This window comes from Pseudomonas sp. TWI628, from assembly GCF_039673865.1.
Classification (GTDB): domain Bacteria; phylum Pseudomonadota; class Gammaproteobacteria; order Pseudomonadales; family Pseudomonadaceae; genus Aquipseudomonas.
Map to the genome: position 1 here is coordinate 1 of NZ_JBDJMM010000016.1, position 113,464 is coordinate 113,464.

General features: G+C 64.0%; 99 protein-coding genes, 1 tRNA gene and 2 pseudogenes (1 of these 102 cut by a window edge). 44 read left to right on the forward strand and 58 right to left on the reverse strand.

The window, feature by feature from the left end:
• Positions 1-69: 69 nt before the first annotated feature.
• Positions 70-2,031, reverse strand: a complete 1,962-nt coding sequence (gene betT, locus ABE528_RS14005; protein ID WP_178120090.1) for a choline transporter BetT — start codon at positions 2,029-2,031, stop codon at positions 70-72.
• A gap of 213 nt (positions 2,032-2,244) precedes the next feature.
• Positions 2,245-3,177 (reverse strand): serine O-acetyltransferase EpsC, encoded by a 933-nt coding sequence (epsC, locus tag ABE528_RS14010; RefSeq protein WP_346653282.1) that lies wholly within the window; start codon positions 3,175-3,177, stop codon positions 2,245-2,247.
• A gap of 273 nt (positions 3,178-3,450) precedes the next feature.
• Here epsC and tcyJ point away from each other — a divergent pair, with 273 nt between their 5' ends.
• The 9 genes from tcyJ (at position 3,451) to ABE528_RS14055 (ending at position 12,235) form a co-directional block, all read left to right on the forward strand.
• Positions 3,451-4,245, forward strand: coding sequence for a cystine ABC transporter substrate-binding protein (gene tcyJ / locus ABE528_RS14015; RefSeq protein ID WP_152956817.1), 795 nt, complete (start codon positions 3,451-3,453; stop codon positions 4,243-4,245).
• Complete coding sequence (gene tcyL, locus ABE528_RS14020; protein ID WP_152956816.1) at positions 4,242-4,910, forward strand: cystine ABC transporter permease; 669 nt, start codon at positions 4,242-4,244, stop codon at positions 4,908-4,910. Before tcyJ ends, tcyL begins: the two co-directional genes overlap by 4 nt.
• A 1-nt stretch (position 4,911) precedes the next feature.
• Entirely contained in the window at positions 4,912-5,670 is a 759-nt protein-coding gene (gene tcyN, locus ABE528_RS14025) for an L-cystine ABC transporter ATP-binding protein TcyN (protein ID WP_152956815.1), read from the forward strand.
• A 200-nt stretch (positions 5,671-5,870) separates the two neighbouring features.
• Entirely contained in the window at positions 5,871-7,112 is a 1,242-nt protein-coding gene (locus ABE528_RS14030) for an SfnB family sulfur acquisition oxidoreductase (protein ID WP_152956814.1), read from the forward strand.
• Between the two features lie 12 nt (positions 7,113-7,124).
• Positions 7,125-8,306 (forward strand): SfnB family sulfur acquisition oxidoreductase, encoded by a 1,182-nt coding sequence (locus ABE528_RS14035; protein WP_346653283.1) that lies wholly within the window; start codon positions 7,125-7,127, stop codon positions 8,304-8,306.
• On the forward strand, positions 8,306-9,697 hold the full coding sequence (locus ABE528_RS14040) for an LLM class flavin-dependent oxidoreductase (protein WP_346653284.1): 1,392 nt from the start codon (positions 8,306-8,308) through the stop codon (positions 9,695-9,697). The genes ABE528_RS14035 and ABE528_RS14040 overlap by 1 nt, the downstream gene beginning before the upstream one ends.
• Positions 9,690-10,490, forward strand: coding sequence for a MetQ/NlpA family ABC transporter substrate-binding protein (locus ABE528_RS14045; protein ID WP_346653285.1), 801 nt, complete (start codon positions 9,690-9,692; stop codon positions 10,488-10,490). The genes ABE528_RS14040 and ABE528_RS14045 overlap by 8 nt, the downstream gene beginning before the upstream one ends.
• Before the next feature lies 1 nt (position 10,491).
• Positions 10,492-11,601, forward strand: coding sequence for a methionine ABC transporter ATP-binding protein (locus ABE528_RS14050; protein WP_346653286.1), 1,110 nt, complete (start codon positions 10,492-10,494; stop codon positions 11,599-11,601).
• Positions 11,591-12,235: a methionine ABC transporter permease gene (locus ABE528_RS14055; RefSeq protein ID WP_079230410.1), complete on the forward strand. Its 645-nt coding sequence runs from the start codon at positions 11,591-11,593 to the stop codon at positions 12,233-12,235. The genes ABE528_RS14050 and ABE528_RS14055 overlap by 11 nt, the downstream gene beginning before the upstream one ends.
• Positions 12,236-12,326: 91 nt before the next feature.
• Here ABE528_RS14055 and dibA read toward each other — a convergent pair whose 3' ends face one another.
• The gene (gene dibA / locus ABE528_RS14060; protein ID WP_346653287.1) at positions 12,327-14,222 is read right to left on the reverse strand and encodes a phosphodiesterase DibA; all 1,896 of its coding nucleotides are present in this window, start codon (positions 14,220-14,222) and stop codon (positions 12,327-12,329) included.
• A gap of 148 nt (positions 14,223-14,370) precedes the next feature.
• Here dibA and desA point away from each other — a divergent pair, with 148 nt between their 5' ends.
• Positions 14,371-15,555 carry a delta-9 fatty acid desaturase DesA gene (desA, locus tag ABE528_RS14065; protein ID WP_152956808.1) on the forward strand — a complete coding sequence of 395 codons (1,185 nt, stop codon included), beginning with the start codon at positions 14,371-14,373 and terminating at the stop codon, positions 15,553-15,555.
• Between the two features lie 141 nt (positions 15,556-15,696).
• Complete coding sequence (locus tag ABE528_RS14070; RefSeq protein ID WP_346653288.1) at positions 15,697-16,683, forward strand: sensor domain-containing diguanylate cyclase; 987 nt, start codon at positions 15,697-15,699, stop codon at positions 16,681-16,683.
• Positions 16,684-16,710: 27 nt separating this feature from the next.
• Here ABE528_RS14070 and ABE528_RS14075 read toward each other — a convergent pair whose 3' ends face one another.
• The 5 genes from ABE528_RS14075 to ABE528_RS14095 form a co-directional block, all read right to left on the reverse strand.
• The gene (locus ABE528_RS14075) at positions 16,711-17,970 is read right to left on the reverse strand and encodes a response regulator (protein WP_346653289.1); all 1,260 of its coding nucleotides are present in this window, start codon (positions 17,968-17,970) and stop codon (positions 16,711-16,713) included.
• Positions 17,971-18,107: 137 nt separating this feature from the next.
• Entirely contained in the window at positions 18,108-19,385 is a 1,278-nt protein-coding gene (gene gabT / locus ABE528_RS14080; RefSeq protein WP_152956806.1) for a 4-aminobutyrate--2-oxoglutarate transaminase, read from the reverse strand.
• Between the two features lie 179 nt (positions 19,386-19,564).
• Positions 19,565-21,007, reverse strand: coding sequence for an NADP-dependent succinate-semialdehyde dehydrogenase (gabD, locus tag ABE528_RS14085; RefSeq protein ID WP_027917646.1), 1,443 nt, complete (start codon positions 21,005-21,007; stop codon positions 19,565-19,567).
• Positions 21,008-21,248: 241 nt separating this feature from the next.
• Positions 21,249-22,925, reverse strand: coding sequence for an aryl-sulfate sulfotransferase (locus tag ABE528_RS14090; RefSeq protein WP_346653290.1), 1,677 nt, complete (start codon positions 22,923-22,925; stop codon positions 21,249-21,251).
• A gap of 19 nt (positions 22,926-22,944) precedes the next feature.
• Positions 22,945-25,281 (reverse strand): TonB-dependent receptor, encoded by a 2,337-nt coding sequence (locus ABE528_RS14095; RefSeq protein ID WP_346653291.1) that lies wholly within the window; start codon positions 25,279-25,281, stop codon positions 22,945-22,947.
• Positions 25,282-25,474: 193 nt separating this feature from the next.
• Between ABE528_RS14095 and ABE528_RS14100 the strand changes: the two genes are divergently transcribed.
• Complete coding sequence (locus tag ABE528_RS14100; protein ID WP_152956803.1) at positions 25,475-26,389, forward strand: LysR family transcriptional regulator; 915 nt, start codon at positions 25,475-25,477, stop codon at positions 26,387-26,389.
• Positions 26,390-26,447: 58 nt separating this feature from the next.
• Here the strand turns inward: ABE528_RS14100 and ABE528_RS14105 are convergent, their stop codons facing one another.
• Positions 26,448-27,353 carry a TauD/TfdA family dioxygenase gene (locus tag ABE528_RS14105; protein WP_346653292.1) on the reverse strand — a complete coding sequence of 302 codons (906 nt, stop codon included), beginning with the start codon at positions 27,351-27,353 and terminating at the stop codon, positions 26,448-26,450.
• 36 nt (positions 27,354-27,389) lie between these two features.
• The gene (locus ABE528_RS14110; protein WP_346653293.1) at positions 27,390-28,427 is read right to left on the reverse strand and encodes an ABC transporter substrate-binding protein; all 1,038 of its coding nucleotides are present in this window, start codon (positions 28,425-28,427) and stop codon (positions 27,390-27,392) included.
• Positions 28,428-28,724: 297 nt separating this feature from the next.
• On the opposite strand from ABE528_RS14110, the gene ABE528_RS14115 reads away from it, so the two are divergent.
• Entirely contained in the window at positions 28,725-30,299 is a 1,575-nt protein-coding gene (locus tag ABE528_RS14115) for an ABC transporter permease (RefSeq protein WP_346653294.1), read from the forward strand.
• Entirely contained in the window at positions 30,296-31,159 is an 864-nt protein-coding gene (locus ABE528_RS14120) for an ABC transporter ATP-binding protein (protein WP_346653295.1), read from the forward strand. The genes ABE528_RS14115 and ABE528_RS14120 overlap by 4 nt, the downstream gene beginning before the upstream one ends.
• Here the strand turns inward: ABE528_RS14120 and ABE528_RS14125 are convergent.
• The 9 genes from ABE528_RS14125 to ABE528_RS14165 all read right to left on the reverse strand — a co-directional run bounded on the left by ABE528_RS14125 (position 31,156) and on the right by ABE528_RS14165 (position 40,568).
• Positions 31,156-33,327, reverse strand: a complete 2,172-nt coding sequence (locus ABE528_RS14125) for a DUF6543 domain-containing protein (protein WP_346653296.1) — start codon at positions 33,325-33,327, stop codon at positions 31,156-31,158. The genes ABE528_RS14120 and ABE528_RS14125 overlap by 4 nt on opposite strands.
• 65 nt (positions 33,328-33,392) lie before the next feature.
• Positions 33,393-33,674, reverse strand: a complete 282-nt coding sequence (locus ABE528_RS14130) for a gamma-butyrobetaine hydroxylase-like domain-containing protein (RefSeq protein WP_346653297.1) — start codon at positions 33,672-33,674, stop codon at positions 33,393-33,395.
• Positions 33,674-34,639, reverse strand: coding sequence for a HEAT repeat domain-containing protein (locus ABE528_RS14135; RefSeq protein WP_346653298.1), 966 nt, complete (start codon positions 34,637-34,639; stop codon positions 33,674-33,676). Before ABE528_RS14135 ends, ABE528_RS14130 begins: the two co-directional genes overlap by 1 nt.
• On the reverse strand, positions 34,636-35,487 hold the full coding sequence (locus tag ABE528_RS14140; RefSeq protein ID WP_346653299.1) for an ABC transporter ATP-binding protein: 852 nt from the start codon (positions 35,485-35,487) through the stop codon (positions 34,636-34,638). The genes ABE528_RS14135 and ABE528_RS14140 overlap by 4 nt, the downstream gene beginning before the upstream one ends.
• Complete coding sequence (locus ABE528_RS14145) at positions 35,487-36,269, reverse strand: ABC transporter permease (RefSeq protein WP_346653300.1); 783 nt, start codon at positions 36,267-36,269, stop codon at positions 35,487-35,489. The genes ABE528_RS14140 and ABE528_RS14145 overlap by 1 nt, the downstream gene beginning before the upstream one ends.
• A 15-nt stretch (positions 36,270-36,284) precedes the next feature.
• Positions 36,285-37,691, reverse strand: coding sequence for an ABC transporter substrate-binding protein (locus tag ABE528_RS14150; RefSeq protein WP_346653301.1), 1,407 nt, complete (start codon positions 37,689-37,691; stop codon positions 36,285-36,287).
• A gap of 122 nt (positions 37,692-37,813) precedes the next feature.
• Positions 37,814-38,059, reverse strand: a complete 246-nt coding sequence (locus ABE528_RS14155) for a ferredoxin family protein (protein WP_008096634.1) — start codon at positions 38,057-38,059, stop codon at positions 37,814-37,816.
• A gap of 38 nt (positions 38,060-38,097) precedes the next feature.
• Positions 38,098-39,822, reverse strand: a complete 1,725-nt coding sequence (locus tag ABE528_RS14160) for a fumarate reductase/succinate dehydrogenase flavoprotein subunit (protein WP_152956792.1) — start codon at positions 39,820-39,822, stop codon at positions 38,098-38,100.
• Complete coding sequence (locus ABE528_RS14165; protein WP_152956791.1) at positions 39,819-40,568, reverse strand: GntR family transcriptional regulator; 750 nt, start codon at positions 40,566-40,568, stop codon at positions 39,819-39,821. The genes ABE528_RS14160 and ABE528_RS14165 overlap by 4 nt, the downstream gene beginning before the upstream one ends.
• Before the next feature lie 198 nt (positions 40,569-40,766).
• Between ABE528_RS14165 and ABE528_RS14170 the strand changes: the two genes are divergently transcribed.
• Both ABE528_RS14170 and ABE528_RS14175 read left to right on the forward strand, forming a co-directional pair.
• A tRNA-Arg gene (locus ABE528_RS14170) sits at positions 40,767-40,843 on the forward strand.
• A 156-nt stretch (positions 40,844-40,999) separates the two neighbouring features.
• On the forward strand, positions 41,000-42,730 hold the full coding sequence (locus tag ABE528_RS14175) for a dipeptidase (RefSeq protein WP_346653302.1): 1,731 nt from the start codon (positions 41,000-41,002) through the stop codon (positions 42,728-42,730).
• A 185-nt stretch (positions 42,731-42,915) separates the two neighbouring features.
• Here the strand turns inward: ABE528_RS14175 and ABE528_RS14180 are convergent, their stop codons facing one another.
• The gene (locus tag ABE528_RS14180) at positions 42,916-43,428 is read right to left on the reverse strand and encodes a hypothetical protein (RefSeq protein WP_346653303.1); all 513 of its coding nucleotides are present in this window, start codon (positions 43,426-43,428) and stop codon (positions 42,916-42,918) included.
• A gap of 325 nt (positions 43,429-43,753) precedes the next feature.
• On the opposite strand from ABE528_RS14180, the gene ABE528_RS14185 reads away from it, so the two are divergent.
• The gene (locus tag ABE528_RS14185) at positions 43,754-44,191 is read left to right on the forward strand and encodes a CBS domain-containing protein (protein ID WP_110637902.1); all 438 of its coding nucleotides are present in this window, start codon (positions 43,754-43,756) and stop codon (positions 44,189-44,191) included.
• Positions 44,192-44,198: 7 nt separating this feature from the next.
• Here ABE528_RS14185 and ABE528_RS14190 read toward each other — a convergent pair whose 3' ends face one another.
• From ABE528_RS14190 to ABE528_RS14200, 3 genes are all read right to left on the reverse strand, one after another.
• On the reverse strand, positions 44,199-44,837 hold the full coding sequence (locus ABE528_RS14190) for an NADH:ubiquinone oxidoreductase subunit N (protein WP_346653304.1): 639 nt from the start codon (positions 44,835-44,837) through the stop codon (positions 44,199-44,201).
• 69 nt (positions 44,838-44,906) lie between these two features.
• Positions 44,907-45,149 carry a DUF2789 domain-containing protein gene (locus tag ABE528_RS14195; protein WP_152956788.1) on the reverse strand — a complete coding sequence of 81 codons (243 nt, stop codon included), beginning with the start codon at positions 45,147-45,149 and terminating at the stop codon, positions 44,907-44,909.
• A gap of 61 nt (positions 45,150-45,210) precedes the next feature.
• A complete protein-coding gene (locus ABE528_RS14200) occupies positions 45,211-45,669 on the reverse strand; it encodes a YbaK/EbsC family protein (protein WP_027916942.1) in 459 nt (152 codons plus the stop codon).
• 98 nt (positions 45,670-45,767) lie between these two features.
• On the opposite strand from ABE528_RS14200, the gene ABE528_RS14205 reads away from it, so the two are divergent.
• The gene (locus ABE528_RS14205; protein WP_346653305.1) at positions 45,768-47,117 is read left to right on the forward strand and encodes a nodulation protein NfeD; all 1,350 of its coding nucleotides are present in this window, start codon (positions 45,768-45,770) and stop codon (positions 47,115-47,117) included.
• A 2-nt stretch (positions 47,118-47,119) separates the two neighbouring features.
• A pseudogene (locus tag ABE528_RS14210) lies at positions 47,120-47,938 on the forward strand (slipin family protein); the annotation flags it as partial.
• Here the strand turns inward: ABE528_RS14210 and ABE528_RS14215 are convergent.
• Entirely contained in the window at positions 47,903-48,535 is a 633-nt protein-coding gene (locus ABE528_RS14215; protein ID WP_152956787.1) for a LysE family transporter, read from the reverse strand. The pseudogene ABE528_RS14210 and the gene ABE528_RS14215 sit on opposite strands and share 36 nt — an antisense overlap.
• Before the next feature lie 152 nt (positions 48,536-48,687).
• Positions 48,688-50,598 carry an ATP-binding cassette domain-containing protein gene (locus ABE528_RS14220; RefSeq protein ID WP_346653306.1) on the reverse strand — a complete coding sequence of 637 codons (1,911 nt, stop codon included), beginning with the start codon at positions 50,596-50,598 and terminating at the stop codon, positions 48,688-48,690.
• 50 nt (positions 50,599-50,648) lie between these two features.
• Here ABE528_RS14220 and ABE528_RS14225 point away from each other — a divergent pair, with 50 nt between their 5' ends.
• Positions 50,649-51,131 carry a TIGR02444 family protein gene (locus ABE528_RS14225; protein WP_152956785.1) on the forward strand — a complete coding sequence of 161 codons (483 nt, stop codon included), beginning with the start codon at positions 50,649-50,651 and terminating at the stop codon, positions 51,129-51,131.
• Here the strand turns inward: ABE528_RS14225 and ABE528_RS14230 are convergent.
• Positions 51,107-52,153, reverse strand: a complete 1,047-nt coding sequence (locus ABE528_RS14230) for an AlgP family protein (RefSeq protein ID WP_346653307.1) — start codon at positions 52,151-52,153, stop codon at positions 51,107-51,109. The genes ABE528_RS14225 and ABE528_RS14230 overlap by 25 nt on opposite strands.
• Before the next feature lie 224 nt (positions 52,154-52,377).
• Between ABE528_RS14230 and ABE528_RS14235 the strand changes: the two genes are divergently transcribed.
• Positions 52,378-53,043, forward strand: a complete 666-nt coding sequence (locus ABE528_RS14235) for an FKBP-type peptidyl-prolyl cis-trans isomerase (protein WP_346653308.1) — start codon at positions 52,378-52,380, stop codon at positions 53,041-53,043.
• 9 nt (positions 53,044-53,052) lie between these two features.
• On the opposite strand, the gene rsd is transcribed toward ABE528_RS14235, so the two are convergent.
• The 7 genes from rsd to ABE528_RS14270 all read right to left on the reverse strand — a co-directional run bounded on the left by rsd (position 53,053) and on the right by ABE528_RS14270 (position 59,489).
• Positions 53,053-53,523 (reverse strand): sigma D regulator, encoded by a 471-nt coding sequence (gene rsd, locus ABE528_RS14240; RefSeq protein ID WP_103448542.1) that lies wholly within the window; start codon positions 53,521-53,523, stop codon positions 53,053-53,055.
• Positions 53,524-53,755: 232 nt separating this feature from the next.
• Positions 53,756-54,262, reverse strand: coding sequence for a disulfide bond formation protein B (locus ABE528_RS14245; protein WP_152959098.1), 507 nt, complete (start codon positions 54,260-54,262; stop codon positions 53,756-53,758).
• A gap of 220 nt (positions 54,263-54,482) precedes the next feature.
• The gene (locus ABE528_RS14250) at positions 54,483-55,721 is read right to left on the reverse strand and encodes a heme biosynthesis HemY N-terminal domain-containing protein (RefSeq protein WP_152959097.1); all 1,239 of its coding nucleotides are present in this window, start codon (positions 55,719-55,721) and stop codon (positions 54,483-54,485) included.
• Entirely contained in the window at positions 55,718-56,815 is a 1,098-nt protein-coding gene (locus ABE528_RS14255) for a uroporphyrinogen-III C-methyltransferase (RefSeq protein WP_346653309.1), read from the reverse strand. Before ABE528_RS14255 ends, ABE528_RS14250 begins: the two co-directional genes overlap by 4 nt.
• Positions 56,816-56,846: 31 nt before the next feature.
• Complete coding sequence (locus ABE528_RS14260) at positions 56,847-57,629, reverse strand: uroporphyrinogen-III synthase (RefSeq protein WP_346653310.1); 783 nt, start codon at positions 57,627-57,629, stop codon at positions 56,847-56,849.
• Positions 57,626-58,567 carry a hydroxymethylbilane synthase gene (gene hemC, locus ABE528_RS14265; protein WP_152959096.1) on the reverse strand — a complete coding sequence of 314 codons (942 nt, stop codon included), beginning with the start codon at positions 58,565-58,567 and terminating at the stop codon, positions 57,626-57,628. The genes ABE528_RS14260 and hemC overlap by 4 nt, the downstream gene beginning before the upstream one ends.
• A 178-nt stretch (positions 58,568-58,745) precedes the next feature.
• Positions 58,746-59,489, reverse strand: coding sequence for a LytTR family DNA-binding domain-containing protein (locus tag ABE528_RS14270; protein ID WP_152959095.1), 744 nt, complete (start codon positions 59,487-59,489; stop codon positions 58,746-58,748).
• A 310-nt stretch (positions 59,490-59,799) separates the two neighbouring features.
• Between ABE528_RS14270 and argH the strand changes: the two genes are divergently transcribed.
• Positions 59,800-61,194: an argininosuccinate lyase gene (gene argH, locus ABE528_RS14275; RefSeq protein WP_027916957.1), complete on the forward strand. Its 1,395-nt coding sequence runs from the start codon at positions 59,800-59,802 to the stop codon at positions 61,192-61,194.
• A gap of 35 nt (positions 61,195-61,229) precedes the next feature.
• Here argH and ABE528_RS14280 read toward each other — a convergent pair whose 3' ends face one another.
• Entirely contained in the window at positions 61,230-61,892 is a 663-nt protein-coding gene (locus ABE528_RS14280; RefSeq protein ID WP_346653311.1) for a glutathione S-transferase, read from the reverse strand.
• A 147-nt stretch (positions 61,893-62,039) separates the two neighbouring features.
• On the opposite strand from ABE528_RS14280, the gene ABE528_RS14285 reads away from it, so the two are divergent.
• The 3 genes from ABE528_RS14285 (at position 62,040) to ABE528_RS14295 (ending at position 65,665) form a co-directional block, all read left to right on the forward strand.
• A complete protein-coding gene (locus ABE528_RS14285) occupies positions 62,040-62,339 on the forward strand; it encodes a hypothetical protein (RefSeq protein WP_152959093.1) in 300 nt (99 codons plus the stop codon).
• A 69-nt stretch (positions 62,340-62,408) separates the two neighbouring features.
• Positions 62,409-62,654 (forward strand): TIGR02647 family protein, encoded by a 246-nt coding sequence (locus ABE528_RS14290; RefSeq protein ID WP_152959092.1) that lies wholly within the window; start codon positions 62,409-62,411, stop codon positions 62,652-62,654.
• Positions 62,655-62,800: 146 nt separating this feature from the next.
• Positions 62,801-65,665, forward strand: a complete 2,865-nt coding sequence (locus tag ABE528_RS14295) for a class I adenylate cyclase (protein ID WP_346653312.1) — start codon at positions 62,801-62,803, stop codon at positions 65,663-65,665.
• A 32-nt stretch (positions 65,666-65,697) separates the two neighbouring features.
• On the opposite strand, the gene rnk is transcribed toward ABE528_RS14295, so the two are convergent.
• The 3 genes from rnk to cyaY all read right to left on the reverse strand — a co-directional run bounded on the left by rnk (position 65,698) and on the right by cyaY (position 66,787).
• The gene (rnk, locus tag ABE528_RS14300) at positions 65,698-66,108 is read right to left on the reverse strand and encodes a nucleoside diphosphate kinase regulator (protein ID WP_152959090.1); all 411 of its coding nucleotides are present in this window, start codon (positions 66,106-66,108) and stop codon (positions 65,698-65,700) included.
• A gap of 132 nt (positions 66,109-66,240) precedes the next feature.
• Positions 66,241-66,453 (reverse strand): DUF1289 domain-containing protein, encoded by a 213-nt coding sequence (locus tag ABE528_RS14305; protein WP_054886457.1) that lies wholly within the window; start codon positions 66,451-66,453, stop codon positions 66,241-66,243.
• 1 nt (position 66,454) lies between these two features.
• On the reverse strand, positions 66,455-66,787 hold the full coding sequence (gene cyaY / locus ABE528_RS14310; RefSeq protein WP_054886458.1) for an iron donor protein CyaY: 333 nt from the start codon (positions 66,785-66,787) through the stop codon (positions 66,455-66,457).
• A 219-nt stretch (positions 66,788-67,006) separates the two neighbouring features.
• Here cyaY and ABE528_RS14315 point away from each other — a divergent pair, with 219 nt between their 5' ends.
• The 6 genes from ABE528_RS14315 to ABE528_RS14340 are packed head-to-tail and all read left to right on the forward strand — an operon-like array spanning position 67,007 to position 71,611.
• Positions 67,007-67,210, forward strand: a complete 204-nt coding sequence (locus tag ABE528_RS14315; RefSeq protein ID WP_054886459.1) for a lipoprotein — start codon at positions 67,007-67,009, stop codon at positions 67,208-67,210.
• Positions 67,211-67,219: 9 nt separating this feature from the next.
• Complete coding sequence (lysA, locus tag ABE528_RS14320) at positions 67,220-68,467, forward strand: diaminopimelate decarboxylase (RefSeq protein WP_152959088.1); 1,248 nt, start codon at positions 67,220-67,222, stop codon at positions 68,465-68,467.
• A 4-nt stretch (positions 68,468-68,471) separates the two neighbouring features.
• Positions 68,472-69,302 (forward strand): diaminopimelate epimerase, encoded by an 831-nt coding sequence (dapF, locus tag ABE528_RS14325; RefSeq protein WP_346653313.1) that lies wholly within the window; start codon positions 68,472-68,474, stop codon positions 69,300-69,302.
• Between the two features lie 13 nt (positions 69,303-69,315).
• Positions 69,316-70,020: a DUF484 family protein gene (locus tag ABE528_RS14330; protein WP_152959086.1), complete on the forward strand. Its 705-nt coding sequence runs from the start codon at positions 69,316-69,318 to the stop codon at positions 70,018-70,020.
• Positions 70,020-70,919, forward strand: coding sequence for a tyrosine recombinase XerC (gene xerC / locus ABE528_RS14335; protein WP_152959085.1), 900 nt, complete (start codon positions 70,020-70,022; stop codon positions 70,917-70,919). The genes ABE528_RS14330 and xerC overlap by 1 nt, the downstream gene beginning before the upstream one ends.
• Entirely contained in the window at positions 70,916-71,611 is a 696-nt protein-coding gene (locus tag ABE528_RS14340; protein ID WP_152959084.1) for an HAD-IA family hydrolase, read from the forward strand. The genes xerC and ABE528_RS14340 overlap by 4 nt, the downstream gene beginning before the upstream one ends.
• Before the next feature lie 54 nt (positions 71,612-71,665).
• On the opposite strand, the gene sutA is transcribed toward ABE528_RS14340, so the two are convergent.
• The 3 genes from sutA to glnK all read right to left on the reverse strand — a co-directional run bounded on the left by sutA (position 71,666) and on the right by glnK (position 74,145).
• Entirely contained in the window at positions 71,666-71,995 is a 330-nt protein-coding gene (gene sutA / locus ABE528_RS14345; RefSeq protein WP_056794110.1) for a transcriptional regulator SutA, read from the reverse strand.
• A gap of 429 nt (positions 71,996-72,424) precedes the next feature.
• Positions 72,425-73,759, reverse strand: a complete 1,335-nt coding sequence (locus tag ABE528_RS14350) for an ammonium transporter (RefSeq protein ID WP_152959081.1) — start codon at positions 73,757-73,759, stop codon at positions 72,425-72,427.
• Between the two features lie 47 nt (positions 73,760-73,806).
• Positions 73,807-74,145: a P-II family nitrogen regulator gene (gene glnK, locus ABE528_RS14355; RefSeq protein ID WP_002555808.1), complete on the reverse strand. Its 339-nt coding sequence runs from the start codon at positions 74,143-74,145 to the stop codon at positions 73,807-73,809.
• A 376-nt stretch (positions 74,146-74,521) separates the two neighbouring features.
• Here glnK and ABE528_RS14360 point away from each other — a divergent pair, with 376 nt between their 5' ends.
• Positions 74,522-74,785 (forward strand): accessory factor UbiK family protein, encoded by a 264-nt coding sequence (locus ABE528_RS14360; RefSeq protein ID WP_008091866.1) that lies wholly within the window; start codon positions 74,522-74,524, stop codon positions 74,783-74,785.
• Positions 74,786-74,823: 38 nt separating this feature from the next.
• On the opposite strand, the gene ABE528_RS14365 is transcribed toward ABE528_RS14360, so the two are convergent.
• Positions 74,824-76,836, reverse strand: a complete 2,013-nt coding sequence (locus ABE528_RS14365) for a DUF4034 domain-containing protein (RefSeq protein ID WP_346653315.1) — start codon at positions 76,834-76,836, stop codon at positions 74,824-74,826.
• Between the two features lie 254 nt (positions 76,837-77,090).
• Here ABE528_RS14365 and ABE528_RS14370 point away from each other — a divergent pair.
• Positions 77,091-78,582 (forward strand): annotated as a pseudogene (locus ABE528_RS14370) (YifB family Mg chelatase-like AAA ATPase).
• Here the strand turns inward: ABE528_RS14370 and ABE528_RS14375 are convergent.
• The 3 genes from ABE528_RS14375 to ABE528_RS14385 form a co-directional block, all read right to left on the reverse strand.
• The gene (locus ABE528_RS14375) at positions 78,530-78,997 is read right to left on the reverse strand and encodes a DoxX family protein (protein WP_346653316.1); all 468 of its coding nucleotides are present in this window, start codon (positions 78,995-78,997) and stop codon (positions 78,530-78,532) included. The pseudogene ABE528_RS14370 and the gene ABE528_RS14375 sit on opposite strands and share 53 nt — an antisense overlap.
• 73 nt (positions 78,998-79,070) lie before the next feature.
• On the reverse strand, positions 79,071-79,436 hold the full coding sequence (locus tag ABE528_RS14380; protein WP_346653317.1) for a response regulator: 366 nt from the start codon (positions 79,434-79,436) through the stop codon (positions 79,071-79,073).
• Positions 79,433-80,413 (reverse strand): response regulator, encoded by a 981-nt coding sequence (locus ABE528_RS14385; protein WP_346653318.1) that lies wholly within the window; start codon positions 80,411-80,413, stop codon positions 79,433-79,435. Before ABE528_RS14385 ends, ABE528_RS14380 begins: the two co-directional genes overlap by 4 nt.
• 240 nt (positions 80,414-80,653) lie before the next feature.
• On the opposite strand from ABE528_RS14385, the gene ABE528_RS14390 reads away from it, so the two are divergent.
• Entirely contained in the window at positions 80,654-85,702 is a 5,049-nt protein-coding gene (locus ABE528_RS14390) for an AAA family ATPase (protein WP_346653319.1), read from the forward strand.
• Between the two features lie 57 nt (positions 85,703-85,759).
• Here the strand turns inward: ABE528_RS14390 and ycaC (ABE528_RS14395) are convergent, their stop codons facing one another.
• Positions 85,760-86,386: an isochorismate family cysteine hydrolase YcaC gene (ycaC, locus tag ABE528_RS14395; RefSeq protein WP_004375560.1), complete on the reverse strand. Its 627-nt coding sequence runs from the start codon at positions 86,384-86,386 to the stop codon at positions 85,760-85,762.
• 87 nt (positions 86,387-86,473) lie between these two features.
• Positions 86,474-86,836, reverse strand: a complete 363-nt coding sequence (locus ABE528_RS14400; RefSeq protein WP_152959073.1) for an AraC family transcriptional regulator — start codon at positions 86,834-86,836, stop codon at positions 86,474-86,476.
• Positions 86,837-86,989: 153 nt separating this feature from the next.
• On the opposite strand from ABE528_RS14400, the gene ABE528_RS14405 reads away from it, so the two are divergent.
• A complete protein-coding gene (locus ABE528_RS14405; protein WP_346653320.1) occupies positions 86,990-87,964 on the forward strand; it encodes a DJ-1/PfpI family protein in 975 nt (324 codons plus the stop codon).
• A 124-nt stretch (positions 87,965-88,088) separates the two neighbouring features.
• The gene (locus ABE528_RS14410) at positions 88,089-89,876 is read left to right on the forward strand and encodes a monovalent cation:proton antiporter-2 (CPA2) family protein (RefSeq protein WP_346653321.1); all 1,788 of its coding nucleotides are present in this window, start codon (positions 88,089-88,091) and stop codon (positions 89,874-89,876) included.
• A 4-nt stretch (positions 89,877-89,880) separates the two neighbouring features.
• Here ABE528_RS14410 and ABE528_RS14415 read toward each other — a convergent pair whose 3' ends face one another.
• The 3 genes from ABE528_RS14415 to ycaC (ABE528_RS14425) all read right to left on the reverse strand — a co-directional run bounded on the left by ABE528_RS14415 (position 89,881) and on the right by ycaC (ABE528_RS14425) (position 91,379).
• A complete protein-coding gene (locus tag ABE528_RS14415; RefSeq protein WP_152959070.1) occupies positions 89,881-90,165 on the reverse strand; it encodes a HigA family addiction module antitoxin in 285 nt (94 codons plus the stop codon).
• Positions 90,166-90,177: 12 nt separating this feature from the next.
• Entirely contained in the window at positions 90,178-90,456 is a 279-nt protein-coding gene (locus ABE528_RS14420) for a type II toxin-antitoxin system RelE/ParE family toxin (protein ID WP_152959069.1), read from the reverse strand.
• Positions 90,457-90,749: 293 nt separating this feature from the next.
• Entirely contained in the window at positions 90,750-91,379 is a 630-nt protein-coding gene (ycaC, locus tag ABE528_RS14425; RefSeq protein WP_019096456.1) for an isochorismate family cysteine hydrolase YcaC, read from the reverse strand.
• A gap of 135 nt (positions 91,380-91,514) precedes the next feature.
• Between ycaC (ABE528_RS14425) and ABE528_RS14430 the strand changes: the two genes are divergently transcribed.
• Positions 91,515-92,426 (forward strand): LysR substrate-binding domain-containing protein, encoded by a 912-nt coding sequence (locus tag ABE528_RS14430; RefSeq protein ID WP_152959067.1) that lies wholly within the window; start codon positions 91,515-91,517, stop codon positions 92,424-92,426.
• On the opposite strand, the gene ABE528_RS14435 is transcribed toward ABE528_RS14430, so the two are convergent.
• Complete coding sequence (locus tag ABE528_RS14435) at positions 92,387-93,583, reverse strand: YbfB/YjiJ family MFS transporter (protein WP_152959066.1); 1,197 nt, start codon at positions 93,581-93,583, stop codon at positions 92,387-92,389. The two genes, ABE528_RS14430 and ABE528_RS14435, sit on opposite strands and share 40 nt — an antisense overlap.
• A gap of 129 nt (positions 93,584-93,712) precedes the next feature.
• On the opposite strand from ABE528_RS14435, the gene ABE528_RS14440 reads away from it, so the two are divergent.
• The 3 genes from ABE528_RS14440 to ABE528_RS14450 all read left to right on the forward strand — a co-directional run bounded on the left by ABE528_RS14440 (position 93,713) and on the right by ABE528_RS14450 (position 97,514).
• On the forward strand, positions 93,713-94,570 hold the full coding sequence (locus ABE528_RS14440; RefSeq protein ID WP_152959065.1) for a LysR family transcriptional regulator: 858 nt from the start codon (positions 93,713-93,715) through the stop codon (positions 94,568-94,570).
• Between the two features lie 81 nt (positions 94,571-94,651).
• Positions 94,652-95,914 (forward strand): OprD family porin, encoded by a 1,263-nt coding sequence (locus tag ABE528_RS14445; protein WP_346653322.1) that lies wholly within the window; start codon positions 94,652-94,654, stop codon positions 95,912-95,914.
• A gap of 1 nt (position 95,915) precedes the next feature.
• Positions 95,916-97,514 carry an MFS transporter gene (locus ABE528_RS14450; protein WP_346653323.1) on the forward strand — a complete coding sequence of 533 codons (1,599 nt, stop codon included), beginning with the start codon at positions 95,916-95,918 and terminating at the stop codon, positions 97,512-97,514.
• A gap of 59 nt (positions 97,515-97,573) precedes the next feature.
• Here the strand turns inward: ABE528_RS14450 and ABE528_RS14455 are convergent, their stop codons facing one another.
• The 4 genes from ABE528_RS14455 to ycaC (ABE528_RS14470) all read right to left on the reverse strand — a co-directional run bounded on the left by ABE528_RS14455 (position 97,574) and on the right by ycaC (ABE528_RS14470) (position 101,892).
• Positions 97,574-99,415, reverse strand: coding sequence for an amidohydrolase (locus ABE528_RS14455; RefSeq protein WP_178120133.1), 1,842 nt, complete (start codon positions 99,413-99,415; stop codon positions 97,574-97,576).
• Between the two features lie 309 nt (positions 99,416-99,724).
• On the reverse strand, positions 99,725-100,543 hold the full coding sequence (locus ABE528_RS14460) for an alpha/beta hydrolase (RefSeq protein WP_152959061.1): 819 nt from the start codon (positions 100,541-100,543) through the stop codon (positions 99,725-99,727).
• Positions 100,544-100,581: 38 nt separating this feature from the next.
• Positions 100,582-101,148: an antibiotic biosynthesis monooxygenase gene (locus ABE528_RS14465; protein WP_152959060.1), complete on the reverse strand. Its 567-nt coding sequence runs from the start codon at positions 101,146-101,148 to the stop codon at positions 100,582-100,584.
• A gap of 114 nt (positions 101,149-101,262) precedes the next feature.
• A complete protein-coding gene (gene ycaC / locus ABE528_RS14470) occupies positions 101,263-101,892 on the reverse strand; it encodes an isochorismate family cysteine hydrolase YcaC (protein ID WP_152959059.1) in 630 nt (209 codons plus the stop codon).
• Positions 101,893-102,115: 223 nt separating this feature from the next.
• On the opposite strand from ycaC (ABE528_RS14470), the gene ABE528_RS14475 reads away from it, so the two are divergent.
• Positions 102,116-103,543 carry a mechanosensitive ion channel family protein gene (locus tag ABE528_RS14475; RefSeq protein ID WP_152959058.1) on the forward strand — a complete coding sequence of 476 codons (1,428 nt, stop codon included), beginning with the start codon at positions 102,116-102,118 and terminating at the stop codon, positions 103,541-103,543.
• Positions 103,544-103,551: 8 nt separating this feature from the next.
• Here ABE528_RS14475 and ABE528_RS14480 read toward each other — a convergent pair whose 3' ends face one another.
• Together ABE528_RS14480 and ABE528_RS14485 are read right to left on the reverse strand one after the other, a co-directional pair.
• Positions 103,552-104,838 carry an FAD-binding oxidoreductase gene (locus ABE528_RS14480; RefSeq protein ID WP_152959057.1) on the reverse strand — a complete coding sequence of 429 codons (1,287 nt, stop codon included), beginning with the start codon at positions 104,836-104,838 and terminating at the stop codon, positions 103,552-103,554.
• 156 nt (positions 104,839-104,994) lie between these two features.
• On the reverse strand, positions 104,995-106,485 hold the full coding sequence (locus tag ABE528_RS14485; protein ID WP_152959056.1) for an aldehyde dehydrogenase family protein: 1,491 nt from the start codon (positions 106,483-106,485) through the stop codon (positions 104,995-104,997).
• 136 nt (positions 106,486-106,621) lie between these two features.
• On the opposite strand from ABE528_RS14485, the gene ABE528_RS14490 reads away from it, so the two are divergent.
• Both ABE528_RS14490 and ABE528_RS14495 read left to right on the forward strand, forming a co-directional pair.
• On the forward strand, positions 106,622-107,512 hold the full coding sequence (locus ABE528_RS14490; protein ID WP_346653324.1) for a LysR family transcriptional regulator: 891 nt from the start codon (positions 106,622-106,624) through the stop codon (positions 107,510-107,512).
• Between the two features lie 128 nt (positions 107,513-107,640).
• Positions 107,641-109,026 (forward strand): VOC family protein, encoded by a 1,386-nt coding sequence (locus ABE528_RS14495; protein ID WP_152959054.1) that lies wholly within the window; start codon positions 107,641-107,643, stop codon positions 109,024-109,026.
• A 40-nt stretch (positions 109,027-109,066) separates the two neighbouring features.
• Here the strand turns inward: ABE528_RS14495 and ABE528_RS14500 are convergent, their stop codons facing one another.
• Positions 109,067-110,965, reverse strand: coding sequence for a methyl-accepting chemotaxis protein (locus tag ABE528_RS14500; RefSeq protein ID WP_346653325.1), 1,899 nt, complete (start codon positions 110,963-110,965; stop codon positions 109,067-109,069).
• 187 nt (positions 110,966-111,152) lie between these two features.
• Positions 111,153-112,079, reverse strand: coding sequence for a LysR substrate-binding domain-containing protein (locus ABE528_RS14505; RefSeq protein WP_346653326.1), 927 nt, complete (start codon positions 112,077-112,079; stop codon positions 111,153-111,155).
• Positions 112,080-112,233: 154 nt separating this feature from the next.
• Here ABE528_RS14505 and ABE528_RS14510 point away from each other — a divergent pair, with 154 nt between their 5' ends.
• Positions 112,234-113,464, forward strand: partial view of a NorM family multidrug efflux MATE transporter gene (locus ABE528_RS14510; RefSeq protein ID WP_346653327.1) — the 5' portion only. The gene runs 152 nt beyond the window's last position; only the first 1,231 of its 1,383 coding nucleotides appear in the window; the start codon lies at positions 112,234-112,236; the stop codon falls past the right edge of the window.

Sequence of the window (113,464 nt, forward strand, 5' to 3'; positions counted from 1 at the left end):
TGCCACGTTACTCTCCCTCCCGCCCCGGCCCTTTGCGGGGGCCCCCCCGCCACGAGGCCGGTACAGGTATCAGCGGACCAGATGCAGGAACTGCATGTGCCGCTCGTACTGGTCGAGGATGTCGTTGATGATCTGCTCCTTGCTGTAGCCCACCAGGTCGTAGTTCTGGCTGCCTTCGCTCAGGTGCACCTCGGCGCGGTAGTAACGGCGGTTCTTCAACTCCTGCGTACCCAGCCCACCCAGGGCGAACGACGGCGTGAAGTAGCCACGCATCTGCACCTGGTAGATGAACGGCTGCTCCTCGCCATGGCCCACCTTCAGGCTGACGTTGTCATGGCTCGGGTCGTCCTGGGTCACCAGCACCAGGCCCTTCTGCTCGAACACTTCACGCACATCGGCAATCGCCGGGCGCACTACGTCGTCCATGAAGCGGTACACCTCATCGCGCGACGGGAAGTGCACGGCTTGGCTCAGGCGTTGGCGCCAGCCACCACGGCCACGGCGTGACTGGGCGAAGGGTGCCAGCGAGTGCATCTGCGCGATCTGCCGCTGGCTCTCCAGGTAGAAGGCCTTGTGCAGCCCCCACATCATGCACAGCAGGATCAGCGAGAACGGCAGCGAGGTCAGCACCACCGCCGACTTCAGCGAGTCGATGCTGCCTGCGAACAGCAGGCCGCTGGTGATCAGCGCCGTCATCGCACCCCAGAAGATGCGCAGCCAGTTCGGCCCGTCTTCGTCAGCACCGCCGCCCTTGGCGGACAGGGTCGACAGCACCACGGTGCCAGAGTCGGCCGAGGTGACGAAGAACACGAAGCTGATGAACACCGTCACGGCGATCACCGTCTTGCTCCACGGGTAGGTTTCCAGCAGCAGGTACAGGCTCATCGACGGGTTGTCCAACGCCGACTGGCCGAGCGCGGTCATGCCGTGGTTGATCACCTGGTCCAGCGCGCTGTTGCCGAAGATCGACATCCACGCCAGGGTGAAGCCCAGCGGAATCAGCAGCACGCCGAAGACGAATTCACGGATGGTGCGGCCACGCGAGATACGCGCAATAAACAAACCCACGAACGGCGCCCAGGCAATCCACCAGGCCCAGTAGAACACCGTCCAGCCACCCAGCCAGTCACGCTGCTCGCCATAGGCGTACACGTCGAAGCTCTTGCGCGGCAAGGCGCCGAGGTAATCGCCAAGGTTCTGGATCAGGGTATTGAACAGGTGCTGGGTAGGCCCGGCGAACAGCACGAACAGCAGCAGTGCACAGGCCAGGAACAGGTTGATGTCGCTCATCACCCGCACGCCCTTTTCCACCCCCGCCACGGCTACCGCCACCGCCGCGCCCATCATCAGCGCGATGAGGATCACCTGCACCCACTGGCTATGGCTGATGCCGAACAGGTAGTCGAGGCCGGCGTTCAGGTGCAGCACACCAAAGCCCATGTCGGCCCCCAGGCCGAACACCGTGGCAATGATGCCGAAGCCGTCCACGGCATAGCCGATCGGGCCGTTGATGCGTTTGCCGATCAGCGGATACAGCGCCGAACGCAAGGCCAGCGGCAGGTTGTGCCGGTAGGCGAAGTAGGCCAGCGCCATGCCGACGAAGGCGAACACGCCCCAGCCATGCAGGCCCCAGTGCAGGAACAGGATCTCCATCGCCTGGCGCCCGGCCTCGGCCGTGCCCCCTTCGCCCTGAGGGGGCGCGAGCATGTGGGTCAGCGGTTCGGACACGCAGAAGAAGAACAGCGTGATGCTGATACCGGCGGCGAACAGCATGCCGGCCCAGGACAGGTAACTGAACTCGGGTTCGTCGTGGTCGGCACCGAGCTTGATCTTGCCGTAGCCAGACAAGGCAGTGACCACCACGAACACCAGGTACAGGGTCATGGCCAGCATGTAGTACCAGCCGACCGTGTTGGCCGCCCAGTTCTGTGCCGCCAGCAGCCACTCGCCGGCAGCCTGCGGGAAGGCGATGACCACCAGGCCGAAGAGGAGAATGAAACTTGCCGCGAAGTAGAACACCGGCGGGTTCATGCGGATCTTGCCATTGGCAAGGGAGGGGGACGGTGCACTCATGAGACAGGCACCTCGTCGATCGACGTGAGGTTCGGAATGAACGGGTTCAGCAAAGGAATCCTCCTGTTGAACACCGGCAGCGGACCAGCGTTTTTCATTGAACAAGCGTTCAAGTTAAACATGGATCGGCTTTCAAAGCGAACCGGGGCGCCGATTGGCGCCCCTTGCAACTCAGTTCTTGTCCTGGCAATCCAGCTGCAGGTTGGCCTGGGTGATGTTGCTTTCGGCCGGCACACTGCGGGTCAGCCAGACATTGCCACCAATGGTCGAGCCCTTGCCGATGGTAATCCGCCCCAGGATCGTCGCCCCGGCATAGATCACCACATCGTCCTCGACGATCGGGTGACGTGGCAGCCCCTTGTGCAGCGTCCCTGACTCATCGCTCGGGAAGCGCTTGGCGCCCAAGGTTACCGCCTGATAGATACGCACCCGCTCACCGATGATCGCGGTCTCGCCAATCACTACGCCGGTACCGTGGTCGATGAAGAAGCTCTGGCCGATCTGCGCGCCTGGGTGAATGTCGATACCGGTGGCCGAATGCGCGAGTTCCGAACTGATCCGCGCCAGCAGCGGCAAGCCCGCCTGATAAAGGTGGTGGGCCAGGCGATGATGGATGATCGCCAGGATCCCCGGATAGCACAGCAATACCTCGTCAACGCTGCGCGCCGCCGGGTCGCCGTGATAGGCCGCCAGCACATCGGTATCGAGTAGCACGCGCAGGCCCGGCAAGGCCGCCGCGAAGTCCTGGATCAGGCGCAGGGCCTGGGCATCGATGCCCTCCAGTTGCGTGTTGCTCTGGCGGGCGGCGTAACGCAGTTCCAGCCGCGCCTGTACCAGCAATGCCGTCAGTGCCGCGTCGAGGGTATGGCCGACGTAGAAGTCCTCGCTCTCTTCACGCAGGTCGACCGGGCCCAGGCGCATCGGGAACAGCGCCCCGCACAGCTGCTCGAGAATCTGCCGCATGGCCTCACGCGAAGGCAGCTCGCGCCCGCCCTGCTCGCCACTGCTGCGGCCATTGCGGCTGCGCCATTGCTCGCGGGCACCGCGCAGGCCACTGACGATGCTGTGCAGTTGCCAGTGCCCAGATGAAGGTTGTTCGCTCACGGTGTTCTCCTGCCGAAGGTGGCCAATCTGTCGTTATGCGATCCACTCTACGGCAAATCTGGCCCTTGGAAAAAACAACGCTTTATTCCATCCTGCGCTAAGTCGGGCATAAGCCGCGATGACGGCGCCAGCATCCTGGCCTACCCTCAAAGCAGCCAGAACCTGGCACAGATCACAACAGGAATAAGAAAATAAGTTTTTATTATTTCCTGACCTATCAAGCCAACTCTATAGTCGCCACCCACCACTTCCACAACAAGCGCGGGGCCTGCCATGTCGAAATTTGCCAAACCGCTTCTCAACGCCAGCCTGGCCATCCTGCTGGGTGCCGGCTTGCTCAGCCATGCCTTCGCCGGCGAGCAACTGAAGACCATCCAGGAAAAAGGCGTGATCAACGTCGGCCTGGAGGGCACCTACCCGCCGTTCAGCTTCCAGGATGAAAACGGCAAACTGACCGGCTTCGAGGTTGAGCTGTCCGAGCTGCTGGCCAAGGAGCTGGGGGTCAAGGCCAAGATCCAGCCGACCAAATGGGACGGCATCCTCGCCGCGCTGGAGTCCAAGCGCCTGGACGTGGTAGTCAACCAGGTGACCATCTCCGAAGAGCGCAAGAAGAAATACGACTTCTCCGAGCCGTACACCATCTCCGGCATCCAGGCGCTGATCCTGAAGAAAAAGGCCGAGCAGCTGAACATCAAGACCGCGCAGGACCTGGCCGGCAAGAAAGTCGGTGTCGGCCTGGGCACCAACTACGAGCAATGGGTGAAGCAGGACGTGCCGAAGGCTGACGTGCGCACCTATGAAGACGACCCGAGCAAGTTCGCCGACCTGCGCAACGGCCGCATCGACGCCATCCTGATCGACCGCCTGGCCGCACTGGAATACGCCCAGAAGGCCAAGGACACCGAACTGGCAGGCGATGCCTTCTCGCGCCTGGAAAGCGGCGTGGCGCTGCGCAAGGGCGAGCCTGAGCTGCTGGCCGCGATCAACAAGGCCATCGACAAGCTCAAGGCCGACGGCACGCTGGCCAAGCTGTCGGAGAAATACTTCGGTGCTGACGTCACCAAATGATCGCTGAAAGCCTGCAACTCGTTGCCGATTCCACGCCCTTCCTGCTGAAGGGCGCGGGTTATACGGTGCTGCTCAGTGTGGGCGGCATGTTCTTTGGCCTGGTGCTGGGCTTTGCCCTGGCGCTGATGCGGCTGTCGAAGATCCTGCCGCTGAACTGGCTGGCCCGGGTCTATGTGTCGTTCTTCCGCGGCACGCCGCTGCTGGTGCAGCTGTTCGTGATCTACTTCGGCATGCCGCAGATCGGTATCGAGCTCGATCCGATCCCGGCCTCGCTGATCGGCCTGTCACTGAACATGGCGGCCTACATCTGCGAAATCCTGCGTGCGGCGATCTCCTCGATCGACCGTGGCCAGTGGGAAGCCGCAGCCAGCATCGGCATGACCCGCACCCAGGCCATGCGCCGGGCGATCCTGCCCCAGGCGCTGCGCACCGCGCTGCCACCACTGGGCAACAGCTTCATCTCGCTGGTCAAGGACACCGCGCTGGCCGCGACCATCCAGGTGCCCGAGCTGTTCCGCCAGGCCCAGCTGATTACCGCGCGCACCTTCGAAGTGTTCACCATGTACCTGGCCGTAGCAGTGGTCTACTGGATCCTCTGCAGCATCCTCGCGCACTTCCAGAACCGCATGGAAGCGCGGGTCAACCAGCACGACCAGGAGCAATGAGATGATCGTCGCCAAAGGCCTGACCAAGCAGTTCAAGGGCCAGACCGTACTCAACGGTATCGACCTGACCGTGCAACCGGGTGAAGTGGTGGCCATCATCGGCCCCAGCGGCTCGGGCAAGACCACCTTCCTGCGTTGCCTCAACCTGCTGGAAACCCCGGATGCCGGGCAGATCCAGATCGGCGACATCAGCATCGATGCCAACCGCCCGCTCAGCGGCCAGCAAAGTGCGATCCGCCGCCTGCGCCAGCAAGCTGGCTTCGTGTTCCAGAACTTCAACCTGTTCCCCCACCGCACTGCGCTGGAGAACGTCATCGAAGGCCCGGTGATCGTCAAGAAGACGCCTCGTGAACAGGCCATCGAGCTTGGTCGGCGGTTAATGGCCAAGGTCGGTCTGGCAGGCAAGGAAGACGCCTACCCACGGCGCCTTTCCGGCGGCCAGCAGCAGCGCGTGGCGATTGCCCGCGCGCTGGCCATGGAACCTGAAGTGATCCTGTTCGACGAACCTACCTCGGCACTCGACCCGGAGCTGGTCGGCGAGGTACTGGCGACCATCCGCGGCCTGGCCGAGGAAAAGCGCACCATGATCATCGTGACCCACGAGATGAGCTTTGCCCGGGATGTCGCGAACCGGGTGATCTTCTTCGACAAGGGTGTGATCGTGGAACAGGGTGAAGCCAAGGCGCTGTTTGCCAACCCCAAGGAAGAACGTACCCGGCAGTTCCTGCGCAAGTTCCTCGGGACTGCTGCTTCAGAGTAAACCCTCTCTGGCTCTTCGCGGGTTTACCCGCGAAAGGGCCGGAACATCCAAGCAAATCCCCCTCTTCTATACATATTCCAAAAAGTTAGTTCATAAACTTTTAATAAGCCTTTAGGGTATATAAACCGGACCACCGGACCAGCAAATGTCTGTCGCCATCAGCTGAAGCGACGCATCCACTTTTGTGAGGTTCGGTTCTGATGACCACCCAGCCAAATACCCCATTCCATAGCGATCTCGACAGCTCGCCCCTGCTGCTGCCGGCCAAGATACTGCGCAACGACGCCGAAGCCCTGCAAGCCGCCCGGGAGCTGGCCGAGAGCGCCCGCGAGCAGGCCGCCCGCCGCGACCAGCAACGCAAGCTGCCCTGGGCAGAAATCGAACAGTTCACCCGCAGCGGCCTGGGCAGCATCACTGTGCCCAAGGCCCATGGCGGCCCGGACGTCTCGTTCGCAACCGTCGCCGAAGTGTTCCGCCTGATCAGCGCCGCCGACCCGGCCCTGGGGCAGATCCCGCAGAACCAGTTCGGCATGCTGCAACTGCTGCGCCTGACCGCCACCGAGGCCCAGCAGGCGCTGATCTTCCGCAGCGTGCTGGACGGCTGGCGCATCGGCAACGCCGGCCCCGAGCGCGGCACCAAGGACACCCTGACGCTCAAGGCCAGGATCACCCGCAGCGCTGACGGCTATCGCATCAGCGGTGAGAAGTTCTATTCCACCGGCGCGCTGTTCGCCCACTGGGTGGCGGTCAAGGCACTGGACGACGAGGGCCGCCAGCGCCTGGCCTTCGTCCGCCGTGGCAGCCCGGGGCTGCGCATCGTCGACGACTGGTCCGGCTTCGGCCAGCGCACCACTGCCAGCGGTACCGTGCTGCTCGACCAGGTACCGGTCGATGCGGAACTGGTCATCGACAACTGGCGCCAGCGCGATACCCCCAATATCCAGGGTGCGGCCTCGCAGCTGATTCAGGCGGCCATCGATGCCGGCATCGCCGAGGCAGCCATCGACGACACCATCACCTTCGTCCGCGAAAAATCCCGGCCCTGGATCGAGGCCAAGGTCGAGCGCGCCAGCGATGACCCTTACGTGATTGCCGACATCGGCCGCCTGAAGCTTGAGCTGCATGCCGCCGAAGCGCTGCTGCGCAAGGCCGCGCGGGTGCTCGACGAGGTCAATGCCGGGCCGATCGATGCTGCCGCCGCCGCGCGGGCATCGATTGCCGTGGCCGAGGCCAAGGTACTGACCACCGAGATCTCGCTGCAGGCCAGCGAGAAGCTGTTCGAGCTGGCTGGCAGCCGCGCCAGCCTGGCCGAGTTCAACCTCGACCGGCACTGGCGCAATGCCCGGGTGCACACCCTGCACGACCCGGTGCGCTGGAAGTACCACGCGGTTGGCGCTTACCACCTCAACGGCACCCTGCCTGCGCGGCATTCCTGGATCTGATTTGAGGTGACCATGACAACATCCGTTATCACCAGTGACAGCCAAGCCCTGGCTGCCGCCGAACATATTGCCCAGCAACTCAAACGCGACAGCGCCCTGCGCGACCGCGAACGCCGTCTGCCCCACGCCGAACTGGAGCTGTTCACCCGCTCCGGCCTATGGGCCATCAGCGTCCCCAAAGCCTTTGGCGGGGCGGGTGTATCCAACGTCACCCTGGCCCAGGTCATCGCCCGCATCGCCCAGGCTGACGCCTCCCTTGGCCAGATTCCCCAGAACCACTTCTACGCCCTCGAAGTGCTGCGGGTGAACGGCAGCCCCGAGCACCAGCGCCGCCTTTACGCCGAAGTGCTGGCGGGCCGCCGCTTCGGCAACGCCCTGGCCGAGCTGGGCACGAAAACCGCCCACGAGCGCACCACCCGCCTGACCCACGACGGCGCCGGTTACCGCATAAACGGCCGCAAGTTCTACGCCACCGGCGCGCTCTACGCCCAGCGTATCCCGACCTCGGTGATCGACGACCAAGGCCGCCAGCAACTGGCCTTCGTCCCCGCCGACAGCCAGGGCCTGCAGGTAATCGACGACTGGAGCGGTTTCGGCCAGCGCACCACCGGCAGCGGCTCGGTGACCTTCGACAACGTCTGGGTCGATGCCGACGACGTGGTGCCGTTCCAGAGTGCCTTCGAACGGCCGACACCGGTCGGCCCGCTGGCGCAGATTCTCCACGCCGCCATCGACACCGGCATCGCCCGTGCCGCTCTGGATGACGCCCTGCACTTCGTGCGCACGCGCAGCCGGCCATGGGTCGACTCCGGCCTGGACAAGGCCAGCGACGACCCGCTGACCCTGAAAAGCTTCGGCCAGCTGGTAATCCGCCTGCACGCCGCAGAAGCCTTGCTCGAGCGCGCCGGCGAATTCCTTGACCGCGCCCAGGCCGACAGCAATGCCGATACCGTGGCCGCTGCCTCCATCGCCGTTGCCGAAGCACGGGCAATCAGCACGGAAGTCTCCCTCGCTGCCGGCACCACGCTGTTCGAACTGGCCGGCAGCCAGGCCACCCTGGCCGAGCACAACCTCGACCGCCACTGGCGCAACGCCCGCGTGCACACCCTGCACGACCCGGTGCGCTGGAAGTACCACGCCATCGGCAACTACTACCTGAACAACGAGCACCCACCACGCCGGGGGACTATCTGATGCCCAAGCAGATCCTGCTCAATGCCTTCAACATGAACTGCATCGGGCACATCAACCACGGCCTGTGGACCCACCCAAGGGACACCTCGACCCAATACAAGACCCTGGAATACTGGACCGGCCTGGCGCGCCTGCTGGAACGCGGGCTGTTCGACGGCCTGTTCATCGCCGACATCGTCGGCACCTACGACATCTACGGCAACTCCGTGGACGTGACCCTGAAAGAGTCGATCCAGCTGCCGGTCAACGACCCACTGCTGCTGGTCTCGGCCATGGCCGCCGCCACCCGCCACCTGGGCTTCGGCCTCACCGCCAACCTCACCTACGAGGCGCCGTACCTGTTCGCCCGGCGCCTCTCCACCCTCGACCACCTGAGCAACGGCCGGGTCGGCTGGAACATCGTTACCGGTTACCTCGACAGCGCCGCCCGTGCCATGGGCCTGGAGCAACAGCCCGAGCACGACCGCCGCTACGACCAGGCCGACGAATACCTGCAGGTGCTGTACAAGCTGCTGGAAGGCAGCTGGGCCGATGACGCCGTGGTCAATGACCGCGAGCGCCGGGTGTACGCCGAGCCGGGCAAGGTGCGCAAGGTGCGCCACCAGGGCGAGTTCTACAAGGTCGAGGGCTACCACCTGTGCGAACCCTCGCCACAGCGCACACCGGTACTGTTCCAGGCGGGCAGTTCGCCGCGCGGCCTGGCCTTCGCCGGCAACCACGCCGAGTGCGTGTTCATCAGCGGCCAGGACAAAACCGCTACCCGCGCCCAGGTCGACAAGGTGCGCGCGGCCGCCCAGGCCGCTGGCCGCGATCCTCAGGCGGTGAAGGTGTTCATGGGCATCACGGTGATCGTCGCGCCCACCGAGCAGCAGGCCCAGGCCAAATATGCCGAGTACCTGCAACATGCCAGCGCCGAAGCCGGCGTGGCGCACTTCGCCGCCTCTACCGGCATCGACTTTGCCGCCTACGGGCTGGACGAGCCGATCGGCGCCAGCAAGGGCAACGCCATCCAGTCGGCCACCCGCCAACTGCAGGAAAACGCCTGGACCCGCCGCCGCCTGCTGGAGCAGCACGCCCTTGGCGGGCGCTATGTGACCCTGGTCGGCGCGCCCGATCAGGTAGCCGAACAGCTGATCGCCTGGATCGACGAAACCGGCCTGGACGGCTTCAACCTGACCCGCACCGTCACCCCGGAAAGCTATGAGGACTTCATCGAACTGGTGGTCCCGCAACTGCAGCAACGTGGCCGCTACAAGACCGCCTACGCCGACGGCACCCTGCGCGAGAAGCTGTTCGCCAGCGACCACCCGCACCTGCCTGCCGACCACCCAGGTTCCACCTACCGCAACACCTCTACCCCTGCCCCGACTGGAGCCCTGCACCATGCTTGAAAAACTGTTCCGGCCCGTCGCGGCCATCGCCATCACCCTCGGCCTGGCCACCAGCGCCTTCGCTGCCGAGCCGCTGAAGATCGGCACCACCGCAGCCTTCGCCATCCCCCTGGAAGCGGCGGTGGAAGAAGCCCACAAGCAAGGCCTGGAAGTGAAGCTGATCGAGTTCAGCGACTGGATCGCGCCGAATGTCAGCCTCAACAGCGGCGACATCGACGTGAACTACTTCCAGCACATCCCCTTCCTGGAGAACGCCAAGGCTGCAGCCGGTTTCAACCTGGTGCCCTACGCCCCGGGCATCATCAACAACGTCGGCCTGTACTCGAAAAAGTACAAAAGCTTCGCCGAGCTGCCCGAGGGCGCCAGCGTGGCCATCGCCAACGACCCGATCAACAGCGGCCGCGGCCTGCAGCTGCTGGCCAAGGCTGGCTTGATCACCCTCAAGCCGGGTGTCGGCTACAAGGCCACCGAGGACGACATCGTCGCCAACCCGAAGAAGCTGAAGATCCTGCAGGTCGAAGCCGTGCAACTGGTACGCGCCTATGACGACGCCGACCTGGTGCAGGGCTACCCGGCCTATATCCGCCTGGCCAACAGCTTCGATGCCACCTCGGCGTTGCTGTTCGATGGCCTGGAGAACAAAGAGTACGTGATCCAGTTCGTCATCCGCCCGCAAAGCAAGGATGACCCGCGCCTGGCCAAATTCGTCGATATCTACCAACACTCGCCTGCCGTGCGTGCGGCACTGAACAAGGCCCATGGCAGCCTGTACCAGGCCGGTTGGGAAAGCTGACATGAGCCAGGCCAACGCGCTCAGGGCGCCCACCGCACAACCATCGCCGCCAACGGCCAGGGAGCAGGCTCTGCGCCCGGAGGTCAACCAAGCCCACGTGCGCTTCATCGGCCTTGGCAAAACCTACCCTGGCCAGCAACAGCCAGCGCTACACGGCATCGACTTGAACATCCGCCGTGGTGAGATCTTCGGCATCATCGGCCGCAGTGGCGCAGGCAAGTCGTCGCTACTGCGCACCATCAACCGCCTCGAACAGCCGAGCCAGGGCCGCGTGCTGATCGACCAGGTGGACATCGCGCCGTTCGACGAGGACCGCCTGGTGGCGCTGCGCCGGCGCATCGGCATGATCTTCCAGCACTTCAACCTGATGTCGGCCAAGACCGTGTGGCAGAACGTCGAGCTGCCGCTGAAAGTGGCGGGCGTGGTCAAGCCCGAGCGCCAGCGCAAGGTGCGCGAGCTGCTGGAGCTGGTGGGCTTGCAGGAAAAACATCACGTCTACCCGGCGCAGTTGTCCGGCGGCCAGAAGCAGCGGGTCGGCATCGCCCGGGCGCTGGTGCATGACCCTGAGATCCTGCTGTGCGACGAAGCCACCTCGGCGCTGGACCCCGAGACCACCGCGTCGATCCTCGAACTGCTGCGCGACATCAACCAGCGCCTGGGCCTGACCGTGGTGCTGATCACCCACGAAATGGCAGTGATCCGCGACATCTGCCAGCGCGTGGTGGTGCTGGAGCGTGGCGCAATCGTCGAGCAGGGTGAAGTCTGGCGTGTGTTCGGCAACCCACACCATGAAGTCACCCGTACCCTGCTCGCGCCGTTGCAAACCAAGCTGCCCGCGGCCTTGCAGGCAAGCCTCCGGGCTAGCCCCGTGGGCCGTGACAGTGCGGTGGTGCTCAAACTCACCTTGCTCGGCGAACCGGCGCTATCCGACCTGTTCGCCGAACTTGGCGGACGCGTGCGCCTGCTTCAAGGTGGCGTGGAGACCATCGGCGAACATGCGCTCGGGCAGCTGATCCTGTCGATTCAGGGCTCGCCGCACGACACCCATCAATTGCTCGAGCGCGCCCGTCGCTGGGCCGAAGACGTGGAGGTACTGGGCCATGTGGTTTGATCGCTTGCTTGAAGGCCTGCTCGACACTTTGCTGATGGTCGGCGTGTCCTCGCTGGTCGCGCTGCTGGTGGGGGTGCCGATGGCGGTACTGCTGGTCACCAGCGACAAGGGTGGCATCTTCGAGGCACCGTTGCTGAACCGGGTACTCGGTGCCTTCGTCAACCTGTTCCGCTCGATCCCGTTCCTGATCCTGATGGTCGCGCTGATCCCCTTCACCCGGCTGGTGGTGGGTACCACCTATGGGGTGTGGGCCGCCGTGGTACCACTGACCATCGCCGCGACGCCGTTCTTTGCGCGGATTGCCGAGGTCAGCCTGCGCGAGGTCGACCATGGCCTGGTGGAGGCCGCACAGGCCATGGGCTGCCGGCGTTGGCACATCGTCTGGCACGTACTGCTGCCCGAGGCGCTGCCGGGGATCGTGGGAGGGTTCACCATTACCCTGGTGACGCTGATCAACTCGTCAGCCATGGCCGGGGCGATTGGTGCGGGTGGCCTGGGGGATATTGCCTATCGGTATGGGTATCAGCGTTTCGACAGCCAGATCATGTTGACCGTGATTGCCATGTTGGTGGCGTTGGTGGCGCTGATCCAGTTGGGAGGGGACCGGTTGGCGAAAGGCTTGAACAAGCGTTGAAATGCCTGGCACAAGATTTTCAGCGCCTGTGAGACCTAGCGCGCGGGCGGCGCTCGATCTCGCAGGCGCTCAACAACTTCCGCCATACCCCTCAGCCCCAGCGCAGCTCCGCGGCCGGCAACGGCCGCCCAAACCAGTACCCCTGCCCCAACTGGCACTGCTGCTCCAGCAGGAACCGCGCCTGCTCCGCCTGTTCGATGCCCTCGGCATGCACCTGCATGCCCATGCTTCGCGCCAGCGCGACAATCACCCGGACGATGGCAATGTCATCGTCATCCTGCGGCAAGCCGGCCACAAAACCCTGGTCGATCTTCAACTTCTGCACCGGCAGGCGCTTGAGCCGCAGCAACGACGAGTACCCCGTGCCGAAGTCATCGATGGCCAGGTTCAGCCCCAGCTCGCGCAGGCGATGCAGCTGTTCCAGCGCCACTTCCGGGTCTTCCATGACCGCACTCTCGGTCACTTCCAGCTCCAGCAGTGCCGGGTCCAGACCGGTTTCATGCAACACATCAGCCACCTGCCGATACAACTCGCGCTGGCCGAACAGGCGGCTGGAAATGTTCACCGCCACGAACTCCAGCGCGCGCCCATCCACCCGCCACTGAACCATCTGCCGGCAAGCTTCACGCAACACCCAGGCATCAATCTCGGCAATCAGGCCGGTACGTTCGGCGATGGGGATGAAATCACTCGGCGGCACCAACCCACGCTGCGGGTGCTGCCAGCGGACCAATGCCTCGACACCGACCATCTTCGTCGTGAACAGGTCATGCACCGGCTGGAAGAACACTCGTAGCTCATCCTTGGCCAGCGCCCGGCGCAACTCGCTCGCGGTCTCCACCCGGTGCTGGGCGTGGGCGGTCAATTCTTCGGTGTACAGCGCATAGCAGGCACGGCCATTGCCCTTGGCCTTGAACAGCGCCGAGTCGGCATTGCGCAACAGTTGCTCGGCGCTCAGGGCGTCGTTGGGGAACAGGCTGATACCCACGCTGGCACTGATGAACAGCCGGTGACCATCGAATTCGAAGGGCTCACGCATGCGTTCGATGATGCCCTGCGCCAACTTGCCGGCCTGGCCAACCTGCTGGCAGTTCTCGGCCAGCACGCCGAACTCGTCACCGCCCAGGCGCGCCAGGGTCACGTTGCTGCCAACGGTCTCACCCAGGCGCTCGCCAACCAGCTTGAGCAACTGGTCGCCAATGGTATGGCCAAGGCCGTCGTTGATGCTCTGAAAGTGATCCAGGTCGAGCAACAGCAAGGCGCAGCCGCGCTTGTTGGCCTGTGCCGCAGCCAGCGCCTGTTCGGCGCGGTCGTTGAACAGCAGACGGTTGGGCAGCCCGGTGAGTGGGTCATGGTGGGCCAGGTAGGCCAGTTCCTGCTCGGAATGCTTGATCGCACTGATGTCGCTGAACACTGCCACGTAATGGCTGAGCTCGCCACTGTCGTCACGGATGGCGCAGATCGTCTGCCATTGTGGGTAGATTTCACCGCTTTTACGGCGGTTCCAGATCTCGCCGCTCCACTCCCCCTTTTCGGCCAGGGTGGCATAGATCTGCTGGTAGAAGGGCACGCCATGGCGGCCCGACTTGAACTTGCTGGGGCGCTGGCCCAGCACTTCTTCCTGCTGGTAGCCGGTGATGCGCATGAAGGCGCGATTGACGTGCACGATCAGGCCTTGGCGGTCAGTGACCAGCACGCCTTCCAGGGTGCTGTCGAACACCGCCGCGGCCATGCGCAGGCGCTCGCGGTCCTCGCTGCGCAGGCGCGCGCCGATACCGATGAAGTTGAGCAGGCGGGCGCGGGACACGAAGATCAGCAAGGCACTGACCAGTACCCACACCACCACATTGATCTGCCGGCCCACGGTCAACGCCAGGGGGTCGTCAGACATACTGCGCAGGACCACCTCGGCCAGCACCAGCCAGAGGAACGAGAGCACCACATACAGCGCGGCCATGCGCAAGGCGTCGCGAACGGAAACAGACATGTCGGGGGGGAAAGCCCATGAAAAAGGATGGGGCATTATAAAGGCTGAAACATGCCGTGACTTCCTATCTGAAAGGGTGACTGGTTTTATTTCCCCGCCAAGGGATAATCACGCCTTTCTCCCTGCATTACCGAGGGCTTCTACACCTATGTGGTACAACGGTCTGCTCGACTTGTCGGCCTGGCAACTGGTTGGCGTCACCCTGCTGATGACCCACGTGACCATCGTCAGCGTCACCATCTACCTGCATCGCTACTCCGCCCACCGTGCGCTGGAGCTCAATGGCGCGCTCAAGCACTTCTTCCGTTTCTGGCTGTGGCTGACCACGGCACAGAACACCCGCGAATGGACGGCAGTGCACCGCAAGCACCACGCCAAGTGCGAAACCCCGGACGACCCGCACAGCCCGGTGTACAAGGGCCTGGGCACGGTACTGCGCAAAGGTGCCGAACTCTACCGCGAAGAGGCACGCAACCCCGAGACCCTGCGCATCTACGGCAAGAACTGCCCGGAAGACTGGATCGAGCGCAACCTCTACTCGCGCTACAAGCTCGGCGGCATCGTGCTGATGGCGATCATCGACCTGCTGCTGTTCGGCACCCTCGGCATCACCATCTGGGCGGTGCAGATGATGTGGATTCCGTTCTGGGCCGCTGGCGTGGTCAACGGCCTGGGCCACGCAGTCGGCTACCGCAATTTCGAATGCCGCGACGCTGCCACCAACCTGGTGCCGTGGGGTATCGTCATCGGTGGCGAAGAGCTGCACAACAACCACCACACCTACCCCAACTCGGCCAAGCTCTCGGTCAAGCGCTGGGAGTTCGACATGGGCTGGGCGTGGATCCGCCTGTTCTGTCTGCTGCGCCTGGCCAAGGTGCAACGCGTGGCGCCCATCGCCCACCGCGTCGAGGGCAAGGCCAGCCTGGACATGGACACGGCCATGGCCATCCTCAACAACCGCTTCCAGATCATGGCCCAGTACCGCAAGCTGGTAATCGGCCCGCTGGTCAAACAAGAGCTGGCCAAGGTCGATGCCTCGGTACGCCACCGCTTCCGCCGTGCCAAACGCCTGCTCTCGCGTGAAACCAGCCTGCTGGAAGACCGCCACCATGTGCGCATCGAAAGCATGCTCGCCCACAGCCAGGCGCTGAAGACCATCTACGAGAAGCGCCTGGCACTGCAACAGATCTGGGCCCGCACCAGCGCCAACGGCCACGACATGCTGGCGGCCATGAAGGACTGGGTACACGAGGCCGAGGCCAGCGGCATCCACGCCCTGCGCGACTTCGCAGCACAGCTGAAAACCTATTCCCTGCGCCCCACCGGCGCCTGATAGCCGCTGATCGGCACGCCCTGCAACGGGGCGTGCCTGCTGGAACTTCCCGCCTGAAAATCCACTCAAACCCGGCACATCGCCCGCGTGGCGGGCCGGTTTGTGGCCGCGCGCTCTATCGTCGAGAACTGCTCCGTGCTCATGGCCAAGAACCTTCCTCCGCCGTTGTCAGGTACCCCGCCTCCTGAAGCTGCACAAACCTTGCTGGCCCTGCTCCATGCCCAGGGCGAAGTCGCCCGCCTGAGTGAACGCGACCAGCTCTACAGCTCGCTGCTCGACAGCGTCAACGCCGTGCTCTGGGCCTTCGACTGGGAAACCCGCCAGGTGCTCTACGTCAGCCCCGCCTACGAACGCATCTTCGGTCGCCCGGCCAGCCTGGTACTGGCCGACTACAACGAATGGCGCGACAGCATCTACCCCGACGACCTGGAGTTCGCCGAACGCAGCCTGGCCCAGGTGCTGCTCAAGGGCGCAGTGGAAGACCGCGAGTACCGCATCCTCAACGCCAGCGGCCAGGTACGCTGGCTCAGCGACAAGTGCTATATCAACCAGCAGAGCGAAGGCGACCGGGTGATCATCGTCGGCATCGCCGAAGACATCACCGAGAAGAAACAGCTCGAAGGCGAACTGCAACGGCTGGCGACCACCGACGTGCTGACCCAGAGCAGCAACCGCCGGCACTTCTTCGAGTGCGCCCAGCAGGCCTTCGACAGCGCCCGTGAAGAAGGCACCCCGCTGGCCTTCCTGCTGCTGGACATCGACGACTTCAAGCGCATCAACGACAGCTACGGGCACCAGGAAGGCGACCAGGTGCTGCAGCGCATCGCCGACAGCGGCAAGGCCGTGCTACGTCGCGGTGACCTGTTCGGGCGTATCGGTGGCGAGGAGTTCGCGGCGGTGTTCCCGGGCTGTAATGCACAGGTGGCCGAACAGATCGCCGAACGGTTGCAGCGAGAGATTCAGCGGCAGGCCTTCAGCCATGGTGACCAGACGTACAACGTTACAGTGAGCCAGGGACTGACTGGGCTGACCGACGAAGACCTGTCACTGGACAGCTTGTTCGCCCGCGCCGATGCGGCGATGTACCGGGCCAAACGACAGGGCAAGAATCAGATAGTCCGAGGCTGACTGGGGCTGCAAAGCGGCCCCGGGATCTCAAGTCGATGCAGGCTCTTCGGTAGATGGCGGTGTCTGCTGTTCCGTGGCCTCAGCATTCTCCACCTTACGCAACCGGCTTAGCTCCGGCAGCCCAATCTTCAGCAAGCGCGCCGTCTTGCTGCTGGCGATCTTCTCCAGTCCCTGATCCGCTGGCAAGCGCGCCAGTTGCCCGGCCAGGTTCAGGGCCAGGATCTCCCGCGAATACACCCCGCCCCCCAGCTGGTAGATCGCCGCGATCAGCTCGCGCAGGCTCAGCGGCAAACGCCAGCGGGTGCGCAGCGCCGAGCCGAACGCTGCGCCGAACTCATTGAGCGACAGCTGCACATGGTCTTCGTCCAGTTCACCACCGGCCAGGCGCCACTCCTGCAGGCAGCGCAACACCGCCAGGTCGCCCAGGCAATGCAGCAGGCCAGCGCAATAGCAGCGCTCCTGGTCCAGTTCGAGCATGCGCGCCAGCGTGCGGGCGTATTCAGCCGTGTGCAGCGACAGGTTCCAGAAATGCGTGGCATGTTGCGTCAGCAGCGGGTCGCTGAGCCGTGCACTGCGCTTGAGGGTAAGGCCGAGGATCAGGTTCATGCTCTGGGTGCTGCCAAGCTTGTTCAGCGCCTGCATCAGCGTCTGCACAGGTGCTTCACGGTGCAGGCTGGCACTGTTGGCAGCAGCGATGAGCACCGCCGTGATCTGCGGGTCGTCGCGCACTTCCTCTTCGAGCACCTTGAGGTTCAGGCCCTGCGGGTTGAGTGCGCGCTTGATCGCCAGCTGTACATCGGCGAACAGCGGCCCGCCGTCGGCAGTGGCGCGGCGTTGTTCGAGGTAGGCCGGCAGGTTGGCGCCAGGCTGCAATGGCGGCACCGGGCAGGCGACCTGCTCGCCCACGGCCAGCAGCAGCTCTTCCAGGCTCTTGCGCAGCTTGTCCAGGTTCAGCGGCTTGCTCAGGTAAGCCGTGGGGTGCAGCGGCAACGCTTCGCGCACGCTGGCGCTATCGCTGCGGTTGCTCATCAGAATGAACGGCAGCCCCGGGCCCTTGGCGCGCACCTTGCGCAGCAGGTCGAGGCCATCGCAGCCTGCCAGCTCGCGGGCGGCGATGATCAGGTCAGGTTTGCTGGCCAGCGCCGTGAGCGCTTGCGAGCCGTCGGCGCAGACGTGCAAGCGGGCGTCGCAACGCACGCTGAGCAGCATTTCGCTCAGCATTTCGCGTACCCAAGGGTCGCCCTCGGCGATCAATACGCAAGGTGGGGCGGGGTCTGCAGCACTCATGGCCAACTCCTGAATATCCCTGACACACAGTCCTTCGCAGCTTCCAAAGCGAATCCTTTGACCACCATAGCCTCACACGGCTTTTCTGGGCACAAAAAAAACCCGCCTAAGCGGGTTTTTTCATGAAGCGCGTCACATCAGGCGAGTTCAGCGAAGCACTCTTCGATGATGGCCAGGCCTTTGTCCAGCAGCGCGTCTTCGGCGGTCAGCGGAACCAGGATACGCAGGACGTTGCCGTAGGTGCCGCAGGACAGCAGGATCAGACCCTTGTCGCGTGCCTTGGCCACAACCTGGGCAACGGCAGCAGCGTTCGGGGTGTGGGTGCCTTTTTCGAAGACTTCCACAGCGATCATCGAGCCCAGACCACGGACGTCGCCGATGATCGGGTGCTTTTCCTGGATCTGGCGCAGGCCAGCAGTCAGGCGCTCACCGACAGCCTTGCTGCGGTCCAGCAGTTTCTCTTCCTCGAACACCTGAATAACGGCCAGGGCCGCGGCGCAGGCGATCGGCGAACCGGCATAGGTGCCGCCCAGGCCGCCTGGAGCGATGGCGTCCATGATCTCGGCCTTGCCGCACACACCGGCGAGCGGGAAGCCGCCAGCGATGGACTTGGCGAAGGTGGTCAGGTCAGGCGCGACGCCCATCTGTTCCATGGCGAAGAAGGTGCCGGTACGGCCAGCGCCGGTCTGCACTTCGTCGGCAATCAGCAGGATGCCGTGCTTGTCGCACAGTTCGCGCAGGCGCTTCATCAGCTCTTTCGGCGCTGGCAGGAAGCCGCCTTCGCCTTGTACTGGCTCGAGGATGATCGCGGCGATGTCGCGTGGCTCGGCATCGTTCTTGAAGATGCGCTCGACCGAAGCGATGGCGTCATCAACGCTGACACCGTGCAGTTCGCTCGGGAACAGGGCGCGGAAGATGCCGCCTGGCATCAGGCCCATGCCAGCGGAGTACGGCACGACCTTGCCGGTCAGGCCCAGGGTCATCATGGTACGGCCGTGGTAGGCGCCGGTGAAGGCGATCACGCCAGCACGACCAGTGGCGGCACGGGCGATCTTGACGGCGTTTTCAACGGCTTCGGAGCCGGTGGAAACCAGCAGGGTCTTCTTGTCGAAGTCGCCTGGGACCAGCTTGTTGATCTTTTCGCACAGCTCTACGTAAGGCTCGTAGGCCAGCACCTGGAAGCAGGTGTGGCTGACCTTGGTCAGCTGCTCTTGCACAGCTGCAACCACTTTCGGGTGCAGGTGGCCAGTGTTCAGTACTGCGATGCCGCCGGCGAAGTCGATCAGTTCGCGGCCTTCAACGTCGATCACCGTCGAGTTCTTCGCGGATTCGACGAAGATCGGGTGGATTTGGCCGACGCCACGTGGGACGGCGGCTACACGACGTTGCATCAAGGATTCGTTGGTCTTGCTCATAAAGCCCTCATTGCGCCGATAGCAGCGCTTTTATTCGGGGGTGGCTGGGTGTGTTCGCGAACAGTATTCGTTGATCGACTGCCGTGAACGCCCTGGCCACCAGGTACTGCGATGTCAAAAAGGCCAGCGAGACGTCGCTCTCGCGCCCCGCTGGCAGAGGTAAAACCTTTACCCGGCGATCAGACGCTGATGCACAGGTATTTGATTTCGAGGTAGTCCTCGATACCGTATTTGGAACCTTCGCGGCCCAGGCCCGAAGCCTTGATGCCGCCGAACGGCGCGACTTCGTTGGAAATCAGGCCGGTGTTGATACCCACCATGCCGTATTCCAGGGCCTCGGCAACACGGAACACACGGCTCATGTCACGGGCGTAGAAGTACGAGGCCAGGCCGAACTCGGTGTCGTTGGACATGGCGATGACTTCGGCTTCGTCTTTGAAGCGGAACAGCGGCGCCAGTGGGCCGAAGGTCTCTTCTTTGGCGACAGCAGCGGTTTTCGGCACGTCGACCAGAATGGTCGGCTCGAAGAAGTTGCCTTCGATCAGCTTGCCACCGGACAGCACCTTGGCGCCTTTGCCAACGGCGTCTTCGATGTGTTCCTGAACCTTGGCGACAGCCTTGCCGTCGATCAGCGGGCCAGTGGTGGTGCCTTCTTCCAGGCCGTTACCGATCTTCAGCTTGGCAACAGCAGCGGCCAGCTTCTGGGCGAACGCGTCGTAGACGCCGTCCTGCACGTAGATACGGTTGGCGCAGACGCAGGTCTGGCCGTTGTTGCGGTACTTGGAGATGATTGCGCCCTCGACCGCCTTGTCCAGGTCGGCGTCGTCGAACACGATGAACGGCGCGTTGCCGCCCAGCTCCAGGGAAACCTTCTTGATGTCCTTGGCGCATTCTTCCATCAGCTGGCGACCGATTTCGGTCGAGCCGGTGAAGGACAGCTTGCGTACCAGGGAGTTGCCGGTCAGCTCGCCGCCGACTTCGCCAGCGCTGCCGGTGACCACGCTCAGCACACCAGCCGGGATGCCGGCGCGGGTGGCCAGCTCGACCAGGGCCAGGGCGGAGTACGGGGTCTGCGAAGCAGGCTTGAGCACCATGGTGCAGCCAGCGGCCAGGGCCGGGCCGGCTTTACGGGTGATCATGGCGGCCGGGAAGTTCCACGGGGTGATGGCCGCGGTAACGCCGATCGGCTGCTTGATGACGATCAGGCGCTTGTCTGGCTGGTGGCCCGGGATGGTGTCGCCGTAGACGCGCTTGGCTTCTTCGGCGAACCACTCGATGAACGAGGCGGCGTAGGCGATTTCGCCCTTGGCTTCGGCCAGCGGCTTGCCTTGTTCGGTGGTCATCAGGCGCGCCAGGTCGTCCTGGTTCTCGATCATCAGTTCGAACCAGCGACGCAGCTTGTTCGAGCGCTCTTTGGCGGTCAGGGCACGCCAGGCCGGCAGGGCCTTGTCGGCGGCTTCGATGGCGCGGCGGGTTTCCGCAGTGCCCATCTTCGGCACGGTACCGATGACTTCACCAGTGGCCGGGTTGGTCACGTTGATGGTCTGGCCGCTGTCCGCATCCAGCCACTCACCGTTGATGAAGGCTTGCTGGCGGAACAACTGAGCGTCTTTGAGCTGCATGTCGGCTTCCCGAATTGTTGATTGTTTGAAAAGCGCCCAAGGCAGGGCATCGAGCGTTTGAAATCTCAAACGAATGCTAAGCGGCTGCTGGGGTGTTGGACAATAGGCTGTTCGAAAAAAAGAACGAATGGTTGAACACCCCGGCAAAATTTCATGATTTTGCACAGCGGCATTACAGGGTAGACGAACGAGCTGAAGGAAATGTGATGGGAGGACCGACGGCCCTCCCGGAGGGAATGAATCAGAACGCCTTGGCCAGGTCGATCACCAGCGCCCGATAGCCAACGGAACCCGGCTGCCGGCTGTGCACCTTGAGCTCCACCAGCACCTCCTGGGTCCCACGACGCACCTCATTGAGCACCGTGGTGGTCAGTTTCTCAGGCGTGAGGAAATTCACCGAAGCCGAATAAATGAACTGGGTATCGGTCTCTGGCCGGTAGGCCACCACCGAGGTCACCGGGCTGTACCACTCGTCGCCGCGCTCCTTGCCGTATTCCCACACCTGCTCGACCGTGCCCTTGGCTTCATCGATCTTGTACTCCACCGCCCGGCTGTAGTTACCGCTGAGCTTGGTGGGCGCAAAGTCACGCCCCCAGCCGTTGTCGAATACGGTCAGTGTGCCTTTGCCGGTGAGCCAGGCGGTGTGTTGGGTCCAGGACCAGTCGAAGCCTTCGCTCTCGACGGGGGTCAGCACTTTTTCGCGCAAGTGCTGCGGCCAGCCCTGTGGCGAAGCAAGAATCCACTTAACCTGCTTGTCACGACCGATCTTGACCACGCCCTGATGGCGAGCCGAAACGATAATGCTGTCGTCATCGGCATCGTAGTCGATGGCATTGACGTGCGCCCAGTTACGCCCGGTGCCCACGCCCGGGGTATCGCCGAACGGCAAGTCGCCTTCGGCCAGTTCGTTGGCCAACCGATCGTCCTGCTTCTGTACACCTTCTGGCAGCTGAATCGCCGCCTTACCCAGCGTTTCCAGCAAGTCGCCACGATAGGGGTCGAGAATCTGGTTCAGGTCCCAGAAGTCCAGCACATCCCCCGCCTCGCTGACCTCGATGATGTGGTCGCGGATCGAGCGCACCCGCTTGCCGTCCGGGCGACGGTAATCACTGGTGCCGACACGCAGCAGGTAGGTGCCGTTGGTGGTTTCACGAATCTCGTGGGAGAAGTCGGCAAACTTGTCCGGCAGGTTGCGCTGCCAGATACGCCGGCCCAGCAGGTCGAACTTGGAGTAGGTCTGGCCTTGCCCCCAGATCAGCTTGCCGTCGCGGGTCTGCTGGAAGCCCATGGTCCCGCCCAGGCCATCGCGGCGGTTGGAGTCGTGGATCTGCTCGATGTCCAGGTACCAGCGCACGTCGCCGTTGCTGTCGGCGATCCAGTTGTTGCCGACCTGGTCCCACTCGGCGGCGCCGCCCAGGCCGTTCCACTTGAAGGCACGGCCACCGGGAATGTCACCTTGCAGGTGGTTGAACAGGTACAGGCGCTGCTCGAAGCCTGGCGCCACCTTGACCGGTTCCACCTCGGGCAGCGCGGCGGTCTGCTTCGCCACCACCGGCAGGCGCACGGCCGGGGCGTAGATCTGGTACTGCTGGCGGATGCGCTCGCCATCGAGCTTGTAGCTCACCTCCACCTGGTTGACGTGATCCGGATACAGGCCAAATACCGGGATGCCGCCATAGGTCCATAGCGAGCGCTCGGACACTTCGTAGGCGATGTCCACACCGCGCTCGCCCTTGCCGCGCACCCGCACATGGGCGGCGCTCAGGCTGCGCCCGCCATCGCGGATGATCGCGGTCAGCGGCGCCAGGCGGTACGGGTTGACCACCACATCGCCAAGCAGCGCCTCGGCGCGTTCGGGGACCTTGGCAGTGAGGCATGCGCCTTCAGGCAGCGCAGGGGTTTGGGTCTTGGCATTCATGGCAAAGCTCCTTGTTTACTCAGAAGTCGTAACGGGCGGTGGCGCCGAAGGTGCGCGGGGTACCGAGCACGCCGGCATAACCACCGTTGGCGGAGTTCCACAGGCTGGTGAAATAGGTCTTGTCGCCGGCGTTCTTTACCCACAGCGACAGGTCGACCACGCCGTCGCCCTGGTCCAGGCGTACACCGGCGGAGAGGTTGACCAGCGCATAGCTGGGGATCTGGCCGAAGTCGGAATCGTCGATGGTGCCCACCGCCCTGGAGCGGAACGCGTAACTGGCGGTGACGTAGGGCTCGACGTGCTGGCTGGCTTGCCACTTGTATTCGCCGTTGAGGTTGGCGATGTACTTGGAGGCGCCGACCACCTGGTGGCCGGACAGGTCGCAGGTGGCGGTGGCATTGGCCAGGCTCACCTCCGGCGGGCATGGCGCATCGTCGTACTTCAGGTAGCGCACGTCGTTCCACGAACCGTTGAAGTTCACCGTCAGGCCATTGATCGGCAACGCCGTGGCTTCGAATTCCAGGCCACGCGAGCGCACGCTGCCGGCGTTGGCCAGGTACTGCACGCGGTTGATCTGGTCGTAGACGTTGGCCTGGTAGCCATGCACCTCTGTCCAGAACAGGTTGGTGTTGAGCTGCAGGCGGTTGTCGAACAGCGTGCTCTTGAGACCCAACTCGGCGTTGTTGGCCCGCTCGGTGCCGACCAGCAGCGAATCGGTGCCCAGGCGTGGCGCAGCGCCGACGGTCAGATTCACACCACCCGACTTCTCACCGTGGGTCAGGGTGGCGTAGCCGAGCAATTGCTCGTTGAAGCGGTAGCTGAGCCCCAGCAGCCCGGAAGGGCTGAAACCGTACTGGTTGAGGTCGCCCGAATCGTACGCCCCCACCCTGCCCTGGCGCGCAGCAGCGGCGGCACCGGTCACGGCAGCGCCGCCGGTTGGCGCATCGCGGGTCACCCAGGCGCTCTTTTCTTCGTAGGTGCCGCGAATGCCAGCGGTGAAGTCCAGGCGATCGGTGAGGTGCCAGGTGCCTTGGGCGAACAGCGCGTAGCTGTCGGTATCGATATGGCCGTTGCCGATGGTATTGACGTTGGCCAGGGCACCGGCCGGGGTGATGTTCCAGATGTCTGCCTGGGGGCCGTAATACGTGAAGGACTTGTTGTCCAGGTCCTGCTTGAAGTAGTACGCGCCGAGCACATAGTCGAAGAAGCCACCGGTAGGCGAAGCCAGGCGGATTTCCTGGGAGTACTGCTTGTCGCGCACCGATACCCCGGCGCTGTAGAACACCGGCACATTGAGGCCGTCGTCGTTGCGCGGGGTGAAGTCCCACCAGCGGTAGGCGCTGATCGAGGTCAGGGTGAAGTCGTTGGGCAGGGTCCAGTTGGCCTCCACCGAGGTACCGCCCTGGAACACGGTCACCTGCTGGTCGGCATCGAAATTGACCTTGCGGTGCTTGCCCGACACCAGCGTCGCGCCCGCCTGGGCGGCGAGGCTTTCATAGCGGTTGACGCCGTTGATGGTCGGCCCGGTGCTGTACAGGCTGAGGATGCCGTTGTTGGAGTCTTCTTCGTTGTACTCGCCGATCCAGCGCAGGTTGAAGGTGTCGCTCGGCTTGAACAGCAACTGGGTACGAAAGCCCTGGCGCTTGCCGCCATTGAGCTCGTCGCCGTTGTGGATGTTCTTCACATAGCCGTCGTCTTCGGTGTGATAAGCACTGATACGCCCGGCCAGCGTCTCGGTGATCGGCCCGGAGTAGCTGCCCTGGGTCTGCAGGTAACCGTCCTCGCCAATCGATTGCTGAATGCTGCCTTCCGGGTGGAAGGTCGGTTTGCGCGTGGTGATGTTCAGCACGCCCGCCGTGGTGTTCTTGCCGAACAGCGTGCCCTGCGGGCCGCGCAGCACTTCCAGCTGCTCGACATCGAGCAGGTCGAACACCGCCATGCCCGGTCGGCCGAGGTAGACGTTGTCCAGGTAGATGCCAACGCTGCCTTCCAGGCCATCGCTGGCCGGGTTGTTGCCCAGGCCACGAATCGAGATGCTCGACTGCCGTGCATGCACATAGGCGACGTTGGTGCTGGGCACCAGCTGTTGCAGATCCTGCACACGGTAAATGCGCTGGGTTTCCAGGGTTTCGCTGCTGAGCACACTGATTGGCGTGGGCACGCTCTGCGCGGTTTCCTCACGGCGACGGGCATTGACCGTGACCGTGCCGAGCTTGGCTTCCTGCTCCACGGCCGGCGTGGTGCTGACGGGTTCTTCGGCGAAGCTGCCATTGGATGCCGCCAGCAACACGCCGGCGGCCAAGGGTTGCAAGGTGAAACGCGACGCGCGCGCAGGCCAACGGGAAAGTCCGGACATGCAAATGCTCCTTGAGGCATGGGCCCTGGGCGAGCATTTCCGTTGGCGGAACCGAATCGCGGTCAGTCGGGCTTATATTCTTTTAAGAAATATAAATATTTATAATTCATATTTTGTGGAATAAGTGACTCCCTTTATAAGGTGGCTAACCCTCTTCATCAATTGCATTCGACCGAAAGTTTTCATGTAGAAAATGCATATCGACCTCCGCCAGCTCCGCCACTTCATCGCCCTTGTCGAGCACCGCAGTTTTGTCGCCGCGGCGGCCGCGGTGAACCTGTCGCAATCGGCCTTCAGCCGCAGCATCCAGACCCTGGAGCACAACATCGGCTGCCGCCTGGTCGACCGTGCCAGCAAGGAACTTTCACCCACCCGCCAGGGCCTGCTGGTGCTGGAGCACTCGCGGCGCCTGGTGCATGGCGCGCATAACCTGGTGAACGAGATCCACCAGTTCAACGGTGCCACCACTGGCGTGGTGCGCTTCGGCTCTGGCCCGGCACCCGCTGGCGGCCTGGTGCCAAAGGCAGTGGCGCGCTTCGTGGCCGAGTACCCGGCGGCACGCACCTGCTTCCAGGTGGATAACTGGCAGGCGCTGAACCGCAAGCTGGTCGCCGAGGAGATCGAGTTCTTCGTTGCCGATACCCGCCAGTTCGAGTCCGACCCCGACTACCGCGTGCACAAGCTGGCACCGCAGCGCTGGCACTTCTGCTGCCGGGCCGGGCACCCGCTGACCGAGCAGGCCGAGGTGCATGCACGGGACGTATTCGATTACCCGCTGGCGACCACTTTCCGGCCGCCGAACATCCGCAAGATCCTCAGCGACCTCAGCGGTCGTCAGGACTTTCTGCCAACGGTGGAATGCGAGCATGGGTATGCGCTGCTGAACGTGGTGATGCAGTCGGACACCATTGGCATCGCCTGCAATGCCAACTTGCGGCCCTACCAGAGGGAGGGGGGCCTGGTCGCGTTGAAACTGGTCGACCTGGCACCGGAGCAGGAAGAGGCGTTCTACACCCGCTATGGGGTGGTTAGCCGGGTGGGATATGGCTTGTCGCCGTTGGCTCAGGGGTTGGTCAGGCAGCTGATTGCCTGTGATACCGAAAGCTGAAGGCCTTAATCGAAACCGAAGGAGCAGGCGAGCCCACTCCCACAGGGCTTCTCTAGGCTTACCCCTTACGGGTGGTCTGGCTCAACTGCCCATCCACCCCGACCGGCACTTCACCGGCCAAGGTCACCCGCCGCACCACCCGTGGCTGGGTGCCGTAGTCATCCACCGCATAATGCTGCGTGGCACGGTTATCCCAGATCGCCACATCCCCCGCCTGCCAGCGCCAGCGCACGGTGTTCTCCAGCCGCGTCACATGCCCCTGCAGCACCGCAAACAGATGCTGCGAGTCGGCCAGTGAATAACCCTTGATGCGCTTCACGAAGTGCCCCAGCTGCAACGCCCGTTCACCACTGATCGGGTGCACCCGCACCACTGGGTGCTCGGTCTCGTAGACGGTCGAGGTGAACACCTTGCGATAACGCTCAAGCTTCGCCGGGTCGACATCGGGCTTGATGCTCGCGTAGTCATATTCGTTGCTGTGCACTGCCCACAGCTTGTCGGCCAGTTCGCGCAGCGGCTCGGGCAGTTCCTGGTAGGCCGCCGCCGTGTTGGCCCAGACGGTGTCGCCGCCGGAGGCCGGCGCCACCACGCTGCGCAGGATCGAGGCCTTGGGGTAGGCATCGACGAAGGTCACGTCGGTGTGCCAGGAGTTGGCCCGCTGGCCTTCGGCGCCGTCCAGCTGGAGCAGGTAGCTGGTGCCATCCACCACCGGCACGGTGGGGTGGGCGACCGGCTCGCCGAGCAGCTTGGCGAAGCCCTCCTGGGCCTGGTCGTCGAGGTGAGTCTGGCCACGGAAGAAGATCACCTTGTATTTCACCAGGGCAGCCTGGATGGCTTCGACAGTGGCGCTATCGAGGTCGGCGGAAAGCTTCACCCCCCGAATTTCGGCACCGATGCGCCCGGCAACCGGATGGATGTCGAGTTCGAGGGCATGTGGCGCGGTGGCTAGTGCGGCATTGCTCATGGTCGTGGTCCTTGCGGTCTGGGTCGGGTTGAGGGTTCAGCGGGCGGCCTGCACGGCCTGTTGCTGTTGCAGTGCGGCATCGAGAAAGCGTGGTTCGATCCACTCGGAAACCTGGAAGCCGCGGCGGATCAAGCGCTCGCGGGCGGCCAGGTCGACGCCCTGCTGCAACTGGGCGACGAAGTCGGCATCGAGCCGGGGGTCGAAGTAATGGGCAAGGTCTTCCTTGGCCAGGTCATCGCTGAGGATGCTGCGAGGCCAGTTGGCGTTGCTTGCCACCAGGTCGACGTAAGCCTCGCGGTTATGCTCGTCGCGCAGCCAGCGGGTGGCCCGCTCCTGGGCATTGACCAGGCGCTGCACCAGTTCGGGGTATTTGCGAATGAAATCGCCCGTGCCGAGCAACACCGCCTGGGTGCTGCCGGCGCCTGCCAGGTCGCTGGAATTGACGGGCAGCTCGACCAGCCCGCGCTCCCGCAGCGACAGCAGGTTGGAAAGCCCCCAGGTGGCGTCGATCTGTTTCGCGGCCAACGCAGCGTTAGCGGCGTTGAAATCCAGGTTGATCACTTTCAGGTCACGCTCGGCCAGCCCCTGGCTGGCCAGGGCACTGGCGAACGACAGCTGGTTGGCAGTGCCGCGGAACACCGCCACGCGCTTGCCCTTGAGGTCGTGCAGGGTCTTGATGCCGGAACCCGGCACTACGCCCAGATAGCTCTTCACCCCGCGCACACCGGCGGACAGCACGCGGGTGTCGAGGCCGTTGGCCTTGCCGACGATCGCCGCCAGGTCGCCCAGGTAGGCGAAGTCAGCCTGGCCATTGGCCAAGGCTTCGTTGACCACGGGGCCTGCGCCCTTGAAGAAGTGCCAGTCGATGCGGATGCCGTCTTTGGCAAATTCCTTTTCCAGCAATTGCTGGTCACGCAGTACATCGACCACGCCGCCAGCACTGTGCTTGCTGCCAGCGCTCAGGTCGGGCACGGCGATACGGATGCTTTCCGGCTTGGCCGGCTCGGCTGCGTGGGCGCTCAGGGTAAAAGCCAGACCGAGGGCGGTGATCAGGTGGCGCAGAGGGGTTTTCATGGCAAGGCTCCTTGGCAGGCTGCCACCGGCGATGGCCGGCGCTTTGGCCAGAAGCTAGGCAGGTATGGTTAGAACCTACAAAGATCAAAACTTCATTTTTTAGTAACTGAAAGACATAACCGAGGATTCATGCGGTGCGCGGGGCGGCTTGCGGGAAACGCATGGAAAATATGAGGAAAACGCAAGGGCGAGGGGGTTTCGCATGCACGGCTTGCATGCTCTTATCTCTTGAATATTGCTTGTGTGATTTTTTAATTCCATAAGTGAATAACATTGGAACGCTTCGAGAGATGGCCGATGAATGGAGTGCTTAGCAGGAGATCGTGGTGGCAGCTGGGGCCGCTTCGCGGCCCTTTGGTGACACAAGGCCGCTCTTACCTGCTGCCAGCGTTGATTGCGCTGTTGTGGGTAGTGGCGAGCCGGCAGCACTGGATGAGCGAGCAGATCCTGCCGGCGCCGTCGCTGGTGTGGCAGAGCGCGCTGGAGTTTGGCTCCGGTGAGCTTTGGGGGCACTTGTGGATAAGTCTGCAGCGGCTGTTCTGGGGGCTGTTGGCGGGCGTCAGCAGCGGCTTGCTGCTCGGTACCTGGCTGGGCACCTCACGCCATGCGCAAACCTGGGTGCTGCCAACCTTCGTGGCCCTGGCGCAGATTCCCACCCTGGCCTGGATCCCGCTGTTCATGCTGTTCTTCGGTATCGGCGAGCTGCTCAAGCTGGTGGTGCTGGTGAAGGCTGTGGTGGTGCCGGTCACCCTGCACACGCTGGTGGGTGTACGCGATGCCCAGCCCAAGCTGCGCGAAGCCGCCGCCGCGCTGCGCCTGCCACGCCACTTGCTGTTCCTGCGCCTGCTGCTGCCAGCGGCCTTGCCCGCCTTCCTCACTGGGGTGCGTCTGGCCCTGGCGACCGGCTGGACTTCATCGCTCGCCGTTGAACTGCTGGCCTCGAGCGAGGGCATCGGTTACCTGATGGTCTGGGGCAGGCAGCTGTTCATGCTCGACCTGGTGCTGTTGTGCATCCTGGTGATCGGCCTGGTCGGTGCGCTGCTGGAACGAGGCTTTTCGACTCTGGAAAAGCGCCTGCTGTACTGGCCACAAGCAGCCACCGGCGAACAACAGCGCGGGCCCATTCCACGGGGCTGGCAAAGCCTGCTGCTGCCAGCGGCACTGCTGGCGCTGTGGCAGGCGAGCAACAGCTTGGGCTGGATCGACCCGAACATTCTTGCTTCCCCGCTGGATGTACTGCGCGCCCTATTCAGCGGCCTGGCCGATGGCTCGCTGCCAGAAGCCATGCTGCTGAGCCTGCAGCGCACCCTGACCGGCCTGCTCCTGGGTGGCGGCGCCGGCTTGCTCAGCGGGCTGTTGCTGGGGCTGTCGCATAACGCCGAACGTCTCTTCGGGCCAAGCCTGTCGGCGCTGCGGCAAGTGGCGCTATTCGCCTGGGTACCCTTGCTCACTGCCTGGTTCGGCCTCGGCGAAGGGGCCAAGAACGTGTTCGTCGGCCTCGCGGCATTCTTCCCGCTGCTGATCGCCACCCAGCGCGGCATCGCCAGCCTCTCGCCGCAACTGGGCGAGGCGGCCCGCACACTGCGCCTGAACCTGTGGCAACGGCTACGCCTGCTGGTACTGCCGGGTGCCGCCCCGGCCATCTTTGCCGGCCTGCGCTTGTCATTGATCTACGCCTGGCTGGGCACCATCGGTGCTGAATACTTCATGCCCTCGGACGGTGGCATCGCCAGCCTGATGATCGGCGCGCAACAACTGTTCCGCATGGACCAGGTGATGGCCGCAATGGTCCTGATCGGCCTGGTCGGCGCCCTGCTCGGCACCCTCGGCCAACGCCTCGAATCGCGCGCCACGCGCTGGAGAACCGCATGAACGCCTTCAATGCTTCACACCTGCTCGCGGCCAACCAGGCCGACACCACGCCGCCGCTGGTCAGCTTCGAAGGCGTCGGCAAAGTCTTCAGCGTCGATGGCCAGCCGTTCGAGGCCATCCGCAACTTCAACCTGGCCATCAACGAAGGCGAGTTCATCGCCATCGTCGGCGCCTCGGGCTGCGGCAAGTCGACCCTGCTGCGCCTGCTGGTCGGGCTGGACACCGACTACAGCGGCAGCATCCGCGTCGATGGCCAGGCAGTCAGCGGCATTGGCGGCGAGCGTGGCATCGTGTTTCAGGAACATCGCCTGTTCCCGTGGTTGACGGTGGAACACAACATCGCCCTGGGCCTGGTCAACGAACACCTGACCCAGGGCGAGCGCGCCCGTCGTGTGCACGAGTTTGTGCAACTGGTGGGCCTGGTCGGTTTCGAGTCGGCCTACCCGCACCAGCTGTCTGGCGGCATGGCCCAACGCGTGGCAATTGCCCGAGGCCTGGTGGCCAGCCCGCGCATCCTGTTGCTCGACGAGCCGTTCGGCGCGCTTGATGCCCTGACCCGCCAGCAACTGCAGGACGAACTGCTGGCCATCCGCGAACGCGCCGGCATCACCACATTGCTGGTGACCCACGATGCCGAGGAAGCCACCTACCTCGCCGACCGGGTGGTGGTACTGGAGCCGCGCCCAGGGCGGATCAAGTCGGTGGTGGAGATCGGCCTGCCACACCCGCGGCTGCGTACCGGTGTGGCCCTGCATGCATTACGCGAGCAGGTTCTGCACCAGATCACCGGTGACGGCGGCTACCTGCCGCCGCCAGCGCGCCGCGTGGAAGGGTTGCGGCCCGAACTGATTGCCCTTTAGGTCCAATCCACAACGGGGAAGAAGCGCTCGACCACAGCGTCATGCTGCACCCGTTGCAGGTAGGCCTGACGATCGAACGGCAGACCGCTGCGCATGGCGTAGACCGGTTTGCCGGTGGGCCTGGGCACTTCCCGCAAACGGATGCGCAGGAAGCGATAATGCGTGCCGCTGATCTCGCCGGCGGACTCGATCCGGAAGTAGCGCCCAGGCGTGAACAACACTTCAGCCTCCTGCCAGTTCAACGACAGCGATGCCACCGGCACACCACTGGCCTGGCCATCGGCGAGCAACTCGTACAAGACTGTGTGGTCATCGAAATGCCCCGCCACCTGCGCCAGCGGCAGGTCGACCGCCTCCTTGGGCAGCATGAACCGCCGCGGGATGTACGGGCTCTCGGTGAAGGACGTGACGTCGGTGCTGACCAGCACATCACCTTGGCGGAGTGCGCCAGCCCGCCAGCGCGCCCCGATGGTCACGCGCGGGCCACGGCCTCCGCGCCACAGCACCTTGGCGTCGCTGCCTGGCAGTTGCTCCATCGAGTCGAACAGATTGTCCAGGTATGCCCGCAGCTCGTCTTCAGGTATCGCCGCCAGGCGCTGCCTGCCGACACTGAACACATCGTTGACCTTGGCCATGTGGCCACTGTATTGCTCGATGAGGTTGTTGTGCACTTCACCTTCGTGCCTGAAGCTGTAGAAGCGCGCGCCTTGGCGCTCCACATGTGGGGTGCCGAATTCGTCCATCGGCGCCATGTGCCCTTCGAACTCGGGCAGGTCGGCCTGGTTCAGCAAGGCTCTGTGACGCTGGCGCACGGCGCGTGAAACCAGGTCGCTGGACGTCTCGTCCACCTCCATGTAGGTATCCCACTGTTCAGGGGCACCCTTGGGCAGCACCGAGAACACCGAAAACGCGATCACCAGCACGTCGCACAGGGCTGAGGTGAACGCTTCGATGCGCTGAGCCTGGGTAGGGGCATGCACCAACGCATCGATATCCAACCCCAAGCGGGCGCTGCCGAGTATGAACAGCACCATGCCAAAGGGCTGCCACGCCAAGGCGAACACACTCAGCACGGCGAGCGCGATACCCAGCTCATGGCGCCAGTATTGTTTGTGCAGGTCGCTATTGGAGACCAGTATGCGGTGGCTGGCCTCAACGTCATCCCTGACCCATTCGCTCATCTGTTCGAACAACGGTCGAGACACTTCAGCGCCCAGGCCAAACGGCCAGTGTGGGGCCGGCCCGGTGCCGCTGCGCTCGCGCAGTTTCTGTAACCCGGCCTTGCGCGCGGCCTCGTCTACCTCGGCGTAAGGCTTGTGCAGGGAGTCGTACCAGTGCTGGCCATCGGCACCGTGCAGCCGCCTGGAAACCCAGACGCGCAAGGCTACTACGTCATCGAATGCCTGCAGTACCACATCCGCAGTCGGGGTATACAGAAGAAACCGGCCACTGCGCAGCGCGAAGGTCAACAAGTGCCCCCCTCCGTGCATCGGGTAGTGCCGAACCGCGTATTCGGTGCTGCCACCTGGGCCACTCAAGCCGGCGAGGTTCAGGCGCTTCCCGGCTTCCAGGCCCAGCCACGTCCATAACCGCTGGCGATCCTCGGTGGTGATGTGGCCATCAACAAGGCTGCTCTCGATAGCCGAGATGAAGCTGACCTTGAGCAACACAGGCAGATCCTTGCCTTCGTTGCTCCAGAACCGGTCCGTGCGCTCACGCACCCCATTGGCAAAGTTGAGTTCCCAGAAATGTTTCCTGACCTTCACCGGGTCGAGCTTCACTTCGTTCTGCGCATCGAATGCCTTTGCATCCGGGCCGTCACGGTAAAAACCGTTCAGGCGAAAGAGCGTATCGGCATCTTCGTCTTGCAACTCGACATCGAGGCGCCTGATCCACAGATCGGTAAAGGTCAGTGAGCTGACGGGTGCCTGCTGATGCGTCCAGCCAGTGAAACAGCGGGCGCGCCGATTGTCACCGTCACGGAAGTGGTGCCACCAGACCTGGTCAGGGTCCAGCGCCATGCCGGCTTGCATCGACAGGTAAGCACTTGCCTGCTCATGCGCCAGTGAATGCAGGTCAGGAAATGCCTCACGATAACGCCGGGCCTTTTCCAGGATCGTCTTGGCGTCCTTGAGCCAATCAAGGCTCTGCTGGTACGGATCGTTCATGCTCATGTTCCTCGGTTCGAAAGCCTTGAAACTGCTCCGACCCGAGGTACTGAATGGGGGTACTGCTATGCCACCCCCAATCCGCGCAAGTATTCCCAGGGGTAGATCCCCCGTTGGTGCCCATCGCTGAACAGCAGTTGCACGCCGTAACCCTGCGGCTCGATGCCCTCTACTCGCACATCGTCCTGCACCACGCCGATCGCACCGCGCAAACGGGCAGCGCGGCACTGCGAGCACGGGCAGGCACCGCGCAAGCGCGCATGGCTGATGACCTGCTCGGCATCGTGCCATTGCACGGTCAGTTGCCCGGCCTCGCGCTGGTTGCGTATTGCGCTCGGGCTGTCCATCAAGCCGCCCCGCGCAGCTGCGCCAAAGCGATGCGCACGGCCTTGCGCACTTCCGGGTCGTTGTCCGCTTCAGCCACCTGCAACGCCGGCAAGGCGCGGGCCTGGCCCAGTTCGCCGAGCGCCAGCGCCGCTTCCTTGCGCAGGTTGGCGATACCGTGGCCCAGCAAGTCGGCCAAGGCATCCAGCGCCTCGGCATGCCGCAGCCGGCCCAGTGAACGGGCAGCGCGCAAGCGCACTTGCCAGAAGCCATCGCCCAGCGCCGCCACCAGTGCCGGCCCCGCCTGGGCATGGCCAACCTTGCCCAGCGTCGTCGCGGCTTCTTCGCGTACCTGCCAGGCCGGGTCGCGCAACGCGCCAACCAGCGCCGGCAATACGGCGAGGTCGCGCGCAAGGCCCAAGGCGCCAATCGCGGCGCGACGTACCTCGGTGTCGGGCTCGTGTTCGGCCAGTTTTGCCAAGGCAGGCAGCGCAGGCTCGTGCTTGAGCCAACCGAGAATACCCACGGCCTCGCGCCGTACGGCTGCGTCCTGATCCTCCAATGCCCGCAGCGCAGGCTTGGCAGCGTCTTCCAGGCGCAGCTCACGCAAGGCACGCAAGGCACTGGCGCGAACAAAGGCATCGGCATGTACCGTCCACGGCAGAATCAGCTGGCCGGCTTCCGGGCTCTTCAACTCGCTAAGGCTCTGCGCGGCAGCCAGGCGAACCGCTTCGGCGCCATCGGCCAACGCAGCGCACAGTGCCTGTACCACTTCCGGTTCCTCCCAGGCCTCCAGCAGGCGCGCGGCCTCGGCACGCACTTCGTCGGCGCCATCGACCAACAGGGCGTCGGTCAGCCACGGCAAGGCATCGGGGTCTTCCAGGTCGGCCAGTTCGATCAAGGCAATGCGCCGCATGCCCGCGTCATCGGCTTCGAGACGTGGCAGCAATTCGCGAATTTCAGGGTTGTCGGTGCTTCGTACAGTCATAGCGCGATCCTTAGCGACGGATGGTCGGTGGCTGGCAGGCCGAGTGGCGTCAGGCGCGGCAGTTCGCGGCCCTCTTCATGGCGCAGCAAGGCCAGGCAATGGCGTTTGAGGTGGGTGAATTCAGGGCTGGTCAACAGGCTGGCACGGCGCGGGCGCGCAAAGTCCAGGCGCAGGTCCTCGATGAAGCGACCGGGGCGCGGGCTCATCACCAAAATGCGGTCGGCCAGAAACAAGGCTTCGTCGATATCATGGGTGACGAACACCACGGTGGTGCGGATGCGCGCCCAGATGTCCAGCAGCAGCTCCTGCATGCGCGAGCGGGTTTGCGCATCCAGGGCGCCGAACGGCTCGTCCATCAACAGCAGGCGCGGGCGGTTGATCAACACCCGGGCAATCTCGGCACGCTGCTGCATGCCACCGGACAACTGGCTGGGCCAGCGCTCGGCGAAGTCGGCCAGGCCCACCAGCTGCAGCATTTCGCGTGCCTGCTGGCGGCGCTCGGCCTTGCCCAGGCCTTGCATCTTCAAGCCGAAGGCGACGTTGTCGAGCACGCTGCGCCACGGCAGCAAGGTGTGGTGCTGGAACACCATGCCGCGCTGCGGCGACGGCCCGGCGATGGCCTGGCCATCCACGCTCAGCTGGCCGCTGCTGGGCACCAGGTGCCCGGCCAGGGCGCCGAGCAGGGTCGACTTGCCGCAGCCAGACGGCCCGAGGATGCAGACGAACTCCCCAGGCTCCACGGTAAAGTCGAGGCGCTGCACCGCCTCGAAGGCTTCACGGCCTTGCCCCAGCCGAATCGACAGGCCATGCCCATCGATCCGCCCGGGGGCTGGTTGATTACGGCTCATCAAGCGGCCCTCCGCGTGCGGTACCAGGGCATGGCCAGTGCACCGAGGCGCTTGACCAGTGCGCTACTGCCCATGCCCAGCACGCCGATCAACAGCATGCCGACGATGATGTCCGGGTAGTTCTGCAAGGTGTACGACTCCCAGGTGTAGTAACCGATACCGAACTGCCCGGCGATCATCTCGGCGGTGACCAGGCAGAACCACGAGGTGCCCATGCCGATGGCCAGGCCCGTGATGATGCTCGGCAGCGCGCCAGGCAGTACAACTTCGCGCAGAATCGCCCAGGGCCCGGCACCAAGGCTGCGCGCCGAGGCCACCAGGCGCGGGTCGACGGCCTCTGCGCCATGCACGGTGTTGAGCAGGATCGGGAACAACGCGCCAGTGAAGGTGATGAACACCATCGACAGCTCCGACGACGGGAACATCAGGATCGCCAGCGGGATCCACGCCACCGCCGGTATCGGCCGCAGCACTTCGAGTGGTGGCAGCAAGGTGTCCTCGGCCCATTTCGAGCGGCCGATCAGCAGCCCCAGGGCCAAGCCCAGCAGCGCCGCAGCGGCATAACCGGCAAACACCCGCGACAGGCTGCTGCCCAGGTGCGCCAACAGGGCGCTGGAGGTCAACAACTGCCAGGCCGCATTCAGCACCGCCTGCGGTGTGGGGACATAGGTGAAGGTCAGCAGGCCAAGGTCCAGCTTGACGCTGGCCGCCACCTGCCAGAACAGCAAGCAGGCCAGCAGCGAAACCAGGCGCACGGGCCAACGCTTGAGGTCGCGGGTCATGTCGGTGCCTCCCGATCAGCGCTGGGCGACCAGCTTCTGGTTGGCACTGACGAAGTCCAGCGCTTCACCGCCGTGGGCCTTGGCGTACTGTTCGGCCTGGTCCTTGAGCAGGAACGCGGCCAGCTCGCCCTTGGTATTGCGCACGAACCAGGCCTGGTTGGCCAGCAGCTTGATGCCGCTGTCGGCAGCCTGGGCGTAGATCGCACGGATGTCCTTGCCTTCCTGCTCGAGCTGACTCAAGGCACCCAGGGCAGCCTCTGGCGAGGCGTAGTGGCGCACCTTGTCTTCACCGCGCACCCATATCTGCGCCAGGCGGCTGAAGTCGGTGATCGGCTTGCCCGTGAGCGCGTCGTTGGCCTTGAGCGGCAGCGGGTCGTAGTTCTTCAGCGCCTTGTCGTAGTCCTGGCCGGCCTGCTTGAAGGCCGCACGGATGTACTGGTCGTCGATGAACTGGTCAGTGTCGAGGCCGCGGTCGGTCTTCTTCAGCAGCTTCAGCGTATCAATGGACGTGGCCACCGCCTGGCGGTACTCCGGCTTCCAGGTCAGGTCGCGGGTCTGCAAGCCGAGCGGGCCGTGGAACAGGTAATTGACCTCGGCCTCGATGCCAGTGACCTTCTCGATCAGCTCGCTGTATTTCTCTGGTTCGGCAGCGATCAAGCGGTCGGCTTCAAGGCTGGCACGCAGGTAGGCGGTGACTACTTCCGGGTACTTCTTCGCATAGTCGGCATCCACCAGGGCGCCATGGAACGTCGGTGCATTGGCCTGGGCGCCGTCATAGATCTTGCGGGCAAAGCCGCGATTGGGGAACAGCTCGGCGAACGGCACAAAGTCGGCGTGGGCTTCGATGCGGTTGCTGCGCAGGGCGGAACCGGCGATCTCAGGCGCCTGGGCAATGATTTGCACGTCCTTCTGCGGGTCCCAGCCCTGGGCCGCGACGGCGCGCAGCAGCATACCGTGGGCGGTGGAGGCGAACGGCACGGAGATGGTCTTGCCCTTGAGCTCAGCCAGCGACTGCACCTTCGATGCTGCCGGTACGACAATGCCATTGCCGCTGCCATGCACACTGCCCGACAGCACGCTGATGAACAGGCTGCGCTTGCCGGCATCCAGGTGCGCGACGCCGTTGAACGAACCGGGGAAATCGGCCATGGCGCCGAAGTCGAGCTTACCGGCGACCATCTCATTGGTCAGCGGCGCGCCGCTGGTGAAGTTCTTCCACTCGACCTGGTACTGCGCATCCTTGTACTTGCCGTCGTGCGGCAGGTATTTGTCGAGTAGGCCCAGCTCGCGGATCAGCAGGCCGCCGGTGGCGCAGTTGATGGTGGTGTCCTGGGTGCCGATGGCGATGCGGATGGTTTCGCCGCTGGCGTTCAGGCCGGTGAGCGCCAGCGCGAGGCCGGCCACGGTTGCTACAAGGCGCATGGGTGTTTCCCCTCGAATCGTTTTGAGTTCTGGAATCGTCTCCGCCGCCCGGCTTGGGGGGTGGGAAACGAGGGGCATTGCAGGAAGGCGCGTCCGGTGGTTTGCCGGATGGCGGGGATGGATCAGCGCAGCAGGTACGGGATGTCGACCTTGACCGCGCCGGTGGGGCAGTCTTTCTCGCAGGGCATGCAGTACCAGCACTCGTCGAAGGCCATGTACGCCTTTTGCGTGGCCGGGTTGATCGCCAGCAGGTCCATGGGGCAGACCTCGACACAGACAGTGCAGCCTTTTTCGGCAATGCATTTGTCTTCGTCGATGGTTACCGGGGCGCTGCTGCGAAAGAAGATTTCCTGGGGCTGGTAGGCCATTTCACGGGGTCCTTGGGGCCTTCGGCCCTCTGTTTTAATCAGGCAGCGTCGGCTTTCACCCGCAGCCGGTCATAGGCGGTCTGTTCTTGGGCATCCAACGCAATCAGGTACGGTTCGATGGCTTTCTTGAAGCTGGTCATTGCACCGTCTTCGCCCTTTTTCAGATGGCAATGGCAGAACCATTCGCCATCGTTGCGCTCGGGGAAGTCCACCCGGTGGTGGTAAAGGCCCCAGCGGCTCTCCTCGCGGAACAACGAGGCCCGTGCTGCCATCTCGGCACAATCGCGGATCACCGCCACTTCCATCGCGCGCATCAGCTCATGCGGGTTGCTGGCCTTCATCTGGTCGAGATCACGTTCAATTTCGGCAAAGCGTGCCAGGCCGATTTCCATCTTCTTGGTCACCTTTGGCGGCTGCAGGTAATCGTTCACCATGCGCCGCAGCTTGTACTCGACCTGCGCCGGCGGCAGGCCATGCTCTCGCTGCAGCGGGGCGAAGACCCGGGCACGTTCGCGCTCGACCTGCCCGGTATCGACCTCGGCCAATTCCCGCCCGGCCACATACTGCGCGGCATTGACGCCGGCAAACCAGCCGTAGGTGAACGCACCGAGCATGTAGTTGTGCGGCACCGCAGCCATGTCACCCGCGGCATACAGGCCCTTCACGCTAGTCTCGGCCTTCTCGTTGACCCATACCCCGGAAGCCGAATGCCCCGAGCAGAAGCCGATCTCGGAGATGTGCATCTCGACCATGTGCTGGCGGTAGTCGGTGCCACGCCCGGCATGGAACTGGCCACGGCTGGGGCGTTCGTTGCTGTGCAGGATCTCTTCGATGTTCTGGATGGTTTCCTCGGCCAGGTGGTCGAGCTTGAGGAATACCGGGCCGTTGCCGCCTTCAAGCTCCTGGTGGAACTCCCACATCATCTGCCCGCTCCAGTAGTCGCACTCGATGAAGCGCTCGCCCTTGCTATTGGCGGTGTAGCCACCCAGCGGGCCGGTGACGTAGGCGCAGGCCGGGCCGTTGTAGTCCTTGATCAGCGGGTTGATCTGGAAGCACTCGAGGTTGGCCAACTCGGCGCCGGCATGGTAGGCCATGGCATAGCCGTCGCCGGCATTGGTCGGGTTCTCGTAGGTGCCCATCAGGTAACCGGACGACGGCAGGCCCAGGCGCCCGGCGGCGCCGCAGGCGAGGATCACCGCCTTGGCCCGCACGACGCGAAACTCGCCAGTGCGGCAGTCGAAGCCCAGCACACCGGCAGCAGCACCTTCAGCATCGAGCAGCACGCGGGTGCAGACCATGCGGTTGCTGATCTCGACCCGAGCACGCTTGAGCTGGCGATAGAGCACCTTCTTGATGTCGTGGCCTTCGGGCATGGGCAGCACGTAGGCGCCCATGTGGTGGACCTTCTTCACCGCGTAGTCGCCGGTCTCGTCCTTTTCGAACTTCACCCCCCAGCGGTCGAGTTGCTCGATAGTCTCGAAACTGTGGGTGGCATAGGCATGCACGGCGGCCTGGTTGACGATGCCGTCGTTGGCCACGGTGATTTCCTTGGTGTACTGCTCGGGCGTGGCATGGCCGGGGATGATGGCGTTGTTCAGGCCGTCCATGCCCATGCTGATGGCGCCGCTGCGCTTGACGTTGGCCTTGTCCAGCAGCAGCACGCGCAGGCGCTTGTCGTGCTCCTTGGCCTTGATCGCCGCCATCGGCCCGGCGGTGCCGCCGCCGATCACGATGATGTCGTAGTCCTGGGTTTCGATGCTCATGCCTTGCTCCCCTTCTGGCGGTCGATGCGCAGGCGGTACTGGAAGGCATCGCCGCGGTAATAGAGGTGTTCGAAGTCCAGCGGCGTGCCATCGGCGGCGTGGGTCAGGCGTTCGATGCGCATGATCGGCGCGCCCTCTTCCACCTCCAGCGCCTGGGTCAGGTCGCTGTCGGCCAGCACTGCGTCGATGGCCAGGTCGGCGTGACCCAGAGCGATGCCGCAGTCGTTTTCCAGCAGCAGGAAGATGTCACGGGTAACCAGGTCGGCCTTTTCCAGCTTTTCGCCGACGGCCTTGGGCAGCCAGGTCAGCTCCAGCGACACTGGCTCGCGGTTGATCAGCCGCACCCGGCGGATCTCGGTGACCAGGCTGCCCTCCTCGACCTGCAGCCGCGCCGCCACCAAGGCATTGGCTGGCACATGGCGGAAGCTGCGCAGGCGGTTGATCACCTCGTAGCCCATCTGCGTCATCGACTCGCCCAGGCCCTGCAGGGTGCTGACGTTCTGGAACGCCTTGGGTTTGGCGACGAAGGTGCCTTTGCCGTGGATCTTGAAGATCAGCCCTTCTTTCTGCAGATCACCCAGCGCCTGGCGCACGGTAATACGGCTGACATCGAACGCCTTGCCCAGCTCGCTTTCCGAGGGCATACGGCTGTGCGGTGGATAACTACCGTCGAGGATGCGCTCGCGCAGCAGCTCCTTGAGCTGGGTGTAGAGCGGTACCGGGGACAGGGGGAGCAGTTCGGCCATGGGTCTCTTCGCTAAGTCGGTGACTTGTTATAACAAGTTGTGACCAGATAATAGAGGGCATAAGAACCGTCAAGGAAATACTGATATCGCATATGAATAGATGGATTTTCGCTGGACTGAGCGGGCCACAGTGGAAAAACAGCCATAGATCAAGGCGATGGACGCCGCCGAATCAGATGGGTATCATGCGTGCGCGTTGCACTCGTAGCTCAGCTGGATAGAGTACTGCCCTCCGAAGGCAGGGGTCGTGGGTTCGAATCCCGCCGAGTGCGCCATACCTGAAAGCCCTGGGATCACTCCCGGGGCTTTTTCATTTGTGCGACATGTCGCGTTTCTGGCACTCCCGTGCCATGGGTCATTGGTGTTAGCGTGGGTCCCCTCCCGTCCCGACGGGTATCCCATAACAATGATTCGCGAAGGAATGCGTGCCCATGCACCTGAAAAAACTCACCTCCACCGCCCTGCTGCTGGCCAGCATCGGCCTGTTCACCCAACCGGCCCAGGCCAACCTCTCCCCGCAACAGTCCGCCGCCATCGTCAAGGCTTTCGACGGCAGCAACCCGGCCGACTTCAAGCAATTCCTCGGCAAACTCAAAGGCAGCGACCTTGCCAAGGCCGACAACCTTGCAGCCACCCTCGACGCCTACCTGGCCGGCAAGCCGCTCGCAGCCGAGCAGCAGAACGAGATCAACCGCCTGCTCGGCCTGTATACCCGCATCAAGTACGCCAAGGCCGCCACGGAAAACCTGCGCGAGCTGGTAGCCATCCCCACCTTCAGCGTCGACGGCGTGCCGCAGCACGAAAACCCCGAGTTCCTGAAGATGGCCGACAAGATCAAAGCCCTGGCCGAGAGCTTCGGCCTGGCTTTCCGCAATGTCGACAACCGCGTCTACGAGATCTCGCTGGGCGAAGGCAAGGAAGTGGTCGGCATCCACGCCCACGCTGACGTGGTGCCGGTCAACCCGGACAACTGGAAACTGGCCGACGGCACCCGCCTCGACCCGTTCAAGGTCACCCTGGTCGGCGACCGCATGTACGGCCGTGGTACTGAAGACGACAAGAACGGCATCATCGTCGCCCTGTATGCACTGAAAGTGGCCAAGGACGAAAACCTGCCACTGGCCCGCCAGTTCAAGCTGCTGATCGACACCACCGAAGAAACCAGCGGCGACGCCATCCCCTACTACTTCGAGCGCAACCCTACTCCCGACTACAACCTGGCGCTCGATGGCGGTTACCCGGTGGTGATTGCCGAAAAAGGCTACGGCACGGTCATGGCCAGCTTCAGCAAACGCCCGGCTACCGGCCAGGGAGCGGAAATCGTCAACCTGACCGGCGGCCTGGCGACCAACCAGATCCCGACGACGTCGGTAGCGACCCTGGTGGCAGACAAACCGGCGGAACTGGCCAAGCGTCTGGAGAAAGCCGGCGCCGACTATGTGAAGCGTCATGGCAATGACTTCAGCATCGACGCCAAGGTCGACGGCAACAACGTGCTGCTCACCGTGACCGGCGTTTCTGCCCACTCCTCGGAGCCAGAGTCCGGCGTCAACCCGGTGGCGCGCATGCTCGACTTCCTCAATGGCCTTGGCAAACAGGTACCACTCAAGCACAACCACTTCACCGATGCCGCCCGCTACGCCGCCGACAACTGGGGCCTGGATTACCTGGGCAAGAAACTCGGCATCGGCTTCGAAGACACGTTCATGGGCCCACTGACTACCTCGCTGACCTTCGTCGGCGTGGATGACAAGGGCCTGAAGCTGGCCGTTAACCTGCGTATTCCCAAAGGCAAGCCACTGGCCACACTCAAGGACCAGCTGGCCGACAAGCTGGGCAAATGGACCCGCCAGAGCCACACCTCGGTGGCCTTCGACTACAGCCTCGACGAGCCGATGTTCCGCAACCCCGAGGGTGAATGGGTCAAGGCGCTGCTCGATGTGGCCAGCGAGAACCTGGGCATGAAACACGCATTCGGCACCTCGGCCGGTGCCACCTCGGTGCATGACCTGCCCAACGGCGTGCAGTTCGGCCTGGCCATGCCAGATGTGAAGTACACCGGGCACAACGACAACGAGTTCAAGACCGTGGAACAGTTCATGCTCGATTTGCAGGTGGTGAGCGAGATGGTGGCGCGCATCGGGCAGATGCCGAAGCTTTGAGCAATGCTTGCAGCGGCGTAGCCATCCAACTACCATTGGCCCTGACTACGACGACAGCAGAAAATTTGTCGGCGGTGCTGCGAAGGCCTTGAAACACTGGGGTCATATGAAGGGAGATTGCAGGCAAAATGAGTCGTTCCACTTGAGTGTGGGAGATTCGCCTACAAAGCCGTCCTTCCGCGTAGTCACCTGATATTCCTGATCTTGGCCTCGGTTGCATGATATGCAGTAACCGGGGCCAAGTACTTTTTACCTCCCTCAACTCGTATCCTGACCACAGCGACAGCATAAAAGCTGGCCTTGCCAATGCGGACTTTCTGTCGCGTATTGAAGACGATCGCTTGTGCATGCTTCGGCTTGTTCAAGCCAACCTGGCTTTGTGGCGAATAGGCCGCGAACAGAATTTCCACGACCTCCTCAACCGTGCATTGATCCTTGGTCATCCGCGCATCCAAAGGATGAGCGACCGCTTCCAGATCAATGAGTACGCCTCTCTGATTGGGCACATCCCAGCCCTTCTCCTTGCAGATCTTCCTTACACGATCAAACTGCTTAGGCGTGAGCAAGTACGAGAACGCAGGCACACCTTCATCATTTGCCCCGTGGTCAGCGGAGCGACGACGGGCCAGTGCAATTTCAACCAAGGCAATGAAGGCATCTTGCAACGCGCTACGCCTGGGTAATTGTGAGTTCTGCATGACTTCTTGTTTTCCATCGCGAGCATTTTCCTCCCCAGAAAGATCAACGCCCGTGTGCGCAGCACTACGGGCGTGAGAGTCTCAGCTAGTTCAAGAAATTAAGCCTTTGATTGCGATGGGTAAATTCGAAGTCCGATGCCGTAGGAGGGCAGTTTTCGTAGGCAAATTCTGAAAAACCTGAAATCCGCCTCTTCACCAACGTGCGTACCTGCTCGATGACGTTTTTCAATCGACTCCATGCCGTTTCCTGCATTGCCGTGCAGGCCGGCGTGCCGGATGCTTTATTTACTCCAGGAGCTCGTCTTTTTCACCCGCAGAGGCCCGTATGAAGACCGTCGAACAAATCCTCAAGACCAAATCCCAGCACCAGACCGTGTACACCATCGGCCCGGATGACTCGGTGCTCGACGCCCTGAAACTGCTGGCGGAGAAAAACGTCGGTGCCTTGCCGGTCGTCGAAAACGACCAGGTGGTGGGCATCGTCAGTGAGCGGGACTATGCCCGCAAGCTGGTGCTCAAGGGCCGCTCCTCGGCCGCCACGCCGGTGCGCGAGATCATGAGTGCGCCAGTGATCACGGTGGAGCCAAAGAAGAACCTGGATTACTGCATGCAACAGATGACCGACCGTCACTTGCGCCACCTGCCAGTGGTCGAAAACGGCAAGCTGCTCGGCCTGCTGTCGATCGGCGACCTGGTCAAGGAAACCATCGCCGAACAGGCCAGCCTGATCAAGCAACTGGAGCAGTACATCCGCGGCGAATAGCCGGGCCTCAGTGGTAGGCGCGCTCCAGTTCGTCCAGCTGATGGTCGAAGCTGCGCAGCCGCGCCGACCAGGTGTACACCAGCACTTCCAGGTCACGATTGAGCACGGCGGTATTACCATGGCCGTTGCTCGACGGCTCGCACAGGTCCAGCTGATAACGCTCGCGGGCCATGGCCGTGGCCACGCTGGACAGGTCGCGGGCATTGGCCAGCCAGTGATGGTGATGGTCGTGGATTTCCCGGTCGAGCGCCCGGCACTGGCGTTTCAACGCATCCAGGCTCTGCTCCAGCGGCGTGCCCTTGAGTTCGCCCATCACCTCCTCGAAGGTGCGCCCGGAATGCCAGTAGCTGCCCCAGAAATAGCGGTCGAACACCGTTTCGACGCGGCGTAGCGCGACCTTGGTGTTCCAGATGGTCAGCAACGTTCGCCCCTGGATCACTTCGCGCTTGTTCAGGCGTAACTGCTGCCAGGCAATCCACGTCAGCGCCACCATCGCGACCGCGCCAGTGACCGCGGCGGCAGCGTAGAGGAACTGTATGGCCTGGTTCATCTGCTGGGTGTGGCGGATGCCGTAGAAGTAACCGGCCGTCAAGGTGCCCAGGATCGTCACGGAGCACCAGAAGCCTGGTGCGTAGGGATCTTTCATCACGCTATCCCCTCTTGTTTTCCCTGAGCATAGCAACGGCCAATCACTCGTCAGGTGCCGCTCGGCACTTTATTTTCGGGGGCGGCGCAGCGCTTCGTTGAGTTGATCGAAAGGCACCGCCCAATCGGCATCTTCAATGATGCTTTCCTTCAGGAAGGTGCGCTGTGAGTCAGTCCAGAACGGTGCATCCACCAGCTTGGTCTCGTTTTTCAACGGCGAATGGCTGGTGATGAACTGGTCGATGCTCTGCGCATCGTCGGGCAGGCCCAATTGCTTGAACAGCTCTGCGAATGGATGGATCGGTGCGTCCATGGTTCCTCCTGTGTGCCGGGCGGGCCGTCCACGACGCCAGCCCGGCATTGGCTTGAGCACATCAGCACAGCTCGCGTACTTCGGCTTGCGGTACCAGTTTCAGGTACTGCTCCATGCTCATGTGGATCAGGTGATCGTGGTCACCCGCCTCCAGGTAGACATCGCCCTGGCGGGTAAGACTCGAATCGAGCAGCATCTTTATCTGATAGGCGTCACCCATTGCCGGGATGGCGCCCCTTTCGCAGTCGCCGAACAGCATCGGCAAGGCGCTTTCGCGGGTCAGTTGCCAGGCGCCGGACATGCGCACCTTGCTCATGTCCATGTGCCGGTTGGCCGGTAGCACGGCCATGATGTAGTTGCCATGACGGTCGTCGAGCATGACCGACTTGGCCACCCGCTCGGCAGGTACGCCAGCCGTGCGCGCCGACTCCAGGCTGGTGGCCGAGTGTGGGTGGGGAATGATGTCGTAATCGCAGTTGGCCTGGTCCAGGCGTTGCTGCAGGGTCTTGGCCATACGCATGATGCACCTCCGGTTTCGCCCCCCAACTTCCAATTTTAGGCCTTGGGCCGGCAGGCATGGCTAAACTTCAAGCAGAGAGGTCAACGAGGTGACGACAGGTGATCACTCGATGTTGCCGCGGGCTGCTGCTGTTGCTGCTGCTTGGCTTTGCCCAGGCGGGCCTGGCAGCGCCCGGCAGCGTCTGGCTGTTGAGCATCGATGACGCCATCGGCCCGGCCAGCGCCGACTACCTGGTGCGCAACCTCGAACAGGCCAAGGCCCAGGGCGCCCAGCTGGTGGTGCTGCGCCTGGACACCCCCGGCGGGCTGGACAGTGCCATGCGCCAGATGATCAAGGCGATTCTCGCAAGCCCGGTACCGGTCGCCAGTTACGTCGCCCCCAGTGGCGCCCGTGCCGCCAGCGCCGGCACCTATATCCTCTATGCCAGCCACGTCGCCGCCATGGCCCCGGGGACCAACCTCGGCGCCGCCACGCCCGTGCAGATCGGCGGCCTGCCTGGCACGGCAAAGGACGACAAGGCCAAGCCGAGCGACGACGAACAGACCCTGGCCCGCAAACAGGTCAATGACGCAGCGGCCTACATCCGAGGCCTGGCGCAACTGCGCGGGCGCAATGCCGACTGGGCAGAGCAGGCCGTGCGCGAGGCGGTCAGCTTGCCTGCCAGTGAAGCGCTGCGCCTGAAAGTGATCGACCAGCTGGCCAACGACCTGCCCGACCTGATGCGCCAGCTTGACGGCAAGACCTTGCTCGCCGCTGGCCAGCCACAGCTGCTGCAAACACGGGATGCGGCCCTGATCGAGCATCTGCCGGACTGGCGCACGCGCCTGCTGGCCGTCATCACCAACCCCAGCGTGGCGCTGATCCTGATCATGATCGGGGTATACGGCCTGCTGTTCGAATTCATGAACCCCGGCTCCGCACTGGGCGGCGTGGTCGGCGGCATCTGCCTGCTACTGGCGCTGTATGCCCTGCAGTTGTTGCCGGTGAGCTTCGCTGGCGTGGCGCTGATCCTGCTCGGCATCGCCTTCATGATCGCCGAGGCATTCCTGCCCAGTTTCGGCGTGGTCGGCTTCGGCGGCATCGTCGCCTTCGTGGTCGGTGCGGTGATCCTGATTGACACCGATGCCCCCGGCTTCGGTATTCCGCTGGCACTGATCGGCAGCCTCGCCGTGCTCTCGGCCCTGCTGATCGGCGGTGTGCTGGGCATGGCCATCAAGGCGCGGCGACGGGCGCTGGTCAGCGGTGACGCCGGCCTGATCGGCAGCCTGGTGACGGTCACCCAAGTGCTGGCGGACAACCCGTTCTGTGGCTCGGTCCAGGCCCAGGGCGAACAATGGCAAGTCCAGTGCGCCACGCCGTTGCAGGCCGGGCAGAACGTCCGGGTCATGGCACGCCATGGCGTGATGCTGGAAGTGAGCGCCGCCGCGCCCGCGGCGCAAGGAGATTGACGATGTTCATGCAAGTGGGTTTCGGCGCTGTGCTGATCGTGCTGGCGATGCTGTTGCTGTCAGCATTCCGCATCCTGCGCGAGTACGAGCGGGGCGTGGTGTTCCAGTTGGGGCGCTTCTGGCAGGTCAAGGGGCCGGGGCTGATCCTGCTGATCCCGGTCATCCAGCAGATGGTCCGGGTCGACCTGCGTACCGTGGTGCTGGATGTGCCGCCACAGGATGTGATCACCCGCGACAACGTGTCGGTAAAGGTCAATGCGGTGTTGTATTTCCGCGTGCTCGACCCGCAGAAGGCGATCATCCAGGTCGAGGACTTCCTCGTCGCCACCAGCCAGCTGGCCCAGACCACCTTGCGTGCGGTGCTGGGCAAGCACGAGCTGGACGAACTGCTGGCCGAACGCGAGCAGCTCAATTTGGACATCCGCCAGGTACTGGACGCACAGACCGATGCCTGGGGCATCAAGGTCGCCAACGTCGAGATCAAGCATGTCGACCTCAACGAGTCGATGGTCCGCGCCATCGCCCGTCAGGCGGAGGCCGAACGGGAACGGCGGGCCAAGGTGATCCATGCCGAGGGCGAGTTGCAGGCGTCGGAGAAGTTGATGCAAGCCGCGCAGATGCTCAGCAAGGAGCCTGGGGCCATGCAGTTGCGTTACATGCAGACGCTGGGGACGATTGCCGGGGACAAGAGCTCGACCATTGTCTTTCCGTTGCCGGTCGACTTGCTCAAGGGGTTGGTGGACAAGCAGAAATGACCGGGGCTGCAGGGCAGCCCCGGTATTCGATCAGAGTGGCGCCCGGCGCAGGGTGGCCAGGAACGTGGCGGCACCGATGAACAGGCCGGCAAAGGTACGGTTCAGGCGCTTTTGCTGCTTGGGCGTTCGCAGCAGGCGCAACACCCGCGAAGCCAGCCCGGTGTAACCCGCCATCACCAGCATGTCGACGCTGACCATGGTCACGGTGATCGCGATGTACTGTGGCAGCAGTGGCGCGTGCGGGTTGATGAACTGCGGCAGCACCGCCAGCATGAACACCAGCGCCTTGGGGTTGCTGACGTTGACCAGGAAGCCGCGGAACACCAGGCTCAACGGCTTGCCGATCGGGCGCACGCCGGATTCGTCGGTCATGTCCATGGGCAGGGCACGCCATTGCTTGTAGGCCAGGTAGACCAGGTAGCCCACGCCGAACCATTTGATGACCTGGAAGGCGGTGGCGGAAGCGGCGAGGATGGCGCCGACGCCGGCAGCAATGATGGCGATCTGCACGATCAGGCCCAGTTGCAGGCCCAGGGCATTCCAGTAGCCACGCCAGAAGCCGTACTGTAGCCCGCTGGACATCGAGGCAATGGCCCCGGCACCTGGCGACAGGCTGATCACCCAGCACGCAGCAAAGAAGCCCAACCACACTTCCATCGACATCACACACCTCGCTCAACAGTTGTTGCAAAACGTTAAGCTAAGGTCTTGGCGAAAAAATAACCAGCAAATTCTGCGGGATTTCCATCGCCTGCACTGGCCCCTGTAGGAGCGGATTTATCCGCGAAGAGGCCAGCCCAGGCGATAGAGACCTTTCAGGAAAGCGCTTCCAACTCAGCCTGCATGCTCTCCAGCGTTTCCAGAGCCTCCATCCAGGCCTCTTCCAACTCACCCTCACGCTGCTTCAACTTGGTCTGCCGAGCCAGCAAATCACGCAATTCATCCTTGCGCGCCGCCTCGTACACACCGCCGTCACCCAGCGCGGTCTCGATCTCGGCCAGTTGCGCATGCACCTGGTTAAGCTCGGTCTCCAGCTTGTCGGCCACCTTCTTGTGCGGTGCCAACTGCTGACGCAAGGCCGCCGCAGCCTGGCGCTGGGCCTTCTTGTCGGTCTTGTCCGGGTTGACCGGGGCATTGCTGGCCGGCGCACTGCGCTGGCGGTACTCGACCAGCCAGCGGCTGTAGTCGTCGAGGTCGCCATCGAAGGTCTCGACCTTGCCATCGGCCACCAGCAGGAAATCGTCGGTGGTGCTCTTGAGCAGGTGACGGTCGTGGGAAACCACCACCACGGCACCAGCAAACTCCTGCAAGGCCATGGTCAGCGCCAGGCGCATCTCCAGGTCGAGGTGGTTGGTCGGTTCGTCGAGCAGCAGCAGGTTCGGCCGCTCCCAGGCAATCAGCGCCAGGGCCAGACGGGCCTTCTCGCCACCGGAGAAGTTCACCACTGGCTCGTCGACGCGGTCGCCATGGAAATCAAAGCCGCCAAGGAAGTCACGCAGGGTCTGCTCGCGCTCGGTCGGCGCGATGCGCTGCAGGTGCAGGAGCGGGCTGGCCTTGTCGTCCAGCGAGTCGAGCTGGTGCTGGGCGAAGTAGCCGACAGCGAGGTTCTCGCCACGCACCAGGCGGCCCGACAACGGTTCCAGCTCACCGGCGAGATTCTTGATCAGGGTCGACTTGCCGGCGCCGTTGGGGCCGAGCAGGCCGATGCGTGCACCCGGAACCAGCTGCAGCTTGACCTTGTCGAGGATCGCCTTGTCGCCATAACCCAAACGGCCTTCGGACAGGCTCAGCAGCGGGCTGGAGATTTTCTGCGATTCGCGGAAGACGAAGTCGAACGGCGAATCGACATGTGCCGCCGACAGCTCTTCCATGCGCTCCAGGGCCTTGATCCGGCTCTGCGCCTGACGAGCCTTGGTGGCCTGGGCCTTGAAGCGGGCGATGTACTTCTCCATGTGCGCGCGCTGCGCCTGCTGCTTCTCGTAGGCCTGCTGCTGCTGCGCCAGGCGCTCGGCACGGGTGCGCTCGAAGGCGGTGTAACCACCCTTGTACAAGTTGAGCTTGCGCTGCTCGACATGCAGCACATGGTCGACCACTGCATCGAGGAAATCGCGGTCGTGGGAGATCAGCAACAGCGTGCCCGGGTAACCCTTGAGCCAGTCTTCCAGCCACAGGATCGCATCGAGATCGAGGTGGTTGGTCGGCTCGTCGAGCAGCAGCAGGTCGGACGGGCACATCAGCGCCTGGGCCAGGTTCAGGCGCATCCGCCAGCCACCGGAGAAGTCACCGACGCGGCGGTCCATCTGCTCGTTGGTGAAGCCCAGGCCAGCCAGCAATTTACGGGCGCGGGCATCGGCGGTGTAACCGTCGGCAACTTCCAGCTCACTGTGCAGGCGCGCCAGGGCGGTGCCGTCGTGGGCCTGTTCGGCCACGGCCAGTTCAGCCTGGACCTTGCGCAAGCGGGCGTCACCGTCGAGCACATAGTCCACGGCCAGGCGGTCGAGGGTATCGACCTCCTGACGCATGTGGGCAATGCGCCAGTCGCCGGGCAGCTGGCAATCGCCGGCATCGGGCGACAGTTCGCCGCGCAGCATGGCGAACAGGCTGGATTTTCCGGCGCCATTGGCGCCGATCAGGCCGGCCTTGTGACCGGCGTGCAGGGTCATCTCGGCGCCTTCTAGCAAGCGCTGCGGACCACGCTGTAAAGTGAGGTTGGATAGTCTGATCATAGTGGTCGCGGAGTCTACCAGCTTCCTCGGCCCGCAGCGTGAGTGGAATCATGTACACCGACCTGTGGAATCACGCCCTGGCGCTGTATGCCCGCCCGGGAGTCGAAACGGCTTGCCTGGAGATCCAGGCGATGGGGGGCGACGTCTGCCTGCTGCTGTGCGCGACCTGGCTGCAGGCGCATGCAGTGCCCTTCAGTGAAGAGCGCGCCCAGGCACTGCGTGCGATTGCCGGGCCGTGGCAACACGACGTGGTTGCACCGTTACGCAACCTGCGCCAGCAATGGCGTACGCCCGCGCAACACGATCCGCACCTGGCGGCGTTGCGTGAGCAGGTGAAGGGGCTGGAGTTACAAGCGGAGAAGCAGTTGCTGCAACGGCTGCAATCCTGTGCGCAACAATGGCCCACAGGCTCGCTCGAGAGCACGGACGATTGGCTGGACCGGCTGGCACCGGACCAGGCCCGCGGCCACGACGCGCTGGCTAGCTTGCGCGTCGCGGCCGCAGAGCTTCAGGAGGCCGAAGACGGCGTCTGAGCGGGGCTGCTGGCGGGTGCCGAGGAGGTAGCGGGAGCGGCCGAGTTGGTCGCTGGCGCACTGGCGGCAGGTGCAGCCGGTTTGGTTTCGGCAGGCTTGGCTGCCGCGGGTTTTGCTGGAGCTTTCGCCGCAGGCCTTGCTGCTGGCTTGGCTGCAGCAGGTTTGGCCGGTGCTTTGGCAGCAGCCGTTTTGGCTGCTGGTTTGGCTGGGGCCTTGGCTGCTGCAGGTTTCGCGGCAGGTTTGGCTGCGGCAGGTTTAGCTGCAACCGGTTTGGCAGCTGGCTTGGCTGCGGCGGCGCGGGCTGGGGCCTTGGCTGCTGCAGGCTTGGCGACCGCAGGCTTGGCTGCAGCAGGTTTAGCGGCAGCGGCGCGGGCCGGTGCTTTGGCTGCTGCGGGCTTGGCGGCCGCTGGCTTGGCTGCAGCAGGTTTAGCGGCAGCGGCTCTGGCCGGTGATTTGGCTGCGGCAGGCTTGGCTGCAACTGGTTTCGCGGCGGGCTTGGCGGCGGCGCGGGCTGGCGCCTTGGTTGCGGCCGGTTTGGCCGGGGCCTTGGCGGCAGCAGGCTTGGCAGCGCTGCGGGCCGGTGCTTTGGCAGCAGCCGGTTTCACAGTCTTGGCAGCCACTACACGCTGATCGAGTGCTTTGCCAGCGGCCTCACGAACCTTGCCGACACCCTGCGCGAGTTTCAGGCTTTCCTGCGCATCACGCTTGAGTTGTTGAATGTAAGTAAGGGTCTGGGTCTGGCGTTCCTTGAGCGAATCGAGCAGTTCTTCAAGTTCACCGATCAGCTTTTGCGCCTTGTTCTGCGCCTTGGCTTTGCCTGCCTTGGCCGCGTCCTGCAACTTCAGGCGACCGTTATGCAGTTTTTCCTGGGCTTTGCCGCGCTGCTTTTCCAACTTGGCCAGCAATTTCTCCGCATCAGCCAGCGCTTGCGAACAGGCCTCTTCCAAGTGTTCGAGCAGGCTGCCCGAAAGTTGCTGGAGCAGGTGTAACGGCGTATTTACTGGCTTCTTTTTGGCCGACATGGTTTACCTCCTGGCTGACGAGATTGCGGCTCATACTATGCTTCTGCTGCTACCGCCGCTAGGGCATGTTGACAGTATTGATGGCGCCGCGTTGCATGCCTGGGCAAAGTTGTTATCTTGCAGCTCCGTGCAAGTGTAGTTGCTTAACAAAACGTTGCTGATATTTACACATGCCGAGGCAACAACGCTGGCATACTTCCCTGCTCATCGAGCTGGAGTTACCCATGCCGCGTTATCTTGCTTTCGGCCTGTGCCTGATGGCGCCATTCGCCCTGGCCGCCGACGATACCGCCCCTGCCAACGACCATGATCTGGCCTACAGCCTCGGCGCCAGCCTGGGCGAGCGCCTGCGTCAGGAAGTGCCCGGCCTGCAACTGGATGCGCTGGTCGAAGGCCTGCGCCAGTCCTATCAGGGCCAGCCTTTGAAACTCGACAAGGCACGCATGGAGGCCATCCTGCAACAGCACGAGGAGCAGGCCGGCGCCGCCGCCGAACAAGCCGAAGTGAGCAAACTGCAGGCCGTGGAAACACGCTTCATGGCCAACGAGCGGGCCCGCGCCGGCGTGCACGAGCTGCCGGAAGGCGTGCTGTACAGTGAGTTGAAAGCGGGTAATGGCGCGCAACCCAAAGCCGGCGGCAAGGTGCAGGTGCGCTATGTCGGCAGGCTGCCGGATGGCTCGGTGTTCGACCAGAACCAGCAACCGCAGTGGTTCAGCCTGGACTCGGTGATCAACGGCTGGCAGGTGGCGCTGCCGCACATGAAAGCAGGTTCGACCTGGCGCCTGGTGATCCCCTCGGCACAGGCCTACGGTGCCGAGGGCGCAGGTGACCTGATCGCGCCCTACACGCCTCTGGTGTTCGAAATCGAGTTACTGGCGGTCGGCGACTGACGCCGACCGTCAGGCCTCGACCGCGCCCTCTTCCTTGTGCGCGTTGTGCAGTACCTCGATCAGGCAGTCTTCGAGCTCGAAGCGTTCGTGCAGAAGGCCGCCCAGCTTGCCGAGCTTTTCGGCGAAGCGCGCAGGATCCTTGCACTCACCCTTGTCACAATGGTCGTTGAAGGCCAAGGCAAACTGAGTGCTTTCATCAATGCGCGGATTGATCTGCGTGGCCAATTCCAGGCCTCGTGTATCGCCGAACGCTTTCGCTTCACTGACCAATTGCTCGCTGACTTCGAAATGCCACGCCGAAACGTAGTCAACGAGTAGCGTGCAAAAGTCGCCGTTCGTGTCCTTGTCGGCAAAAGCCGGCTTGGCGTCGCGCAAAGTGCGGAAAGCCTGGACCAGCTCCTCTCGCTCCTCGAGCCAACGGTCGATCAGCTTGTGAACCCCACCCCAGCGTTCCTGGGCGTTCTGACAACTATCGAGCATGGCGATCTCTTCCCTTCTGGGTAGATGCCGCTGCACCTCGCACCACGACCGTGCAGCACAAAGGTGACATCAGCAGGACGGCATCGAGCAGTTGTATTTTCGGTATGCGTGCTGGGAGATTATTCCCGCGCGTGCTTAGCATCAAGGTACGCAGCGGACAAAGTTCATACAAGTGTTTAATACCTCGATGCACCACCATTGGTCGCGCTATCGGCCAGCAGCATGCGCCAGGTCAAGGATGGCCAAGTGAGCGGAAACGATACGCCAGCAGGCAGCTCAAGGGCAGCGCCGCCAGCAGCAGAAACGCCAGCAGGCTCCACTCCGGCATGGTCAGGTCGAGGAAGCTCCAGGTCAGCGAGCGGCAATCGGGGCCGCCGAGCAGCAATTGTCGCAACGCTTCACGCCAGGACAGTTCGAACATGCGCCCGATGGGCAACGGGCACAGGTGGCTCGTATCACTTGCGCCCTGCAACCACACATGCCGCGCCGCCAGCAAGGCACCGCTGGCCGCGCACAGCAGCGCCGTACGCGCGTACAGCCTAACCCCGGCAATACCAGGCGCATGCAGCGCCGCGCACAGGCAGACCAGCGCATAGACCCCCAACAATACCCGCTGGCTGAAACACAGCGGGCAAGGCACCAGCCCAAGGACACTTTCGAGATAGTAGGAAGCGCCCAGCACTGCCAGCGAAGCAAGGCATGCCGGAATGAAAAGCGTGCGCAGTCTGGCCATCGGCATGGGAAGAAAGGTCCCGGGAAAGTTGAAGTGGCTTGGAACGGTAGAGGAAAGGCCGGGCTTGTTTCAAGGCACTATTTGAGGGACAAGTCGCTGTATTGCAAGGAAAGTCTCCATCAAAGCTGTAGGAAACTTCCGAAGAAGAGACTGCGGATCTAACTTATAACGCAGAACAAGTTACCAGACCCATGAGCCCGCGCCCTTGCGCGGGCTCATGAAACGGTTAGGCGCGTACACCTTCTGGCAAGGGCAATGCCAGAAGACGCTCATCGAGCAACCCCAGGCCTTCCTCGAACAGCTGGTTGCTGCGTTCGGTCTCGCCCAGGCTGGCGAGCAGGCGCGCAAGCTCGGCACAGGCTTCCGGATTACGCTCCATGCGCAGGCTGCTTTCGAGATAGTCGCGCGCCTTGCCCCACAGGCGGTTCTGCAGGCTCAGGCGGCCGAGGGTGAGCAACAGGCTCGGGTCCTGCGGGTGGGCCTTCAGCCAGCCTTCGGCGGTTTGCAGCTGACGCGCCGGGTCATCACCGCGTACCAGGCCATACAGGCGCGCAAGGTGGCTTTCGTACTCACGCTTGAGTGCGTTGCGCAGCACCTGCTCGGCTTCGCCCTGAGCACCCACCTGGCGCAGCTGTTCGGCATAGGCCAGTACCAGTTGCGGCTCTTGGCGCTGGGCCGCGGTCAACTGCTGCCAGGCACGCTCAAGGGCCTGACGGGCAGTGTGCGCATCCTCGCCACGGGTGCTCGCCAGGCCAAGGTTCTGGCCCCAGGCGCGCTTCTCCAGCGCGGCCAGCTCGTCCGCCGGCAACACCTTGCCCTTGCGCAAGTCTGGCAGCAGGCGGATCAGCGCCGACCAGTCGCCACGCTCCAGGTGCAGGCGCTGCAACAGGCGCAGGACCTGGGTGTTATGCGGATGGCGCTCCTGCATGGCCAGCAGGGTCTCCAGCGCAGCATCGCGCTCGCCACGGTCCATCTGCAATTGCGCATGGGTCAGGGCAATGGCCAGTTCAGCCTGGGGCTGGCGCTCCAGCGCGCGCTCCAGCAGGTTGTCGCTGTCTTCCTTGCGCCCCTGCTCGTTGGCGGCGCGGGCGGCACCGAGGTAGTACAGCAGCGGCTGGCGCTCGGCCTCGGCCGCACGATGCAGGTGGCGCTGGGCACTGGCCCAGCGGCCCTCGGCCAAGTCCAGCTGGCCCTGTTCGATGGCGATCCGCACGCGCCGGCTACGGTTGCGCCGCGACCACGGGTTGACCACGCCACTGGAGGTCAGTACCAGGCCTACCAGGTAACGCAGCAGCAACAGCAACACGACCACGGCAGCCAGCGCTGCGAGCGCGGCCCACAATCCGGACTGGTAACGGAAACCGCCATAGGCGATCAGCACGTAGCCACTGTGCTTGGCCACCGCGATACCCAGCGCTGCGGCAACCACGATCGCCAGTACGGCGAGCAGGTAGACACGCTTCATGGCTTGCCTCCTTCAGCCTCGGCTGGCAGATGGCGGCGCTGAATGTACGCCTGCACCGCCGCCAGGCTTTCGCTCAGGTCCGGGGTTACTACCGAGACGGGCTGCTCAGCCAGCGCATTGAGGCTGTCGAGCATCGCCTTGCTTTGTGGGTTGTCGGCATTGAAGTTGGCCAGCAGCACGCTGCGGGCATCATCCAGGGCCTGGTTGTAGACCTTGGCTTCGCCATTGAGCGCAGCCCACTGCGCCTGCTCGATGGTCAGGCTCAGGGCCAGGCGCAGCTGGTTCAGCTGCTGGCCAGCCAGCAACGGCCGCACATTGTCGTCGGCGTTGAAGTCGATCTGGAAGTACTTGGAGATTTCAGCCCACCACTGCGACAGGCGACTGGCCCCGTCACCATCGGCAGTCAGCGCACCGAGCGCATCGGCGTTGCTGGCGAACTCGGGCGCCTGGGCGCTGAGCTGCTGCACCAGCTCTCGCTGGGCGGCGAGCTTGAGGAACAGGCCAGTGCGGTCCGGCTGCTGGGTGCTGTTGAGCGTGGCCAGGCTGCGCGCCAGTTGCTCGCGGGCGGCAAAGGCGCCCGGGTCGCTCTGTTCGCGGAGGATTTCGTCGGCCCCTTCGACCAGGGCCTTGGCGCTGGTGATGTCCTGCAGCGCCGACAAGCGCAGGGTAGCCAGGCGCAGCAGGTGCTCGGCCTCGGCCAGGCGCCACTCCTTGCGGCTTTCGCCGAGTGCGGTTTCCAGACGCTGGCTGAGACGCTGCTGATCGCCTTGCAACTGCGCCACCAGGCGGCGGCGGTCTTCCAGCTCGCTGGCGGCCGGCAGGCTGGCCAGTTGTGCACTGATCTGCTGCTCACGCTGCTGCAGTGCCGCAGCGCGCTGGCTGAGGGCTTCAAGGTGCTGGCCCTGGTTCACCTCACTGCCTTGCAGTTGCCGCACCTGCCACACACCCCAACCCCCTACTGCGACCCCGGCCGCACCCAGCAACAGCGCCAGCACGGCCAGACCACTGCCAGAGCGCTTTACAGGCTCGGTGACGGGTTGCGCCGGCGCTTGCACCGACGGCTGATCATTGTTGGACAAGACAGTTTCGCTCACGTATCCATCCTTTGCATGGGGGCACCTCGCGCTAGTGCGAAGCGCCTTGAAAGGCAGGTGCAGCGCTGCGCTGCACGGCTGCCAGCAAGGCCGTGGCACTCGCGCCACGGCAATCCACAACCTGTTGGGCCCCTGCGGCCCGGGCCTGTTCAGCAACTCGCGGGCTGGGTACGAACAACGGCAGGCAGGCTACTCGCGGCCAATCGGCTGCGGCCATCTGCTGCAAATGTTCCAGACCCTGCCCACTGCTGACCACCAGGCCATTGAGGCGTTCCGCTTCTATGCGGCGCATCAGCATGCCCGCCGGGTACTCCGGCAGGCAGCGACGATACAGTTCCAGATATTCGACACTAGCACCTTGCTCTGCAAGACGCTCGGCCAGCAGTTCGCGACCTCCGACGCCGCGAACGATCAGCACACGCGCTTCAGGCGCAGCAATAGCCTGGCGCAGCGCCGGGAGCGCGAGCAAGGCTTCGCTGTCGTCACCCTGCATGGGGAATGTCACCTGAAGGCCTGCGCCCTGCAGCACTGCTGCCGTCGCCTCACCCACGGTGAACCAGCCTGCGGGCGGCGCTTGCAGGCCAGCGCGTTGCAACTGCTCAAGCAGCAGTCGGGCCGCCGGCTTGCTGACCACGACGATCGCTTGGTACTGCGCCAGCCCGGCCAGCTGTTGACGCTGCCCGTCAGCCACAGCGACGGGCTCGATGGCCAGCAACGGCAGGCAACTGCTGGCCACACCGGCAGCGGCCAGACTCTGCGCCAGTGCCGCGCAGTCCTCTTCAGGCCGGGTCAGCAACAGGCGCCAGGGGCTCACGGGTGCCCGGCCTCGCCGTAGACTTCCTTGAGAATGGCTTCGGCGCCCTGCCCCAGCAGGTCTTCGGCAACCTGCACGCCCAGGGTTTCGGCAGCCTCACGCGGCGCACGGGCATCCGCCACCAGCAGGGTACCGCCACTTGGCTGGCCCACCAGGCCGCGCAGCCACAGCTGATCGCCTTCGAGCACCGCATAGCAGGCGATCGGCACCTGGCAGCCACCGTTGAGGCGCTTGTTCAAGGCGCGCTCGGCGACTACGCGGTCGGCGGTATCGGCATGGTGCAGTGGCGCCAGCAGCGCATGGATTTCGGTGTCGGCGCTGCGGCACTCGATGCCCACCGCGCCCTGGCCACCGGCTGGCAAGCTGTCGTCGACGCTGATGGTATCGGTGATGCGGTCCTCGAAGCCCAGGCGAATCAGGCCCGCGGCAGCGAGGATGATGGCGTCGTATTCACCGGCATCGAGCTTGGCCAGGCGGGTGTTGACGTTGCCGCGCAGGAAGTGGATTTTCAGGTCCGGCCGACGGGCCAGCAACTGGGCCTGGCGGCGCAGGCTGGAGGTGCCGACGATGCTGCCGGCCGGCAGGGCGTCGAGGCTGGCGAAGGTATTGGAGACGAAGGCATCGCGCGGGTCTTCGCGCTCGCAGATGCAGTACAGGCCCAGGCCTTCGGGGAAGTCCATGGGCACGTCCTTCATCGAATGCACGGCGATGTCGGCTTCGTTGTCCAGCAGCGCGGTTTCCAGCTCTTTGACGAACAGCCCTTTGCCGCCGATCTTCGCCAGCGGTGCATCAAGCAGCTTGTCGCCGCGGCTGACCATAGGTACCAGGGTCACCAACAGACCGGGGTGAGCCTGCTCGAGGCGGGCTTTGACGTATTCGGCCTGCCACAGGGCCAAGGCACTTTTACGGGTGGCAATGCGGATTTCGCGAGTGGACATGGAACGCCCCGATCCAGAGAAATGCCGCTGATGATAACAGCATCACCGGCATCGCTTGCAGATGTGGATCAGCGTGAGGTCCCTTCGCGGCTAAAGCCGCTCCTACAGGCGGCGCCGTGCCTGTAGAAGCGGCTTCTGCCGCGAACAAGGGCACGGCCGTTGCCATGCAGGCTGGGCCCTAGAGTGTTTGCATCATCTTGCGCACACCCGCCACATGCCGGCGGCTGACAGTCAGGGCGTCGCCGTCAAGGCCCTTGAGGAACAGCTGGAAATGCCCCAGCGGCGTGCGTTGCAGGCGTTCGATGCGTTCGCGCGCGACCAGCGCATTGCGGTGGATGCGCACGAAGCGCTCGCCGAACTCGTCCTCCAACGCCTTGAGCGGCTCGTCGAGCAGCACCTCCCCGGCCTCGTGGCGCAAGGTCACGTACTTGTGGTCGGCGATGAAATAGATCACCTGGGGCAACGGAATCAGCTCGATCCCTTTGCGCGTGCGCGCACTGATATGGCTACGCGGGCCGCCGCCCTCGCTGCCAGGCCGGGTCAACGCTGCCAGCTGGGCACGGTTGGGCTTCTCGGCCTTGCGCAAGGCATCGCGCAGGGCCTGTGGTTGAATCGGCTTGGTCACGTGGCTGAGGGTGCTGTCCTTGAATGCCTCGGCACCGTATTCATCGTCGCCGGTACAGAACACCACCGACGGTGGCGCCTCGCGCTCGCACAGGCGAGCGGCGACCTGCAGGCCATCCAGGCCTGGCATGCCGATGTCCAGCAGGACCACATCGGGCTTGAGGCTTTCGATCAGTGTCAGGGCCTCCTCGCCGTTGGTGGCGCTGGGCTCCAGCACGGTGTACCCCTCCAGTTCAGCGAATAGCCGTGTGAGGCGTTCACGGGCTTGGGGTTCGTCATCAACGATCAGGACATTCATAATTGCTCTGGATTCCTGAGTGAGTCTCGCACAGGTATAGCGTAGACAAGAGCAGGTCGAGCGACGCTGCGGTCACGCTCTAGACCGATACGAAGGCCAAAGATTCACTGAGTCGGCTGAATAGCTGCCAGTCCTCTGTCCAACTGTAGACGGTCCGTGGAACACTGCCGTTCAATCGTTGAATATCGTCTTCAGCCATCTTTACCGATGTTTCCCACCGGTTTCTGTCGACCGACGTCCTGCGGTGTCAGGCGCAAACCCTGCTATTATCTGCGCCACTTTTTCGTTCACGCCTGCATAGAGTGAATCCATGAGCACCGACAAGACCAATCAGTCCTGGGGCGGCCGCTTCAGTGAGCCCGTCGACGCCTTCGTCGCCCGTTTCACCGCCTCGGTCGACTTCGACAAGCGCCTGTACCGCCACGACATCATGGGTTCGATCGCCCACGCCACCATGCTGGCGCAGGTCGGCGTACTCAGCGATGCCGAGCGCGACACCATCATCGATGGCCTGAAAACCATCCAGGGCGAAATCGAGGCTGGCAGCTTCGACTGGCGCGTCGACCTCGAAGACGTGCACATGAACATCGAAGCACGCCTGACCGACCGTATCGGCATCACCGGCAAGAAGCTGCACACCGGCCGCAGCCGCAACGACCAGGTGGCCACCGACATCCGCCTGTGGCTGCGTGACGAGATCGACCTGATCCTGGCCGAGATCACTCGCCTGCAGCAGGGCCTGCTGGAGCAGGCCGAGCGTGAAGCCGAAACCATCATGCCTGGTTTCACCCACCTGCAGACTGCCCAGCCGGTCACCTTCGGCCACCACCTGCTGGCCTGGTTCGAAATGCTCAGCCGTGACTACGAGCGCCTGGTCGACTGCCGCAAGCGCGCCAATCGCATGCCTTTGGGCAGCGCTGCGCTGGCCGGCACCACCTACCCGATCGACCGTGAACTGACCTGCAAGCTGCTGGGCTTCGAAGCCGTGGCCGGCAACTCGCTGGACGGCGTCTCGGACCGCGACTTCGCCATCGAATTCTGCGCCGCCGCCAGCGTGGCGATGATGCACCTGTCGCGCTTCTCCGAAGAGCTGGTGCTGTGGACCAGCGCCCAGTTCCAGTTCATCGACCTGCCTGATCGCTTCTGCACCGGCAGCTCGATCATGCCGCAGAAGAAGAACCCGGACGTACCGGAGCTGGTGCGTGGCAAGAGCGGCCGTGTATTCGGCGCCCTGACCGGCCTGCTGACCCTGATGAAAGGCCAGCCGCTGGCCTACAACAAGGACAACCAGGAAGACAAGGAGCCGCTGTTCGACGCCGCCGACACCCTGCGCGATTCGCTGCGCGCCTTTGCCGACATGATCCCGGCGATCAAGCCCAAGCACGCCATCATGCGTGAAGCGGCCCTGCGCGGCTTCTCCACCGCTACCGACCTGGCCGACTACCTGGTCCGCCGCGGCCTGCCGTTCCGTGATTGCCACGAGATCGTCGGCCACGCCGTGAAGTATGGCGTCGACACCGGCAAGGACCTGGCCGAGATGAGCCTGGACGAACTGCGCCAGTTCAGCGACCAGATTGAGCAGGACGTGTTTGCCGTGCTGACCCTGGAAGGCTCGGTGAACGCCCGTAACCACATCGGTGGTACCGCGCCAGCCCAGGTGCGGGCTGCCGTGGTGCGTGGCAAGGCGCTGCTGGCTTCGCGCTGATCTAGAACCTGGGGCCGCTTTGCGGCCCCAGCCATTCAGCGTTTGCCGTTGCGAATCATCTCCATGAAGGCCGGCATCGAGGCCTCCTTGTCCGCCACGATCCGCGCCATGTGCGGGTTCTCGCCCATCAGTAGCAGCAACGCCTTGGCCTGCGGGAAGTCCGCCAGGAAGTCGATGCCCAGCACCTTCTTGCCTACCGCGTACGCCAGGTCCACCGAGAAGCAGAACATCAGGTCGGCCAGGGTCAGTTGCTCACCCGCCACATAAGGCGCAAAACGGCCATTGCGCTTGAGCGTGGCAAACCCCGCCAGCAAGTCGGCACGTGCCCGCTCCTTGATCAGCGGCTCCACCGGCATGCCAAAGAACGACTCGCCGTAGCAGGTACGCGCCGGCAGCTCGATGTACAGCTCGATTTCCTTGAGCAGCTCGCGCACCTTGGCCTGGCCAAACGCGTCGCTCGGTAGCAGTGCCTTGCCACCTTGGGTCTGCTCGATGTAGTCGAGAATGACGCTGGTTTCGCTGAGGAAGCCGTGTTCGGTTTCCAGCACCGGCACCTTGCCCCGCGGGCTGACTTCCAGCGCATGCGGTGCCTGCCCGCCATAGAAGGTGACTTCCTCGAAAGGCAGGCCTTTCTCCAGCAGGGCCAGCTTGACCATGTTGTAGTAGTTGCTGACCGAGAATCCGTGAAGCTTGAGCATGGGGTTACAGCCTCCAGGCCGTGTGGGGATGGCTCGGCTGTTATAGACCGTACGCCGACGCCTGACCAGCGTCATGCACCCTGTCGATGACCGGGCATTGCCAGCGCGGGCGTGGCAAACTGTGCGTCCCACCACAGGAGTAGCGCCATGAGCGAACACGACGAAATCGACAATGACGACGAAGCCTTCGCCGAGGCGACACTAACCGAAGCCATCGAAAACCAGATCGAAAGCGGCGAACCGCCAGCGGCCAAGGCCACCTTCAACAAGCTGACCCTGGTTGGCTATGAGCGCGAAGACATCCTCAACCTCATGGCCCACGTACTGGCCTTCGAGATCGACAACATGCTCCAGGAAGACCGCGCGTTCAACGGCGAGTGGTACGAGACCGCCCTGCGCGCCCTGCCCGAGCTGCCGCCTGAGATGGATCAAGGCGACGACGAATAACCCGGCTACACTCTTGGATCAGGCACCGCTGGCGGTGCCGCCATCCTTGTCTGGAAGTCAGGAGTCGCCATGTCTTTTAGCCCCGAACTGATCGCCGAACTGGAAGTGCTTGCCCTGTTCAACCTGGACAGCAGCCAGGAAGGGATCAAGATTCACGCCAATGCCTCCCCTGCCCTTGTCTCCGCTGCCAAGCGCCTGCATGCCAAGCAACTGACCGATCAACCCGATGGCGGTTACCTGACCAGCCTGGGGCATGATGCGGCAGAGAGCGTGCAACTGCTGCTGAATGTCCTGAAGAACCCACAGCCCGCATAAACCTGTACCGGCCTCTTCGCGGGCAAGCCCGCGAAGGGCCCGAACAGGCGCTATATAAATGACGTCAATAAAACAATTAGCGCTTATCCGACTGCTCCACTCAGGCTAAACTCGCCACAGCTTTCCTCGCCCGCCCTGAGTGCGCAATGAACTACCCCCACGAAATCCGCCCTGACCTGGACGAAGGCATCGACCGCAAGGTGCTGGCGACATTGCGTGCGCGCTTCCTGCACATCAACCAGTGCCGGCTCGAGCGCGCGATGGAGGGCCTGTCGAGCCGCCAGCAACTGGTCCTGACCCTGCTGCCGCTGCTGTTCCACGTCAACCACCCGCTGCTGCCCGGTTACGTGTCCGGCGCCACTCCGGCCGGGGTGGCGGGGTTCGAGCCGGATGCCGAACAGGTCGCCGATGCCCAGCGCCTGGCTCGTTCGTTCGCCTACAAGGCGCGCCATGGCAACCCGCCTCGGCCAATCCACGGCCTGTTCCTGATGGGCAGCCTCGGCTCATTGGCCCAGGCCGAACAGAGCGACATGGACCTGTGGGTGTGCCATGCCCCCGGCCTGACCGAGGCCGAACGCGAGGAACTGCGCCGCAAGTGCCAGCTACTGGAGGCCTGGGCGGCCAGCCAGGGTGCCGAGGCACACTTCTTCCTGATCGACCCGCAAAGCTTCGCCCAGGGCCAGCGCGACAGCCAGCTCAGCTCCGACGACTGCGGCACCACCCAGCATTTCCTGCTGCTCGACGAGTTCTACCGCACCGCTATCTGGCTCGCCGGGCGCACGCCGCTGTGGTGGCTGGTGCCGGTCTATGAAGAGCACAACTATCAGGCCTATACCGAGACCCTGCTGTCCAAGCGCTTCATCCGCAACCAGGACGCCCTGGACCTTGGCAACCTTGCCCATATCCCGTCCGGCGAGTATGTCGGCGCCGGGCTTTGGCAGCTGTTCAAGGGGATCGATTCGCCCTACAAGTCACTGCTCAAGCTGCTGCTGACCGAGGTCTATGCCAGCGAGCACCCGACGGTGCGCTGCCTGAGCCTGGACTACAAGCAGGCGGTGTTCGCCAACCATCTCAACCTCGACGAACTCGACCCCTATGTGATGGTGTACCGGCGCATCGAGCGCTACCTGCAGCAACGCGGCGAAAGCGCACGGCTCGAACTGGTCCGGCGCAGCCTGTACTTGAAGGTCAACAAGAAGCTGAGCGGCCTGGACCGCACCCGCAGCAACGGCTGGCAGCGCCAACTGTTGCAGCGTCTGGCCGATGAGTGGGGCTGGGACGAGCGCCAGCTGGCCATGCTCGACAGCCGCAGCCAGTGGAAGGTGCGCCAGGTCGCCGTCGAACGCCGTGAACTGGTGGCGGAGCTCAACCATAGCTATCGCTTCCTCGGCCAGTTCGCGCAAAGCCAGGATGCCAGCAGCCGTGCCGACCAGCGCGACCTGAATGTCCTGGGCCGGCGCCTGTACGCCGCCTTCGAACGCCGTGCCGGCAAGATCGAAGTGATCAACCCGGGCATTGCCCCGGACATCGCCGAAGACACCTTGACGCTGGTCCAGTCGCCCAACCGCAAGGAACCTGGCAGCCATCACTGGGGCCTGTACAACGGCAATCTGGGGGTGCACGAATGGGAGCATTACAGCCCGATCAAGCGTTGCCGCGAATTGCTCGAACTGCTGACCTGGGCCCACCGCAACGGCGTCATCGACAGCACCACTCGCCTGGCCTTGCACCCGGGCGACAGCGACCTCAGCGAATTCGAGCTGTTCAACCTGCTGGGCAGCCTGCAACAGAGCATCCCGCTGCCGCTGGCCAGCGTCAGCGAAGCGCGCCTGCTGCAACCAAGCGTGGCTGACGAGATCCTGCTGCTGGTCAACGTCGGCGTCGACCCGCTGCGCCATCACCGCGACCTGAACATCCTGATGACCACCGAGCGCACCGACTCGTTGAGCTATGCCGGCGTACGCGAAAACCTGGTGCTGACCCTCGACCAGGTCACCCTCAATAGCTGGAACGAAGTGCTGGTGCAGCGCTACGACGGTGAACATGCACTGCTGCGCTGCCTGCGTGACTTTCTCAACAGCCTCGGCCAGCGCAGCCACCGCCCGCAGGTACGGGTGCGCTGCTTCTGCCACAACCGCGCCCAGGCCATCAGCCAGCGGGTCGAGGAAATCTTCGATACGGTGCAATTGCTGCTCGACCAGGGCCTGAATCACCGCTACCTGCTGCAAGTGGCGCAGTACACCCACGTGCTGGAACTGTTGCCTGGCCAGGTCAGCCTGGCGACCCTGGCCGACCATGACGCCGTGCTCGATCACCTGGGCGAAGTGCGCAGCCGCTACAGCCCGCTGCACCTGGATGGCAATGCCCTGCAGGACTACGACCTGCCCCTGGTACTGGAACAAGGCCGGCGCAATTGCATCCAGGTGTTCTACCGCCTGCTCGACGGCTGGGCCGACCTGTACGTGCTGGACGAGTACAACGCCCTGTGGCAGCAGCGCCTGCCATTGTTTGACGAAAGCCACCTGCTGCTGCCGTTGCAGCGTTTTCTGCGTTCGGTGGTGGTGCGCCACGACGCCCGCCTCCCGCTCGACCATCTGCAGCAGGCTTCACTGGCTATCCACTATGCCCAGTTGCTGCCCTCTGGCCTGGGCAAAGCGCGCAGCATCGAGCCTCGCCAGGCGCCCAGCGCCGGCGTTGACCAACCTTATTACGAGGTTCAGGCCATTCTGCAGGCCGGTACGGGGGATGACGTACATGTGACGCTGTATTGCGACCAGCAGGAGTTTTCCGAGCTGGAGCATGGCGACCAACTGTATGAAGTGGTCGCCCGGCAGATCCTTGGCCAGCGGCGTAGTGCCGGGCACTACCGCTGCTACATCACCGACCTGGACCTGTCCGAGCTGCTCGAGGATGAGCAGGGGTCGACCAGCCTGTACCTGCGCTACAAGCGCGAGCTGGAGCAGGCGCTAAATGATGGACTGGCGCAGTTGCAGGCTACGTTGGAACCTTGAAGATCTGGGGCTGCTTGGCAGCCCCGAGGGTCTCACAGGTCAAAATCGCCAGCCGCTTCCGGCTGGTATTCGACTTCCAGCAGCTTCAGCTTGAGGGTCTTGCCCCCCGGTGCCGGCCAGTCGATCTGCTCACCCACCGACAAGCCCAGCAGCGCACAACCGATCGGCGCGAGGATCGAAACCTTGCCCTCTCCACCGGCATCTTTCGGGTACACCAGGGTCAGGTGGTAGTCCTTGCCACTGGCTTCCTCACGGCAATGCACGCGCGAGTTCATGGTCACCACACCGGCGGGCACTTCATCATGGCCGACCACCTGACCGGCACGGTCCAGCTCCTCCTGCAAGGCGAGCACACCCGGCGCACTGTCGTCGAGGCTGCCGATCAGGCGCTCGAGACGCTGTACGTCCAATCGGGTGAGGATGAGGGAAGGCTTGGTGCTCATGATCCAGTCAGACTCCTTTGAACAGGCGGTTTCCTGCAGGCAGATAAAGCAAAACCCCGCCCAAGGGCGGGGTTTGTGAATGCTGTTGCGTCACCGACGCACAACCCGACACTACCACAGCCGGGCAAATACTCAAGCCCGTGCGCGCAGGGCCTCGGCTTCGCGGCAGATCTGCCGGCGCCGCTCGTCGTCGGCCGAGCGCCATTCGCGAATGTGCTCGACATGCCGGTGGCAGCCGGTGCACACCCGCTGCTCATCCAGCCGGCAGACGCTGATGCAGGGCGACGGCACCGCAGGGCTGACGTTGCTGTACAGCGGCTTGGGCGGCCGCGCCTGGCTGGTCATGTCAGATCTCGTCGAAGTCCAGCTTCTCGCCGGCCCGCTCCCAGACGATACGCTCGAGCATTTCGTTCAGCAGCTCTTCGCTCTTCTCGCACACCCACTTGCCGCTTTCTTCGTCGTAGTCGAAGTGGAAACCACCGGACCGGTCGGCCAGCCACAGCTGGCGCAGCGGCTCCTGGCGGCTGAAGATCAGCTGGGCGCCGCCTTCGAACTTGACGGTCAAAACGCCGCCGGAATTTTCCATGTCCAGGTCCAGGCCGCTCTCGTCGAACAGGTCTTCCAGGGCCTGTTGGGTCGCGTCGACCAGATCATGGAAACGCGCTTCGCTCAAACTCATTGCAGGAACCTCGAAATTGGCTGCTTTACGGGCAAGCCGGGCAAGATACGGGCGCCGGGCCATGAATGCAAAGGTTTAGCCGCTCTCGCCACTGGCCCCATAACCGGCGGCGAGAGCCCCTAAGCATAGCCCGCCCGACGGACCGGCTCTTGCATAGGCAATCCGCCGGTCGCTCGGTATACTCGGGCGCAATACTGCATATTTCAAAGGATTTCACCCATGAAGCGCCTGATTTCCTCGCTCGCGGCGCTGGTCGCGGTTGCCTGCCTCGTTTCGGCCTGCGGTCAGAAGGGCCCTCTGTACCTGCCAGAAGACGGCAAGGACGGCAAAGGCCCGAAAAAGTCGCACCAGCATCAGCACGCTCCGGCGGTCCAGCCGCAAGAAGAGCAGCCAATCCAGCCCGAGCAGACGCCAGAGCAGTAAGGAATTCAGATGAACGCTTTCAACTACCGCGACGGTGAACTGTTCGCGGAAGGCGTGGCCCTCTCGGCCATCGCCGAACGTTTCGGCACCCCGACCTACGTGTACTCGCGCGCTCACATCGAAGCCCAGTACCGCAGCTACACCGATGCCCTGCAAGGCACCGATCACCTGGTCTGCTTCGCCGTCAAGGCCAACTCCAACCTCGGCGTGCTGAACGTCCTGGCGCGCCTGGGCGCAGGCTTCGACATCGTCTCCGGCGGTGAACTGGAGCGCGTGCTGGCCGCTGGCGGGCGCGCTGATCGCGTGGTGTTCTCCGGCGTCGGCAAGACCCGCGAAGACATGCGCCGCGCCCTGGAAGTCGGCGTGCATTGCTTCAACGTCGAATCCACCGATGAGCTCGAGCGCCTGCAAGTGGTGGCCGCCGAGATGGGCAAGGTTGCGCCGATCTCGCTGCGCGTGAACCCGGACGTCGATGCCGGCACTCACCCGTACATTTCCACCGGCCTCAAAGAGAACAAGTTCGGCATCGCCATCGCCGACGCCGAAGCCATCTACGTGCGCGCCGCGCAGCTGCCAAACCTGGACGTGGTCGGTGTCGACTGCCACATCGGCTCGCAGCTGACCACCGTCGACCCGTTCCTCGATGCCCTCGACCGCCTGCTGGCCCTGGTCGATCGCCTGGCCGAGTGCGGCATCCACCTGCGCCACCTGGACCTGGGTGGCGGTGTTGGCGTGCGCTATCGCGACGAAGAGCCGCCACTGGTCGCCGACTACATCAAGGCCATCCGCGAACGCGTCGGCACCCGTGACCTGGCCCTGGTGTTCGAGCCTGGCCGCTACATCGTGGCCAACGCCGGTGCCCTGCTGACCCGCGTGGAATACCTCAAGCACACCGAGCACAAGGACTTCGCCATCATCGACGCAGCGATGAACGACCTGATCCGCCCGGCCCTGTACCAGGCCTGGATGGGCGTCAGCGCGGTCACACCGCGGGCGGGCGAAGGCCGTGCCTATGACCTGGTCGGCCCGATCTGCGAAACCGGCGACTTCCTCGCCAAGGACCGTGTGCTGAACCTGGCCGAAGGTGACCTGCTGGCCGTGCAGTCGGCGGGCGCCTATGGTTTCGTCATGAGCTCCAACTACAACACCCGTGGCCGTTGCGCGGAAATCCTGGTCGACGGCGACCAGGCTTTCGAAGTCCGCCGCCGCGAGACCATCGCCGAACTGTACGCTGGCGAAAGCCTGCTGCCGGAGTGAACCCATGCTGCTGCGCTTTACCAAGATGCATGGGCTGGGCAACGACTTCATGGTCCTCGACCTGGTCAGCCAGCACGCGCACATCCAGCCCAAGCACGCCAAGCAATGGGGTGACCGCCACACCGGTATCGGCTTCGACCAGCTGCTGATCGTCGAGGCGCCGAGCAACCCGGAAGTGGACTTCCGCTACCGGATCTTCAACGCCGACGGTTCCGAAGTCGAGCAGTGCGGCAACGGCGCGCGCTGCTTCGCCCGCTTCGTGCTGGACAAGCGCCTGACCGCGAAAAAGCGCATCCGCGTGGAAACCAAGGGCGGCATCATCGAACTGGACGTGCAGAACGACGGCCAGGTGTGTGTCGACATGGGCCCGCCGCGCTTGGTCCCGGCAGAAATCCCGTTCATTGCCGACGAACAGGCGCTGAACTACCCGCTGGAAGTCGACGGCCAAGTGCATTCGATTGCCGCCCTGTCCATGGGCAACCCGCATGCCGTGCTGCGCGTCGATGACGTGCACACCGCGCCGGTCCATGAGCTGGGCCCGAAAATCGAAAACCACCCGCGCTTCCCGCAGCGGGTGAATGCCGGTTTCCTCCAGGTCATCGACCGTCATCGCGCCAACCTGCGGGTGTGGGAGCGTGGTGCCGGCGAGACCCAGGCCTGTGGCACCGGCGCCTGCGCCGCAGCCGTGGCCGCCATCAGCCAGGGCTGGATGGACTCTCCGGTGTCCCTCGACCTGCCAGGTGGCCGCCTGAACATCGAATGGGCCGGCCCCAGCAAGCCCGTGTTGATGACCGGCCCAGCCGTACGCGTCTTCGAAGGACAGGTTCGTCTCTAAGCGAGTAACCGCCATGACCGATCAGCCAGTACCCCAGCAGCCCGATGAGCTCGATGCCGAAGCGGTGGTCGCCTACCTGCGCGCCCACCCCACCTTCTTCGCCGAGCACGACGAGTTGCTGATCGAGCAACGCATCCCCCATCAGCGCGGCGACAGCGTGTCGCTGGTGGAGCGCCAGCTCAAGCTGCTGCGCGACCGCAACATCGAGATGCGCCATCGCCTGTCGCAACTGATGGACGTGGCCCGTGACAACGACCGGCTGTTCGACAAGACCCGCCGGCTGATCCTCGACCTGCTCGACGCTGGCAGCCTGGAAGAAGTGGTGATGGCGGTCGAAGACAGCCTGCGCCAGGAATTTCAGGTGCCTTTCGTCAGCCTGATCCTGTTCGGCGACAACGCAGCACCCGTCGGCCGCTGGGTCAGCAATGCCGAAGCGCAGCAAGCCATCGGTGGCCTGCTCGGCGGCGGCAAGACGGTCAGCGGTAACCTGCGCGAGCACGAACTGGCCTTCCTGTTCGGCAAGGAGCAACAGCAGGAAGTCGGCTCCAGTGCGGTTGCAGCCCTCGAATACCAAGGGCTGCATGGCGTGCTGGCGATCGGCAGCCGCGACCCGCAGCACTACAAAAGCAGCGTCGGCACCTTGTTCCTCGGCTACATCGCCGAAGTGCTCGGCCGCGTGGTACCGCGCGTAACCCACACCCTGCGTCCGGTGCGCTGATGGAACGTCAGCTGGAGGCTTATTGCGCATACCTGCGCAATGAGCGCCAGGTGTCGGAACACACCCTGCTGGCCTACCGCCGCGACCTCGGCAAGGTCATCGAATACTGCAACAGCCAGGGCATCGCCGGCTGGGGCGCGCTGCAGATCCAGCAGCTACGCCAGCTGGTCGCCCGCCAGCACCACCAAGGGCAGTCCTCGCGCAGCCTGGCGCGGCTCTTGTCGGCGGTGCGCGGCCTGTACCGCTACCTCAACCGCGAAGGCCTGTGCCAGCACGATCCGGCCACTGGCCTGAGCGCGCCCAAGGGCGAACGCCGGCTGCCCAAGGTGCTGGACACCGACCGCGCCCTGCAACTGCTCGATGGCGGCGTCGACGACGACTTCATCGCCCGCCGTGACCAGGCCATTCTCGAACTGTTCTACTCCTCCGGCCTGCGCCTGTCCGAGCTGAACAACCTCGACCTTGAACAACTGGACCTGGCCGCGGGCCTGGTGCAGGTGCTCGGCAAAGGCAGCAAGACCCGCGTGCTACCGGTCGGCCGCAAGGCCCGTGAAGCCTTGCAGGCCTGGTTCAAGCTGCGCGGCATCGGCGGCCCGCGTGACAGCGCGGTGTTCATTACCCGCCAGGGCAATCGCATGAGCCCCCGGGCCATCCAGCTGCGGGTCAAGGCTGCCGGCGAGCGCGAGCTAGGCCAGCACCTGCACCCGCACATGCTTCGCCATTCCTTCGCCAGCCATGTGCTGGAGTCGTCCCAGGACCTGCGTGCGGTGCAGGAAATGCTCGGTCATGCCGACATCAGCACCACGCAGATCTACACCCACCTGGACTTCCAGCACCTGGCCGCGGTGTACGACAGCGCCCACCCTCGGGCCAAACGCAGCAAAGGCACAGACTCATGAGCATCAAGCTGATCACCTTCGACCTCGACGACACCCTGTGGGACACCGCGCCTGTGATTGCCAGCGCCGAGGTCGTGCTGCGCGACTGGCTCGAAGCCAACGCTCCAGTCCTCGGTGGCGTGCCGGTGGAGCACCTGTTCGCCATCCGCGAGCGCCTGGTGCAAGCCGAGCCGGGCCTCAAGCACCGCATCAGCGCCCTGCGCCGGCGTGTGCTGTTCCACGCCCTGGAGGAAGTCGGCTACAGCGAGAAGCAGGCGCAGGAGCTGGCCAACGAAGGCTTTGAGGTCTTCCTGCATGCCCGCCACCAGATCGAGGTGTTCCCCGAGGTGCAGCCGGTGCTGGAGATCCTGCGCCATCACTACACCTTGGGCGTGGTCACCAACGGCAACGCCGATGTACGCCGCCTGGGGCTTGCGGATTACTTCCGTTTTGCCCTGTGCGCGGAGGATCTGGGCATCGGCAAGCCGGACCCGGCGCCGTTCATGGAGGCCCTGAAGCTTGGCGAAGTCGAGGCCAGTGCGGCGGTACACATCGGCGATCACCCGGGCGACGACATCGCCGGGGCCCAGCGCGCCGGGTTGCGCGCCGTGTGGTTCAACCCGCAGGGCAAGGCCTGGGCTGGCGAGCGGGCGCCGGATGCAGAGATCCAGCGCTTGTCCCAGCTACCCGACCTTCTGGCAACCTGGCGCTGACAGGCACCCACAAAAAAGCCCGCAGCGACGGCGGGCTCTTTTATATGCAGCCACTCAGATAGGGCGGCTGCCGTACTTGTTGTCCGGCTTCTTGGGCGGGTCGGCGACCACGTTGGCCTCGACTTCCTGCACCTTGCCACCGCGCGAAAGGAATTCTTCCATCGCCTTGGCCAGGGCATCACGCTCCTTCTGCTTGGCTTCCATGCTCGGCATCTCGTCTACCGAGACAGCGGCCTTGGATTTGCCCTTGGCAGTCGGTGCCGGGCTGCTGTCGTCATCGCCAGCATCTTCTGCGCCATCGTCAGCCGCCGCTTCGAGGCCTTCATCAGCCTCGTCTTCGTCGCCTACTTCGAGGTCATCATTTTCCAGATCGTCGTCGCTCATGTTCTACCTCATGACTTGCGAAAAGCAGGTTAGTTATAGACCAGTGCAGCCGTAGACCGGCAGCCACCAGTGAAAATTCAACTGGCCGTGGGTTAGGCCACTGCCCTTGGGTCGGCGCTCCTGATGGGAGGCGGCACCCAGCAGGCCCTGCTCCTGGCAGGACCTGACAAATCCTTGAACCCTGCTGGCCACACGCTATTGGCAAGCCTAGCAAAGGCTGGAGAAGTGTGCGGACTACTCGCCCAACACTCTTTGGCGCGCATTCTAGCGCGCTCGTGGAAAAAGCAAAGCACCATAAACGCACCAAGACTTGTAAGTTTTTGGCCTACGTCGCGAACGTGAGTGATAAACCGTTTGCACTACGGGAAATGGCAAAAAACAGGCAAAAAAAATGCCCGGCGAACCGGGCAAGTTTTTCCTGCGTCGCGGTTACAGGTTGTAGCCGCGTTCGTTGTGCTGAGCCAGGTCGAGGCCGACCGACTCTTCTTCTTCGTTGACCCGCAGGCCCATTACCACATCCAGCACCTTGAGGATCACGTAGGTGACGATGGCGGTGTAGACCACGGTGAAGATCACGCCCTTGGCCTGAACCCAGACTTGGGCACCGATGTCGGTGACTGCGCCGAAGCCGCCCAGGGCCGGTGCCGCGAACACGCCGGTAAGGATGGCACCGATGATGCCGCCGACGCCGTGCACGCCGAAGGCGTCGAGGGAGTCGTCATAACCCAGCTTGCGCTTGAGGGTGGTGGCGCAGAAGTAGCAGATCACGCCGGAGGCCAGGCCAATCACCAGGGCGCCCATCGGGCCCACGGTGCCAGCGGCTGGCGTGATGGCGACGAGGCCGGCGACCACACCCGAGGCGATGCCCAGGGCACTTGGCTTACCGTGGAAGACCCACTCGGCGAACATCCAGCCCAGCGCAGCGGCGGCGGTGGCGATCTGGGTCACCAGCATGGCCATGCCGGCAGTGCCGTTGGCGGCGGCGGCGGAACCGGCGTTGAAGCCGAACCAGCCGATCCACAGCATGGCCGCGCCCATCAGGGTGTAGCCCAGGTTGTGCGGGGCCATCGGGGTGGTCGGGTAGCCTTTGCGCTTGCCCATCACCAGGCAGCAGACCAGGCCAGCGATACCGGCGTTGATGTGCACCACGGTGCCGCCAGCGAAGTCGAGCACGCCCCAGTCCCACAGCAGCGCGCCGTCACCACTCCAGACCATGTGCGCGATCGGTGCGTAGACCAGGGTGAACCAGATGCCCATGAACACCAGCATCGCCGAGAACTTCATGCGTTCGGCAAAGGCACCGACGATCAGCGCCGGGGTGATGATGGCGAATGTCATCTGGAAGGTGATGAACACGGCTTCAGGGAACAGTGCGGTGGCCGACGTCAGGTTGGCCGGGGTGACGCCGCTCAGGAACGCCTTGGAGAACCCGCCGACGAAGGAATTGAAGTTGAGCACGCCCTTTTCCATACCGGTGGTATCGAAGGCCATGCTGTAGCCGTAAATGACCCAGAGAATGCTGATCAGGCCAGTGATGGCGAAGCACTGCATCATCACCGACAGCACGTTCTTGGAACGCACCATGCCGCCGTAGAAAAGGGCCAGGCCCGGAATGGTCATGAACAGCACCAGCGCTGTCGAGGTGAGCATCCAGGCGGTGTCGCCGGAGTTCAGCGCTGGGGCAGCTGCTTCCTCTGCCAGGGCAAGCCCGGGCATTACGAGGGACAATAGGGCTCCTAGCCCTGCGATCTTACGCAGAGTCATGTTGTTTTCTCCTGGGGCGTTGGGTTTGGTGAGGCTTTTTTCGGCGCTTAGATCGCGTCGGTATCGGTTTCGCCGGTACGGATGCGGATCGCCTGCTCCAGATTCACCACGAAGATCTTGCCGTCACCGATCTTGCCGGTGTTGGCTGCCTTGGTGATGGCTTCGATCACTCGATCAAGGTCCTTGTCGTCGATGGCGACGTCGATCTTCACTTTGGGCAGGAAGTCGACCACGTACTCCGCGCCGCGATACAGCTCGGTGTGGCCCTTCTGCCGCCCGAAACCTTTGACTTCGGTGACGGTAATGCCCTGCACGCCGATTTCCGACAGCGACTCGCGCACGTCGTCCAGCTTGAACGGCTTGATGATGGCTGTGACTAGCTTCATGAAACTCTCTCCCGATTTGGTGGACTTGCCCCAGGAAAACAAACCCGTCTCAAGTCTAAGCGCAGCGGTTGGCTTTGTAACGCGTCGTCGGCATCCGGCTCCGCGTGCGCACTGCCTGGTCACAAGGAACTGCATCAGTGCATGGCTCGTACAGGTCTTTGCAGAAACCTTGCCAGTTCCGTTAAACCGCCGGAAAACAGCGAGTTATGTGAATCAGTCGGGATTGGCCAGTCGCCAGCATGGCAAACATGCACAACTTCGGTGCAGACAGGCCGGGCGAGTTGCTCAAAAAGCGTGCAATGGCCTGAGGTCAGTGGCGCAGGTTTGCCCCGTGCTACACTGCGGGCCATTTCTCAGTATCAGTGGACAGCCGCACATGCTTGCGCCCAAAGCCCTTCTCGACGCCCTGAGCGACCAGGCCTCGCGCCTGTTCAGCAGCGATACCGCCCAGCCTCGCGCGGAACTGGAAAGCCAGTTCAAAGTGTTGATGCAAGGTGCCTTCAGCAAGCTGGACCTGGTCAGCCGCGAAGAATTCGACAGCCAGATGGTCGTGCTGGCGCGCACCCGCGCCCGCCTCGAGGCCCTGGAGAAGCAAGTCGCCGAGCTGGAAGCCCGGATGGCACCAGCCGCGCAGGAGTAACAATCGAAAGTGGGGCTGCGTTGCAGCCCCAGCTTCGATCAGGCCGAGGCCCTGTGCTGGCCGGTGGCCTTGGGCGGCAGCTCGCTGGCATGCAGGTCACCACGGAACAACGCCGCCCCGCACACCGTGAACAACGTCTTCACCCGGCTGTGCGAATTGCGGATCTCGGCCTGTATGACCTCGATGAGCGGATCGCTCGACTGCAGCGCAACGGCACGATTGGCCCATTCGATGGCCGCGAAGCGGCTCTGTTTGCGCGTGCCGCAGCCCTGCATCCAGGCTAGCCCGAGTTCCGCACAGGCACGCGCGGCGGTCCAGGCATCGGGGTGCTCGGCCAGCCCGAGAAGGTAGCCGACCGCCTCGACACGCTCCCGCGCATCACCGTACTGGCGGAGCAGGATGCCCAACTGCAACTGCGCCTTGGCGTGGATTTTCGGATCGCCCAGTGCGTCGAGCAGCAGCCGCTTGACCGCCAGCATTGCCTTGCGGTCCTCCAGCCCGTGTGGGGGGCTCATGCGCTGGCGGGCCAGGTCGAACTTGGCCAGCAGGTGGCCAGACTCCGCCGCGCGCAGCAGCCAGTGCTCGGCAGCCTTGGCACTGAGGTAGTGCGCCGGGGTGTTGTCCAGCCAGCCACGGTGCAGATCGTACAGCGCCATGGCTGCATCCGGCAGTTTCAGCTCCGCACAGGCTTCATACAGGAAATGCGCGGCCTCATGCAGGTTGGCAGCCCAGAGCAGGCGCGGCACATCGAGCACATCGAAGCCCTGCACCTCTCGCCCGCACTGGCGCTTGACCGCCATGTGCAACCACGTGCGTGCCTGCTCGACGGATTGCCCAAAGCCCCACAGGCCGAACTGGTGCCCTGCAGCCCGCAAAGCACAGGCTGCCGCCTGTCGACGGTCGTCGCACAGCCGCTCGATGACGGTGCGCAATACCTGCGAATCGTCCTCCGCCTCGTTGAACAGCACCAGGCACACAAGGCTCTGGAATGGCTCGCCAATGTCCGGAACGAAGCCGTGGTCTGGGTAGAGCGCGACGCTGTCGGCAAAGTCGCGCATCGCACCGGCATAATCACCCATCGAATAGCGCCGCAGCGCGCCACGCCAGGCCAGCAGCGTAGCCCGCTCCTTTGGCCTGAGCTCGCGCTGTGCCCATTGGGCAAAGGTTCTGTGCCAGGTCGCGAGCTGAGGCAGTTGCTTGGCATGCGGCAGCCAGAATGTCTCTTGCAGGGCCAGCCAACGGATCGCGTTGCGCTGTGCTTCAGGCCAACCGTGGCACAGCGGCCCGCTGGCCAGTGCATCGATCGCCATATCGCTGCCCCCCCAACGTGGGGTCAGGTAACTGGCATAGGCCTCGATCGCCTCGAAACAGCCCGGAAACCACGCCAACGCATGGCGCAGCCAGTAGTCCCGAGCGCTCTCGCCCTGCTTATGCAAACGTGCGCGCAAACTTGCAGGCAATGCCTGTGGCAGCTCCAGCAACGGAGTCAGGCCACATTTGACCAACAATGGCGCAGCGGCCTCCTGCACCTCCACATCGGCATGCGCGCTGGGCCGATAACGCGCCACTTGGCCTTCGAACAGTTCGACCAACCAGCCAGGCTCACGCAAGTGCGAGCTGATCCGCAGCATGCCAATGGCTGCCGCAACAGGCTGCGCACCAAGTTCCATGGCCCGCAGGAAATGCGCCGCGCTCTTTTCACAGGCCTGCTCGGCAGCCAGCCAGCGTTCTTCGGGCATATCATGGGAGTCAGCCCGCCCACCGATCTGGCAGGCATGGTTGAAGCAGTGAAAGCCCATCACCACATGCGGGTGATATGCCTTGGGGCAGGCGTCGATCCAGGCCTTGAGGGTTTGCGTCAGGGCTTTGCCGCCCTGCACGTCCCAATCCAGCATGTAGCCTTGCACTGCCTCCAGGTAGCCGGGGCACTCACCAGCGAGCGCCTGGCGCCACTGCGCCTCCAGCGCATCGAACAAGTGGTTGAGTTCAACGTATTCATTGGCTTGCACCCGTTCTCGGATCTGCTGGCGGGTGCGATTGAGCGTTTGCACGGGCAGTACCTTAAGTCCATTTTCAGGGTCGCGTTGCCTTCCAATGGCAACAGCAGTGGCTCTTTAACACTAAGCCATAGTCGGGCTCTTCGCAAAGAATTGGATCCAGTATTTGTCAGAGGGTGTCGAAAGGCAGGGGAAAAACCTGCCGTGCAAGATAAAGTCGCATTTTTCTTGCGCTTGGCTTGCTGAAACTCACTAGGCTTTGGCAACCCGCAGGAAGCGGCTCTATATCCAGCGACAACGGAGCGTCCATGTCCCTCGCCCTCGTCCACAGCCGCGCCCAGGTTGGCGTGCAGGCCCCGGCGGTCAGCGTCGAAACGCACCTGGCCAACGGCCTGCCCCACCTTACCCTGGTCGGCCTGCCAGAAACCACGGTCAAGGAGAGCAAGGACCGTGTGCGCAGTGCCATCGTCAATTCCGGGCTGAATTACCCGCAGCGGCGCATCACCCAGAACCTCGCACCGGCCGACCTGCCGAAGGACGGCGGGCGTTATGACCTGGCCATCGCCCTGGGCATCCTCGCCGCCGATGGCCAGGTGCCTTTGCCTGCCCTGGCCGAGATGGAATGCCTGGGCGAACTGGCCCTGTCGGGCAAGTTGCGCCCTGTGCAGGGCGTGTTGCCGGCGGCGCTGGCAGCGCGAGAGGCCGGCAGGGCACTGGTGGTGCCGCGGGAGAATGCCGAAGAAGCCAGCCTGGCGGGCGGGCTGGTGGTGTATGCCGTGGGGCACCTGCTGGAGTTGGTAGCGCATCTCAACGGGCAGGTGCCAATAGCCCCGTTTGCCGCCAATGGCCTGGTGCTGAAGCAACAGCCTTATCCGGACCTCAGCGAGGTACAAGGCCAGGTCGCAGCCAAGCGGGCATTGTTGTTGGCCGCAGCCGGGGCCCATAACCTGCTGTTCACCGGGCCACCCGGCACGGGCAAGACACTACTCGCCAGCCGCCTCCCCGGCCTGCTGCCGCCGCTGGATGAGCACGAGGCGCTTGAGGTGGCGGCGATCCAGTCGGTCAGTGGCCACACGCCGCTGAGCAGCTGGCCACAGCGGCCGTTTCGCCACCCGCACCATTCGGCCTCGGGGCCGGCGCTGGTAGGCGGCAGCAGCCGGCCGCAGCCAGGCGAAATCACCTTGGCGCACCATGGCGTGCTGTTTCTCGACGAGCTGCCAGAGTTTGAAAGGCGTGTGCTGGAAGTGCTGCGCGAGCCGCTGGAATCGGGCGAGATCGTGATTGCTCGGGCGCGCGACAAGGTACGTTTCCCCGCGCGCTTCCAGCTGGTGGCGGCGATGAACCCCTGCCCTTGCGGCTACCTGGGCGACCCTACCGGGCGCTGCCGCTGCAGTACCGAGCAGATCGCACGGTATCGCAACAAGCTGTCAGGCCCGCTGCTGGACCGCATCGACTTGCACCTGACCGTGGCCCGCGAAACCACCACGCTGAACAACCAGCCCAGTGGGGAGACCAGTGCCGATGTGGCTGCCAAGGTGGCCGAGGCTCGTGAGGTGCAGCAGCGGCGGCAGGGCTGTGCCAATGCGTTTCTGGGCCTGGAGGGGTTGCGGCGCCATTGTCAGCTTGAAACGGCGGACCAGGCTTGGCTGGAGAGTGCCTGTGAACGACTGACGCTTTTCTCTGCGAGCTGCGCATCGGTTGTTGAAGGTTGCACGCACATTGGCAGATCTGGAAGGCAGCCAGGCGATCAGCCGAGGGCATCTGGCCGAGGCCTTACAGTACCGGCCGGGGAGCAGTTAGATCGACCAATCAACCCAGAGACCGAATACAGCCCAGGCCCGGTCAATGCCAGCCCTCCATAAAGCGCCACCAGCAACCAGGCAAACTGCCCCTGCTCCAGCGACCAGTCCGGGTGCACCACCACCAGCGCCACCAGCAACACCGCCAGCACCGGCAGGCAGGCCAGCCGCGCCACCACGCCCAGCACCAGCAACACCGGGCAAACCACCTCGGCAAACACCGCCAGGCCCAGGGTCAGCGGCGCTCCCAGGCCAAAAGGATCTTCGATGCGCTGCAACTCCCCGCTCCAGTCCAGCAGCTTGGGCAAGCCGTGGATGGTAAACAGCAGCACGGCAGCCATCACCCGCATGAACAGCAGGCCGCTGGCAATCAGGGCTGGCGATTGGGGCTCGGCAAAGGTCTTGAGGCGTAGCATGGAGAAGGTCTCGCGATTCGATCAACCCAACGAGCATCACCCGACTGCCCAGCAATTGATTGTTCAGGTGTGCTCATTCACCTGCCAACGCCTCTTCGACCACCTTGAGCAGTACCTCTTCGGAAAACGGCTTGGCCAGACAACCCCGCGCACCATTGCGCAGCGCCGCCTGCAGCGTACCTTCGTCCCAGTGCGCCGACATGCAGATCACCGGCAAGCGCCAACCCCGCTGCGCCAGCTCACGCTGCACGTCCAGCCCGTTCATCCCCGGCATTTTCAGATCAAGCAGCACGCACCCTGCCTCAGGTGCCAGTTCCGAGGCCAGAAACACCTCCCCCGTGGCGAACGCCAAGCACTCGAACCCCGCTGAACGCAGCAGGTTACCCAGGCTCTTGCGCACCGAAGCATCGTCATCGACGATGCACACCGCTCTGCTCATGCGCCAGACCGAGCCTCGATGACGTTGTGCATGGCCACCAGCTCCAGCAGCGAGCGGGATTGCATCTTGTTCATGATGTTCTTCTTGTGCACCTTGGTGGTCACCTCACTGGTGCCAATCTCCTTGGCGATCTGCTTGTGCGACAAGCCGCCAACCACCAGCGAGAACACCTGGCGCTCGCGCTGGGTCAGGTGCTGGTACTTTTCCTCGACCTGTCGCGCATGCTGCCATTTGCGCCCCTCGGTCACGGCGCGCGCGCGTACCGCTTCAAGCAGCACCAGCAACTGGTCTTCGTCGAAGGGCTTGGTCAGAAACTCGACGGCCCCGGCGCGCATGGCCTGGACCGTCATGGGGATGGTGCCGAAGCCGGTCATGAACACGATCGGCCAGGGCAGCGCCAGCCGGCGCAGCGAAGCTTGAACCTCAAGGCCGGTGGTTTCGGCCAGATGCATGTCCAGCAGCAGGCAGGCGCAGGGGCTTTCCAGGCGAGCGTCGAACAGCTCCTCGGCGCTGGCGAACAACCGGTGTGGGATGTCCTGCGAACGCAGCAGGCAGCCCAGCGCCTTGCGCACCGAAGGGTCGTCATCAACTACCAGCACCGGCACGTTCGCAGCGTCGTTGAACGGCTCGGTGACTTCGGCCCCTGCGCACAACGGTGACTGGCCCAGTGCCAGGCAAGGTGCGTCGAAGCTGACTTGCGCAGCCAGGCGGTAACCCCGGCGCGGCACGGTCTGGATCAGCCCGCGGTCGCCGAAGGCCTTGCGCAGCAGCGACACCTGCACCTGCAGGTTATTGTCCTCGACCACCGTGCCGGCCCACACCTGGCTGAACAGCTCATCCTTGCCGACCACCCGGCCCCTGGCCTTGATCAGCGTGGCCAGCACCTCGAATGCACGCCCGCCCAACGGGATCGGCTTGCCATCGAGAAAGGCTTCTCGCCGCTCCAGCGACACCTGGGCATTGCCTATTCGGATCATGGATTCCTCTCGCGGGCGTGGGCGTTTGCGCAGCCTCGGGCAGCCTAGGCGAGCATACGCATTCAGACAATTATCCCGAGGGATAGGTTGGCCTCTGCACTATACAAGCGCCCTCCAGCCGCCAGGTATTGATAACGGACAACAGCGTGCCCGTTTCTGCCAAGCCGGCTGCAGGCAGCATTCTTGACGGGGCCGCTGCGTATACTCGCGCTTCAGGATGTCGCTAGCAGGGGGTGCTTTATGCTCGATGAACGCCTCGCAAACAGGCCCATCGACTTCGACCAGTCGATCGACGACGACTGGCTGAATCGCTGCGATATCACGCAGCTGGGCCAGGAAGGTGAGCTCAGTTACTTCCGCCTGTACGACCCCACCACCCGCCAGGCCTGGATCGCCGTGCGTGCCCCACTTGAGGCCCCCGCGGCCTGCCAGCGACTGGAGCGTGACTACCGTCTGCAGCTGGACCCGCAATGGGCGGTCATCCCCTCAGCATTCGTCCGCTGCGCCGAAGGCCCGCTGCTGGTGTACCCGGCCAGCCGCTCCATTGCCGACCTGATCAGCCAGGGCCCGGTCGACCTGGCAGCCTTTCTCGACATCGCGGCAAACGCCGCCAACGCCCTGGCTCAAGCCCACGCGCGCAATGTGCTGCACGGTGCGTTGCAGCCCGAGCACGTGTGTCTCCTGCCGAACCAACGGGTGCGGCTGGGCTGTTTTCGTGCCGACAAACCAGAGCTGATCAGCGAACAAGGCAACGCGCTCGGCAACTGGGCCTACCTGGCACCGGAGCAGATCTGCCCCCATGGCAGCAGCAGTGACCGGCGCAGCGACATCTATGCCTTGGGCGCGATCCTCTACCAGTTGCTGCTGGGCGAGCTGCCGCTCGCCGGTCGCGATACCCAGCACTGGCGCCAGCTGCATGCCGGTGTTCAGCCTCGCACGGCCTGCGAGGTCGACAGCCAGGTACCGCAGCCACTGAGCCGGATCCTGGCCAAGGCCCTGGCCAAGGAGCCCGACGCCCGCTACCAGAGCGCTCGGGCCCTGGCCGTGGACCTGGCCCATTGCCAACGGCAGTGGGCCGCCAGCAAGACCATCGCCCCCTTCGAGCCCGGCTGTGCCGACCCGGTTTCGCCCAGCCGCGAGCGCCTGTATGGCCGGAGTACCGAACAGAAGCTCATCGCCTTGATGCTCAATGCCCTGCGTCGTAACAGCAAGCCTCAGCTGCTGTGCATCAACGGCGCGGCTGGCATGGGCAAGTCCAGCCTGGTCGGGGCCGCACTCAAAGCCCATGCCGATGGCTACTGGGCTGTAGGCAAGTGCAACAGCCCGGAACAGGCTGTGCCCTATGCCCCCTGGGTCGAGATCCTCGGTTCGCTGACCACCCAGCTACTGGCCAAGAACAGCCAGGACCTCGACACCCTGCGCAGCGAGATCCTGTGGCGCATCAAAGGCCACGGTCGGTTGCTTGGCAAACTGGCACCGGACCTGCAACTGATCCTCGGCCCCCTGCCCGACCTGCCGGAAAAGCCCACGCGCCTGGCACTGCAGAAAGAACAGCGGGCCATCGTCGAATTCCTCCAGGTGTTCAGCCACCCCGGCCACCCGCTGGTGCTGTGTTTCGATGGCCTGCAGTGGGCTGACAATGGCACCCGGCAGCTGCTGGCACAGCTGCTCGCCCAGGCGCCCGACAACCTGCTGCTGATCTTCACCCGGCGCAACGATACGCAAACCGCCGGTACGCCACTTGCCACGCCCGCAACGCTGCGCAACATCACGCTGAACTTGCGCCCACTGACCGTCGGCGCAGTCACCGAGCTGATTGGCGAGCGCTACCACGTCAGCCCCGACGAGGCACTGCAAGTTGCCGAACTGGTGCACGACAAGACCGCAGGCAACCCGTTCTTCATCAACCAGATTCTCCGGGCCATGGTCGAGGACCAGCTGTTCACCTTCGATACCCAGGCCATGCGCTGGTCGTGGTGCCTGCAAGCCGTGGCCCGGCAACGTTACGCCGACAACGTCGCCGATCTGATGATCCACCGCCTGGCACGCTTGCCGGCGCCCCAGCGCGATGTGCTGCGGATCGCCAGCGCGGCAGGCAACCGCTGCGATGAACGCCTGCTGCACCTGCTGCTCGCGCCGCTGCCGGGCAAACCGCTGAAGGCCCTGGTTGACGCGGGCTTCCTGCTGCCGGGCCAGAAAGGCCTGGGCTTCGCCCATGACCGCGTGATGGAAGCCGCCTACCAACTCACCCCTGCACTTGATCGCGCCCAGCTGCATGCAAGCATTGCCCAGGCCATGCTCCAGGTTTGGCACAACGACTTGCAGGAGGTGGTGTTCGAGGTCGCCAATCAGCTGCAACGCGCCAGCCCACGCGGGTTTGCTGCGGATGAGCGCGATACCTTCCTGCAGCTTTTGCGTGATGCGGCGCTGCGCTCGCGTGACAGTGGCGCCTGTGAACAATCGGCGGCCTATCTACAGGCGTGCGAGCAGTTGCTGCGCCAGGGTGCCACGCCGCAAAGCCACGCCACCCATGCCTTTGCCATTGCCTACATGGCTGCGGAGTGCGACCTGCAGCTGTCGCGCACAACCGCAGCCGAGGGGTGGCTCATGGAATGCCGCCAGCGCACGCGCTCGACGCTGGAGCAGGCACGGGTATGCCGGCTGCAGGCACGCCTGCACACCTTGCGCGGCGATTGCCAGGCCGCCATCACCACTGCCGTTGCCGGCCTCGAACTGCTGGGGATCAGCCTGACTTGCGGTGTCGACCCGCAGCAGGTGGAAGCCAGCCATGCGCGTGTCCAGGCCCTGATCGAACACAAGGGCCGTCATTGCCTGGCATCGCTGCCGCGCAGCGACTCGGAGGACGTGGTGGTTGCCATCGGCCTGCTGGCCACCCTGTCGTCATCGTTTTCCGTGCAGGACGACATCTGCTTCCTGCACCTGGCCAAGCTCATGGAGCTGTCGCTGTTGCACGGTGTCGCCCCGGGCAGCACTTACGGCATGGCCTGGTACGGGGTGATGGTCGCCGAGCGTTTCGGCACCTACCACGATGGCCACGCCTGCTGCCTGGCTGCGCTCAAGCTGATCGAGCGACACGGCTTCGACGCCGACCTGACCAGCGCGCTGCTGGCCCTGGACCAGGTCAGCGCCTGGACCTCACCGATGGAGTTCGCCCGCCGCACGGCGCTGGAGGCGCTCGAATCGACGCGTTTGAGCGGCGACCTGGCCATGGCCTGCTACGCCTGCAGCCACCTGGTGTCCGACTCCCTGTTCATGGGCCGCTATCTGCCGGAAGTCGCCGAAGAAGTGCTACAGGGGCTGGCCACCGTGCGCGGTTTCGGCCACCGCGATATCGAACAGATCCTGCACGCCCAGCAGGGGTTCGTCGCCAGCCTGAGCGCAATGCCCGGTACGGCCTCGCCCACGCACGTGAACTCACCCACCGCGCTGTTCTTCCAGCACCTGTTCAACGGCATGTCAGCCTTCTACCTGGGCAATATCCCGCAAGCCATGCACAGCCTGAGCGCAGCGGGCGACAGCGCCTGGGCGGCACCTGCACACATCAACCTGGCGGACTATCACCTGTTCCGAGGCCTGGCCCTGGGCAGCCCGGAAGCCCCCGGCAGCCTTGACCACAAGCTGGCCGAACTGCAGGCACTGCGCGAGCGGTTCGGCCGCTGGGCCAGCTTCAACCCGGTGACCTTCCGCAACAAGCTGCTGCTGATCGAAGGCGTGATCGCCAAGCTCGAAGGCGACGGCCTGGCGGCCATCCGCTGCTTCGACCAGGCGCAGATCGCCGCGACCGCCGCCGGTTTCATCCACGAACAGGCGCTGGCCCATGAACAACTGGCCGAGGTCTGCATCCCCAGCGGGTTGATCTCCGGCGCCAACCTGCACCTGCGTATTGCCCGTGACTGCTTCCATATCTGGGGCGCGACCGGCAAGGTGCACCAACTGGAGACCTTACACCCGTTCCTGCGCACGCAACCCGTCCAGGAGACCTACCGCACCACCCAGCAGGCCAAGCTGGACCTTGAGGCCGGCATTAAGGCGGCGCGCGCATTGTCCGAGGAAGTGCTGCTCGAAGGCCTGATCGAAACGCTGATGGGTCACCTCACCCAGCACTCCGGCGCCGATCACGGTGCACTGCTGATCGTCAGTGGCGCCGAGTTCCAGATGGCCGCCCTCGCCTACATCGACAATGCCGGGCTGCACGTGAGCATGGACAACTGTCAGAAGTTCATGACCCAGGCGCCGTTGTCGATCATCAACGCCACCATGCGCACCAAGAAGCCGCTGCTGCTCAATGACGCCCAGAGCGATTGCCCCGAGGCCTTCCGCCAGGAACTGCACGCGCGTAACGCCCGTTCGGTGTTGTGCCTGCCGCTGGTGATCCAGGGTGTGCTGATCGGCCTGGTGTACCTGGAAAACCGCCTGGTGCCGAACCTGTTCGGCAGCCAGCGCCTGGCCATGCTGGAGATCCTCGCCTCGCAGGCGGCAGTATCGCTGCAGACGGCCAAGTTCTATACGCGCCTGGCCGAGGACAACCAGGCCCGTGCGCACATGGAAGACCAACTGCGCCGATCACGCGCCGAACTTGCACGCAGCGCCCACCTGCAGGTGATGAACGAGCTGTCGGCGTCCATTGCCCACGAAATCAGCCAGCCGCTGCTGGGGATTGCCTCAAACGCCGCGGCCAGCCTGCGCTGGCTCAAGCGCCCCGAGCCCAACCTGGAAGAGGCGATTGCCGGCCTGGAAGACATCCGCAACGACAGCGAACGCGCTGCCAACATCGTCCGCGCACTGCGCACGTTGGCCAAGCAGTCGCCGATGCAGCTCAAGCCGGTAAAGGTCGACGAGCTGATTCGCGAGGTGCTGCGCCTGACCTCGGCCGATGCCGCCAAATACGGGGTCGACGTACAGATGCGCCTGCAGGCGGGGGTGAGCGTGATGGCCGACCCCGTGCAATTGCAGCAACTGGTGTTCAACCTGATCACCAATGCACTGGAGGCGCTGGCGGGGTATCGCAGCGATGGGGTGCTGCAGATTGCGTCTGTCGTTGGCGGGGATGGGGTCGAGATCTGCGTCGATGACAACGGGCCCGGCATTGCGGAAGATGAGCGGGCACGGGTGTTTGACGCATTCCATACCACCAAGGACGCGGGGCTGGGGATGGGGTTGGCGATCTGCAGCTCGGTGGTGCAGGCCCATGGCGGGCAGCTTCAGGCGTTGGTGTCTGAGTTCGGCGGGTGCCGGATTCGTTTCACTTTGCCGGTGAATAACGTTTAGCCTGTTCCGGCCTCTTCGCGGGTGAACCCGCTCCCACAGGGCCGGAACAGGTTTACATCAACGAGCGCTCAACGCCGCATAGCTGTTCATCAGGTTGCGGTAGTTGGGGATCCGCTGCGACAGCAGGTTACCCAGCCCTTCGATGTCGTTGCGCCAGTCGCGGTGCAGCTCACAGGCCACCGAGAACCAGTTCATCATCTGTGCACCCGCCTGGGTCATGCGCACCCACGCCGCCTGCTGCACGGTCTCGTTGAAGGTGCCCGAGGCATCGGTCACCACGAACACTTCAAAGCCTTCAGCCAGCGCCGACAGGGTCGGGAACGCCACGCACACGTCGGTTACCACGCCAGCGATGATCAGTTGCTTGCGGCCAGTGGCCTTGATCGCCTTGACGAAGTCTTCGTTGTCCCAGGCGTTGATCTGGCCTGGACGAGCGATGTACGGCGCGTCCGGGAACATCTCTTTCAGCTCCGGCACCAGCGGGCCGTTGGGGCCTTGCTCGAAGCTGGTGGTGAGAATGGTCGGCAGGCCGAAGAACTTGGCCAGGTCGCCCAGGGCCAGCACGTTGTTCTTGAATTCGTTGGGCGAGAAGTCCTGCACCAGCGAAATCAGGCCAGTCTGGTGGTCGACCAGCAGTACCACGGCGTCGTCCTTGTTCAGGCGCTTGTAATCAGGTTGGCTCATGGGGGTGACTCCTTGGGTGGGTAAAACGGGCCAGGACTTACCTAAAGGGCTTTATCCCGAAGGCTTATACCGGCGGATAGATCCGGCTTAAGAAAATGCCTGCGCCTGGCGCCAGGCCTTGGGTGGCTGGCCGACCAGGCGGCTGAAGGCACGGGTGAAATGGGCCTGGTCGCAGAAGCCGCATTCCAGGCTGACGTGGGTGATCGGTGCCTCGGTGACGAGCAGGCGCTTGGCCTTTTCCATGCGCGCCAGCAGGCGCCAGGCCTGGGGCGATAGGCCGGTGTTGACCTTGAAGGCACGGGAGAAGTGGCTGCGGGTGAGGTTGCACACAGCGGCGATCTCGATGATCGACAGCGAACTGCGCAGCATCAGTTCCTTGGCCTGGCGCAACCGCGCGGGCGTCAGTGCGCCGGGGGTTGGCAGAAGCTCTTCGGGCGTCCCAGGGTGCATGGCGACTCTCCTGTTCAATGGAGAAAGTCTCGCCGCCGGTACATGACAAAGTCCTGAGCCAAACCTGAATTGTTGTTAATTGTGCGCTGCTGGCCCTGGCCCTATGGCCGATACCTTAAGATCCGATTCGGATTCAGCTTCAGGCAAAGGTTTATGCTGGAAAATCATGCTTACCGCACCGTGGCCATGGTGCTGTTCAACGATGTGCTGTTGCTGGACGTGACCGGGCCGATGGACGCCTTTGCCATCGCCAACCGGTTCCTGCCTGAACACAAACGCTATCGCCTGGTGACCGTGGCCGAAGGCCAAGCGCCGGTGCGCGGCTCGTGCGGCCTGAGGGTGCTGGCAGACCAGCGCCTGGAAGACCTGCCGGCCAATGTCGACCTGCTGCTGGTGCCCGGTGGGCCGGGCGCCTACGACGTCGCCCTGCCAGCGATCGAGCGCTGGCTGCCACAGGCCGTACAAGGGGCCCGGCGCTTCGGCGCGATCTGCACCGGGGTGTTCCTGCTCGGGCGCGCCGGGTTGCTCGGTGGTTATCGCTGCACCACCCACTGGAACTACGTGCAGCGCCTGGCGCGCGCGTTTCCCGAGGCCAAGGTCGAGACCGAGCAGATCTACGTGATCGACCGCTGCCTGATCACCTCGGGCGGCATCACCGCGGGGATCGACCTGGCGCTGGCGGTGGTGGCCGAAGACCACGGCAAGGCGCTGGCGCTGGAGGTAGCCAAGGTGCTGCTGGTCGCCCGCCATCGCCAGGGCGGGCAGACACCTTACGGGCCGCTGCTAGCGGCGGTGCCACGCGATGATTCGCCGATTGCCCGGGTGCAGGCGTACATCGTCGACCATATCGACCAGGCCTTTACCGTGCAGAAGATGGCCGAGCTGGTGGCCATGAGCGGGCGCAACTTTGCCCGGACCTTTCAGCGCGAGGTCGGAGTTACGCCGTTGCAGTACCTGCAGAACGCGCGGATCGACCAGGCGCGCAAGCTGCTCGAATGCGGCGACCTGCCGTTGAAGGTGGTCGCGGCGCGCTGCGGGTTTGGCAGTGACCGGCATATGCGCAAGGTGTTCTGCGAGCGGATCGGCATGACACCGGCGCAGTATCGGGCGCAGTTTGGCGGGGGCTGAGGTTGTCAATTCGCACGGGACAATGTTTCCAACCGGCAGCAGATTGTCTTAGCCATGACCAACCTCCAGAATTGTCCGCCAAACTGTTCAAACGCTGCCCCGGCAGCTCATGGAGTACGAGCCAATGCCACACGAAGGCAGCCTTCTGCAAACCGCGGTGATCTTCCTGCTCGCCGCGGTCGTCGCCGTCCCCCTGGCCAAGCGCCTGCAACTGGGGGCCGTGATCGGTTACCTGCTCGCGGGCGTTGCCATCGGCCCGCAGGCCCTGGGCCTGATCCGCGATACCGAAAGCGTCGCACACATTTCCGAACTGGGCGTGGTCCTGCTGCTGTTCATCATCGGCCTTGAGCTGTCGCCCAAGCGCCTGTGGCTGATGCGCAAGTCGGTGTTCGGCGTCGGTACCGCCCAAGTGCTGCTGACCGGTGCTGTGATCGGCGCCATCGCCCTGTTCGGCTTCGGCCAGTCGCTGCCGGCGGCCATCGTGCTCGGCCTGGGCCTGGCGCTGTCGTCCACCGCGCTCGGCCTGCAAAGCCTGGCCGAAACCAAGCAGCTCAATGCGCCACATGGCCGTCTGGCGTTTGCCATTCTGCTGTTCCAGGACATCGCCGCGATCCCGCTGATCGCCCTGGTCCCGTTGCTGGCCGCCAGCGGCCCGGACACCAGCCACGGCGACAGCCTGCAACATGGCCTGAAGGTATTCGCCAGCATCGCCGTGGTCATCATCGGCGGCCGCTACCTGCTGCGCCCGGTGTTCCGCACCGTGGCCCGCACCGGCCTGCCGGAAGTGTCTACTGCCACCGCGCTGCTGGTGGTGATCGGCACCGCCTGGCTGATGGAAGAGGCCGGCATTTCCATGGCCCTGGGCGCCTTCCTCGCCGGCCTGTTGCTGGCCGACTCGGAGTACCGTCACGAGCTTGAATCGCAAATCGAGCCGTTCAAGGGCTTGCTGCTGGGGCTGTTCTTCATCAGTGTCGGCATGGGCGCCAACCTGAGCCTGCTGCTGGAAATGCCGTTGGTGCTGCTGGGCCTGACCCTGCTGCTGGTGGCGGTGAAGCTGGTGCTGCTGATCGGTGTCGGCCGCCTGGCCGGTGGTTTGAACAGCGCCAGCGCGCTGCGCCTGGGTATGGTGCTGGCTGCCGGTGGCGAATTCGCCTTCGTGGTGTTCAAGCTGGGCAAGGACCAGGGCCTGTTCGACACCCAGACCTACGACCTGCTGCTGATGACCATCACCCTGTCGATGGCCATCACCCCGCTGCTGATGCTCGGCTGCGCCCGCGCCCTCAAACGCCCGCAACCGGCGCGTGAAGTACCGGAGCAGTACAAGACCATCGACGCTGGCACGCCGCGGGTGGTGATCGTCGGCATGGGCCGCATGGGCCAGATCGTCGCGCGTATCCTGCGGGCGCAGAAGATCCCGTTCATTGCCCTGGAAACCTCGGTGGATACCATCGAAATGACGCGCATGTTCGAACAGGTGCCGGTGTTCTACGGTGACCCCCTGCGCCCTGAAGTGTTGCATGCGGCCAAGGTCGGTGAGGCGGAGTACTTCATCATCACCATCGATGACCCTGAAGCTGCCATTCACACCGCAGAACGGGTGAAACGTATGTACCCGCACCTGAAAGTGCTGGCCCGGGCGCGCAACCGCCAGCATGTGCACAAGCTGGCGGATGTAGGCGCAGAGCCGATTCGCGAGACGTTCTACTCAAGCCTCGAGATGACCCGCCGGGCGCTGGTCGGGTTGGGCTTGAGCGAGGAGCAGGCGGCGGACCGGATCGAGCGGTTTGCCCAACATGACGAGGAAGTGCTGGAGGCCCAGGGGCTGGTGCGCGATGACCGGGCCAAGGTGATGCAGACGGCCAAGGAGGCGCGGGTGGAGTTGGCGCGGTTGTTTGATTCGGATGCGGATTGAGTAGTCAGGCAATCACCAGCCGCGCTATCTGTGGATGCTCACGGTGCGCGGCTTGCCATAAATCGTAAGCTGCCTGTTCAGCAAGATACTGCCGGGCAGGACCAAGACCTGCCAGCTCAAGTCGATACGCAAGATCGGCTGAAATGGCGGCGCGCCCATTGAGCACTGTGGATAACTGCCCTCGCGAATAGCCAAGATGGCGGGCCAACTCAGTGACATTCATGCCAATTGCAGGCAGCACGTCTTCTCGCAAGGATTCCCCAGGATGGGGAGGATCGAACATAGGCATGGATGAATCCTCCTAGTGGTAATCGAGATAATCGACAAGCTCCACATCAGTACCAATGAAGCGGAACACCAGACGCCAGTTACCCGAGACATTCACTGCCCAAAAGCTGTCCAGCTTTCCATGCAGAGGATGAAGGCGGTTACCTGGACGGTTCATGTCTGCAGGCGTTTGTGCGACCTCAAGGGAAGCAAGCAAGCGACGCAAGCGATTGACATGATCTGCACGTACCCCAGACGAGTCACGCTGTTGATGGAGCAGACGCAGGCCTTTGTGCCTGAAACTCCTGATCATTGGTGATTGAGTGTAAGGTCATGCCTTACACTTTTCAAGCGGGCATTGGCGCGGCTCATGGGGACACTCCTGAAAGATTTCCGGGCTATCCAGTCTGCTCTTGACCTTCCCACTTAGCGCCGTGATGCCATCCGCTTCTCTATGTAAGAGATTTCCCAAAAAGGATGTAGCCGGAGCCAAATCATCCTCACAGCCGCTTGCGCAGGGGCTGTGCTGATGCGGGCTGTCAGTACCCAAAAAGAAAAGGCCGGCCCCACGTTGGGGCCGTCCTTTTCTGTTTGAACTGGTCGCTGTTACTTACCAGCAGTCAGCGCGTTATAGCTGGTCATGAGATTGCGGTAGTCCGGAATGTGATTGGAGCACAGCGCCGCCAGCCCTTCGATGTCGTTGCGCCAGTCGCGGTGCAGCTCACAAGCCACACCAAACCAGGTCATCAGCTGTGCACCGGCCCGGCTCATACGGTCGTGTGCGGCATCACGGGTCATTTCGTTGAAGGTGCCAGAAGCATCGGTCACCACGAACACGTCGAACTCTTCTTCCAGTGCAGCCAGCGCCGGGAAAGCCACGCACACTTCAGTCACCACACCGGCAATGATCAGCTGCTTCTTGCCAGTCGCCTTCACCGCCTTGACGAAGTCTTCGTTGTCCCAGGCGTTGATCTGACCTGGGCGGGCGATGTACGGGGCATCCGGGAACAGTGCTTTCAGCTCTGGCACCAGCGGGCCGTTAGGGCCTTGCTCGAAGCTGGTGGTGAGGATGGTCGGCAAGTTGAAGAACTTGGCAAGGTCCGCCAGGGCCAGCACGTTGTTCTTGAACTTGTCCGGCTCGATATCGCGGACCAGGGACAGCAGGCCAGCCTGGTGGTCAACCAGCAGTACGGCGGCGTCGTCTTTGTTCAGGCGGTTGTAGGTGAATTTGCTCATGGTCTGTGCTCCTAAGGTTTATGAATTTTTCAGCAATCTGGGGTGTTTCGCGTTGATGGGCACAGATTAAAATCATCACCTTTACGGCGGTAGACTGCGAAAATTGCCTTTAGCGTTCCATCTGGAGAACGATCATTGGAAGACCTCAACTCCCTCTACTACTTCACCCAAGTCGTGGAGCACGGTGGCTTCGCCCCGGCCGGGCGGGCGCTGGACATGCCCAAGTCGAAGCTCAGCCGGCGCATCGCCGACCTTGAGGACCGCCTTGGCGTGCGCCTGCTGCACCGCACCAGCCGCCACTGCTCGCTGACCGAGATCGGCCAGGCCTACTACAACCGTTGCCTGGCCATGCGCGTGGAGGCCGAAGGCGCGGCAGAGATCATCGAGCGCAACCGCAGTGAACCACGCGGGCTGGTGCGCATCAGTTGCCCGACCACCCTGCTCAACTCCTGGGTCGGGCCGATGCTGACCCGTTACATGCTCAAGTACCCACAGGTTGAACTGTTCATCGAGAGCACCAACCGCCGCGTCGACCTGCTGCACGAGGGCTTCGACATTGCCCTGCGGGTGCGCTTCCCGCCGCTGGAGAACACCGACATGGTGATGAAGGTGCTGAGCAACAGCACCCAGTGCCTGGTCGGCCAGCCGCAGTATCTGGAACAGCTGCCGAAAGGCTTCGACCCGCAGCTGCTCAGTACCCTGCCGAGCGTGCACTGGGGCAGCGCCCAGCGGGAATACCAGTGGGAGCTGTTCCAAGGCGAGGACAGCAGCCGCAGCATCGTCATCCCGCATACACCGCGCATGGTGACCGATGACCTGTTCGCCTTGCGCCACTTCGTGGTGGCTGGGGTGGGCATTGCGCACTTGCCGCGGGTGGCGGTGCGCGAGGACCTGGCGGCAGGAAGATTGGTGGAACTGATCCCGGACTGGCACCCGCGTTGCGGCATCGTGCATGCGATCTTCCCGTCGCGCCGTGGGTTGCTGCCATCGGTACGGGCGTTGATCGATCACCTGGCCGAGGAGTTTGCGATCAGCGACATGGCCTGACGTTCCTTGAGCAGCAGGTCGACCAGCAGCGCCAGCACCACAGCGCCAGCTGCCACGCCGAACAGCGGACCGTAGCGGCCATCCGTGGCGGCGAACAGCGCCGAGTAGCCGTAACCGGCAATGGCCTGGAAGCTGGCGAACGAGACTGTCGCCCGGCTCCAGGTCGCGTTCTGCTGGGCGTGGCCTTCGACCAGTTGATGCACACGAGCCAGCGCCAGCGGTACGATGCCCGGCGGAAACGAGCCGATCAGCAACGCAGCAGCACCCAACACACGCAGGTCGTGACTCGCCAGCAAGGCACCGAGCGCGGCCAGTTGCGCCAGCAGCACCAGACGAATGCCGGCGCGTGCCCCCAGGTGGTCGGCCATAAACCCATACGACACCGGGCCGGCAATCGCGCCCAGTCCATACAAGGCCCAGATTACCGCACCGGCATGAGTGCCTGCGCCCAGGCCACGACTCACGTAGTCCACCAGGAACATCATCGGTGCCACCAGTGCGGTGGCCATCAGTGCGTATTGGCCGAACAGTACGATGATCGCAGGTGAAACGGCCGCCTGCTGGTTGACCGTTATCGCCTGCGGCTCATGCTCCACAGGCCAGCCAGCCCAACTGCCGACGGTCAGCAGCAGCGACATCGCAGCCAGCCCCAGCCAGGTTTGCTGCAGCCCTATACCCAGCAGCCACGGCACCAGGCTTGCGGCGCCGGCGATACCCAAGCCGATGCCGAGGAAGATCGCGCCGCTGGCCAGCCCGCGGCGCGAGGCCGCCACATGAGGCAGGATGGTGCTGGCCGCCAGCACCATGATCACCCCACCGGCCACACCCGACAGCAGTCGCCAGCCGAAGAACCAGCTCACTGACAGCGGCCAGGCACAAGCCAGAAACGCCAGGCTGACCAACACCATCATGCCGCGCAGCACCACTGCGCTCGACCAGCGCGACGCCAACGGCCTGCCGAACAACGCCCCGATCAGGTAACCCGCGAGGTTGGCCGCGCCGAGATAGACCACCGCCGAACTGGCAAACCAGTGCGCATCGATGAGCGCCGGGACCAGGGGTGTATAGGCAAACCGCGCCAGCCCAATACCGACCAGGCTGGCACACAGCCCGGCCCAGATCGGCAGCCAAGGCGCACGTTGAGTTGAGGCGTTCATGATCTTCCCTTGCGCCGGATCAGGCGCTTGTTGATGACGATGGGAAAAGCATAAAGTCGCCGAGCGATGAAATAACGCAGCGAGTTTTCATCATTAGCCTGCATTTATGCATCAATGAGGAGAGCCCTGATGAACTGGGATGACACCCGCATATTCCTCGCCCTGTGTCGCGAGCAGACCCTGCGCGGCGCGGCCCGCAGCCTGGGGGTGGACCAGGCGACCGTCGGCCGCCGGCTCGCTTCGCTGGAAGGTGCACTGGATGCGACACTGTTCCTGCGCACTTCCAGCGGTTACTCGCTGACCAGCGCTGGCGAGGTGGCCATGCGTGCGGCCCTTGAAATGGAGGCCGCCGCCGCTGGCCTGCAGCGGCAGATCCTCGGCCTGGATGATCGCCTGAGCGGCGTGGTGCGCGTCACCACCACCGACTCCTTCGCCCTGGACTTCATCATCCCGGCGGTCGCCCGGCTGCGCCTGAAACATCCTGGGATCGAAGTACAGCTGCAGGCATCGACGCAGATGCTCAACCTCAGCCAGCGAGAGGCTGATATCGCCGTGCGCACGCACAAGCCAGACAACCCCGAGCTGGTGGTGCGCCGCCTGGCACGCTGGCACAGTGGGCTGTTCGCTTCCCGCGAGTATCTGCAACGGTGTGGCGAGCCGCTGCCCGGGAGTGCGTTTGCCGGACATGAGCTGGTGGTCTATCAACCGTATCTGGACACCGGCAAGGAAGTGACCCTGGCGGGCGAGCCCATCGCCCAAGGGCGGATCGCCATGACCTGCACCTCGGGGTTGCTGGTGCGACGGGCGCTGGCCAGTGGCATCGGGCTGGGCGAGCTGCCGGTCCCCCTGGGAGAAAGGGATGGGTTGCAGCAGGTCTGGGCGCAGCGCACGCCTTACGAAATCTGGCTGGTGACCCATCAGGACGTGCGCCACACGGCGCGGGTGCGCGTGGTGATCGACGCCATCGCGCAGGCCTTCAGCCTCTAGCGGGCCGACTCCAGCACACCCTTACAAGACCCCTGACCTATCCTTGCTTCACAGTCCCGGATCATCCCCCCCGGAGCCTCCATGATCCGCGCCAATCACGGACCAGGCCGCGCCCTGTTCGCCACCCTCGTCCTCTTCCCGGCACTCGGCCAGGCAGACGAACCCGGCTGGTCGCTGCTCAGCCGTAACTACTTCCTGCACAGCGACTTCCGCTCGCCCTCCGCAAGCGGTCAGAACTACCGTCAGGAATGGGCCCAGGGTTTCATCGGCGAAGTTCGCTCCGGCTTCACCGAGGGCACGCTCGGCGTCGGTCTCGACGCCCACGGTTTCCTTGGTCTCAAGCTCGACGGCGGTCGTGGCCATGCCGGCACCGGCCTGCTGCCCCGCGACAGCGATGGCCGCGCCGAATCCGATTACTCCAGCGCTGGCGCCGCGCTCAAGCTGCGCCTGGGCAACACCCAGTTGCGCTACGGCGAAATGATGGTGGAGACCCCTGTGTTCGACACAGGCGACAAACGTCTGCACCCTGAATACGCCACCGGCTGGTTCCTGGAGAACACAGACCTACCCGATTGGCGTTTGCAGGCAGGCCGTTTCACGGCCTTCAACAACCAGGACAACAGCTCCACCCACGACGACTTCAGCGGCTACGGCGCCACCACCCACAACCGCGCCATCAGCCTGGCCGGTGCCACCTTCGCGCCGCACGGCCCGTTCGGTGGTGCGCTGTACGCCGGGGAGCTGGAGGACACCTGGCGCCAGGCCTACCTCAACCTCAACCTGGCCCAAGGCAACTGGCGCCTGGACGGCAATCTCTACAAGACCCGCGACACCGGCAACGCCAGCGCCGGAGCGATCGACACCCTCGCCTACAGCCTGCTGGGCAAGTACAGCTTCGGCGCTCAGGCCCTGACCCTGGCCTACCAGAAGGTCGAGGGCGACACGCCGTTCGACTTCGTCGGTGGCGACTCCATCTACCTGGCCAACTCGATCAAGTACGCCGACTTCAACGGCCCCGGCGAACGCTCGTGGCAACTGCGCTACGACCTCAACTTCGCCACCCTCGGCGTCCCGGGCCTTAGCCTGATGGGCCGCTACGTCAGCGGCCGCGGCATCGACGGCAGCCACGCCCCGGCCAGCGGTGCCTATGTGGGCCAGCAAGGCCAGGGCGGCAAGCACTGGGAACGCGACGTCGACCTGAAATACGTGGTGCAGTCGGGCGCAGCCAAAGACCTCAGCCTGTCGCTCTCCCACGTCAGCCACCGCGCCAACCAGGCCCAGGCCGGCGATGACATCGACCGCCTCTACCTGATCATCGAATACCCACTCAAAGGCAGCTTCTGACATGAGCACTTCCCCTTCAGGCGCCTGGAGCCCGTTGCGCAACACCACTTTCCGCATGCTGTGGATCGCCACCATCGCTTCCAACATCGGCACCTGGATGCACGAAGTGGGCGCCGGCTGGCTGATGACCACGCTGTCGGCCAACCCGTTGCACGTGGCGCTGATCCAGGTGGCTGGCTCGCTGCCGATGTTCTTCCTCGCCCTGCCGGCCGGTGCGGCGGCGGATATCGTCGACAAGCGCCGCTACTTGCTGCTGGTGCAGTTGTGGATGTCATCGGTGGCCGTGGTACTGGCGAGCTTGACGCTGCTCGGGCTGATGAACGTCACCCTGCTGCTGGTACTGACATTGGCGCTGGGCATCGGCACGGCGTTGATGATGCCGGCCTGGAGCGCGCTGACGCCGGAGCTGGTGGGCAAGGAAGACCTGGCCAACGCGGTGGCCATTTCCAGTGTCGGCATCAACGTGTCCCGCGCCATCGGCCCGGCGCTGGCCGGCGTGGTGGTGAGCATGGTCGGCCCGTGGCTGACGTTCGCCCTGAATGCCGCGTCCTTCGCCGGGGTGATCCTGGTGCTGTTCCTGTGGAAGCGCGAAGTGAAGGCGCCGTTGCTGCCGGCCGAGCGCTTCGTCGGCGCCATGCGCACCGGCCTGCGCTTTGCGCGCAGCGCCAAACCCTTGCAGGCCGTACTGTTGCGGGCCTTGGCGTTCTTTTTTTGCGCCAGCGCCGGGACCTCGCTGCTGCCATTGATCGTGCGCGGCGAGATGCAGGGCACTGCAGCCGACTTCGGCCTGCTGCTGGCGGCCATCGGTATCGGTGCGGTGGCCGGCGCCACGCTGCTGCCCCGCCTGCGCGAGCGCATCAGCCGCGACCGCCTGGTGATGCTTGCCAGCCTGTTGTATGCCCTGTTCCTGCTGGCCCTGGCACTGGTACGCAGCTTCTACGTATTGCTGCCGGCAATGCTGCTCAGCGGCGCGGCGTGGATCGCGGTGCTGTCCAACCTGCAGGTGGCGGCGCAGACCTCGGTACCGGCCTGGGTACGGGCGCGGGCGTTGTCGGTGTATATCCTGTTCTTCTTTGGCGCCATGGCCAGCGGCGGCTTGCTGTGGGGTACGCTGGCCAGCCATGGGTCGATCACCCTCAGCCTGTTGCTGGCTGCCGGCGGCCTGGCGCTGGGTACGTTGCTGACCTGCAAGGTCACCTTGCCGGAGACCGAGGCCGAGGAGCTGACGCCGTCCCTGCACTGGCCGGTACCGGTGCTGAGCGATGACATGGACCAGGAAAGCGGGCCGGTAATGGTGACTGTGGAGTACCACATCGAGCCGGCCAAGGCCGAGGCGTTCCAGCAGGCGGCGCGGGAGCTGGAGGCGATGCGCAAGCGCAATGGCGCGCTTTCATGGGGGTTGATGCGTGACAGTGCAGATCCGGCGCTATGGCTGGAATTCTTCTTCGAGGAGTCGTGGCTGGAGCATTTGCGCCATCACCATCGGGTGACCCGGGGGGAACTGAAGATCGAGGCGCGGGTGCGAATGCTGCAGACCGATGGGGTCGAAGTGAAGATTCGGCATCTGTTGGCGGGTGGGGAGCACAAGGCTCAGCATTGATCCCAGCACTGAACAAAAAAGGGGGCCAGTAACTGGCCCCCTTTTGATATCCGCTCAGCTTAGAACGCGAAGCACGAGCAACCCAGCGCCCCCCAGAAGCCCTGGAAGTCATTCACCGGCACACTCGATTTACGCGCCTTGTCATGGCTGTGCGCATGCACCCCGCACGGCCCCGAGCACTGATGCACGGCTGCCGCCAGCGACGGCGTGCCCACGCGCCAGTGCCCCGGCACCTTGACCACTGGCGACCACTCCGGCAACACCGGCACCTGCGGCGGGCCGAGCTTGTCGAACTCGCCGGCACCGTACACGACCTTGCCATCGACAATGGTCAGCACCGACTCGATGCCCTTGATCGCTTCTTCATCGACACTGAAGAAGTCCAGCGACAGTGCCGCCAGGTCGGCCAGCTGGCCGACCTTGATCTGGCCCTTCTTGCCTTGCTCGCTGGAGAACCAGGCACTGCCCTGGGTGAACAGTTGCAGCGCAGTGTCGCGGCTGAGGCCTTCCGGGTACAGTTCCATGCCGCCGACGGTCTTGCCGCTGACCAGCCAGTACAGCGAGGTCCATGGGTTGTAGCTGGACACGCGGGTGGCGTCGGTACCGGCACCCACCGGCACGCCCATGTCGAGCATGCGCTTGATCGGCGGGGTCTGCTCAGCGGCCTTGGCGCCGTAACGGTCGACGAAGTACTCACCCTGGAAGGCCATGCGGTCCTGGATGGCGATGCCGCCGCCCAGTGCACGCACGCGTTCGATGTTCTGCGGGGTGATGGTTTCGGCGTGGTCGAAGAACCACGGCAGGCCATTGAACGGGATGTCGCGGTTGACCTTCTCGAACACGTCGAGCATGCGCGTGATCGACTCGTTGTAGGTGGCGTGCAAGCGGAATGGCCAACGTTGCTCAACCAGGTGGCGCACCACCGGCTCCAGCTCTTCTTCCATGGTCTGCGGCAGGTCCGGGCGCGGTTCGAGGAAGTCCTCGAAGTCGGCGGCGGAAAACACCAGCATCTCGCCAGCGCCGTTGTGGCGCAGGAAGTCGGTGCCGCTGTGCAGCTTGACGCTCGAAGTCCACTTGCGGAAGTCGTCGAGCTCTTCCTTGGGCTTCTGGGTGAACAGGTTGTAGGCGATGCGTACGGTCAGCTGGTTGTTGTCGGCCAGCTCCTGGATCACCGAGTAGTCATCAGGGAAGTTCTGGTAGCCGCCGCCGGCATCGATGGCACTGGTCAGGCCCAGACGGTTCAGCTCACGCATGAACTGGCGGGTGGAGTTGACCTGATATTCCAGTGGCAGCTTCGGCCCTTTGGCCAGGGTGGCGTAGAGGATCATCGCGTTGGGGCGGGCAATCAGCATGCCGGTCGGGTTGCCGAATTTGTCGCGCTGGATCTCGCCACCCGGCGGGTTCGGCGTGGTCTTGTCGTAGCCAACCGCCTTGAGTGCGGCGCGGTTGAGCAGCGCACGGTCATACAGGTGCAGCAGGAACACCGGGGTGTCGGGCGCGGCCTGGTTGATTTCTTCCAGGGTCGGCATGCGCTTTTCGGCGAACTGGAATTCGTTCCAGCCACCAACCACACGCACCCACTGCGGCGTCGGCGTGCGCGCAGCCTGGTCCTTGAGCATGCGCAGGGCATCGGCCACCGACGGCACGCCTTCCCAGCGCAGTTCCAGGTTGTAGTTCAGGCCACCACGGATCAGGTGCAGGTGCGAGTCGTTCAGGCCGGGTATCACCGTGCGCTGCTTGAGGTCGATGATCTGCGTGGCGCTGCCCTTGTGGGCCATGGCCTCGGCGTCGTTGCCCACGGCGATGAAGCGGCCGTCCTTGATGGCGACGGCAGTGGCGGTGGGCTTTTCGCGGTCAACGGTGTGCAGTTTGCCGTTGAACAGAATCAGGTCGGCGGTCATGGAACCTCCTTGGGTGGATGCGTGGGCGGAACCGGCTTGGCCGGTAAAGGGCAATGCGGACCAGAGGGCGCCGGCGGCACCTAGCACGGTGCTGGTGGCGAGGAACTGGCGACGAGTCTTGTCGTTGCGGTCCTGGGGCATGGGCTTCTCCATCTGGGTGCAGCGGCAAGCACAACTGCGGAGCATGCCGGCTGATACAGGGTCAGGGCTTGGATGGATGTGCGGTGGGTTGTTGAAGGTTAGCCCTGTTCACGTATTGTGCTGCCTGGGCTGGTCACTTCGCGGGCGAACCCGCGAAGGCCTCCACCGTCACTTCTGGAGAAACGCCAGCAGGTCCTCGTTCAACTGCTGCGCATGCGTAACGGCAAACCCGTGCGGCGCGCCGGCATACACTTTCAGCTCGGCCCCGCGAATCAGCTCCGCCGCCCGCTTGCCGGTGGCCTCGAACGGCACGATCTGGTCATCATCGCCATGGATCACCAGGGTCGGCACATCGATCCTGGCCATGTCCGGACGGAAGTCGGTCTCCGAGAACGCCGTCACGCAATCCAGCGTGCCCTTGATCGAGGCCATCAGCGCGATGTTCAAGGTCTGCGTCTGCACGCCCTGGGATACCTGCTGGCCATGGTTCAGGCCATAGAACGGTGTGGCGAAATCGGCGATGAACTGCGCACGATCGGCACGCAGGCCAGCAACGATACCGTCGAACACCGACAGGTCGACTCCTTCCGGGTTGTCCTCACGCTTGCCGAACACCGGCGTCACAGCGCCCAACAGCACCAGCCCGGCCACCCGCGCGCTGCCGTGGCGGGCGATGTAGCGGCTGACATCACCGCCACCCATCGAAAAGCCCACCAGGGTCACGTCACGCAGGTCGAGGTGTTCGATCAGCTGGGCGATGTCGTCGGCGAAGGTGTCGTAGTCGTAGCCGGTCCACGGCTGGCTCGAACGGCCGAAGCCACGGCGGTCGAAAGCGATGGCACGGTAGCCGCGGCTGGCCAGGAACTCCATCTGCGAGTCCCACATGTCGGCGTCCAGTGGCCAGCCGTGGCTGAACAGCACCGGTTTGCCGCTGCCCCAGTCCTTGTAGTAGATCGAAGTGCCGTCGCGGGTAACAAGAGTGGTCATGTCGGTATCTCCTTGAAGTGTCGGGTTGAAGGCGTGGCTCAGCCGCGCAGCCAGTTGGCGCAGCGGCGGGTTACCCAAGGCATGATGTAGAACACCACGGGCAGGATGACGAACAGGTTGGCGATGAGGTTGCCGCTGATCGGGCCGCCCAACTGCGGGAAGCGTGCAAACAGCGGCGCCAGCAATTGCGGGATGACCATGGTCATCGGGCAGATCACCAGGTAAGTCAGCAGCGCCTGCTTCCAGCGCGGTGGTTGCGCGGCGTTGACGCTCGGCGGGGTGAACCAGAACTCCGGGTCGTCGTGCACCTGGGTATGGTCACCGCCTTCGAGCAAGGGCAGTACTTCGTTGACCAGCGCCTGGCGTTCGGCCGAGTTGACCCAAGCCTGCAGCAGGCTGGCGTCGGCGAAGCGCACCACGGTGGTGAAGTGCAGCCCGCCTTCATCGGGGCGGATGACGTTGACGTCCAGGTGCCCCGGCTGGCGACGTGCGGCGCTGACCGTACGCTTGAGCCACGCTTCGTAAGCCGCCAGCGACTCGGCGCGGGCCTTGTGCTGGATGACCAGGGTCACCACGTTGCGGTTGTCTTGGAGTGCGGTGTTCATCGGCGTTCCTTGGGATGAGCTTGCCCGCATCCACTGTGCAACGGCAGACGGGCGGAGGATTGGATGGGTGTGCTGCCCTTGCCGGGCACCGCCTGGCGGTGCCCGGCGCCCGGCTTACTGGTTGGCGTTGAAGGCGTTGTAGCTGGTCATCAGGTTGCGGTAGTCCGGGATGTGGTTGGAGCACAGCGCGGCCAGGCCTTCGATGTCGTTGCGCCAGTCGCGGTGCAGCTCACAGGCCACGCCGAACCAGGTCATCAGTTGCGCGCCGGCCTGGCTCATGCGGTCGTGGGCGGCGTCGCGGGTCATGGCGTTGAAGGTGCCGGAGGCATCGGTCACCACGAACACGTCAAACTCTTCTTCCAGGGCCGACAGCGCTGGGAAGGCCACGCACACTTCAGTCACTACGCCAGCGATGATCAGTTGCTTCTTGCCGGTGGCCTTCACCGCTTTCACGAAGTCTTCGTTGTCCCAGGCGTTGATCTGGCCTGGGCGGGCGATGTACGGGGCGTCCGGGAACAGCGCTTTCAGTTCCGGCACCAGCGGGCCATTGGGGCCTTGCTCGAAGCTGGTGGTGAGGATGGTCGGCAGGTTGAAGAACTTGGCCAGGTCCGCCAGGGCCAGCACGTTGTTCTTGAACGCGTCCGGCTCGATGTCGCGGACCAGGGACAGCAGGCCCGCCTGGTGGTCGACCAGCAGGACAGCGGCGTCGTCTTTGTTCAGGCGGTTGTATTTGAAGTTGGTCATGGTCGTAGCTCCTAAGGGTTTTGATTTGTTCAGTAAGTTGGGTGTTTCGCGTTGATGGGAGAAGATTAAAACCAACACCTTTGGAGCGGTAGATAGCGGTTTTTGGCTTTAGCGTTCCATTTAAGGAACGATCTGTTGGCAGCGGATTTGCTGGCCTCATTGCTTGCCCGACCAAGCTGCTCTATTACTACGCACAGCCCTCCCTTCATCCCCCGAGACTTCCATGCTGGCGTTCATCCAGTCGTCCCCGTTGTTGCTCGGCACCATCCTCATCCTGCTCGACCTCGTGCTCTGGCAGTTGATCCCTATCCAGCGCCGGGCCTGGCGGATCGGCGCCCGGCTGGTGACCTTCCTGCTGTTCAGCGCGGTGCTGGTGGCTGCCGGGATGAGCCCGCTGCAACCGCCGCCGTGGCCCGACGATGTAGCGCGCAACCTGATCGCCACGGTATTGGCCATCGGCTGGTGGCTGTTTGGCGCGCGCACGGTGACGGTGGTGTTCGGCCTGCTGCTGGTGGCCCGTGGCAGCCATGGTGGGCGCTTGCTGCAGGATGTGCTGGGGGCACTGATCTTCCTCGCGGCCGTGGTCGCGGCTGCGGGCTATGTGCTGCAACTGCCGGTGAAGGGCCTGCTGGCCACTTCCGGGGTGATGGCCATCGTCATCGGCCTGGCGCTGCAAAGCACCCTGGCCGACGTGTTCAGCGGCATCGTGCTGAACACCACGCGGCCCTATCAGATTGGCGATTCGATCTCCATCGACGGCACCGAGGGCAAGGTGCTGGATATCGACTGGCGCGCCACGCGCCTGCTCACCGGCAGTGGCAGTTTGGCGGTGATCCCCAACTCGGTGGCGGCCAAGGCGCGGCTGCTCAACCACAGCCGCCCGGCCGATGTGAACGGCGTGTCGATCTGTGTGGTGGTGCCGGCCAAGGTACGCCCAAGGCGGGTTTTCGATGCGCTGGAAAAAGCCCTGCAGGGCACCAGCGCGATCCTCGCCTCACCCAAGCCCAAGGTCACGGTAAAGGCCTCGACACTGGAGTCGGTGGAGTACGAAGCCAGCGGCTTCATCATGGACATGGCCGGCAAGACCGATGCTCGCAACCAGCTGTTCGACCTGGCGCATCGCCATCTGGAAGCCAACGGGGTGATGTGGAACGTCGACCTGGCCATGCCACCACGCAGCCGCCAGCGCGAAGTGCTGGACGAGGTGCGGGTGTTCCGCTCGCTGAGTGGCGAAGAGCGGGATGCCTTGAGCCAACGCATGACTGCCGTGGAGTACCTGGCCGATCAGGTGATCCTGGGCGTCGGCGAACAGTCCGATCATTTGCTGGTGATTGGCAGCGGCGTGGTTTCAGCGTCGGTGCGCGATGGCGACAAGCTGCTGGAGGCCGGGCGCATGGGGCCGGGTGAGGTGTTGGGGATCGAGGGGATCATCGACGAAGACGACTCGATGGCCGAGTTCCGGACCTTGACCAGTTGCGTGCTGTACCGCATTGAAAAGGCACAGGTGAAAAGCTGCCTTGAGCAGCGTGGGGAGGTGCAGGCGGCGCTGAGCAAGTTGCAGCGGTTCCGGCGCCAGAATCGGGAATCGTTGTTGCTGCAGAAGCCGGTTTCGATCAAGAAAGGCGGCTTCCTCAGCTGGTTGCACAAGTAAGCCGGTGCTTACAGCACAACTCTCAGGCATTGCCCCGCGTGGTACAGCGAGAAGCCGGACTCATAGAATGCGGTCCGCAACGAAGGCGCACTCACGCCCTTCATCGGCGAGAACGGGATCGGCAGGCTGTCCGCCTCGCCCTTCAGCAGGAACTCGGCAAATGCCCGGCCAATCACGGTCCCGGTGGTGTTGCCGCGGCCGTTATAGCCCGTCACCGCCACCAACCCCGGGGCCGGCTCGAACAACCGCATCAGGTGGTCCGGCGTGAAGTCGATGCAGCCGGTCCAGTGCATTTCCCACTCGACCTTGCCCAGCTCCGGGTAGTAATGGCTCTGGATCCGGTCGGCCCAGCTGCGCACGAACCAGGACGGCTTGTTGTCGACCCGGCCGAGGCTGCCCAGCAGCAGGCGGCCCTGGTCGTCACGGCGAATGCTGCTGAGTACGGTGCGGGTGTCCCACGAACCTTGGCCGTGCGGCAGCACCTTGTCAGCGGCCGCGCCGTGCAGCGGCTTCGACGCCACCTGATAGTAGTAGCCACGGAAGAACTGCTTCTGCAGGTTGCTCCAGTCGCCTTCGGTGTAGGCGCCAGTGGAAATTACCACTTTCTCGGCGCGTACCGAGCCACGTGCGGTCTTCACCCGCCAGGCATCGCCATCGCGCTCAAGGCCCTCGACCGAGGATTGCTGGAACAGCTTGCCGCCCAGGCGGGCCACGGCGGCGGCCAGGCCTTGGGTGTAGCCCATCGGGTTGATGGTGCCAGCGCGGCGGTCGAGCAGCGCGGCGGAAATCTTGTCGGTACCGCAGTATTCCTGGCACTGGGCGCCGGTCAGCAGCTCGACGTCGGCACCACGGCGGCGCCATTGTTCGTGGCGGGCTTCGAGGTCGGCGATGCCGGTGGCGTTGTGCGCCATGTGCAGCGTGCCTTTGTGCTGGGCCTGGCAGTCGATGCCGAGGCGCTCGATCATGGCGAACACTTCAGCCGGGGCTTCACCCAACACCTTGTTCAGGCGGCTGCCCTGCTTCTGGCCAAGGGTTGCCTCAACGTCATCGGGGCGGATCCAGGTGCCGGCGTTGACCAGGCCGACGTTGCGCCCGGAGCCGCCGTGGCCGATTTTCCAAGCCTCCAGCAGGATCACCGACTTGCCCTGTTCGAGCAGGTGGATGGCCGCCGACAGGCCGGTGATGCCGCCGCCGATCACGCAGACATCGGCCTTGTGCTCACCGGCCAGGGCCTGGCTGGCGACGGTCGGTTGGCTGACGTGTTCCCACAAGCATTGTTGACGCAGTTCGGACATGGCCCGGCTCCAGCAGTGTTGTTCTTGTTGGGGCTGCCTTGCAGCCCATCGCTGGCAAGCCAGCTCCCACAGGGAGCTCACAAGCCTGGAGCCTGAGTGTTCCCTGTGGGAGCCGGCTTGCCGGCGAAACGGGGGCAAAGCCCCCGTCTGCGATCATCAATCGAACACGATACCCTGCGCCAGCGGCAGCTCGCGCGAGTAGTTCACGGTGTTGGTCTGACGACGCATGTAGCCTTTCCAGGCATCGGAACCGGACTCACGACCACCGCCCGTCTCCTTCTCGCCACCGAACGCACCGCCAATCTCGGCGCCGCTGGTGCCGATGTTGACGTTGGCAATGCCGCAGTCGCTGCCGGTAGCACTCTGGAAGCGCTCGGCTTCGCGAATGTCGGTGGTGAAGATGCACGACGACAGGCCTTGTGGCACTTCGTTGTTCAGGCGCAGGGCCTCTTCGAAGTCGTCGTAGGCCAGCACGTAGAGGATCGGCGCGAAGGTCTCGTGGCGCACCACGTCGCTTTGCGCAGGCATCTCGGCAATGGCCGGGGTGACGTAGTAGGCGTTCGGATACTGCTCGGCCAGCTGACGCTCGCCCCCGAATACCTGACCTCCCTCGTCACGGGCCTTGGCCAGTGCGCCCTGCATGGCGTCGAACGACTGCTTGTCGATCAGCGGGCCAACCAGGTTGTCCTTGCGTGGGTCACCGATGCGCACTTTGCCGTAGGCGGCTTTGACGCGGGCAACCACTTCGTCCTTGATCGAGCGGTGCACGATCAGGCGACGCAGGGTGGTGCAGCGCTGGCCGGCGGTGCCGACAGCGGAGAACAGGATGCCGCGCACGGCCAGATCGAGGTCGGCGCTCGGGGCCAGGATCATGGCGTTGTTGCCACCCAGCTCCAGAATGCTGCGGCCGAAACGGGCCGCAACGCGTGGGCCGACTTCACGACCCATGCGGGTGCTGCCGGTGGCGCTGACCAGCGGTACACGTGGGTCGTCGACCATGGCTTCGCCAGCTTCACGGCCGCCGATCACCAGCTGCGCCAGGCCAGCCGGGGCTTCACCAAAGGCTTTCAGGGCTTTCTCGAACAGCGCCTGGCAAGCCAGGGCGGTCAGCGGGGTCTTCTCGGAAGGCTTCCACACCACCGAGTTACCGGCCACCAGGGCCAGTGCGGTGTTCCAGGCCCATACCGCAACCGGGAAGTTGAAGGCGCTGATCACGCCGACCACGCCCAGCGGGTGCCAGGTTTCACGCATGTGGTGGCCCGGGCGCTCGGAGGCGATGGTCAGGCCGTACAGCTGGCGCGACAGGCCGACGGCGAAGTCGCAGATGTCGATCATTTCCTGCACTTCGCCCAGGCCTTCCTGGGTGATCTTGCCAGCTTCGATCGAGACCAGCTCGCCGAGGTCGGCCTTGTGCTCACGCAGCACTTCGCCAAACAGGCGCACCAGCTCGCCACGGCGCGGGGCCGGCACGCTGCGCCAGGCTTCGAAGGCGCTCTGGGCCTGATCGATGCGGGCGATGGTCTCGGCTTTGCCGAGCAATTTCACCGAGGCGATCTGGCTGCCGTCGATCGGCGTGTGAACAGGGTAGTCGCCCTGGGTGTAAGCCTCGGCAGCAACGCCAAGGCGCTCGAGCAATCCAGCAACCATTTGTGCTTCTCCTACATCGGGTGATGGGGTGGAAAAATGATGTGGATCAGTATTAATCCGATCACACCGGTGCAACAAACGACCTTTATTCCGCATATCATTCCGTCAGGTAATGATTTGAGCCGCAGAGACCGCTATGTCCAAACGCCTGGTGCCCTCCATGACCGCCCTGCAGTGCTTCGAAGCTGCAGCCCGTCACCTGAGCTTTACCCGTGCCGCCGAAGAACTGCACCTGACCCAGAGCGCGGTCAGCAAGCAGGTGGCGCAGCTCGAAGAGATGCTGCGCCACCACCTGTTCCTGCGTATCCGCCGGCGCCTGCAACTTACCCCCGCTGGCAGCCTGTACCTGGCCGAGGTCAACAAGATCCTCACCCAGGTCGACATGTCCAGCCGCTACGTGCTCACCTACGGCGAGCAGACCGAGATATTGAAGGTAGCCACTCAACCGAGTTTTGGCGTGCGCTGGCTGATCCCGCACCTCAAGGGCTTCGGCAAACGGCACACGAACATCCACCTCGACATCCGCAACGAAATGGAACCGTTCGCTTTGCTGCAGGGCTCGGCGGACGTGGTGTTCTTCTATGGCCAGGGCACCTGGCCGGGGGCAACCTGCGTGGAGCTGTTCGGCGAAGAGGTGGTGCCGGTGTGCGCGCCGGAGTTGCTGGCCGGGCGCAAGCTGGGGGATGCCGGTGAGTTGGCGGACATGGTGTTGCTGCAGAGCACGTCGCGCCCGGAGGCCTGGCATGAGTGGTTCCTGGAACTGGGGTTGCACAGTGTCAGTGCCTACCATGGACCGCGCTTCGATACGTTCTATATGGCATTGAGTGCGGCGCAGGCCGGCTGTGGGGTGGCGTTGGTGCCACGGTATCTGGTGGCTAAAGAGCTGACTGAGGGTAGCTTGGTGATTGCGTGGAATCATGCGATGCCCAGTGCCGGCAAACATTACCTGGCGTATGCCGAGCATGCGGCGGAGGTGCCCAAGGTGCGGGCGTTGGTGGAGTGGATTCGCGAGCAGCTATCGACTTGAGGGCGTGCCCGCGAAAAGGCCCTTGAGGTCGATCAAAAATGGAATGACTGACTCACTTTTTTTCGCTTGTGAGCCAAGTGCATTCCCAGCTTTCATGTAAGCGTCCGAACCTAACCAGGAAGCTAGCGATGCCCGCCCACGATTTCGTCAGCCCCGACAGCATCCGCGCGCAGTTCTCTGCCGCCATGTCGCTCATGTACAAACAGGAAGTGCCGCTGTACGGCACGCTGCTGGAGCTGGTGAGCGAAATCAACCAGCAGGTCTTGGCCGATCAGCCCAAGGTGGCTGAGGCCCTGCGCTGGACCGGCGAGATCGAGCGCCTGGACCAGGAACGCCACGGCGCCATCCGCGTCGGCACCGCCGAAGAGCTGGCGACCATCGCCCGCCTGTTCGCGGTGATGGGCATGGCGCCGGTCGGCTACTACGACCTCAGCTCAGCCGGCGTGCCGGTGCACTCCACCGCGTTCCGCGCCGTGCATGAACAATCGCTGCACGTCAGCCCGTTCCGTGTGTTCACCTCGCTGCTGCGCCTGGAGCTGATCGACAACCTGCCACTGCGCGAACTGGCGCAGGGCATCCTGGCCAAGCGCCAGATCTTCACCGCGCGCGCACTCGAACTGATTGCCCAATCCGAGCGCGATGGCGGCCTGAACGCAGCCGATGCCGACGAGTTCGTCCGCGAAGCACTGCATACCTTCCGCTGGCACCAGGACGCCACGGTCACCGCCGAGCAGTATCAGCAGTTGCATGACCAGCACCGCCTGATCGCCGACGTGGTGGCCTTCAAAGGCCCGCACATCAACCACCTGACCCCACGCACCCTGGACATCGACGCGATCCAGCTCGGCATGCCGGCCAAGGGCATTCCGCCGAAGGCCGTGGTCGAAGGCCCGCCCACCCGCCGTCACCCGATCCTGCTGCGCCAGACCAGCTTCAAGGCACTGCAGGAGAAGGTTGCGTTCAGCGATCACCAGGGTAGCCATACCGCACGTTTCGGCGAGATCGAACAACGCGGTGCAGCACTGACGCCGAAAGGCCGCCAGCTGTACGACAAGCTGCTCGACGCCACCCGCGCCGCCTTGGGTGGCGCGCCGGTCGAGGCCAATGCCGAACGCTACATGGCGCTGCTGCAGGAAAGCTTCGCTGAGTTTCCGGATGACCTGGCGCAGATGCGTGAGCAAGGGTTGGCGTATTTCCGTTACTTCGCCACCGAGCAGGGCCTGGCGGCGCGTGAGCAAGCGGATCGCCCGACCCGGCTGGAAGACCTGATCGCGGCTGGCCATGTGCACTTCGAGGCGCTGGTGTACGAGGACTTCCTGCCAGTGAGTGCGGCGGGGATCTTCCAGTCGAACCTGGGGGATGAAGGCCAGGCCGAGTACGGCAGCAATGCCAACCGTGAGGCGTTCGAAGCGGCGCTGGGGCTGCAGGTGCAGGATGAGCTGGCGCTGTACGCGCAGAGCGAGCGGCGCTCGTTGCAGGCCTGTGCCCAGGCGCTGAACCTCGGTTCGATGTAAGCCTCAGGATTGCCGGGGGCGCTTTGCGCCCCCAGCGGTCTCAGCGGAAGCGGTCCACTTCCTGGCGCAGTTGCGCCGCCAACCCTTCCAGCTCCCGCGCGGTAAAGGCCAGCTCATTGGCCACATCACGCTGCTCGCTGTTGGCCTGGGCAATGCTCTGCAGGTTACGGCTGAGCACAGTGGCCGTGCTGCTCTGCTCCTGAGTCGCCGTGCTGATCACGGCAAACTGCTCACCCGCCGTACGGCTCTGCTCATCGATCCGCGCCAGCGCTTCGGCGACCTTGTCGTTGCGCGCCAGCCCTTCCTGCATCAGCTGGTTGCCCTGCTCCAGGGTATGGATGGCGTGCCCGGTCTGCTGCTGGATGCTGGTAATCATCCCGGAAATCTCATCGGTAGCCTGGCGCGTGCGCGCGGCCAGCCCGCGCACCTCATCCGCGACCACGGCAAAGCCACGGCCCTGCTCACCAGCCCGCGCTGCCTCGATGGCGGCGTTCAGCGCCAGCAGGTTGGTCTGCTCGGCAATCGCGGTAATCACGCTGATGATGCCGCCGATCTCCTGCGAACGCGCACCGAGGCTGTCCATCACCGTGGCCGTGCCGCCCAGCGCTTCGGCAATCTGCCGCAGCGAACTCGACGCTTCATCCATGGCACTGCGGCCGATGCGGGTCTGCTGCGCGTTGACGCGGGCCATGCGCTCGGTACCGGCCATGTTGTCGGCGATGTTCATCGAGGTCGCGCTGAACTCCTCCACCGCACCGGCCATGCTGGTGATCTCGCCGGACTGCTGGTCCATGCCTTCACAGGCACCGGTAGACAACCCGGACAGCGACCGCGCGCGGCTGCTGACCTGCTCGGAGGCGCTGCGGATGTGCTCGACCATGGTCGCCAGCGCTTCGCCCATCTTGTTGAAGCTGCGGGCCAGCTGGCCGATCTCGTCATGGCTGGTCACGCTCAGGCGCGCATTCAGGTCGCCGGCACCCAGTGCCTCGGCCTGGCGCACCAGGTCATCCAGCGGCCGCAACTTGCGGCGCAGCAGCCACAGGGTGGCAGCCACCGCCAGCAGCATCGCCAACAGGCTGCCGATGGCCAGGCGCAGGCCGACGCTCCAGGTCACCTCGCGGATCTCCGCCTTGGGCATGCTGGCGACCACGGTCCAGGGGCCCTCGGCGAACGGCGCACTGGCGCTGAACAAGTCCTGGTCGGCATTGGCCGGCGGCACCAGCCATTGGCCCTGTTGATCGCGAATGGCCAACGAGCCGGTTGCACCGATGCGGAAACGCTTGAGGTTGGCGAACTGGGCGTTCTGCGCGTCGGTGTAGTCGAAGCCGACAAACAATACCGCGATCACCCGGCCGCTGCTGTCGCTGACCGGCACGTAGCGGGTCATGTAGTTGCGTTCGAACAGCACGGCGCGGCCGACGTACATCTGCCCGGCCAGTAGCTTGGTGTAGGCCGGGTGCTGGCGGTCAAGCTGGGTGCCGATGGCGCGGGTACCGTCCTGCTTCTTCAGGTTGGTGCTGATCCGCACGAAGTCATCGCCGCTGCGCACGAACAGGGTCGCGATGCCAGCGGTCATCTGCTGGAATTCGTCGACCACCTGGAAATCGTTGTTCAGCAGCCGATCTCCCAGGTACAGGGCGGGCGTGCTTTGGCCGGCGACCTGCACGGTCTCGCCAGCATGCAGCGACAGGCCCGAGGCAAAGCGGCGCTCGAACAGGCCGCTCAGGCGCTGGGTGTTGTCCTTGAGCGAACCGTGGAAGGTATCGAGCTGGTCGGCCAGCAGTCGCGCTTCACTGGCCAGGTGGGCCTGGCGGGTGGCGAGGTTGGCGTCGTCCAGCGCACGCAGGGCGAACAGGGTACTGCCGGAAATCACCAGCGCCAGCACGATGGCGAGGGCGACACCGAGTTGCGAGGCAATTCGGGCACGCGGTTGAGACATGAAGAAGCTCCTGGCAAGAGGCCCGGATCGTCCTGATCACGCTGACCACCCGCTTGTTGAGACGGGAAGCGCGCCCTCTTCCGAGACGCTGGTACCACTAGATCGGCGTCGCACTTGAATACTTGAGTGTCGGACCGGGGTATTCGCAAACGTTTTCGCATTCCTGTACCGGCCCTGGCGCCGGCAGTCAGAGAGTCGGCAGGATTTCCACGGCGGGCAGATCTACCGCTGCGGCTTCTTCCTGCAGAAACACACTCAAGCGCCGCAACCGCTCGCCACCCGGCCGGGTCCGCGGCCACACCAGGTAATAATCCATGCCGCTGGGCACCGCCGTCGGCCAGGGCAAGCTCAGGCGCCCCTGAGCCACATCCTCGGCGACCATCAGCAGGTCGCCCATTGAAATGCCATACCCCCGCGCCGCCGCGATCATGCCCAGTTCCAGGGTGTCGAACACCTGCCCGCCCTTGAGCGACACCTTGTCGCTGAGCCCCATGCGCTCCAGCCATTCGCGCCAGTCACGCTTGTCGGGGGTGGGGTGCAGCAGCTCGATACCCGCCAGCCGCCGCTCATCCCACGGCCCCTCCTTCAACAGGTCTGGCGCGCCCACCGGGATCAACAGCTCGGAAAACAACCGACGCACCTCCCAGTCCGCCGGAAACACCCCGTCGCTGAGCAACACCGCGCAATCGAACGGCTCCTGGTTGAAGTCCACATGGTCGACATCCATCCAGGCGCTGGTCAGTTGCACCTCGTTGCCCGGCTGCAAATGGCGGAAACGGCTCAGCCGCGCCAGCAGCCAGCGCATGGTCAGGGTCGACGGCGCCTTCATGCGCAGGATGTCATCTTCCCCGCGCAAGGTATCGCAGGCGCGTTCCAGTGCAGCGAAGCCTTCGCGCACGCCGGGCAGCAGCACCCTGGCCGCCTCGGTCAGCTGCAGGCTGCGGCCGCTGCGCACGAATAGCCGGCAAGCGAAATGCTCTTCGAGGGTGCGGATATGCCGGCTGACCGCGCTCTGGGTAATCGACAGCTCTTCACCGGCACGGGTGAACGAACTCAGCCGCGCAGCCGCTTCGAATGCGCGCAGTGCATACAAGGGGGGCAGCTGACGGGACATGGGCACCTGGCATCCGGGGGTGGAATGGAATGCACAGAATCATACATACATGAGTTCAACTCATGCCAACCATCGCATTTATCCTTTTGTGCAAAGTTGACCGAAGCCTCAGAATCGTCCCTCGCTCACAGGATCAGGCACAAGGACTACACCCATGCATGTCGCGCCCACCACCGAACTCAAGGCTTTGCTGCGCCTGGCCGGGCCGCTGATCGCCTCGCAGTTGGCGCACATGCTGATGGTGCTCACCGACACCCTGATGATGGCCCGCATCAGCCCGCAGGCCCTGGCCGGCGGCGGGCTGGGCGCGGCGAGCTATTCGTTCGTGTCGATCTTCTGCCTGGGCGTGATCGCCGCGGTCGGTACGCTGGTGGCCATTCGCAAGGGCGCCAACGACATCGAGGGTGCTACCCGCCTTGCGCAGAACGGCCTGTGGCTGGCCTGGGGCCTGGCGCTGCTGGCAGCACTGGTGCTGTGGAACCTGAAGCCGGTGCTGTTGCTGTTCGGCCAGCAGCCGGAGAACGTCGACTCGGCCGCCGAGTTCCTCACCCTGCTGCCACTCGCCCTGCCCGGCTACCTGACTTTCATGGCCCTGCGCGGCTTCACCAGCGCGCTGGGGCGCTCGACCCCGGTGATGGTCATCAGCCTGGTTGGCACGGTGCTCAACTACCTGTTCAACGTCGCCCTGATCGAAGGCATGTTCGGCTTGCCCAAGCTGGGCCTGATGGGTATCGGCCTGGTCACTGCGGTGGTGTCGATGGGCATGGCCATCGCCCTGGCGCTCTACATCCGCTGGCACCCGGCCTATGCCGCCTACCCACTGCGCAAAGGGCTGTCGCGCCCTTCGCTGCCGGCCCTGCGCGAGCTGTGGCGGTTGGGCCTGCCGATTGGCGGCACCTACATGGTGGAAGTCGGGCTGTTCGCCTTCGCCGCGCTGTGCATGGGCGTGCTGGGCAGCACGCAACTGGCAGCGCACCAGATTGCCCTGCAGATCGTCTCCACCGCGTTCATGGTGCCGACCGGGCTGTCGTATGCGGTGACCATGCGTGTGGGCCTGTACTACGGCGCCGGCAACCTGTTGGCCGCACGCAGCGCCGGGCGGGTGGGGATCGGTTTCGGGGCAACAATCATGTTTGCCTTTGCGGCGTTGTTCCTGCTGATGCCGGAGGCGCTGGTGGGGCTGTTCATCGACCGTGACGACCCGGGCTTTACCGCGATCTATCAACTGGCGGTGCAGCTACTGATGGTGGCGGCGTGGTTCGAGCTGTTCGATGGCATGCAGACCATTGCCATGGGCTCGATCCGCGGCTTGAAGGACGCCAAGACCACGTTCCTGATCGGGCTGTGCTGCTACTGGTTGGTGGGAGCGCCGAGTGCCTGGCTGT

Bases quoted from the DNA above. Each gene is read 5' to 3' on its own strand.
- ABE528_RS14110 (WP_346653293.1), bottom strand. From the start codon at position 28,427: ATGAAAACCCCTCTGCGCCACCTGATCACCGCCCTCGGTCTGGCTTTT.
- tcyJ (WP_152956817.1), top strand. From the start codon at position 3,451: ATGTCGAAATTTGCCAAACCGCTTCTCAACGCCAGCCTGGCCATCCTG.
- ABE528_RS14440 (WP_152959065.1), top strand. From the start codon at position 93,713: ATGAACTGGGATGACACCCGCATATTCCTCGCCCTGTGTCGCGAGCAG.
- rnk (WP_152959090.1), bottom strand. From the start codon at position 66,108: ATGAGCACCAAGCCTTCCCTCATCCTCACCCGATTGGACGTACAGCGT.
- ABE528_RS14140 (WP_346653299.1), bottom strand. From the start codon at position 35,487: ATGAGCCGTAATCAACCAGCCCCCGGGCGGATCGATGGGCATGGCCTG.
- ABE528_RS14280 (WP_346653311.1), bottom strand. From the start codon at position 61,892: ATGCTCAAGCTTCACGGATTCTCGGTCAGCAACTACTACAACATGGTC.
- ABE528_RS14180 (WP_346653303.1), bottom strand. From the start codon at position 43,428: ATGCAGAACTCACAATTACCCAGGCGTAGCGCGTTGCAAGATGCCTTC.
- ABE528_RS14390 (WP_346653319.1), top strand. From the start codon at position 80,654: ATGCTCGATGAACGCCTCGCAAACAGGCCCATCGACTTCGACCAGTCG.
- ABE528_RS14050 (WP_346653286.1), top strand. From the start codon at position 10,492: ATGAGCCAGGCCAACGCGCTCAGGGCGCCCACCGCACAACCATCGCCG.
- ABE528_RS14385 (WP_346653318.1), bottom strand. From the start codon at position 80,413: ATGATCCGAATAGGCAATGCCCAGGTGTCGCTGGAGCGGCGAGAAGCC.
- glnK (WP_002555808.1), bottom strand. From the start codon at position 74,145: ATGAAGCTAGTCACAGCCATCATCAAGCCGTTCAAGCTGGACGACGTG.
- ABE528_RS14045 (WP_346653285.1), top strand. From the start codon at position 9,690: ATGCTTGAAAAACTGTTCCGGCCCGTCGCGGCCATCGCCATCACCCTC.
- dapF (WP_346653313.1), top strand. From the start codon at position 68,472: ATGCTGCTGCGCTTTACCAAGATGCATGGGCTGGGCAACGACTTCATG.
- ABE528_RS14160 (WP_152956792.1), bottom strand. From the start codon at position 39,822: ATGAGCATCGAAACCCAGGACTACGACATCATCGTGATCGGCGGCGGC.
- ABE528_RS14100 (WP_152956803.1), top strand. From the start codon at position 25,475: ATGCATATCGACCTCCGCCAGCTCCGCCACTTCATCGCCCTTGTCGAG.
- ABE528_RS14465 (WP_152959060.1), bottom strand. From the start codon at position 101,148: ATGAACACCGCACTCCAAGACAACCGCAACGTGGTGACCCTGGTCATC.
- ABE528_RS14055 (WP_079230410.1), top strand. From the start codon at position 11,591: ATGTGGTTTGATCGCTTGCTTGAAGGCCTGCTCGACACTTTGCTGATG.
- ABE528_RS14125 (WP_346653296.1), bottom strand. From the start codon at position 33,327: ATGAACGATCCGTACCAGCAGAGCCTTGATTGGCTCAAGGACGCCAAG.
- ABE528_RS14295 (WP_346653312.1), top strand. From the start codon at position 62,801: ATGAACTACCCCCACGAAATCCGCCCTGACCTGGACGAAGGCATCGAC.
- ABE528_RS14415 (WP_152959070.1), bottom strand. From the start codon at position 90,165: ATGCCTATGTTCGATCCTCCCCATCCTGGGGAATCCTTGCGAGAAGAC.
- ABE528_RS14475 (WP_152959058.1), top strand. From the start codon at position 102,116: ATGCTGGCGTTCATCCAGTCGTCCCCGTTGTTGCTCGGCACCATCCTC.
- ABE528_RS14285 (WP_152959093.1), top strand. From the start codon at position 62,040: ATGAGCGAACACGACGAAATCGACAATGACGACGAAGCCTTCGCCGAG.
- ABE528_RS14495 (WP_152959054.1), top strand. From the start codon at position 107,641: ATGCCCGCCCACGATTTCGTCAGCCCCGACAGCATCCGCGCGCAGTTC.
- ABE528_RS14375 (WP_346653316.1), bottom strand. From the start codon at position 78,997: ATGCTACGCCTCAAGACCTTTGCCGAGCCCCAATCGCCAGCCCTGATT.
- tcyN (WP_152956815.1), top strand. From the start codon at position 4,912: ATGATCGTCGCCAAAGGCCTGACCAAGCAGTTCAAGGGCCAGACCGTA.
- lysA (WP_152959088.1), top strand. From the start codon at position 67,220: ATGAACGCTTTCAACTACCGCGACGGTGAACTGTTCGCGGAAGGCGTG.
- ABE528_RS14165 (WP_152956791.1), bottom strand. From the start codon at position 40,568: ATGGCCGAACTGCTCCCCCTGTCCCCGGTACCGCTCTACACCCAGCTC.
- ABE528_RS14220 (WP_346653306.1), bottom strand. From the start codon at position 50,598: ATGATCAGACTATCCAACCTCACTTTACAGCGTGGTCCGCAGCGCTTG.
- ABE528_RS14505 (WP_346653326.1), bottom strand. From the start codon at position 112,079: ATGTCCCGTCAGCTGCCCCCCTTGTATGCACTGCGCGCATTCGAAGCG.
- ABE528_RS14340 (WP_152959084.1), top strand. From the start codon at position 70,916: ATGAGCATCAAGCTGATCACCTTCGACCTCGACGACACCCTGTGGGAC.
- ABE528_RS14485 (WP_152959056.1), bottom strand. From the start codon at position 106,485: ATGGTTGCTGGATTGCTCGAGCGCCTTGGCGTTGCTGCCGAGGCTTAC.
- ABE528_RS14270 (WP_152959095.1), bottom strand. From the start codon at position 59,489: ATGAATGTCCTGATCGTTGATGACGAACCCCAAGCCCGTGAACGCCTC.
- ABE528_RS14135 (WP_346653298.1), bottom strand. From the start codon at position 34,639: ATGACTGTACGAAGCACCGACAACCCTGAAATTCGCGAATTGCTGCCA.
- ABE528_RS14215 (WP_152956787.1), bottom strand. From the start codon at position 48,535: ATGTCGATGGAAGTGTGGTTGGGCTTCTTTGCTGCGTGCTGGGTGATC.
- ABE528_RS14155 (WP_008096634.1), bottom strand. From the start codon at position 38,059: ATGGCCTACCAGCCCCAGGAAATCTTCTTTCGCAGCAGCGCCCCGGTA.
- ABE528_RS14290 (WP_152959092.1), top strand. From the start codon at position 62,409: ATGTCTTTTAGCCCCGAACTGATCGCCGAACTGGAAGTGCTTGCCCTG.
- tcyL (WP_152956816.1), top strand. From the start codon at position 4,242: ATGATCGCTGAAAGCCTGCAACTCGTTGCCGATTCCACGCCCTTCCTG.
- ABE528_RS14075 (WP_346653289.1), bottom strand. From the start codon at position 17,970: ATGAGTGCTGCAGACCCCGCCCCACCTTGCGTATTGATCGCCGAGGGC.
- ABE528_RS14500 (WP_346653325.1), bottom strand. From the start codon at position 110,965: ATGTCTCAACCGCGTGCCCGAATTGCCTCGCAACTCGGTGTCGCCCTC.
- ABE528_RS14235 (WP_346653308.1), top strand. From the start codon at position 52,378: ATGCCGCGTTATCTTGCTTTCGGCCTGTGCCTGATGGCGCCATTCGCC.
- ABE528_RS14250 (WP_152959097.1), bottom strand. From the start codon at position 55,721: ATGAAGCGTGTCTACCTGCTCGCCGTACTGGCGATCGTGGTTGCCGCA.
- ycaC (WP_004375560.1), bottom strand. From the start codon at position 86,386: ATGAGCCAACCTGATTACAAGCGCCTGAACAAGGACGACGCCGTGGTA.
- betT (WP_178120090.1), bottom strand. From the start codon at position 2,031: ATGAACCCGCCGGTGTTCTACTTCGCGGCAAGTTTCATTCTCCTCTTC.
- gabT (WP_152956806.1), bottom strand. From the start codon at position 19,385: ATGAGCAAGACCAACGAATCCTTGATGCAACGTCGTGTAGCCGCCGTC.
- ABE528_RS14195 (WP_152956788.1), bottom strand. From the start codon at position 45,149: ATGGACGCACCGATCCATCCATTCGCAGAGCTGTTCAAGCAATTGGGC.
- ABE528_RS14490 (WP_346653324.1), top strand. From the start codon at position 106,622: ATGTCCAAACGCCTGGTGCCCTCCATGACCGCCCTGCAGTGCTTCGAA.
- ABE528_RS14040 (WP_346653284.1), top strand. From the start codon at position 8,306: ATGCCCAAGCAGATCCTGCTCAATGCCTTCAACATGAACTGCATCGGG.
- ABE528_RS14455 (WP_178120133.1), bottom strand. From the start codon at position 99,415: ATGACCGCCGACCTGATTCTGTTCAACGGCAAACTGCACACCGTTGAC.
- ABE528_RS14445 (WP_346653322.1), top strand. From the start codon at position 94,652: ATGATCCGCGCCAATCACGGACCAGGCCGCGCCCTGTTCGCCACCCTC.
- cyaY (WP_054886458.1), bottom strand. From the start codon at position 66,787: ATGAGTTTGAGCGAAGCGCGTTTCCATGATCTGGTCGACGCGACCCAA.
- ABE528_RS14105 (WP_346653292.1), bottom strand. From the start codon at position 27,353: ATGAGCAATGCCGCACTAGCCACCGCGCCACATGCCCTCGAACTCGAC.
- ABE528_RS14175 (WP_346653302.1), top strand. From the start codon at position 41,000: ATGCACCTGAAAAAACTCACCTCCACCGCCCTGCTGCTGGCCAGCATC.
- ABE528_RS14360 (WP_008091866.1), top strand. From the start codon at position 74,522: ATGCTTGCGCCCAAAGCCCTTCTCGACGCCCTGAGCGACCAGGCCTCG.
- ycaC (WP_152959059.1), bottom strand. From the start codon at position 101,892: ATGACCAACTTCAAATACAACCGCCTGAACAAAGACGACGCCGCTGTC.
- ABE528_RS14145 (WP_346653300.1), bottom strand. From the start codon at position 36,269: ATGACCCGCGACCTCAAGCGTTGGCCCGTGCGCCTGGTTTCGCTGCTG.
- ABE528_RS14030 (WP_152956814.1), top strand. From the start codon at position 5,871: ATGACCACCCAGCCAAATACCCCATTCCATAGCGATCTCGACAGCTCG.
- ABE528_RS14315 (WP_054886459.1), top strand. From the start codon at position 67,007: ATGAAGCGCCTGATTTCCTCGCTCGCGGCGCTGGTCGCGGTTGCCTGC.
- ABE528_RS14115 (WP_346653294.1), top strand. From the start codon at position 28,725: ATGAATGGAGTGCTTAGCAGGAGATCGTGGTGGCAGCTGGGGCCGCTT.
- ABE528_RS14330 (WP_152959086.1), top strand. From the start codon at position 69,316: ATGACCGATCAGCCAGTACCCCAGCAGCCCGATGAGCTCGATGCCGAA.
- ABE528_RS14185 (WP_110637902.1), top strand. From the start codon at position 43,754: ATGAAGACCGTCGAACAAATCCTCAAGACCAAATCCCAGCACCAGACC.
- ABE528_RS14095 (WP_346653291.1), bottom strand. From the start codon at position 25,281: ATGTCCGGACTTTCCCGTTGGCCTGCGCGCGCGTCGCGTTTCACCTTG.
- desA (WP_152956808.1), top strand. From the start codon at position 14,371: ATGTGGTACAACGGTCTGCTCGACTTGTCGGCCTGGCAACTGGTTGGC.
- ABE528_RS14130 (WP_346653297.1), bottom strand. From the start codon at position 33,674: ATGGACAGCCCGAGCGCAATACGCAACCAGCGCGAGGCCGGGCAACTG.
- ABE528_RS14450 (WP_346653323.1), top strand. From the start codon at position 95,916: ATGAGCACTTCCCCTTCAGGCGCCTGGAGCCCGTTGCGCAACACCACT.
- ABE528_RS14410 (WP_346653321.1), top strand. From the start codon at position 88,089: ATGCCACACGAAGGCAGCCTTCTGCAAACCGCGGTGATCTTCCTGCTC.
- sutA (WP_056794110.1), bottom strand. From the start codon at position 71,995: ATGAGCGACGACGATCTGGAAAATGATGACCTCGAAGTAGGCGACGAA.
- hemC (WP_152959096.1), bottom strand. From the start codon at position 58,567: ATGTCCACTCGCGAAATCCGCATTGCCACCCGTAAAAGTGCCTTGGCC.
- ABE528_RS14400 (WP_152959073.1), bottom strand. From the start codon at position 86,836: ATGCACCCTGGGACGCCCGAAGAGCTTCTGCCAACCCCCGGCGCACTG.
- ABE528_RS14230 (WP_346653307.1), bottom strand. From the start codon at position 52,153: ATGTCGGCCAAAAAGAAGCCAGTAAATACGCCGTTACACCTGCTCCAG.
- ABE528_RS14090 (WP_346653290.1), bottom strand. From the start codon at position 22,925: ATGAATGCCAAGACCCAAACCCCTGCGCTGCCTGAAGGCGCATGCCTC.
- ABE528_RS14245 (WP_152959098.1), bottom strand. From the start codon at position 54,262: ATGCCGATGGCCAGACTGCGCACGCTTTTCATTCCGGCATGCCTTGCT.
- ABE528_RS14120 (WP_346653295.1), top strand. From the start codon at position 30,296: ATGAACGCCTTCAATGCTTCACACCTGCTCGCGGCCAACCAGGCCGAC.
- ABE528_RS14435 (WP_152959066.1), bottom strand. From the start codon at position 93,583: ATGAACGCCTCAACTCAACGTGCGCCTTGGCTGCCGATCTGGGCCGGG.
- ycaC (WP_019096456.1), bottom strand. From the start codon at position 91,379: ATGAGCAAATTCACCTACAACCGCCTGAACAAAGACGACGCCGCCGTA.
- argH (WP_027916957.1), top strand. From the start codon at position 59,800: ATGAGCACCGACAAGACCAATCAGTCCTGGGGCGGCCGCTTCAGTGAG.
- ABE528_RS14420 (WP_152959069.1), bottom strand. From the start codon at position 90,456: ATGATCAGGAGTTTCAGGCACAAAGGCCTGCGTCTGCTCCATCAACAG.
- ABE528_RS14070 (WP_346653288.1), top strand. From the start codon at position 15,697: ATGGCCAAGAACCTTCCTCCGCCGTTGTCAGGTACCCCGCCTCCTGAA.
- ABE528_RS14480 (WP_152959057.1), bottom strand. From the start codon at position 104,838: ATGTCCGAACTGCGTCAACAATGCTTGTGGGAACACGTCAGCCAACCG.
- gabD (WP_027917646.1), bottom strand. From the start codon at position 21,007: ATGCAGCTCAAAGACGCTCAGTTGTTCCGCCAGCAAGCCTTCATCAAC.
- ABE528_RS14460 (WP_152959061.1), bottom strand. From the start codon at position 100,543: ATGACCACTCTTGTTACCCGCGACGGCACTTCGATCTACTACAAGGAC.
- ABE528_RS14305 (WP_054886457.1), bottom strand. From the start codon at position 66,453: ATGACCAGCCAGGCGCGGCCGCCCAAGCCGCTGTACAGCAACGTCAGC.
- ABE528_RS14380 (WP_346653317.1), bottom strand. From the start codon at position 79,436: ATGAGCAGAGCGGTGTGCATCGTCGATGACGATGCTTCGGTGCGCAAG.
- ABE528_RS14350 (WP_152959081.1), bottom strand. From the start codon at position 73,759: ATGACTCTGCGTAAGATCGCAGGGCTAGGAGCCCTATTGTCCCTCGTA.
- ABE528_RS14190 (WP_346653304.1), bottom strand. From the start codon at position 44,837: ATGAAAGATCCCTACGCACCAGGCTTCTGGTGCTCCGTGACGATCCTG.
- ABE528_RS14150 (WP_346653301.1), bottom strand. From the start codon at position 37,691: ATGCGCCTTGTAGCAACCGTGGCCGGCCTCGCGCTGGCGCTCACCGGC.
- ABE528_RS14200 (WP_027916942.1), bottom strand. From the start codon at position 45,669: ATGCGTATGGCCAAGACCCTGCAGCAACGCCTGGACCAGGCCAACTGC.
- xerC (WP_152959085.1), top strand. From the start codon at position 70,020: ATGGAACGTCAGCTGGAGGCTTATTGCGCATACCTGCGCAATGAGCGC.
- ABE528_RS14405 (WP_346653320.1), top strand. From the start codon at position 86,990: ATGCTGGAAAATCATGCTTACCGCACCGTGGCCATGGTGCTGTTCAAC.
- ABE528_RS14225 (WP_152956785.1), top strand. From the start codon at position 50,649: ATGTACACCGACCTGTGGAATCACGCCCTGGCGCTGTATGCCCGCCCG.
- rsd (WP_103448542.1), bottom strand. From the start codon at position 53,523: ATGCTCGATAGTTGTCAGAACGCCCAGGAACGCTGGGGTGGGGTTCAC.
- dibA (WP_346653287.1), bottom strand. From the start codon at position 14,222: ATGTCTGTTTCCGTTCGCGACGCCTTGCGCATGGCCGCGCTGTATGTG.
- ABE528_RS14035 (WP_346653283.1), top strand. From the start codon at position 7,125: ATGACAACATCCGTTATCACCAGTGACAGCCAAGCCCTGGCTGCCGCC.